108 protein-coding genes, 1 tRNA gene and 2 pseudogenes (2 of these 111 running past the window's edge) are annotated in these 115,343 nt (G+C 59.2%); 55 read left to right on the forward strand and 56 right to left on the reverse strand.

The window, feature by feature from the left end; all coding sequences use genetic code 11:
- From BK659_RS04560 to BK659_RS04595, 8 genes are all read right to left on the reverse strand, one after another.
- A protein-coding gene (locus tag BK659_RS04560; protein WP_123423932.1) for an AAA family ATPase crosses the window boundary here: on the reverse strand, positions 1–248 show its beginning. 1,369 nt of this gene lie to the left of the window's left edge; the window shows 248 of its 1,617 coding nt (coding positions 1–248); its start codon is at positions 246–248; its stop codon lies off the left edge, out of view.
- A 10-nt stretch (positions 249–258) separates the two neighbouring features.
- Complete coding sequence (gene aroB, locus BK659_RS04565) at positions 259–1,359, reverse strand: 3-dehydroquinate synthase (RefSeq protein WP_123423933.1); 1,101 nt, start codon at positions 1,357–1,359, stop codon at positions 259–261.
- 147 nt (positions 1,360–1,506) lie between these two features.
- Complete coding sequence (gene aroK / locus BK659_RS04570) at positions 1,507–2,025, reverse strand: shikimate kinase AroK (RefSeq protein WP_054595232.1); 519 nt, start codon at positions 2,023–2,025, stop codon at positions 1,507–1,509.
- A gap of 4 nt (positions 2,026–2,029) precedes the next feature.
- On the reverse strand, positions 2,030–4,114 hold the full coding sequence (locus tag BK659_RS04575) for a type IV pilus secretin PilQ (RefSeq protein ID WP_123423934.1): 2,085 nt from the start codon (positions 4,112–4,114) through the stop codon (positions 2,030–2,032).
- Between the two features lie 13 nt (positions 4,115–4,127).
- The gene (locus BK659_RS04580; protein WP_123423935.1) at positions 4,128–4,655 is read right to left on the reverse strand and encodes a pilus assembly protein PilP; all 528 of its coding nucleotides are present in this window, start codon (positions 4,653–4,655) and stop codon (positions 4,128–4,130) included.
- A complete protein-coding gene (gene pilO, locus BK659_RS04585; RefSeq protein WP_123423936.1) occupies positions 4,652–5,275 on the reverse strand; it encodes a type 4a pilus biogenesis protein PilO in 624 nt (207 codons plus the stop codon). The genes BK659_RS04580 and pilO overlap by 4 nt, the downstream gene beginning before the upstream one ends.
- Positions 5,272–5,838 carry a PilN domain-containing protein gene (locus BK659_RS04590; protein WP_123423937.1) on the reverse strand — a complete coding sequence of 189 codons (567 nt, stop codon included), beginning with the start codon at positions 5,836–5,838 and terminating at the stop codon, positions 5,272–5,274. The genes pilO and BK659_RS04590 overlap by 4 nt, the downstream gene beginning before the upstream one ends.
- Positions 5,838–6,902, reverse strand: coding sequence for a pilus assembly protein PilM (locus tag BK659_RS04595; protein ID WP_123423938.1), 1,065 nt, complete (start codon positions 6,900–6,902; stop codon positions 5,838–5,840). Before BK659_RS04595 ends, BK659_RS04590 begins: the two co-directional genes overlap by 1 nt.
- A 216-nt stretch (positions 6,903–7,118) precedes the next feature.
- Between BK659_RS04595 and BK659_RS04600 the strand changes: the two genes are divergently transcribed.
- Entirely contained in the window at positions 7,119–9,557 is a 2,439-nt protein-coding gene (locus tag BK659_RS04600; protein WP_404942511.1) for a penicillin-binding protein 1A, read from the forward strand.
- Between the two features lie 226 nt (positions 9,558–9,783).
- Here the strand turns inward: BK659_RS04600 and BK659_RS04605 are convergent, their stop codons facing one another.
- The 4 genes from BK659_RS04605 to rpmE form a co-directional block, all read right to left on the reverse strand.
- Positions 9,784–11,052, reverse strand: a complete 1,269-nt coding sequence (locus BK659_RS04605) for an IS110 family RNA-guided transposase (RefSeq protein WP_123423940.1) — start codon at positions 11,050–11,052, stop codon at positions 9,784–9,786.
- A 722-nt stretch (positions 11,053–11,774) separates the two neighbouring features.
- On the reverse strand, positions 11,775–13,043 hold the full coding sequence (locus BK659_RS04610) for a malic enzyme-like NAD(P)-binding protein (RefSeq protein WP_123423941.1): 1,269 nt from the start codon (positions 13,041–13,043) through the stop codon (positions 11,775–11,777).
- Positions 13,044–13,225: 182 nt separating this feature from the next.
- Positions 13,226–13,975 carry a thermonuclease family protein gene (locus BK659_RS04615; RefSeq protein WP_123423942.1) on the reverse strand — a complete coding sequence of 250 codons (750 nt, stop codon included), beginning with the start codon at positions 13,973–13,975 and terminating at the stop codon, positions 13,226–13,228.
- Between the two features lie 74 nt (positions 13,976–14,049).
- On the reverse strand, positions 14,050–14,265 hold the full coding sequence (gene rpmE, locus BK659_RS04620; protein ID WP_123423943.1) for a 50S ribosomal protein L31: 216 nt from the start codon (positions 14,263–14,265) through the stop codon (positions 14,050–14,052).
- Between the two features lie 168 nt (positions 14,266–14,433).
- Between rpmE and BK659_RS04625 the strand changes: the two genes are divergently transcribed.
- The 10 genes from BK659_RS04625 to BK659_RS04670 all read left to right on the forward strand — a co-directional run bounded on the left by BK659_RS04625 (position 14,434) and on the right by BK659_RS04670 (position 27,464).
- A complete protein-coding gene (locus BK659_RS04625) occupies positions 14,434–16,653 on the forward strand; it encodes a primosomal protein N' (RefSeq protein WP_123423944.1) in 2,220 nt (739 codons plus the stop codon).
- A 238-nt stretch (positions 16,654–16,891) separates the two neighbouring features.
- Entirely contained in the window at positions 16,892–18,628 is a 1,737-nt protein-coding gene (gene argS, locus BK659_RS04630; RefSeq protein ID WP_123423945.1) for an arginine--tRNA ligase, read from the forward strand.
- A 1-nt stretch (position 18,629) separates the two neighbouring features.
- Positions 18,630–19,340 carry an SPOR domain-containing protein gene (locus BK659_RS04635; protein WP_123423946.1) on the forward strand — a complete coding sequence of 237 codons (711 nt, stop codon included), beginning with the start codon at positions 18,630–18,632 and terminating at the stop codon, positions 19,338–19,340.
- Between the two features lie 232 nt (positions 19,341–19,572).
- Complete coding sequence (gene hslV / locus BK659_RS04640) at positions 19,573–20,103, forward strand: ATP-dependent protease subunit HslV (RefSeq protein ID WP_123423947.1); 531 nt, start codon at positions 19,573–19,575, stop codon at positions 20,101–20,103.
- 57 nt (positions 20,104–20,160) lie between these two features.
- Positions 20,161–21,501 (forward strand): ATP-dependent protease ATPase subunit HslU, encoded by a 1,341-nt coding sequence (hslU, locus tag BK659_RS04645; RefSeq protein WP_123423948.1) that lies wholly within the window; start codon positions 20,161–20,163, stop codon positions 21,499–21,501.
- 146 nt (positions 21,502–21,647) lie between these two features.
- Complete coding sequence (locus BK659_RS04650; protein ID WP_123423949.1) at positions 21,648–22,028, forward strand: gamma-butyrobetaine hydroxylase family protein; 381 nt, start codon at positions 21,648–21,650, stop codon at positions 22,026–22,028.
- Positions 22,029–22,287: 259 nt separating this feature from the next.
- On the forward strand, positions 22,288–23,967 hold the full coding sequence (phaC, locus tag BK659_RS04655) for a class II poly(R)-hydroxyalkanoic acid synthase (protein WP_123423950.1): 1,680 nt from the start codon (positions 22,288–22,290) through the stop codon (positions 23,965–23,967).
- A gap of 159 nt (positions 23,968–24,126) precedes the next feature.
- Positions 24,127–24,984, forward strand: coding sequence for a poly(3-hydroxyalkanoate) depolymerase (gene phaZ, locus BK659_RS04660; protein ID WP_123423951.1), 858 nt, complete (start codon positions 24,127–24,129; stop codon positions 24,982–24,984).
- Positions 24,985–25,098: 114 nt separating this feature from the next.
- The gene (gene phaC, locus BK659_RS04665; RefSeq protein WP_123423952.1) at positions 25,099–26,781 is read left to right on the forward strand and encodes a class II poly(R)-hydroxyalkanoic acid synthase; all 1,683 of its coding nucleotides are present in this window, start codon (positions 25,099–25,101) and stop codon (positions 26,779–26,781) included.
- 62 nt (positions 26,782–26,843) lie between these two features.
- Positions 26,844–27,464 carry a TetR/AcrR family transcriptional regulator gene (locus tag BK659_RS04670; RefSeq protein WP_123423953.1) on the forward strand — a complete coding sequence of 207 codons (621 nt, stop codon included), beginning with the start codon at positions 26,844–26,846 and terminating at the stop codon, positions 27,462–27,464.
- Between the two features lie 180 nt (positions 27,465–27,644).
- Here the strand turns inward: BK659_RS04670 and BK659_RS04680 are convergent, their stop codons facing one another.
- From BK659_RS04680 to BK659_RS04690, 3 genes are all read right to left on the reverse strand, one after another.
- Entirely contained in the window at positions 27,645–28,418 is a 774-nt protein-coding gene (locus tag BK659_RS04680; RefSeq protein WP_123423955.1) for a phasin family protein, read from the reverse strand.
- Positions 28,419–28,428: 10 nt separating this feature from the next.
- A complete protein-coding gene (locus tag BK659_RS04685) occupies positions 28,429–28,851 on the reverse strand; it encodes a phasin family protein (protein WP_123423956.1) in 423 nt (140 codons plus the stop codon).
- Positions 28,852–29,083: 232 nt separating this feature from the next.
- Entirely contained in the window at positions 29,084–29,359 is a 276-nt protein-coding gene (locus tag BK659_RS04690) for a polyhydroxyalkanoic acid system family protein (protein ID WP_123423957.1), read from the reverse strand.
- Between the two features lie 155 nt (positions 29,360–29,514).
- Between BK659_RS04690 and ubiE the strand changes: the two genes are divergently transcribed.
- From ubiE to BK659_RS28245, 11 genes and pseudogenes are all read left to right on the forward strand, one after another.
- Complete coding sequence (gene ubiE / locus BK659_RS04695) at positions 29,515–30,285, forward strand: bifunctional demethylmenaquinone methyltransferase/2-methoxy-6-polyprenyl-1,4-benzoquinol methylase UbiE (protein ID WP_007989286.1); 771 nt, start codon at positions 29,515–29,517, stop codon at positions 30,283–30,285.
- A complete protein-coding gene (locus BK659_RS04700; protein WP_123423958.1) occupies positions 30,285–30,908 on the forward strand; it encodes a ubiquinone biosynthesis accessory factor UbiJ in 624 nt (207 codons plus the stop codon). Before ubiE ends, BK659_RS04700 begins: the two co-directional genes overlap by 1 nt.
- On the forward strand, positions 30,905–32,509 hold the full coding sequence (gene ubiB / locus BK659_RS04705) for a ubiquinone biosynthesis regulatory protein kinase UbiB (RefSeq protein ID WP_123423959.1): 1,605 nt from the start codon (positions 30,905–30,907) through the stop codon (positions 32,507–32,509). Before BK659_RS04700 ends, ubiB begins: the two co-directional genes overlap by 4 nt.
- An 81-nt stretch (positions 32,510–32,590) precedes the next feature.
- Positions 32,591–32,989: a phosphoribosyl-AMP cyclohydrolase gene (gene hisI / locus BK659_RS04710; RefSeq protein WP_054595207.1), complete on the forward strand. Its 399-nt coding sequence runs from the start codon at positions 32,591–32,593 to the stop codon at positions 32,987–32,989.
- The gene (locus tag BK659_RS04715) at positions 32,982–33,314 is read left to right on the forward strand and encodes a phosphoribosyl-ATP diphosphatase (protein ID WP_123423960.1); all 333 of its coding nucleotides are present in this window, start codon (positions 32,982–32,984) and stop codon (positions 33,312–33,314) included. Before hisI ends, BK659_RS04715 begins: the two co-directional genes overlap by 8 nt.
- Before the next feature lie 25 nt (positions 33,315–33,339).
- The gene (locus BK659_RS04720) at positions 33,340–33,621 is read left to right on the forward strand and encodes a twin-arginine translocase TatA/TatE family subunit (protein ID WP_123423961.1); all 282 of its coding nucleotides are present in this window, start codon (positions 33,340–33,342) and stop codon (positions 33,619–33,621) included.
- 10 nt (positions 33,622–33,631) lie between these two features.
- The gene (tatB, locus tag BK659_RS04725; protein WP_123423962.1) at positions 33,632–34,081 is read left to right on the forward strand and encodes a Sec-independent protein translocase protein TatB; all 450 of its coding nucleotides are present in this window, start codon (positions 33,632–33,634) and stop codon (positions 34,079–34,081) included.
- Positions 34,078–34,872 (forward strand): twin-arginine translocase subunit TatC, encoded by a 795-nt coding sequence (tatC, locus tag BK659_RS04730; RefSeq protein WP_123423963.1) that lies wholly within the window; start codon positions 34,078–34,080, stop codon positions 34,870–34,872. The genes tatB and tatC overlap by 4 nt, the downstream gene beginning before the upstream one ends.
- On the forward strand, positions 34,869–35,576 hold the full coding sequence (locus BK659_RS04735) for a 16S rRNA (uracil(1498)-N(3))-methyltransferase (RefSeq protein WP_123423964.1): 708 nt from the start codon (positions 34,869–34,871) through the stop codon (positions 35,574–35,576). The genes tatC and BK659_RS04735 overlap by 4 nt, the downstream gene beginning before the upstream one ends.
- Before the next feature lie 286 nt (positions 35,577–35,862).
- Positions 35,863–36,804: pseudogene (locus tag BK659_RS28240) on the forward strand (methyl-accepting chemotaxis protein); the annotation flags it as partial.
- A 144-nt stretch (positions 36,805–36,948) separates the two neighbouring features.
- Entirely contained in the window at positions 36,949–37,662 is a 714-nt protein-coding gene (locus tag BK659_RS28245; RefSeq protein WP_404942512.1) for a methyl-accepting chemotaxis protein, read from the forward strand.
- 158 nt (positions 37,663–37,820) lie between these two features.
- Here the strand turns inward: BK659_RS28245 and BK659_RS04745 are convergent, their stop codons facing one another.
- From BK659_RS04745 to hutC, 19 genes are all read right to left on the reverse strand, one after another.
- The gene (locus BK659_RS04745) at positions 37,821–38,555 is read right to left on the reverse strand and encodes an amino acid ABC transporter ATP-binding protein (protein ID WP_123423966.1); all 735 of its coding nucleotides are present in this window, start codon (positions 38,553–38,555) and stop codon (positions 37,821–37,823) included.
- A complete protein-coding gene (locus BK659_RS04750; protein WP_123423967.1) occupies positions 38,548–39,507 on the reverse strand; it encodes an amino acid ABC transporter permease in 960 nt (319 codons plus the stop codon). The genes BK659_RS04745 and BK659_RS04750 overlap by 8 nt, the downstream gene beginning before the upstream one ends.
- Before the next feature lie 162 nt (positions 39,508–39,669).
- Complete coding sequence (locus BK659_RS04755; protein WP_123423968.1) at positions 39,670–40,467, reverse strand: transporter substrate-binding domain-containing protein; 798 nt, start codon at positions 40,465–40,467, stop codon at positions 39,670–39,672.
- 289 nt (positions 40,468–40,756) lie between these two features.
- Positions 40,757–43,327, reverse strand: coding sequence for a glucans biosynthesis glucosyltransferase MdoH (gene mdoH, locus BK659_RS04760; RefSeq protein WP_123423969.1), 2,571 nt, complete (start codon positions 43,325–43,327; stop codon positions 40,757–40,759).
- Positions 43,320–45,080, reverse strand: coding sequence for a glucan biosynthesis protein G (locus BK659_RS04765; RefSeq protein ID WP_123423970.1), 1,761 nt, complete (start codon positions 45,078–45,080; stop codon positions 43,320–43,322). The genes mdoH and BK659_RS04765 overlap by 8 nt, the downstream gene beginning before the upstream one ends.
- Positions 45,081–45,357: 277 nt before the next feature.
- Complete coding sequence (gene dtd, locus BK659_RS04770; protein WP_123423971.1) at positions 45,358–45,795, reverse strand: D-aminoacyl-tRNA deacylase; 438 nt, start codon at positions 45,793–45,795, stop codon at positions 45,358–45,360.
- Positions 45,792–46,763, reverse strand: a complete 972-nt coding sequence (gene pip / locus BK659_RS04775) for a prolyl aminopeptidase (protein WP_123423972.1) — start codon at positions 46,761–46,763, stop codon at positions 45,792–45,794. Before pip ends, dtd begins: the two co-directional genes overlap by 4 nt.
- 104 nt (positions 46,764–46,867) lie before the next feature.
- On the reverse strand, positions 46,868–47,803 hold the full coding sequence (locus BK659_RS04780; protein WP_123424077.1) for an alpha/beta hydrolase: 936 nt from the start codon (positions 47,801–47,803) through the stop codon (positions 46,868–46,870).
- Between the two features lie 15 nt (positions 47,804–47,818).
- Entirely contained in the window at positions 47,819–48,766 is a 948-nt protein-coding gene (locus tag BK659_RS04785) for a choline ABC transporter substrate-binding protein (protein WP_123423973.1), read from the reverse strand.
- Positions 48,767–49,031: 265 nt separating this feature from the next.
- The gene (gene hutG / locus BK659_RS04790) at positions 49,032–49,835 is read right to left on the reverse strand and encodes an N-formylglutamate deformylase (protein ID WP_123423974.1); all 804 of its coding nucleotides are present in this window, start codon (positions 49,833–49,835) and stop codon (positions 49,032–49,034) included.
- A 10-nt stretch (positions 49,836–49,845) separates the two neighbouring features.
- Positions 49,846–51,051 carry an imidazolonepropionase gene (hutI, locus tag BK659_RS04795; RefSeq protein WP_123423975.1) on the reverse strand — a complete coding sequence of 402 codons (1,206 nt, stop codon included), beginning with the start codon at positions 51,049–51,051 and terminating at the stop codon, positions 49,846–49,848.
- A gap of 16 nt (positions 51,052–51,067) precedes the next feature.
- Positions 51,068–52,474, reverse strand: a complete 1,407-nt coding sequence (locus BK659_RS04800; RefSeq protein WP_123423976.1) for an amino acid permease — start codon at positions 52,472–52,474, stop codon at positions 51,068–51,070.
- Between the two features lie 107 nt (positions 52,475–52,581).
- The gene (gene hutH, locus BK659_RS04805) at positions 52,582–54,120 is read right to left on the reverse strand and encodes a histidine ammonia-lyase (RefSeq protein WP_123423977.1); all 1,539 of its coding nucleotides are present in this window, start codon (positions 54,118–54,120) and stop codon (positions 52,582–52,584) included.
- A 204-nt stretch (positions 54,121–54,324) separates the two neighbouring features.
- A complete protein-coding gene (locus BK659_RS04810) occupies positions 54,325–55,149 on the reverse strand; it encodes a quaternary amine ABC transporter ATP-binding protein (protein WP_123423978.1) in 825 nt (274 codons plus the stop codon).
- Entirely contained in the window at positions 55,146–55,997 is an 852-nt protein-coding gene (locus BK659_RS04815) for an ABC transporter permease (RefSeq protein WP_123423979.1), read from the reverse strand. Before BK659_RS04815 ends, BK659_RS04810 begins: the two co-directional genes overlap by 4 nt.
- A gap of 169 nt (positions 55,998–56,166) precedes the next feature.
- Positions 56,167–57,633 (reverse strand): purine-cytosine permease family protein, encoded by a 1,467-nt coding sequence (locus tag BK659_RS04820; RefSeq protein ID WP_123423980.1) that lies wholly within the window; start codon positions 57,631–57,633, stop codon positions 56,167–56,169.
- Between the two features lie 177 nt (positions 57,634–57,810).
- Positions 57,811–59,499 carry a urocanate hydratase gene (gene hutU / locus BK659_RS04825; protein WP_123423981.1) on the reverse strand — a complete coding sequence of 563 codons (1,689 nt, stop codon included), beginning with the start codon at positions 59,497–59,499 and terminating at the stop codon, positions 57,811–57,813.
- Positions 59,500–59,981: 482 nt separating this feature from the next.
- A complete protein-coding gene (locus BK659_RS04830; protein ID WP_123423982.1) occupies positions 59,982–60,554 on the reverse strand; it encodes a HutD/Ves family protein in 573 nt (190 codons plus the stop codon).
- Between the two features lie 23 nt (positions 60,555–60,577).
- Positions 60,578–61,246 (reverse strand): histidine utilization repressor, encoded by a 669-nt coding sequence (gene hutC, locus BK659_RS04835; protein WP_236721995.1) that lies wholly within the window; start codon positions 61,244–61,246, stop codon positions 60,578–60,580.
- 187 nt (positions 61,247–61,433) lie between these two features.
- On the opposite strand from hutC, the gene BK659_RS04840 reads away from it, so the two are divergent.
- Positions 61,434–62,798: a formimidoylglutamate deiminase gene (locus BK659_RS04840; RefSeq protein ID WP_123423983.1), complete on the forward strand. Its 1,365-nt coding sequence runs from the start codon at positions 61,434–61,436 to the stop codon at positions 62,796–62,798.
- Between the two features lie 133 nt (positions 62,799–62,931).
- On the opposite strand, the gene BK659_RS04850 is transcribed toward BK659_RS04840, so the two are convergent.
- Together BK659_RS04850 and BK659_RS04855 are read right to left on the reverse strand one after the other, a co-directional pair.
- A complete protein-coding gene (locus tag BK659_RS04850) occupies positions 62,932–63,501 on the reverse strand; it encodes a lipocalin family protein (RefSeq protein WP_123423984.1) in 570 nt (189 codons plus the stop codon).
- Between the two features lie 31 nt (positions 63,502–63,532).
- Positions 63,533–63,787, reverse strand: coding sequence for a hypothetical protein (locus BK659_RS04855; RefSeq protein WP_007933963.1), 255 nt, complete (start codon positions 63,785–63,787; stop codon positions 63,533–63,535).
- A 28-nt stretch (positions 63,788–63,815) separates the two neighbouring features.
- On the opposite strand from BK659_RS04855, the gene BK659_RS27710 reads away from it, so the two are divergent.
- The 5 genes and pseudogenes from BK659_RS27710 to BK659_RS04870 all read left to right on the forward strand — a co-directional run bounded on the left by BK659_RS27710 (position 63,816) and on the right by BK659_RS04870 (position 66,660).
- Positions 63,816–63,995, forward strand: coding sequence for a hypothetical protein (locus tag BK659_RS27710; protein ID WP_185015281.1), 180 nt, complete (start codon positions 63,816–63,818; stop codon positions 63,993–63,995).
- Between the two features lie 84 nt (positions 63,996–64,079).
- Positions 64,080–65,102, forward strand: a pseudogene (locus tag BK659_RS28250) (HAMP domain-containing protein); the annotation flags it as partial.
- A 93-nt stretch (positions 65,103–65,195) separates the two neighbouring features.
- Positions 65,196–65,960 carry a methyl-accepting chemotaxis protein gene (locus tag BK659_RS28255; RefSeq protein WP_404942513.1) on the forward strand — a complete coding sequence of 255 codons (765 nt, stop codon included), beginning with the start codon at positions 65,196–65,198 and terminating at the stop codon, positions 65,958–65,960.
- Between the two features lie 98 nt (positions 65,961–66,058).
- A complete protein-coding gene (locus BK659_RS04865; protein WP_123423986.1) occupies positions 66,059–66,331 on the forward strand; it encodes a type II toxin-antitoxin system Phd/YefM family antitoxin in 273 nt (90 codons plus the stop codon).
- Entirely contained in the window at positions 66,328–66,660 is a 333-nt protein-coding gene (locus BK659_RS04870; RefSeq protein WP_123423987.1) for a type II toxin-antitoxin system RelE/ParE family toxin, read from the forward strand. The genes BK659_RS04865 and BK659_RS04870 overlap by 4 nt, the downstream gene beginning before the upstream one ends.
- A gap of 14 nt (positions 66,661–66,674) precedes the next feature.
- Here the strand turns inward: BK659_RS04870 and BK659_RS04875 are convergent, their stop codons facing one another.
- The 5 genes from BK659_RS04875 to BK659_RS04900 all read right to left on the reverse strand — a co-directional run bounded on the left by BK659_RS04875 (position 66,675) and on the right by BK659_RS04900 (position 76,266).
- Entirely contained in the window at positions 66,675–67,277 is a 603-nt protein-coding gene (locus tag BK659_RS04875; protein WP_123423988.1) for a DUF924 family protein, read from the reverse strand.
- Positions 67,278–67,280: 3 nt separating this feature from the next.
- Positions 67,281–68,291 carry a class 1 fructose-bisphosphatase gene (locus tag BK659_RS04880; protein WP_123423989.1) on the reverse strand — a complete coding sequence of 337 codons (1,011 nt, stop codon included), beginning with the start codon at positions 68,289–68,291 and terminating at the stop codon, positions 67,281–67,283.
- Between the two features lie 272 nt (positions 68,292–68,563).
- Positions 68,564–69,928: a DUF3999 domain-containing protein gene (locus BK659_RS04890; RefSeq protein WP_123423990.1), complete on the reverse strand. Its 1,365-nt coding sequence runs from the start codon at positions 69,926–69,928 to the stop codon at positions 68,564–68,566.
- On the reverse strand, positions 69,925–73,518 hold the full coding sequence (locus BK659_RS04895) for a DUF2339 domain-containing protein (protein ID WP_123423991.1): 3,594 nt from the start codon (positions 73,516–73,518) through the stop codon (positions 69,925–69,927). The genes BK659_RS04890 and BK659_RS04895 overlap by 4 nt, the downstream gene beginning before the upstream one ends.
- Positions 73,519–73,815: 297 nt before the next feature.
- Entirely contained in the window at positions 73,816–76,266 is a 2,451-nt protein-coding gene (locus tag BK659_RS04900) for a glycogen/starch/alpha-glucan phosphorylase (RefSeq protein ID WP_123423992.1), read from the reverse strand.
- 252 nt (positions 76,267–76,518) lie between these two features.
- Between BK659_RS04900 and BK659_RS04905 the strand changes: the two genes are divergently transcribed.
- On the forward strand, positions 76,519–76,956 hold the full coding sequence (locus BK659_RS04905; protein WP_123423993.1) for a YkgJ family cysteine cluster protein: 438 nt from the start codon (positions 76,519–76,521) through the stop codon (positions 76,954–76,956).
- A 214-nt stretch (positions 76,957–77,170) separates the two neighbouring features.
- On the opposite strand, the gene typA is transcribed toward BK659_RS04905, so the two are convergent.
- Positions 77,171–78,991 (reverse strand): translational GTPase TypA, encoded by a 1,821-nt coding sequence (gene typA / locus BK659_RS04910; protein WP_123423994.1) that lies wholly within the window; start codon positions 78,989–78,991, stop codon positions 77,171–77,173.
- A gap of 139 nt (positions 78,992–79,130) precedes the next feature.
- Positions 79,131–80,585 (reverse strand): tRNA uracil 4-sulfurtransferase ThiI, encoded by a 1,455-nt coding sequence (gene thiI / locus BK659_RS04915; RefSeq protein ID WP_123423995.1) that lies wholly within the window; start codon positions 80,583–80,585, stop codon positions 79,131–79,133.
- A gap of 330 nt (positions 80,586–80,915) precedes the next feature.
- Here thiI and glnA point away from each other — a divergent pair, with 330 nt between their 5' ends.
- The 7 genes from glnA to ntrC all read left to right on the forward strand — a co-directional run bounded on the left by glnA (position 80,916) and on the right by ntrC (position 87,692).
- Entirely contained in the window at positions 80,916–82,322 is a 1,407-nt protein-coding gene (gene glnA / locus BK659_RS04925) for a glutamate--ammonia ligase (protein WP_010464555.1), read from the forward strand.
- A gap of 187 nt (positions 82,323–82,509) precedes the next feature.
- Positions 82,510–82,938 (forward strand): cupin domain-containing protein, encoded by a 429-nt coding sequence (locus BK659_RS04930; protein ID WP_123423997.1) that lies wholly within the window; start codon positions 82,510–82,512, stop codon positions 82,936–82,938.
- Between the two features lie 125 nt (positions 82,939–83,063).
- Complete coding sequence (locus BK659_RS04935) at positions 83,064–83,633, forward strand: chorismate mutase (RefSeq protein ID WP_123423998.1); 570 nt, start codon at positions 83,064–83,066, stop codon at positions 83,631–83,633.
- Between the two features lie 180 nt (positions 83,634–83,813).
- Complete coding sequence (locus BK659_RS04940; RefSeq protein ID WP_123424079.1) at positions 83,814–84,320, forward strand: DUF4124 domain-containing protein; 507 nt, start codon at positions 83,814–83,816, stop codon at positions 84,318–84,320.
- Between the two features lie 8 nt (positions 84,321–84,328).
- The gene (locus BK659_RS04945) at positions 84,329–84,943 is read left to right on the forward strand and encodes a DUF4124 domain-containing protein (RefSeq protein WP_123423999.1); all 615 of its coding nucleotides are present in this window, start codon (positions 84,329–84,331) and stop codon (positions 84,941–84,943) included.
- A gap of 230 nt (positions 84,944–85,173) precedes the next feature.
- Complete coding sequence (gene glnL / locus BK659_RS04950; RefSeq protein ID WP_123424000.1) at positions 85,174–86,259, forward strand: nitrogen regulation protein NR(II); 1,086 nt, start codon at positions 85,174–85,176, stop codon at positions 86,257–86,259.
- Positions 86,256–87,692, forward strand: a complete 1,437-nt coding sequence (ntrC, locus tag BK659_RS04955) for a nitrogen regulation protein NR(I) (RefSeq protein ID WP_123424001.1) — start codon at positions 86,256–86,258, stop codon at positions 87,690–87,692. The genes glnL and ntrC overlap by 4 nt, the downstream gene beginning before the upstream one ends.
- Before the next feature lie 478 nt (positions 87,693–88,170).
- On the opposite strand, the gene BK659_RS04960 is transcribed toward ntrC, so the two are convergent.
- Complete coding sequence (locus BK659_RS04960; RefSeq protein WP_123424002.1) at positions 88,171–88,611, reverse strand: hypothetical protein; 441 nt, start codon at positions 88,609–88,611, stop codon at positions 88,171–88,173.
- On the opposite strand from BK659_RS04960, the gene BK659_RS04965 reads away from it, so the two are divergent.
- Positions 88,610–89,065 (forward strand): tRNA (cytidine(34)-2'-O)-methyltransferase, encoded by a 456-nt coding sequence (locus BK659_RS04965; protein ID WP_019691309.1) that lies wholly within the window; start codon positions 88,610–88,612, stop codon positions 89,063–89,065. The genes BK659_RS04960 and BK659_RS04965 overlap by 2 nt on opposite strands.
- A gap of 224 nt (positions 89,066–89,289) precedes the next feature.
- Here BK659_RS04965 and secB read toward each other — a convergent pair whose 3' ends face one another.
- Genes secB through BK659_RS04980 form a run of 3 tightly spaced genes read right to left on the reverse strand, consistent with a single transcriptional unit; the run spans position 89,290 to position 90,498 of the window.
- Entirely contained in the window at positions 89,290–89,772 is a 483-nt protein-coding gene (gene secB, locus BK659_RS04970; RefSeq protein ID WP_123424003.1) for a protein-export chaperone SecB, read from the reverse strand.
- Between the two features lie 56 nt (positions 89,773–89,828).
- Positions 89,829–90,083: a glutaredoxin 3 gene (grxC, locus tag BK659_RS04975; protein WP_123424004.1), complete on the reverse strand. Its 255-nt coding sequence runs from the start codon at positions 90,081–90,083 to the stop codon at positions 89,829–89,831.
- A gap of 1 nt (position 90,084) precedes the next feature.
- Positions 90,085–90,498: a rhodanese-like domain-containing protein gene (locus BK659_RS04980; RefSeq protein ID WP_123424005.1), complete on the reverse strand. Its 414-nt coding sequence runs from the start codon at positions 90,496–90,498 to the stop codon at positions 90,085–90,087.
- Between the two features lie 151 nt (positions 90,499–90,649).
- Here BK659_RS04980 and gpmI point away from each other — a divergent pair, with 151 nt between their 5' ends.
- The 6 genes from gpmI to BK659_RS05015 all read left to right on the forward strand — a co-directional run bounded on the left by gpmI (position 90,650) and on the right by BK659_RS05015 (position 98,935).
- Positions 90,650–92,179: a 2,3-bisphosphoglycerate-independent phosphoglycerate mutase gene (gene gpmI / locus BK659_RS04985; RefSeq protein ID WP_123424006.1), complete on the forward strand. Its 1,530-nt coding sequence runs from the start codon at positions 90,650–90,652 to the stop codon at positions 92,177–92,179.
- 265 nt (positions 92,180–92,444) lie between these two features.
- Positions 92,445–93,737 carry a murein hydrolase activator EnvC family protein gene (locus tag BK659_RS04995; protein WP_123424007.1) on the forward strand — a complete coding sequence of 431 codons (1,293 nt, stop codon included), beginning with the start codon at positions 92,445–92,447 and terminating at the stop codon, positions 93,735–93,737.
- Between the two features lie 34 nt (positions 93,738–93,771).
- Positions 93,772–95,079 carry a S41 family peptidase gene (locus BK659_RS05000; protein ID WP_123424008.1) on the forward strand — a complete coding sequence of 436 codons (1,308 nt, stop codon included), beginning with the start codon at positions 93,772–93,774 and terminating at the stop codon, positions 95,077–95,079.
- Position 95,080: 1 nt separating this feature from the next.
- Positions 95,081–95,869, forward strand: a complete 789-nt coding sequence (locus BK659_RS05005; protein WP_123424009.1) for a divergent polysaccharide deacetylase family protein — start codon at positions 95,081–95,083, stop codon at positions 95,867–95,869.
- A gap of 178 nt (positions 95,870–96,047) precedes the next feature.
- Entirely contained in the window at positions 96,048–97,562 is a 1,515-nt protein-coding gene (locus BK659_RS05010) for a trypsin-like serine peptidase (RefSeq protein WP_123424010.1), read from the forward strand.
- Between the two features lie 137 nt (positions 97,563–97,699).
- Positions 97,700–98,935: a trypsin-like serine peptidase gene (locus BK659_RS05015; protein ID WP_123424011.1), complete on the forward strand. Its 1,236-nt coding sequence runs from the start codon at positions 97,700–97,702 to the stop codon at positions 98,933–98,935.
- A 3-nt stretch (positions 98,936–98,938) separates the two neighbouring features.
- On the opposite strand, the gene BK659_RS05020 is transcribed toward BK659_RS05015, so the two are convergent.
- From BK659_RS05020 to BK659_RS05055, 7 genes are all read right to left on the reverse strand, one after another.
- Positions 98,939–99,694 carry a substrate-binding periplasmic protein gene (locus BK659_RS05020; protein WP_123424012.1) on the reverse strand — a complete coding sequence of 252 codons (756 nt, stop codon included), beginning with the start codon at positions 99,692–99,694 and terminating at the stop codon, positions 98,939–98,941.
- A 66-nt stretch (positions 99,695–99,760) separates the two neighbouring features.
- Entirely contained in the window at positions 99,761–100,531 is a 771-nt protein-coding gene (gene hisF / locus BK659_RS05025; RefSeq protein ID WP_123424013.1) for an imidazole glycerol phosphate synthase subunit HisF, read from the reverse strand.
- Positions 100,532–100,540: 9 nt separating this feature from the next.
- Positions 100,541–101,278: a 1-(5-phosphoribosyl)-5-[(5-phosphoribosylamino)methylideneamino]imidazole-4-carboxamide isomerase gene (gene hisA / locus BK659_RS05030; RefSeq protein ID WP_054595157.1), complete on the reverse strand. Its 738-nt coding sequence runs from the start codon at positions 101,276–101,278 to the stop codon at positions 100,541–100,543.
- Positions 101,279–101,319: 41 nt separating this feature from the next.
- On the reverse strand, positions 101,320–101,574 hold the full coding sequence (locus BK659_RS05035; RefSeq protein WP_123424014.1) for a DUF2164 domain-containing protein: 255 nt from the start codon (positions 101,572–101,574) through the stop codon (positions 101,320–101,322).
- Positions 101,574–102,212 carry an imidazole glycerol phosphate synthase subunit HisH gene (hisH, locus tag BK659_RS05040; protein ID WP_123424015.1) on the reverse strand — a complete coding sequence of 213 codons (639 nt, stop codon included), beginning with the start codon at positions 102,210–102,212 and terminating at the stop codon, positions 101,574–101,576. Before hisH ends, BK659_RS05035 begins: the two co-directional genes overlap by 1 nt.
- Positions 102,212–102,805: an imidazoleglycerol-phosphate dehydratase HisB gene (gene hisB / locus BK659_RS05045; protein ID WP_019691294.1), complete on the reverse strand. Its 594-nt coding sequence runs from the start codon at positions 102,803–102,805 to the stop codon at positions 102,212–102,214. The genes hisH and hisB overlap by 1 nt, the downstream gene beginning before the upstream one ends.
- A 319-nt stretch (positions 102,806–103,124) precedes the next feature.
- Complete coding sequence (locus BK659_RS05055) at positions 103,125–104,786, reverse strand: OFA family MFS transporter (RefSeq protein ID WP_123424016.1); 1,662 nt, start codon at positions 104,784–104,786, stop codon at positions 103,125–103,127.
- Between the two features lie 259 nt (positions 104,787–105,045).
- Between BK659_RS05055 and BK659_RS05060 the strand changes: the two genes are divergently transcribed.
- The 7 genes from BK659_RS05060 to BK659_RS05090 all read left to right on the forward strand — a co-directional run bounded on the left by BK659_RS05060 (position 105,046) and on the right by BK659_RS05090 (position 111,478).
- Positions 105,046–105,444 (forward strand): acetyl-CoA sensor PanZ family protein, encoded by a 399-nt coding sequence (locus tag BK659_RS05060; RefSeq protein WP_123424017.1) that lies wholly within the window; start codon positions 105,046–105,048, stop codon positions 105,442–105,444.
- 83 nt (positions 105,445–105,527) lie between these two features.
- The gene (locus BK659_RS05065; protein WP_123424018.1) at positions 105,528–107,759 is read left to right on the forward strand and encodes an AsmA family protein; all 2,232 of its coding nucleotides are present in this window, start codon (positions 105,528–105,530) and stop codon (positions 107,757–107,759) included.
- Complete coding sequence (mutY, locus tag BK659_RS05070) at positions 107,756–108,823, forward strand: A/G-specific adenine glycosylase (protein ID WP_123424019.1); 1,068 nt, start codon at positions 107,756–107,758, stop codon at positions 108,821–108,823. Before BK659_RS05065 ends, mutY begins: the two co-directional genes overlap by 4 nt.
- The gene (locus tag BK659_RS05075; RefSeq protein ID WP_019691289.1) at positions 108,820–109,092 is read left to right on the forward strand and encodes an oxidative damage protection protein; all 273 of its coding nucleotides are present in this window, start codon (positions 108,820–108,822) and stop codon (positions 109,090–109,092) included. The genes mutY and BK659_RS05075 overlap by 4 nt, the downstream gene beginning before the upstream one ends.
- Before the next feature lie 103 nt (positions 109,093–109,195).
- Positions 109,196–109,271: transfer RNA gene (locus BK659_RS05080), tRNA-Phe, on the forward strand.
- A gap of 262 nt (positions 109,272–109,533) precedes the next feature.
- Positions 109,534–110,613 (forward strand): hypothetical protein, encoded by a 1,080-nt coding sequence (locus tag BK659_RS05085; protein WP_123424020.1) that lies wholly within the window; start codon positions 109,534–109,536, stop codon positions 110,611–110,613.
- 73 nt (positions 110,614–110,686) lie between these two features.
- Positions 110,687–111,478, forward strand: coding sequence for a TSUP family transporter (locus BK659_RS05090; protein ID WP_123424021.1), 792 nt, complete (start codon positions 110,687–110,689; stop codon positions 111,476–111,478).
- Positions 111,479–111,854: 376 nt separating this feature from the next.
- Here BK659_RS05090 and BK659_RS05095 read toward each other — a convergent pair whose 3' ends face one another.
- The gene (locus BK659_RS05095) at positions 111,855–112,310 is read right to left on the reverse strand and encodes a carboxypeptidase regulatory-like domain-containing protein (protein WP_123424022.1); all 456 of its coding nucleotides are present in this window, start codon (positions 112,308–112,310) and stop codon (positions 111,855–111,857) included.
- Between the two features lie 251 nt (positions 112,311–112,561).
- Here BK659_RS05095 and BK659_RS05100 point away from each other — a divergent pair, with 251 nt between their 5' ends.
- The 5 genes from BK659_RS05100 (at position 112,562) to vapC (ending at position 115,271) form a co-directional block, all read left to right on the forward strand.
- Positions 112,562–113,527 carry an alpha/beta hydrolase family protein gene (locus BK659_RS05100; RefSeq protein ID WP_123424023.1) on the forward strand — a complete coding sequence of 322 codons (966 nt, stop codon included), beginning with the start codon at positions 112,562–112,564 and terminating at the stop codon, positions 113,525–113,527.
- 37 nt (positions 113,528–113,564) lie between these two features.
- The gene (locus BK659_RS05105) at positions 113,565–113,981 is read left to right on the forward strand and encodes a hypothetical protein (RefSeq protein WP_123424024.1); all 417 of its coding nucleotides are present in this window, start codon (positions 113,565–113,567) and stop codon (positions 113,979–113,981) included.
- Between the two features lie 6 nt (positions 113,982–113,987).
- The gene (locus BK659_RS05110; protein WP_123424025.1) at positions 113,988–114,440 is read left to right on the forward strand and encodes a hypothetical protein; all 453 of its coding nucleotides are present in this window, start codon (positions 113,988–113,990) and stop codon (positions 114,438–114,440) included.
- A gap of 193 nt (positions 114,441–114,633) precedes the next feature.
- Positions 114,634–114,864, forward strand: coding sequence for a type II toxin-antitoxin system VapB family antitoxin (vapB, locus tag BK659_RS05115; RefSeq protein WP_054595147.1), 231 nt, complete (start codon positions 114,634–114,636; stop codon positions 114,862–114,864).
- The gene (gene vapC / locus BK659_RS05120; protein WP_123424026.1) at positions 114,864–115,271 is read left to right on the forward strand and encodes a type II toxin-antitoxin system tRNA(fMet)-specific endonuclease VapC; all 408 of its coding nucleotides are present in this window, start codon (positions 114,864–114,866) and stop codon (positions 115,269–115,271) included. The genes vapB and vapC overlap by 1 nt, the downstream gene beginning before the upstream one ends.
- A gap of 71 nt (positions 115,272–115,342) precedes the next feature.
- Here the strand turns inward: vapC and gabP are convergent, their stop codons facing one another.
- A protein-coding gene (gabP, locus tag BK659_RS05125; protein ID WP_123424027.1) for a GABA permease crosses the window boundary here: on the reverse strand, position 115,343 shows a 1-nt sliver of it. 1,391 nt of this gene lie beyond the right edge of the window; a 1-nt sliver of its 1,392-nt coding sequence is all that appears in the window; the start codon falls outside the window, past its right edge — the gene reads right to left on this strand; only part of the stop codon is in view: it crosses the right edge, with 1 base visible at position 115,343.

The raw sequence follows: 115,343 nt of genomic DNA on the forward strand, positions 1-115,343 counted from the left end.
ACCACGCTCTGTACCGACTGCTTGTTGGTACTGGCTACCAGCGCCTGACGCAACAGGGTCTTGCCGCTGCCTTGTGGGCCGGTGACCACCAGCAACAACTGGCTGTAACGGGCCAGGTGATGCAGTTGCCCCAGCACGGGTTTGCGCTGGGCAGGGAAGAATTTGAAGCCAGGCACCCGTGGAGCGAAAGGGTCGTGACTCAACTGGTAATGGCCGAGGAACGCCTCGTCGGCATGCAAACTAGTCATCGGGATCTTATTAACCTTTAAGCTGAGCCAGGGCGCGGTAATCCGCTCCCAGCGTGGCCTGTAAAACCTCTTTCGGATAATCGTCGGTCACTACGGCTTCGCCCATGCGGCGCAACAACACCAGTCGCAAACGACCGTCGATTACTTTCTTGTCAATTGCCATGTGTTCGAGAAAATCGGCTTCAGTCATCACTGAAGGCGGAATGACCGGCAACCCGGCACGCTGGAACAGGCGAATGCCACGATCACGCTCCTGGGCACTGATCCAGCCCAGACGCGAAGACATTTCCAGGGCCATTACGGTGCCGGCAGCCACCGCTTCACCATGTAGCCAGACACCATAGCCCATGTGGGTTTCGATGGCGTGGCCGAAGGTATGGCCCAGGTTCAACGTGGCGCGTACACCGGACTCCCGCTCGTCAGCACCGACCACAGCAGCCTTGGCCGCGCAGGAGCGTTCGATAGCGTAAGTCAGGGCCGTTTGATCCAGTGCCCGCAGGCGATCGACGTTGTCTTCGAGCCAGGTGAGGAACGGCTCGTCGCAGATCAGCCCGTACTTGATGACTTCCGCCAGGCCGGCAGAGAGCTCGCGGGCCGGCAGGGTATTGAGCGTGGCAGTATCGATCAACACGACGTTCGGCTGATAGAAAGCGCCGATCATGTTTTTGCCCAGGGGGTGGTTGATGCCGGTCTTGCCGCCCACCGAGGAGTCGACTTGCGACAGCAAGGTAGTCGGGACCTGGATGAAATCGACACCCCGCTGGTAACAGGCGGCGGCAAAACCAGCCATGTCGCCAATCACACCGCCGCCCAAGGCGATCACGGTGGTGCGGCGGTCATGGCGTGCAGTGAGCAGGCCGTCAAAGATGGTTTGCAGGGTTTCCCAGTTCTTGAAGGCTTCGCCGTCGGGCAAAACCACGGAAATAACCGAAAACTGAGCAAGGCTGCGGGTCAGACGCTCTAGATACAGCGGCGCAACGGTCTCGTTGGAGATGATCGCGACTTGCCGCCCGGCGATATGCGGCGCCAGCAGTTCGGGCTGATCCAGCAACCCTTCGCCAATATGGATCGGGTAGCTACGCTCGCCTAAATCGACCTTAAGTGTCTGCATGTGTCCCCACAGTGAAGTTGGAATCAGGCGTCCTGCCTTACATTATCGACTGGCAACATCTGCGTGTGTGACGCTGCCCGTTCGTCATGCGCCACACCTTCGAGCCGTCATGACCGGAGCCGAGGATAGCGCATTTCGCTCTGCGCATTAACGGGGAGGTAGCTGCTGCAAGCGTTCCAGGATGTCCAGCACTACCATCCGCGGTGGCCGCTCATCGGTTTCCACCACCAGGTCGGCGATTTCCCGATACAGCGGATCGCGCAACGCCAGCAAATCCCTGAGGGTTTTTGCCGGGTCGGCGGTGCGCAGCAGCGGACGATTGCGATCACGCGCGGTGCGCCCGACCTGCTGTTCGACGGACGCATGCAGATACACCACTCGCCCACCGGCGTGCAGCGCCCGACGATTGGCTTCGCGCATCACTGCGCCACCGCCCGTCGCCAGCACCACGCCATCGAGCGCGCACAGTTCGGCGATCATCGCCTGCTCGCGATCACGAAAGCCGGGCTCGCCTTCTTTATCGAAGATCCACGGGATATTGGCGCCCGTGCGCAATTCAATTTCCTTATCGGAATCCTTGAACGGCAGGCGCAGCTCTTTGGCCAACAAGCGACCGATGGTGCTTTTTCCAGCACCCATCGGCCCAACAAGAATCAAATTTCGCACAGAATCAATGACTCACAGCAATCGCCTGGTTATTCATGATACGCGGAGTGAGAAATACCAGCAGCTCGGATTTTTTCTCCGACACCACGTCACGCCGGAAAAGGCGGCCAAGATACGGCACATCACCGAGAAATGGCACCTTATCTACAACCTTGCTTTGAGTATTTGAGAAAACCCCGCCGATGACGATGGTTTCGCCGTCGTTGACCAGTACCTTGGCGTTGACCTCGTTCTTCTTGATCGGCGGTACATCCTGCACTTTGTTCAGGTAGTCCGGCTCATCCTTGGTGACCTTGACCTCCATGATGATGCGGTTGTCCGGGGTGATCTGTGGTGTCACCTCCAGAGACAGCGAGGCTTCCTTGAACGCCACCGATGTCGCGCCGCTGGAGCTGGCTTCCTGATAGGGAATTTCCGTGCCTTTGAGGATCTTCGCGGTTTCCTTGTCGGAGGTAACCACTTTGGGTTGAGAGACTATTTCCCCGTTTCCGGTCTTCTCCATGGCAGTCAGCTCAAGGTCCAGCAACACGTTATCGGTGATGAAGGCGATGCCGATCCCCGATGTATTTCCCGCCGTGCCCATGTCGACGAACGGCGAGTTGGTGCTGGTGCTGCCCGGCGTACCAATGGTCGATGAGGCGTTGGCCCCGTTGCTGACCCCGGAGGTATTCCAGTTACCCTTATTGCGGACCGAACCGCCCCAGCGCACGCCGAGACTTTTGTCGTAGTCGACGTTGGCTTCGACGATCCGCGCCTCGATCATCACCTGACGCACCGGAATATCCAGCTGAGCGACGATCCGCCGTAGCTCATCCAGGCGATCCTGGGTCTGGTAGGCAATGATATTGTTGGTTCGCTCGTCGACAGTGATCGAACCGCGCTCATCGATTTTCGCCTCGGCGCTGGTCACCGACTGGAACAGCTTGGCGATATCCGCCGCCTTGGCGTAGTTGACCTGCAACAGCTCACGGCGCAGTGGCGCCAGTTCGGCAATCTGTTTACGTGACTCCAGTTCCTGGCGCTCACGAGCAGCGATTTCATCTGCCGGTGCTACCAACAGGACGTTGCCGATCTTGCGCTTGTCCAACCCCTTGGTCTTGAGCACCAGGTCCAGCGCCTGATCCCATGGCACGTTTTGCAGGCGCAAGGTGATGCCACCCTGCACCGTGTCGCTGGCCACCAGATTGAGGTTGGTGAAATCGGCGATCAGTTGCAGTACCGAGCGCACATCGATGTCCTGAAAATTCAACGACAGCTTCTCGCCGCTGTAGGCAAAGCGCTCTGCATTGCGCTTCTGCAGATCGTCGACGGTCATCGGACGGACGCTGACAGTCAGCTTGTTATCGGTCTGGTAAGTCGAGTAGTCAAATGCGCCGCTGGGTTCGATGCTGATGCTGGCCTTATCGGAGGACGCACTGGCATTGACGAACTGCACCGGCGTGGCGAAATCCTTGACGTCCAGACGCACCCGCAAGCGTTCAGGCAGCTGGGTTTTGGCGAAGGTGAGGATAATCTTGCCACCGTGCTCCTGGATGTCCGGGCTGATGCCTGGGTCCGACAAATCAATGACCACATTGCCTTCACCCTGCTCACCGCGCTGAAAATCCACCCCGCGAATAGCCTTGCTTACGGGGGCGTAAGTCTTGGCCGACAGCGGTATGGCGCTGGCCACTCGCGATGCGGCGGGCCGGGATTTCCGAGCGCCGGCGGCGGCCTGCCCCACCACCACGTACAACGTGTTGCCTTCGACTCGTGAGCTGTAAGGCGTCAACTGCGTCAGGTTGATAATCAAACGCGTCCGATCCTTGGCCTCGACCACCGTCGCACTGCGGGCGTTGCCACCCCCCAGGTCACGCGTCTTGCTTGCCAGTTGACTGCTCACACCCGGTAAGTCGAGGGCGATTCGTGCCGGCTGATCGGTGGTGTAGCCATGAGGCGCGGGCGGTGGGCCATCGAAAGCCAGTTTCAACTCGATGCGATCACCCGGCAGCGCAGCGACATCCAGCGCTTTGAGATTGACCGCCTGTACCATCGGTGAAAGCAGCGCCATCCATAGTGAAATACCGAGGGCTGAAAGGATCCTGTTCATGATTCAAGTTCCACTATGAGTGCTCTTTCAAAGGAATAGTCCGCGGTCGTTCCAGCCAGGCACCCTCGCCATCGGGAACGATTTCAACCACATCGACTTGCGAGTCACTGATGGCCACAATCCGGCCATCGTTGCGGCCCAGGTAGTCACCGACCTTCAGCCGATGCACCCCACCGGCACCGCGCAACAACGCGAAAGCGCCCGAGGCATTGGAGATTGTGCCGACCATTTCAAACTGCTCGATGTTGAAACCTTCGAGGTATTGCTTGATCCGGTTCGGATCGGGTTTGACGTTGCGCGAGCCCGGTTTTCGACCTGCCAGGTCGAGCCTGATCTGTGGTGAAAAGGGGCTACGCAATGACGCAGCGTTGTAGGTGAAGGTTTCGTATGACCTGAGCGTCGGCACAGGTTCAATCTTGCCAGGCGGGCGCAGGCGCACCTCGTTCATGTAGGCGTCCAGATCGCTGACGTCGTTACCGTTGCCACAACCGAGGAGACTCCCCAACAACACAACCAGCGAAAACCATCGGGCCGCATTCACTTCAGCAACCCCTTGTCGTTGTAACGGTAGGTTTTTGCCAGGATATTCATGCGCAGTTTCGCGCCACTGCCCGGAACGACCGGCTCGATGTTGAAGTCGTGCAGGGTGACGATCCGCGGGAGGCTGGCGACGCCACTGACGAAGGTCGCCAGGTCATGGTAGGCACCGGTGACAGTGATCTGAATCGGCAGCTCGATGTAGAACTGCTGGGTGACTTCCGACAGCAGCTTGATCTCTTCGAACTCCAGCCCGCTGCCCAATCCGGTGCGGGTGATGTCTTCCAGCAGACCAGGCACTTCGGTATCACTGGGCAATTGCCGCAACAGCACACCAAAGGAAGTTTCCATTTCCTTCATCTGCTCGGTGTAGCGCTCCAGATTGGCCGCCAGGTGCGCCTTGCTCGCGAACTGTTCCTTGAGATTGATTTCCCCGGCACGGGCCTGTTCGAGTTGATCCTCAAGATCCTTGAGGTAAAAGCTGTAACCCAGCGTCAGCACCAGAACCACCACCAGCCCGCCGACCAGGCCTTTGACCGCCGCAGGCCAGGAACCTATGTTGTTCAGGTCCAGGTCGTTGATATCGATATTGCGCAAACTTTCGAACCATCGGGATGGACTCATTTCGCGCCCTCCGCTGCGGCCGGCGGGGCCTGACGAACGGTCAACTGGAACACGTTGGCCTGATCCAGCGCACCGGCGGTGGTCGCCTTCACCTCGGTCAGGCTCGGCGAATCGAACCGGTCGGAGGCACCAAGGTTGCGCAACAACTCCGAGACGCGATTGTTCGACTCTGCCGCCCCGCTGATAGACAGCGTTTTATCGACCAGTTTGACGTCGGTGAAATACACCCCGTCCGGCAGCGTGCGCGCCAGCTGATCAAAGATCCGTGCGTTGACCGACCGATTGCCTTGCAAGTCCTGGATGATCCGCATCCGCTCCACGAGCTGCTGCCGTCGGGCTTTCAGATCGCTGATCTGCTTGATCCGGTCATCGAGTACAGCAATTTGTTTAGCGACGTAATCGTTGCGTGCAACTTGTCGATCGATGGCACTGCTGATGTATTGGTCACCCAGCAGAATCACGCCGACTGCCGCTACCAACACGCCGGCCAACACCAACAGGAAACGCTTGCGACGTTCCTCGCGTAGCTCTTCGCGCCAAGGAAGCAGATTGATCCGCGCCATCAGTCGAAACTCCTTAGCGCCAGGCCGCAGGCAATCATCAACGCCGGCGCGTCACTGGCCAGGGCGCTAGCGTTGACCTTGCTGCTCAGCGTCATATCCGCAAACGGATTGGCCACCTGCGTCGGCGTGCCAAGACGCAGCTCGATCAGTTGCTCCAGCCCGGCGATCGAGGCAGTACCACCGGCCAGCAGGATCTGGTCGACCGCGTGGTACTGACCCGAGGCGAAAAAGAACTGCAACGATCGCGAAACCTGTTGCACCAGCGCCTCGCGGAACGGTTGCAGGACTTCGCTGACGTAGTCATCGGGCAATCCACCCTGTTTTTTCGCCAGCCCGGCCTGTTCGACGGTCATGCCGTAGCGACGCTGGATTTCCTCCGTCAACTGACGACCGCCGAACAACTGTTCACGGGTGTAGATGATCCGGCCGTTGGACAACACGCTCAACGTGGTCATGGTGGCGCCGATGTCGACCACGGCCACCGTCGAGCGCTCGTGTACGCCAGCCAGCTGTGCCGACAACAAGCCGAATGAACGCTCCAGTGCGTAAGCCTCGACATCGACCACCCGCGCCGTCAGGCCGGCAAGGGCCAGTGCGGCTTCGCGGACTTCGACGTTTTCCTTGCGACACGCCGCCAGCAATACATCGACCCGCTCGGGATTACGACGGGAAGCGCCCTGCACTTCAAAATCGATGGCGACTTCTTCAAGGGGATAGGGAATGTATTGGTCTGCTTCGATTTTCAGCTGATTTTCCATGTCATCGGCTGAAAGCCCGGCGTCCATTTCGATGGTCTTGGTGATGACCGCCGATCCGGCAACCGCTACCGCAACACTCTTGACACTGGTTTTGGCCTTGAGCAACACCCGGGACAACGCCTGCCCCACACCGTCGAGTTCGGCGATATTTTTCTCGACCACCGCGTTAGTCGGCAGCGGCTCTACCGCGTAGGCTTCGACCCGGTATCGAGTACCTGAGCGGCTGAGCTCGAGAAGCTTCACCGAGGTGGAGCTGATATCGATCCCCAAAAGCGTGCGGCTTTTTTTATTGAAGAGTCCCAGCACTAGCAATTCCCTATGACTATCCGTGAGTTACGGACTCTTTATGATTCATTGCGTTCAATAGCTGCGCCTTGACAGAGGCGCCAAATGCGCTTTCGGTGGAAAAATGCTTATAATGCCGAGCGTTTTTTCCGCTTTCTCAAGCGCGGGTCGCCCCTTGCTTACCTTGAATGCCCTGACGCCTAATTCATTCTTTACCCTGGATGTCCAAAAGCCTTGATTCGTCTGCTGAAATTTTTCGGGTGGTCCATCGTCGCCGTTTTCTGCGGACTGCTCCTCGGTCTGAGCGGCGCGTTTCTTTACCTTAGTCCGGGATTGCCGTCCGTGGAGGCGCTGAGAAGCATTCAGTTGCAGATTCCTTTGCGGGTCTACAGCAGCGACGGCAAGTTGATCGCGGAATTTGGCGAAATGCGCCGCACGCCAATCCGTTTCGCCGACATTCCCCCCAATTTCATCAATGCGTTACTAAGTGCTGAGGACGACAACTTCGCCAATCACTATGGCGTCGATCCCAGCAGCCTGATGCGTGCCGCGACCCAATTGGTCAAAAGCGGACACATTCAATCCGGCGGTAGCACCATCACCATGCAGGTGGCGAAGAACTTCTTCCTCACCAGCGAACGCAGCTTTTCGCGCAAGACCACAGAAATCCTCCTGGCCCTGCAAATCGAGCGTCAGTTGACCAAGGACGAGATCCTTGAGCTCTACGTGAACAAGATCTATCTGGGCAACCGCGCCTACGGCATCGAGGCAGCGGCGCAGGTGTATTACGGCAAATCGATTCGTGACGTCAGCCTGGCGCAGATGGCGATGATCGCCGGCCTGCCGAAAGCCCCTTCGCGCTTCAACCCGCTGGCCAACCCTGCGCGCAGCAAGGAACGGCGTGACTGGATTCTGGGCCGCATGTACAAGCTCGGGAAAATCGACGAGGCGGCGTATCAGACTGCGATCAACGAGCCGCTGAACGCCAGCTATCACGTGCCGACGCCGGAAGTGAACGCGCCGTACATCGCTGAAATGGCCCGCGCCGAAATGGTCGGCCGTTATGGCGCCGACGCTTACACCGAAGGTTTCCGCGTTACCACTACCGTACCGAGCAATCTTCAGGAAATGGCCAACACCGCCGTTCATGAAGGCTTGATCACCTACGACCAGCGTCACGGCTACCGCGGCCCTGAATCCCGCCTGCCGGGCAAGACGCCCGCCGCCTGGGCCACAGAGCTGACCAAGCAGCGCACCATCAGCGGCCTGGAACCAGCCATTGTCACCCTGGTCGAGAAAAACGGCGTGCAGGTCCTGACCCGCAGCGGCGAAGAACATGTCAGCTGGGACAGCATGAAATGGGCGCGCCCGTTCCTGAATACCAACAGCATGGGCCCGGCACCGAAGCAGCCATCGGACGTTGCGCAGGTCGGCGATCTGATCCGCGTACAGCGCCAGCCGGACAATGCCCTGAAGTTCAGCCAGATCCCGGTCGCCCAGAGCGCGCTGGTTTCTCTTGATCCACAGAATGGCGCCATCCGCGCACTGGTCGGCGGCTTCGCTTTCGAGCAGAGCAACTACAACCGCGCGATGCAGGCCAAGCGCCAACCGGGCTCGAGCTTCAAGCCATTCGTCTACAGCGCTGCACTGGACAACGGCTACACCCCGGCAAGCCTGGTGAACGACGCGCCAATCGTGTTCGTCGACGAGTATCTGGACAAGGTCTGGCGCCCGAAGAACGACACCAACACCTTCCTCGGCCCGATCCGCATGCGTGAAGCGCTCTACAAGTCGCGCAACCTGGTGTCGATCCGCCTGCTCCAGGCGATGGGTGTCGATCGCACCATCGACTACATCAGCAAGTTCGGTTTCAACAAGCAGGACCTGCCGCGCAACCTGTCGCTGGCCCTGGGCACCGCGACGCTGACGCCGATGGAAATCGCCACCGGCTGGAGCACGTTTGCCAACGGCGGCTACAAGATCACCCCGTACATCATCGACAAGATCGAAAGCCGTAACGGCGACACGCTGTTCGTCGCCAATCCGCCAAGCGTGCCGAAGGGCGATATCGCCAGCAGCGGAATCGCAGCACCAGTGAATAACACGTTTACGGTCAACCCGACGCCAGGCGAAGCCCCGGTGGCGCAAACCACCGCACAAGCACCGGCAGTCGCGGAACGGATCATCGACGGGCGCACCACCTTCATCCTCAACAGCATGCTTGAGGACGTGATCAAGCTCGGTACCGGGCGTCGCGCCCTGGCAATGGGCCGCAGCGACATCGCGGGCAAGACCGGGACCACCAACGAATCCAAGGACGCCTGGTTCTCGGGCTACAACGCCGATTACGTGACCACGGTCTGGACCGGTTTCGACCAACCGGAAAGCCTTGGCAAACGCGAGTTCGGTGGCACCGTCGCACTGCCGATCTGGATGAACTACATGAGCGCCGCACTCAAGGGCAGGCCACCGCATACCCAGGCCGAGCCGGAAGGCATCCTCAGCCTGAGAGTTGATCCGGTCAGCGGCCGTGCAGCCACCCCAAGCACGCCAGGCGCCTACTTCGAACTGTTCAAGGCCGAAGACACGCCACCATCGGTCAACGAGCTGGGCAACGGCAATGCCCCGGGCAGCCCACTGCCAGCGGATGAAGCGGCGCCGATCGATTTGTTCTGATCACACAGCCCCACCAAAAAGCCCCGCTCTTCGTTTGAAGGTGGGGCTTTTTAGCGTCTGGAGTTAGTACCTCCAACCACTCAGGCCGCCAAGATCAAAAGATCGCAGCCTTCGGCAGCTCGAAGAAGATCATCACCAGCGGCGCGCCTTCACCACTCAGGCCGGCCGGTAGGCCGCCGTGCTTTGCTTTTGATCTGCCCGCCCCTCCACGCCCTGAGCCTGTCCGTCAACCTGTGACGACCTCCATCGGCGCCTCTACCAACGTTGATCCACGCCGCGTTAAAGCCTGCAAGTAAGCCTTTTCGTCATAGACGGTGCTGGTTTTCCAGCACCGATAGACGATTCTGATCCACTTAAAAGCGAGTGCCCTCAGTGTCGCCTGGTATGAGCAGCCCTTAGCCCGCTGCTGCCGATAATAAGCCCCGGCCCACGTTGATTGAGTGATGCTGTGAGCGGCCCATTCGACAAAGGTCTGACGCAAGAAGGTTGAGCATTGGTAGCGCCAATACACGACTTTTTTCTTTCCGCTACGCTGGGTAACTGGTGCGATTCCGGCATATCTCTGCATCGCATTGGCGTCGTTAAATCGATCACGCTGTTCACCAAAAGCCACCATCAGGCGCGGTGCAAGATGTTGGCCGGCGCCGGGCAGCGCTTTGAAAAGCGGGTAATCGGCCAAGGTGTTGGCCGTTTCTTCGATCTCGCGATCAAAGTCCTTGATGGTGGAAATGAGCCCTTTGAGTTGCGACGCCAAGGCTGTTGCGTACAACTGCGAAGGACGTATCACCCCTGGATCCTGCGTTAAAGGCATCGCGTTGGTGATCAATTCCCAGCGAGTTTGATTGAGTTGAGGACGACGCATGTTGTGTTCGTTGAAGAACTTGAGAAAAACACTCTGGCGAGAATGCTTGATGTGTTCAAGCGTGGGCCAGCGCATCAGAAAGTCACAGAACACCACGGTGTCATGATTGCTAAACAGCTCCAGGGCCAATGGGTAATACTGTTTGAGCTCACTGATCAAGCGGTTGCTGACCTTCACTCGCTCATCAACCAGTGCGCGCCGATGTTCTGTCAGGCTGGCCAAAATACGCATGGCTGGGCTTTGCGGCATCAACTGGGGAAATCGTTGGGGATGAGTAAGCAACAACTCAAGCGCCCATTGAGCATCGGTCGGATCATCCTTGGCACCGCTACGGACAAAGGTTTTACGGTGTCTGGCCAAGGTGCTCGGATTGATTGGAAACAGGCAAAAGAACTCGTATTTTTGCAGGGCCGCCACCAACGGGCCCTTGTTGAGCTCCAGAGCAATCGCAATCGGAGCACCGTAGCGCTCAAACAACGATTTCGCCCAACGATCGATCGATTGGGGCGTGTGGTCGATGACAGAGAAGTGCCGCCGGGTTTCCCCAGCGACCTGCAAACACACGTCGTGCTTGGTATCTGCCCAATCTATTCCGATATAAGCAGTGAATCTCTGAGACAGGAGCGTTTGCATCCAAAACCTCCACAGGCGCTAAAGTACATGCAGGGACATGCATGCTTGCGTCCAGCGAAAGCGATATAGAGAGCCGTGTCGGGCTTTCCCTGAGTATTCCTTAGAGGGCGCAAGCGCACCTGTGGGCTCGAAGGTGAAGGGGTAATCATCGAGTGCTTGGAAGGCATATTCGTAGCCCACAGGTGCATGTTCCTCCCTGATCAAAACTGACTTCCAGACACCGAAGTATGGAAGAGGAAAGGAACGGACAATCTATATCGGGAGGCCGAGTGGAGGTGTTCATCAGGGGGTGGGCGCGCAGCGCCGTACGGCGCAGCCGGACACATCGAGAGGAGGTCGTCGCGCAGCAGACCGTAGGCGATGCCCCCTGATGAATGCCGGAGCGAGGGTACGCCGAGCCTAAGCGAGGTGCCGGACGCTTGGGGCGAAGCGTTTTGGTTACTTTTGGGCGTCTGCAAAAGTGACACGCTGTAAGAGCGGAACCATAAGCAGCCGTTACCGCAGGAATGGATATGTACACCTGAAAGAGATTGGTCGGCTATCAGGCCGCCATCGCGAGCAGGCTCGCTCCCACAGTTTTGATTGGGGCGCATCTGAGGGAGATGAGTCGGCTGTCAGGCCGCCATCGCGAGCAAGCTCGCTCCCACATTTAAACTGTGTACACACGCATAAAAAAACCCCGACTCGCGAGAGCCGGGGTTTTTGGGGGACGCTACAAAGGCTTAGCCGTTGAACACGTCATCCACGCTTTTCAGCGGGTAGTTCTTCGGATACGGCAGAGTCGCAACACCGGTCTCGATCGCAGCCTTGGCCACAGCATCCGCGATCACAGTGATCAGACGCGCATCCATTGGCTTCGGAATGATGTACTCACGACCGAATTCCAGCTTGATACCGCCATAGGCGTCACACACTTCCTGAGGCACTGGCAGCTTGGCCAGTTCACGCAGGGCGTTGGCCGCAGCCACTTTCATCTCTTCGTTGATGCGCTTGGCGCGAACGTCCAGAGCACCACGGAAGATGAACGGGAAGCCCAAAACGTTGTTCACCTGGTTCGGATAGTCCGAACGGCCGGTAGCCATGATCACGTCGTTACGGGTGGCGTGAGCCAGTTCCGGGGAGATTTCCGGGTCCGGGTTCGAGCACGCGAACACGATCGGGTTGGCAGCCATCAGCAGCAGGTTTTCAGCGCTCAGCAGGTTCGGACCGGACAGACCAACGAACACGTCCGCGCCCTTCAGAGCGTCAGTCAGAGTGCGCTTGTCGGTCGCGTGAGCGAAGACCGCCTTGTACTGGTTCAGGTCGTCACGCTCGGAGTGGATCACACCGGTACGGTCAACCATGAAGATATTTTCGATCTTGGCGCCCATGCTCACCAGCAACTTCATGCAGGAGATAGCGGCAGCACCAGCGCCGAGGCAAACGATCTTGGCTTCCGGCAGGGTTTTACCAGCGATTTCCAGGGCATTGATCATGCCGGCAGCGGTAACGATCGCGGTGCCATGCTGGTCATCGTGGAACACCGGAATGTCGCACTGCTCGATCAGAGCACGTTCGATCTCAAAGCACTCAGGCGCCTTGATGTCTTCCAGGTTGATGCCACCGAAGGTGATGGAGATACGCTTGACGGTGTCGATGAAGGCTTGCGGGCTTTCGGAGTCGACTTCGATGTCGAACACGTCGATACCGGCAAAGCGCTTGAACAGCACGCCTTTACCTTCCATTACCGGCTTGGAAGCCAATGGGCCGAGGTTACCCAGGCCGAGAATCGCGGTGCCATCGGAAATGACTGCAACCAGGTTGCCTTTGCCGGTGTATTTGTAGGCCAGTTCAGGATCGCGGGCGATTTCGCGTACTGGTTCGGCTACGCCGGGGCTGTAGGCCAGCGACAGGTCGCGAGCGGTAGCGGTGGCCTTGGTGAGCTCGACACTCAGCTTCCCTGGACGAGGATGGGCGTGATATTCGAGAGCGGCAGTTTTCAAATCAGACATGTGGGCATTCCGCTTTTACTGTTGGACAGACGGACCGCCGAGGATACTCGTGTCGTAAAGTCCCCACAAGACTGACCAGTCACCCCTGTCAAGGGCCCTACCCTACGACTTTGGGCCAAGAGCCACGGAACACAAGGGCTCAACTGTTCACAATCAACTTTAGAAATGTCTACAATTTCTTTTTACGGCACGGCTTGCAGCATGGCCGGATGGGTCAACGGCAACAGCCAGCGCGCCTGACCGGATTCCAAACCACCGCGCTTTGAGCGATCGAGCACCCAGCCACGCGCCTCGATCCGCTTACCGTTGAGCCGCTCCAGTGCCACCGGATCAAATTGGCCGAGCAGATTGGGTGCAACGTACAATACAACCGAACCCTGCAACTCGATCCAAATACCGCCACGATTGCGCTGAACCTTGCTCACACGACCACTGAGCAGAGCAAAACCCGACGTATTGATCTGCTCCGTTTTCAGTACAGGCGACTGCCGCCAAAGCCCCAGTCCGGCCTGCCGAGCACTGCGTTCGGCGACCTGTTGGCAACTGACAAAATCGACGTTCGGCGCCACCGCCACCAGGTAGCCGAGGCCTTCGGCAAGCATCTGCGCTTCGAGATTGGCACCGCTGTCGCTGAAAAGATGGGCCAGGGTCCGCCCGTAGCGATCCTTGCCCTCTTGACCCGCCAGCAAACCTAACCGTCCGTCGCTCGCCGCCACCAAAGCTTCCAGTCGCTTACGCGCAGCCACGGCGAAAGGCTCATCGGAGCGACCTTTTTTGCCCAGTTCCGGGGTATTCAAACCGATCATGCGCACGCTGCGGCCGTCGTTCAGGCGCACCGTGTCGCCATCCACCACGCGCTGCACGCTGACGGTTTCCAGATTGCTGGGCGTCGGGCAGAAAGCCTGAGCAGCGGAAAGCCAAATCGCAGACATAAAAAAGGCGCCCGCAAAGGACGCCTTTTTTATCAGTCTGGAGAAGCCGAAACGACTCTCCAAAATGATCAGCCTTAGGCTTTTTTGGCGAAAGCACCGAAACGATCGGCGAACTTCTGTACACGGCCGCCAGTATCCAGAGTCTTCTGCTTACCGGTGTAGAACGGGTGGCACTCGTTGCATACGTCGATCGCCAGAGGCTTGGCCAGGTTCGAACGAGTTTCGAACTTGTTGCCACAGCTGCAGGTAACTGCGGTGATTTCGTATGTTGGATGGATATCGGCTTTCATGGTGTCTTCCTCGGGTAGCGTGCCGCCACTCAACACTATTGTTGAATACCGCACGTAATTAGGCCGCGGATTCTACCAGACCTTTGCAATCACGCAAGCTATGCCTCACACCGACCGTCTGCTAGGCTCCGGCCCTTCTTCACCGCCCGTTCAATGAGATCCCCCCGCGTGCCCGACGCCATTTTGCGCCTCGCCCTGCCTTCGCCCCTGCGCCGCCTGTTCGACTACCGTGCCCCGGCGGGAGTCCTGCGCGCGCATTTGCATCCGGGCATGCGGTTGCGGGTGCCGTTCGGCCGCCGCGAGATGATCGGGATACTGGTGGAAGTCACCAGCCACAGCGAAGTCCCGGTCGACAAACTCAAACCGGCACTGGCCCTGCTCGACGCCACCCCACCGCTACCGGCGGCACTGTTCAAGCTATGCCTGTGGACATCCCAGTATTACCAGCACAGCCTCGGCGACACCTTGAGCTGGGCGTTACCGGTATTGTTGCGTCAGGGTGAAATGGCCGAGGCGCGCCAGGAACGTTTCTGGTCGATCACCCCGGGCGCGAAACTGGATGATCCGCGTATCGCCCGCGCTCCACGTCAACGCGAGGCGCTGGCGACGCTGGCCCAACATCCTCATGGCGTTGCCCATCAGTTGCTGAGCAAGTTGATGTTGAGCAAAGACAGCCTCGACCTGCTGCTGGCCAAAGAACTGGTGCAGGTGGAGATCCGCAAACACGCGCCCGGCGAGCGTCACGAACACTGGCTGGCGCAACCGGAGTTGCCGCTGAACCCGGAACAACGCGCCGCGTATGAAGCGATCCGCGCAGGTTTCGACAGTTTCCATGCGTTCCTGCTGGCCGGTGTCACCGGCAGCGGCAAGACCGAAGTCTATTTACAACTGATCCGTGAAACCCTTGAGGCCGGCAAGCAAGCACTGGTGCTGATCCCCGAAATCAACCTCGGGCCGCAGACCCTGGCGCGCTTCGAGCAGCGCTTCAATGCGCGTATTGCCCTGGTGCATTCGGCCGTCAACGACCGCGAGCGGCTGGAATCCTGGCTCGCTGCCCGGGACGGTGAGGCCGACATTATTATCGGTACCCGCTCGGCACTGTTCACACCGATGAAGAACCCCGGGCTGATCATCATTGATGAAGAGCACGACGGCTCTTATAAACAGCAGGAAGGTTTGCGCTATCACGCCCGCGATCTGGCGTTGGTGCGAGCGCGGCAGGAAAACATCCCGATTGTCCTCGGGTCGGCGACTCCGTCACTGGAAAGCCTGCACAACGCCTACACCGGCCGTTATGGGCTCTTACGCCTGAACGAGCGCGCCGGCGGGGCGAAGCAACCACGCTTCCTGCGTCTGGACGTCAAAAGTCGCCCGCTGGACAGTGGCATATCCGGGCCGATGCAACAGGCCATCGGTCAGACACTCGCCGCCGGCCAGCAAGTATTGGTGTTCCTCAACCGTCGTGGCTTTGCGCCGACCCTGCTTTGTCACGACTGCGGCTGGATGTCCGAATGCCAACGCTGCGATGCGCGCATGACCGTGCACCAGCGCTCCGGCGAACTGCGCTGCCACCATTGCGGTTATGTCGAGCGGGTCCCGCGGCATTGCCCAACCTGCGGCAAAGTCGATTTGCGACCGGTGGGCGCCGGCACCGAGCGCGCCGAAGAGCGCCTGGGGATTCTGTTCCCGGACTACCCGGTGTTGCGGGTCGACCGCGACAGCACTTCGCGCAAGGACGCGATGAATCAGCTGTTCGCGACTATCCAGAAAGGTCAGCCGTGCATTCTGGTGGGCACGCAGATGCTCGCCAAAGGGCATCACTTCCCACGGGTAACGCTGGTGTCGATTCTCGATGCCGATGGCGGACTGTTCTCCGGCGACTTCCGCGCCAGCGAGCGCATGGCGCAGTTGATCGTGCAGGTGGCGGGGCGTGCCGGTCGCGCCGAAGAGCCGGGCAAAGTGATCATCCAGACCCACTTGGCTGACCACCCGCTGCTGGTGCAGTTGACCGAACAAGGTTATTTCGCCTTTGCCGAGCAGGCCTTGAGCGAACGTCGTTCCGCCGGACTGCCACCGTTCTCGCACCTGGCGCTGTTGCGGGCCGAAGCACACAAACCGGGGCAAGCCGAAAGCTTCCTTGATGAAGCGTGCAGCGAGGCGGAACGATTGCTGGCTGAGCAAAACCTGACCGGCATCGAATTGCTGGGGCCAGTGCCGGCACCGATGGAACGTCGGGCCGGGCGTTATCGTGCGCAATTATTGTTGCAAGCCACGGCACGGGCACCGCTGCATCGATTGCTGAGCGCTTGGTTGCTGGCGCTGGAGCAGATGCCGAGCGGGCGGGCGGTGCGTTGGTCTTTGGATGTCGATCCGGTCGATTTGTATTGATTTGGCGATTGCCATCGCGAGCAAGCTCGCTCCCACAGTGGATCTTGGGTGTTCATGTATTTTTTGTTCACCACCAACTCCCTGTGGGAGCGAGCTTGCTCGCGATGGCGGCGGATTTGTCACCACATATCCATAACCTGCCTGCTATGGTTGGCAAGCCCGACTTCGCAACGGATAATGCCCAGTTTTTCCACCTGCGCATTGATGCGCCGCCGCTTTGCGGTTGATAGAGAAGACCATGAAAGACACCATTCGCCAGTTGATCCAGCAAGCCCTCACCCAACTCGTTACCGACGGTGTGTTGCCTGAAGGCCTGACGCCGGCGATTCAGGTGGAGAACTCCCGTGACAAGACTCACGGCGACTTCGCCAGCAACATCGCCATGATGCTGGCCAAACCTGCCGGCATGAAACCGCGCGATCTGGCGGAAAAAATCATCGCCGCGCTGCCGGTTGACGAAAACGTCAGCAAAACCGAAATCGCCGGCCCGGGCTTCCTCAACTTCTTCCAGAACACCCAGGCCCTGGCCTCGCGCCTGGACGCCGCCCTCGCCGACGCCCAAATCGGCGTGCGCAAGGCAGGTTCCGTGCAGCGCACCGTGGTCGACCTGTCGGCGCCGAACCTGGCCAAAGAGATGCACGTCGGTCACTTGCGTTCGACCATCATCGGCGACGGCGTGGCACGCGTGCTGGAGTTCCTCGGCGACACGGTGATCCGCCAGAACCACGTAGGCGACTGGGGCACCCAGTTCGGCATGCTGATGGCGTACCTGCAGGAAAACCCGATTACCAGCGACGAGCTGTCTGACCTCGAAAATTTCTACCGCGCCGCCAAGCAGCGTTTCGACGAATCCGCAGAGTTCGCCGACCGTGCCCGTGGCCTGGTGGTCAAGTTGCAAGCCGGCGACGCCGAATGCCTGGCGCTGTGGACCAAGTTCAAGGACATCTCGCTGTCCCACTGCCAGAAAATCTACGAACAGCTGAACGTCAAACTGACCATGGCCGACGTGATGGGCGAAAGTGCCTACAACGACGACCTGATCAACGTGGTCAACGACCTCAAGGCCAAAGGCATGCTGGTCGAGAGCAACGGCGCCCAGTGCGTGTTCCTCGACGAGTTCAAGAACGCTGACGGCGACCCGCTGCCGGTGATCATCGTCAAGGCTGACGGCGGCTACCTCTACGCCACCACCGACCTGGCGGCTGTGCGTTATCGCAGCGGCGTACTGAAAGCCGATCGCGCGCTGTACTTCGTCGACCAGCGTCAGGCCCTGCACTTCCAGCAAGTGTTCGAAGTGGCGCGCCTGGCCGGCTTCGTGACCCATCCGATGGAAATGGAGCACATGGGCTTCGGTACCATGAACGGCGCCGATGGCCGTCCGTTCAAGACCCGTGACGGCGGCACCGTGAAGCTGATCGACCTGCTGAACGAAGCCAAGGAACGTGCCTACACGCTGGTGAAGGAAAAGAACCCGGAACTTGCCGAAGCCGATCTACGCAACATCGCCAAGGTGGTGGGCATTGGCGCGGTGAAATACGCCGACCTGTCCAAGCACCGCACCAGCGACTACAGCTTCAACTTCGACCTGATGCTGAACTTCGAAGGCAACACCGCGCCGTACCTGCTGTACGCCTACACCCGTGTGGCTGGCGTATTCCGCAAACTCGGCAAGGACTTCAGCGAAGTCGAAGGGCAGATCGTTCTCGAGGCTGCTCACGAACACGAACTGGCCGCCAAGCTGGCGCAGTTTGGTGAAGTGCTGAATAACGTCTGCGACAAGGGCACGCCGCACATTCTTTGCACCTACCTGTACGACGTTGCCGGTCTGTTCTCCAGCTTCTACGAGAACTGCCCGATCCTCAGCGCCGAAACACCGGCACAGATGCAGAGCCGCTTGCGCCTCGCCGCATTGACCGGCCGCACTCTCAAGCAAGGCCTGGAACTCTTGGGCCTGGAAACTCTGGAGCGTATGTAAGTTGGCTGCCAAGAAAAAACCAGCACCAAAGCGTGGCGCCAGCCGTTACCAAGCTCCTGCAAAAAAGCCGATTCCGGGATGGCTGTGGATGGCCATCGGCCTGACCGTGGGTGCATTCATCGTATTCCTGATGAAGCTGGAGCCGGGTAAAAGCAGCGAAAGCGTCAAACGCGAGAAAGTGGAGCAACAAAAAGCCACCAAGATCGCCGAGGCCAACAAGACCCCGCCGAGCCCGACGCAACCAGTGAAGCCGAAATACGACTTCTATACCTTGCTGCCGGAATCGGAGGTCATCGTGCCGCCGGATGCGGTGCCGGAGAAAACCCTGCCGACGCCGCAGACCGCACCTGTTGCGCCTGTTGCGCCGGTAACGCCGGCAGAAGCGGCGAAGATCGACACTGCACGCGCTCAGGCAGCCCTGAGCGGCGTCACTCCGCCGCCAGCACCACCAGTGGCGAAAGCCGCGCCAGTGACCAAGTTCTTCCTGCAAGCGGGCTCGTTCCGCAAGCAAGCTGATGCCGACAAGGTCCGCGCGCAGATCATTCTGCTCGGCCAGGCGGTTTCGGTAGAGTCCGGCACGGTGAAGGACGAAACCTGGTTCCGCGTACTGGTCGGCCCGTTCAGCAACCGCGAACAGCTGACCACCGCACAGAAACAACTGGCCGGCAGCGGTTTCAGCAACCTGTTGTTACAACAACGCCAAAGCCGCTGATCAGCTGCCACCGCAGCTCCGCGGAGACACAAATCCCCGTAGGAGCTGCCGCAGGCTGCGATCTTTTCAGAGTCTCAGGATGATTGTCAGGACAAGAGCCAACAGCAGGATCAACAGATCGCAGCCTTCGGCAGCTCCTACGCCGCTTGTCCCCTGCAGTTGAAAAACGCTCCACCACCCCCATATGAGTTTGCATAAGGCATTTTCGCCCCGCTGCGTGGAGACTCTTCCCTTGACCACCATCGTTTCAGTTCGCCGCCACGGCAAAGTCGTCATGGGCGGCGACGGCCAGGTTTCTCTCGGCAATACCGTGATGAAAGGCAACGCGAAGAAAGTTCGCCGCCTGTACCACGGCCAGGTCATCGCCGGTTTTGCTGGCGCCACCGCTGACGCCTTTACCCTCTTCGAACGTTTCGAAGGCCAGCTTGAGAAGCACCAGGGCCACCTGGTTCGCGCCGCCGTCGAACTCGCCAAAGAATGGCGCACCGACCGCTCCCTCAGCCGCCTCGAAGCGATGCTTGCGGTCGCCAACAAAGACGCTTCCCTGATCATCACCGGCAACGGCGATGTGGTCGAACCCGAAGAAGGCCTGATCGCCATGGGTTCCGGCGGCGGCTACGCTCAGGCCGCCGCCAGCGCCCTGCTGAAGAAAACCGATCTGTCGGCCCGGGAAATCGTCGAAACCGCCTTGGGCATCGCCGGCGACATTTGTGTCTTCACCAACCACAACATCACCATTGAGGAGCAGGACCTCAGCGAATAAGCCTGTTTCGGCCATCACGCCACGGCATTCATTCTTGCTTGAGGACCACCCATTACCATGCCAATGACTCCCCGCGAAATCGTCCATGAACTCAGTCGCCATATCATCGGCCAGGACGATGCCAAGCGCGCCGTCGCCATCGCCCTGCGTAACCGCTGGCGCCGGATGCAGTTGCCTGAAGAGCTGCGCGTTGAAGTAACACCAAAGAACATCCTGATGATCGGCCCGACCGGTGTCGGTAAAACCGAAATCGCCCGTCGCCTGGCCAAACTCGCCAACGCGCCGTTCATCAAGGTCGAAGCGACCAAGTTCACCGAAGTCGGTTATGTCGGCCGTGACGTCGAGTCGATCATTCGTGACCTGGCCGATGCGGCGATCAAGCTGCTGCGCGAACAGGAAATGATCAAGGTTCGCCATCGCGCCGAAGACGCCGCCGAAGAGCGCATCCTCGACGCACTGCTGCCACCGGCACGCATGGGCTTCAGCAACGAAGACGCCGCGCCGGCCCAGGATTCCAACACCCGCCAACTGTTCCGCAAGCGTCTGCGCGAAGGTCAGCTGGATGACAAGGAGATCGAAATCGAAGTCGCCGAAGTGTCCGGCGTCGATATCTCCGCGCCACCGGGCATGGAAGAAATGACCAACCAGTTGCAGAGCCTGTTCGCCAACATGGGCAAGGGCAAGCGCAAGAGTCGCAAGCTCAAGGTCAAGGAAGCGCTGCGGCTGGTGCGCGACGAAGAAGCCAGCCGCCTGGTCAATGACGAAGAGCTCAAGGCCAAAGCCCTGGAAGCGGTCGAACAACACGGCATTGTGTTCATCGACGAAATCGACAAGGTCGCCAAGCGTGGCAATTCCGGCGGTATCGACGTATCCCGCGAAGGCGTACAGCGCGACTTGCTGCCGCTGATCGAAGGCTGCACGGTCAACACCAAACTGGGCATGGTCAAAACCGACCACATCCTGTTCATCGCCTCCGGTGCGTTCCACCTGAGCAAGCCGAGTGATCTGGTGCCCGAGCTGCAAGGTCGTCTGCCGATCCGCGTCGAACTCAAGGCCCTGACCCCGGAAGACTTCGAGCGCATCCTCAGCGAGCCGCACGCATCGTTGACCGAGCAATACCGTGAGCTGCTGAAAACCGAAGGCGTGACCATCGAGTTCCTGCCGGACGGTATCAAGCGCGTGGCAGAGATCGCCTGGCAGGTGAACGAGAAGACCGAGAACATCGGTGCCCGTCGCCTGCATACCCTGCTCGAGCGTCTGCTCGAAGAGGTGTCGTTCAGCGCCAGCGATCTGGCCAGCACTCACAGTGAAGAGCCGATCCGCATCGACGCTGACTACGTCAACAGCCACCTCGGTGAATTGGCACAGAACGAAGACCTGTCCCGTTATATCCTGTAGGTCATTTCTACTGTGGTACGGGACCTGTGGGAGCGAGCTTGCTCGCGATGAGGCCATAACGTTCAACATTGATGTTGAATGTCACACCGCCATCGCGAGCAAGCTCGCTCCCACAAGGGCCTTCACAATGACGGACTACCGGCCCCATGACGACCAAACTCCCCACCGATATCAAACTGCACAAAGCCTCGAAAACCCTGGAGCTGAAATACGCGCCCGACGAGGTCTATCACCTGAGCGCAGAATTTTTGCGCGTGCACTCTCCTTCCGCCGAGGTCCAGGGCCATGGCAAACCTATCCTGCAATTTGGCAAGATCGGCGTAGGCCTGAACAAGGTCGAACCGGCCGGTCAGTACGCACTGAAATTGACCTTCGATGACGGCCATGACAGCGGCCTGTTCACCTGGGAATATCTGTACCAGCTGGCGCGACGATATGACGCACTCTGGGACGACTATCTTGCCGAGCTCAAAGCCGCCGGAAAAACCCGCGACCCAAACGAGTCTGTCGTCAAGCTGATGCTCTAGATCAGGGTTTTCGCTCTTTAGAGGGCATTTTCTAATTTCATCTGATTGAATGCTGGGCCGCGATGCCGAGGATCGGCCCGCTTGCGAAAAAAATTAAACTCGGGTAACCAATGGAGCTGGCAAGTTCTGTGCAGCGCTCCCTGAACTAAAAAATCAGCGTTGCGCAATTAACGGTCACCCGAGCAGTAGTACCTGGCATTTGCTGTGTGACTGCACAGCAGGCCTCAGGTACTCGTCTCAGGACAATGGAGCGTCGTAGATGAGTAACAAGAATAACGATGACCTGAAATATCAAGCCTCGGAAAATACCCTGGGGCTAAATCCGGTCATCGGCTTGCGTCGAAAGGATCTGCTTACCTCTGCCCGCATGGTGCTGACCCAGGCCATCAAACAACCCATCCATAGCGTCAAGCATGTCGCGCACTTTGGCATTGAGCTCAAGAACGTGATGCTCGGTAGATCCGAGTTGCAACCGGAAAGCGATGACCGTCGCTTCAACGATCCGGCGTGGAGTCAGAACCCGCTCTACAAACGTTATCTGCAAACTTACCTGGCGTGGCGCAAGGAACTCCACGACTGGATCGGCGACAGCAAACTGTCCGAGCAGGACATCGCCCGCGCGCACTTCGTGATCACCCTGATGACCGAAGCCATGGCCCCGACCAACAGCGCGGCCAACCCTGCTGCCGTCAAACGCTTCTTCGAAACCGGCGGCAAAAGCCTGCTCGACGGCCTCTCTCACCTGGCCAAGGATCTGGTGCACAACGGCGGCATGCCAAGCCAGGTCAACATGGGCGCCTTCGAGGTAGGCAAGAGCCTGGGCACCACCGAAGGCGCGGTGGTTTTCCGCAACGATGTACTGGAGCTGATCCAGTACCGGCCAATCACTGAACAAGTATTCGAACGCCCACTGCTGGTGGTGCCACCACAGATCAACAAGTTCTACGTTTTCGACCTGAGCCCGGACAAAAGCCTGGCGCGCTTCTGCCTGCGCAACAACGTGCAGACTTTCATCGTCAGCTGGCGCAACCCGACCAAGGCTCAACGTGAATGGGGCCTGTCGACCTACATCGAAGCGCTCAAGGAAGCGGTCGATGTGGTCACCGCGATCACCGGCAGCAAAGACGTGAACATGCTCGGCGCCTGCTCCGGCGGCATCACCTGCACCGCACTACTGGGTCACTACGCAGCGATCGGCGAGAAGAAGGTCAACGCCCTGACCCTGCTGGTCAGCGTGCTCGACACCACCCTTGATTCCCAGGTCGCGCTGTTCGTCGACGAACAAACCCTCGAAGCCGCCAAGCGCCATTCCTATCAGGCCGGTGTGCTCGAAGGTCGCGACATGGCCAAGGTCTTCGCCTGGATGCGCCCCAACGACCTGATCTGGAACTACTGGGTCAACAACTACCTGTTGGGCAACGAGCCGCCGGTCTTCGACATTCTGTTCTGGAACAACGACACCACCCGGTTGCCTGCGGCGTTCCACGGCGACCTGATCGAATTGTTCAAAAACAACCCACTGATCCGTCCCGATGCACTGGAAGTGTGCGGCACGCCCATCGACCTCAAGCAGGTCACGGCCGACGTCTACTCCCTGGCGGGTACCAACGACCACATCACACCGTGGAAGTCGTGCTACAAGTCGGCACAACTGTTCGGCGGCAAGGTCGAATTCGTGCTGTCCAGCAGCGGCCATATCCAGAGCATTCTGAACCCGCCGGGCAACCCGAAATCCCGTTACATGACCAGCACCGACATGCCGACCCATGCCAACGACTGGCTAGAAAACTCAACCAAGCACACTGACTCCTGGTGGCTGCACTGGCAGGCCTGGCAGGCCGAGCGTTCGGGCAAACTGAAAAAAGCCCCGACCGTACTCGGCAACAAGACCTATGCGGCAGGTGAGGCATCGCCGGGAACATACGTGCATGAACGCTAACTGACACACCGCGACCTCATGTGGGAGCGAGCTTGCTCGCGATGACGGCGTCACCTTCGGCCAATTTGCTGACTGACACACCGCTATCGCGAGCAAGCTCGCTCCCACAGAGGACGAGCAAGCATTAGCGACAACGACCCAACCCACAGGGCCTGAAGCATGCCGCAACCGTTCATATTTCGTACCGTCGACCTGGATGGTCAAACCATCCGCACCGCAGTACGCCCCGGCAAGCCTCACTTGACGCCCTTGCTGATTTTCAATGGCATCGGCGCCAACCTGGAGCTGGTGTTTCCGTTCGTCCAGGCGCTGGACCCGGACCTGGAAGTGATCGCCTTCGACGTCCCCGGTGTCGGTGGCTCATCAACACCTAACCACCCTTATCGCTTTCCTGGCCTGGCCAAGCTGACCACACGGATGCTCGACTACCTCGATTACGGGCAAGTCAACGTGGTGGGTGTTTCCTGGGGCGGGGCGCTCGCCCAACAGTTCGCCTTCGACTACCCCGAGCGCTGCAAGAAGCTCGTTTTGGCGGCGACGGCGGCGGGCATGGTGATGGTGCCGGGCAAACCGAAAGTGCTGTGGATGATGGCAAGCCCAAGACGTTACATTCAGCCATCCCACGTGATTCGCATTGCGCCGCTGATCTACGGTGGTTCGTTCCGCCGGGATCCGAACCTGGCGGCGGAGCACGCGAGCAAAGTGCGTTCGGCGGGTAAGCTCGGCTACTACTGGCAGCTGTTCGCGGGCCTGGGCTGGACCAGTATTCACTGGCTGCACAAAATCAACCAGCCGACCCTGGTACTGGCCGGCGATGATGACCCGCTCATTCCGCTGATCAATATGCGCATACTCGCCTGGCGTATTCCCAATGCCCAGCTACACATAATCGACGACGGTCATTTATTCCTGATCACCCGGGCCGAGGCCGTCGCACCGATCATCATGAAATTTCTCCAGGAAGAACGCCAACGGGCAGTGATGCATCCGCACCCGGCGTCGTTCGGCGGCACATAAAGTACTACGTACGTCGACAGGAGTGTCGAGAGCCGCAAGGGAGGTCCGGAGCGACTATGGTGTCTATTCGGAATTGATGTACTTGTTGATGGCTTGACGAAGGAGTGTTGACTCATGCGAGACAAAAAAGCGCCGGGCGCCTTTCCCCCACCCGCCGCATTCATCAATGCTCAGAGTGCGATCACCGGTCTGCGCGGCCGGGACCTGCTCTCGACTCTGCGCAGCGTCGCCGCCCATGGCTTGCGCCACCCGGTACAGAGTGCCAAACACGCACTGGCATTGGGCGGGCAACTGGGCCGGGTGCTACTGGGCGAGACCCTGCACCAGCCCAACCCTTCGGACAGCCGCTTCGCCGACCCGAGCTGGGCCCTCAATCCGTTTTACCGGCGCGGTCTTCAGGCCTACTTGAGCTGGCAGAAACAGGTCAAAAAATGGATCGATGAAAGCGGCATGTCCGCGGATGACCGTGCACGCGCGCAATTTGCCTTTACCCTGCTCAACGATGCCGTCTCGCCTTCCAATACCTTACTCAACCCGCTGGCGGTCAAGGAGCTGTTCAACTCTGGCGGCCAGAGTCTGGTGCGTGGTCTCAGCCATCTGTTCGACGACCTGATGCACAACAACGGCCTGCCCAGCCAGGTCACCAAGCATGCTTTCGAGGTCGGCAAAACGGTTGCCACCACCACCGGCGCGGTGGTGTTTCGCAACGAATTGCTGGAGCTGATCCAGTACAAGCCGATGAGCGAAAAGCAGTACGCCAAACCGCTGCTCGTGGTGCCGCCGCAGATCAACAAGTACTACATTTTCGACTTGAGCCCGCACAACAGCTTCGTCCAGTTTGCGCTGAAGAACGGCCTGCAAGTGTTCATGATCAGCTGGCGCAACCCGGATGTGCGCCATCGCGAATGGGGCCTGTCGAGTTATGTCGAAGCGGTGGAAGAGGCGCTGAATGTCTGCCGGGCGATCACCGGCAGCCGCGAGGTCAACCTGATGGGCGCCTGCGCCGGGGGCCTGACCATCGCCGCCTTACAAGGACATCTGCAAGCCAAACGACAACTGCGGCGGGTCGCCAGCGCGACCTATCTGGTCAGCCTGCTCGACAGTCAACTGGAAAGCCCGGCGACCCTGTTCGCCGACGAGCAGACCCTGGAGGCGGCCAAGCGTCGCTCCTATCAAAAAGGCGTGCTCGAAGGCCGCGACATGGCCAAGGTCTTTGCCTGGATGCGCCCCAACGACCTGATCTGGAACTACTGGGTCAACAACTACCTGTTGGGCAAAGAGCCGCCAGCGTTCGACATTCTCTACTGGAACAACGACAACACTCGCCTGCCGGCAGCCTTTCACGGCGACCTGCTGGATTTCTTCAAGCACAACCCGTTGACCCATCCTGGCGGACTGGAGGTCTGCGGCACGCCGATCGACTTGCAGAAGGTCAACGTCGACAGCTTTAGCGTCGCCGGGATCAACGATCACATCACGCCTTGGGACGCGGTGTACCGCTCGACACTGCTGCTGGGGGGTGAACGACGCTTCGTGCTGTCCAACAGTGGTCACGTGCAGAGCATTCTCAATCCACCGAGCAACCCCAAGGCCAACTATGTCGACAACCCGAAACTGAGCAGCGATCCACGGGCCTGGTACTACGACGCCAAACATGTCGACGGCAGTTGGTGGACCCAATGGCTGGGCTGGATTCAGGAACGTTCCGGTACTCAACACGAAACCCTGATGGCCCTCGGCAACCAGAACTATCCACCGATGGAGGCGGCGCCAGGCACTTACGTGCGCGTACGCTGAACTCTCCCCGTGCCACGGCCGCAAGTGTCGGCCGTGGCCTGACGAATCACTAAGAAGACTGGATGAAAACCCGCGACCGGATTCTTGAATGCGCCTTGCTGCTGTTCAATCAAAAGGGCGAGCCGAATGTTTCCACCATGGAAGTTGCCAATGAGTTGGGGATCAGCCCCGGCAACCTCTACTACCATTTTCACGGTAAGGAGCCGCTGATTCTCGGACTGTTCGAGCGTTTTCAAAGCGAATTGACGCCGCTGCTCGACCCACCGTCGGACGTGCGACTGGCACCGGAAGATTACTGGCTGTTCCTGCACCTGATCGTCGAACGCCTGGCGCACTACCGCTTCCTGTTCCAGGACCTGTCGAACCTGGCCGGACGCTTGCCGAAACTGGCCAAGGGCATCCGTAATCTGCTCAATTCCCTCAAGCGCACACTGGCCTCGTTGCTGGCCCAGTTGAAGGCTCAGGGGCAGCTGGTCAGCGACACCCAGGCACTCGGGCAACTGGTGGAACAGATCACCATGACCTTGCTGTTTTCCCTGGACTATCAGCGGATTCTCGACCGCGAAGGCGAAGTGCGAGTGGTGGTCTACCAAGTCATGATGCTGGTGGCGCCGCACCTGCTACCACCGGCAAAAACCGCGACCGAGCAGTTGGCGTTGCAGTATCTGGAAGAGCACGAATAACCCTGTGGGAGCGAGCTTGCTCGCGATGAGGCCATCACAATCAACATTGATGGTGACTTTAAGATAGCTATCGCGAGCAAGCTCGCTCCCACATGGTCTCTGTGGTGTTTTCTGGAATGTACTCCAAAACAAAAACGCCCGACCTTCGCAGGCCGGGCGTTTTTGCGTGCCCTGGGTTAATCAGGACTGACTGGTTGGCGCCGATGGGACTGGCGTTACAGTCGGGGTCACAGCAGGGGTTGGCGCCGCGGCGGAGTTCGCCGAGCTGACCGGTGCTGCCGGTTTGGCGGCGGCCACTGCGGGTTTCGGTGCGGCAGCTTTCGGGGCTGCAGGTTTCTTGGCTACCGGCTTCTTCGCAGCAGCAGGCTTGGCGGCGGCTTTTGCAGCAGCCGGTTTGGCTGCCGCGGTTTTCGCTGCTGGCTTGGCTGGCGCTTTAGCCGCTGGTTTGGCAGCCGGTTTAGCGGCAGCTTTGACCAGTGGTTTGGCGGCAGTTTTAGCAGCAGGTTTGGCTGCTGCGGTTTTAGCCGCAACAGGCGCAACCTTGGCACCGGTGAGTTTTTCGATTTGCTTGGTCAGGGTATCGACCTTGCTGTGCAGCGCTTTGACTTCATTGCGGCTTGGCACGCCAAGACGCGAAATGGCGCTGTTCAGGCGCTTGTCGAAAGCCCCTTCCAGTTCGTCCCACTTGCCCAGCGCGCGATCTTTGACACCGCTGATACGCGACCTGGCCGATTGAGCGGAGTCTTTGGCAGCGTCGACTGTTTTGCCGACAGCGCTCTTGGTGAGCTTCTCGGCTTTCTCGCCATCCTTAACCAATGACTCGAAGAGTTTGCTGCCGTCAGTGTCGATCTTCGAGTACACGCCTAAACCAGCAAGCCAGATTTTGCGGGAGTAGTCTTCAACTTTCCCAATCCACGAGCTGCCTTCTTTCTCGGTGTTCTTTTTACCAGCCATCCCGTTCTCCTTAAGATTTACGCGCGACGCGTTCGAGCAATGCCGTCAGCTCATCGAGCTTAGCAGAGAGTGTCTCAACGTCATGTTTAGACGGAATGCCGATACGATTCAAGGCACTTGCGACACGCGTGTCGAAAGCTTTCTCGACCTTGTCGAGTTGAGCTTCGACTTTGTCTTTGAAAGTACTGACTTCGCTCTTGGCTTCATCAATCTCGGCATTGGCCGCTTCAAGCTTCTCGACAACTACCTTTTTGCCTTTCTTTTCAACAGTTTGACCAGCCTTGATCAACTCCTGAAAGTACTCGCTGCCTTCTTGACCGACCTTGGTGTAGGCACCCAGGCCTGCCAGCCAGATCTTGCGGGCATAGGATTTCACTTCGCTCACCGCAGTCGGCTGAACGTCAGTTTTTTTCTTCAAAGTAACTTTGGCCATGGTGCACCTCACGCGCAGAAGGTTTGAGGAACTGCCCGTCAAGCGTCGGGCTCAGGCACAAAGTAGTGAGAAAAATTAGAAACGGCACCCTAACAACTGACACAAAAAACGCGGATGACGCAGTACCACTGTGGGAGCGAGCTTGCTCGCGATAGCTGTTCATCATTCGACATTGATGCTGACTGACACTCCGCCATCGCGAGCAAGCTCGCTCCCACATGAAAAGCGCAAATCAGACCAATGCCTTATCGAGGGCTCTTTCGATTTCCGACTTGATGGTGCCACTCATTGCCGACATCAACAGACCGAGTTCGACATCGATCCTGATCGAGGTGTCGCCCACATACACCGCACCTTTGACCCCGGAACGTTTGAGGTTCAGGGTGTCGCCCGACCACTGAGGTTCCAGGCCATATTGCACCGCCAGTTTTTCTGCCAGTTTGTCAGCCTTCTCGCGGGCTGCTTCCTTACCCAGGCCATGGGTACGTTCAACACTGATATGGGCCACTGAATGACTCCTGCTTTATCGGGATGTGCCTCAAACATTCTGACCCCTGCTGCGTCAAAACGTCCGGGCGATTGCCTATCTTACCTTCAGCCTTGCCAAGACAAAGCATGCCTGCGGGATTAGAATGTCGCGCATTCTCTTTTGGTGACAGCGATATGACTGATCAGCGCAAAGGCAGCGATGCCGAACCCACCACTCACTTCGGCTTCAAAAACGTTCCGGAAAGCCAGAAAGCGGAAAAAGTCGCTGAGGTTTTCCACTCGGTAGCCGCCAAATACGACTTGATGAACGACCTCCTGTCGGGCGGCATGCACCGTCTGTGGAAGCGTTTCGCGATCGAACTGTCCGGCGTTCGCACCGGTAACCGAGTGCTCGACATCGCCGGCGGCACTGGCGACCTGACCAGAAAATTCTCGCACCTGGTAGGCCCGACCGGTCAGGTGGTGCTCGCCGACATCAACGAATCCATGCTCAAGGTCGGTCGTGACCGCCTGCTGGATCTGGGTGTGGCCGGCAACGTCGAGTTCGTTCAGGCCGACGCTGAAAAGCTGCCGTTCCCGGACAACCACTTCGACTGCGTGACCATCGCGTTCGGTCTGCGCAACGTTACCCACAAGGAAGACGCCCTGCGCTCCATGCTGCGGGTACTCAAGCCGGGCGGTCGTTTGCTGGTGCTGGAGTTCTCCAAGCCGACCAACGCGCTGATGTCCAAGGCCTACGATGCCTACTCGTTCGCCTTCATGCCGTTGATGGGCAAGTTGATCACCAATGACTCGGAAAGCTATCGCTACCTGGCCGAATCGATCCGCATGCACCCGAACCAGGAAACCCTGAAGTCGATGATGGTTGAAGCCGGTTTCGACCGCGTGACCTACCACAACATGACCGCAGGCATCGTCGCCCTGCACCGTGGCATCAAGCCCTGATGTTGCTCGCAGGCCTGCTCGCCAGTGTCGAACTCGGCCTCAACCGGGTACTGCGACTCGACAGCACGGCGCTGCCGCGCCTGGCGCATTTGAACGGCAAGGTGATTGCCGTCGATTGCCGCAGCCCGGCGTTGCAGATGTTCATTCTGCCCAGCGACGAAGGCCTGATGCTGGCGGCGCACTGGGCCGCGGATGCCGATTGCACCTTACGTGCGCCGGCATCGAGCCTGCTTGCGCTTGCCGTAAGCAACGACAAACCGTCGGTCCTGCATGGCCCTGAAGTTGAACTCGACGGCGACAGCGGCGTGCTGCTGGCGCTGGCGTCAGTCCTTCAGGACCTGGAGCTGGACTGGGAATACGAACTCTCGCGCTGGCTCGGCCCGGTCGCCACGCAATTGCTTGGCGGTCACTTGCGTAGCCGCGCACGCTGGTATCAACAAGGTTTCGCCAGCCTGAACCAGAATCTTGCCGAATACCTCGCCGAAGAATCGCGCGCCCTCGTCGGCCAGCACGAAGCCGAAGCGCGGTTTAGTGAACTGGACCAGATCAAACTCGATCTGGAACGTCTTGAGGCGCGCTTCGAGCGTCTTTCCCGATCCCTTGATTCAAGCGATAACGCATGAAGCTGCTTGCCGTCCGCCGTTTGTTGCGCATCCAGCGCGTCGTGATCCGCTACCGCCTCGATGACCTGCTGTTCGCCCTGCCACTGCCGTGGTTCCTGCTGACACTGCGTTATGCGCTGCCGTGGCGCTGGTTCCCGCGTAAAACCCTGGACCTGAGCCGGGGCGCGCGTTTGCGGCTGGCCTTGCAGGACCTGGGGCCGATTTTCATCAAGTTCGGGCAGATTCTTTCCACCCGCCGCGACTTGCTGCCCGAAGACATCGCCGATGAGCTGATGCTGTTGCAGGACCGTGTGCCGCCGTTTGACTCGCAAGTAGCGGTCAAGCTGATCGAAGAACAGCTGGGCAAGAAGATCAGCGATGTGTTCAGCCGATTCGACATCGAACCGCTGGCCTCGGCTTCAGTGGCGCAGGTCCATGCGGCACAGCTCAAAAGCGGCGAAGAAGTGGTGGTCAAGGTCATCCGCCCAGGGCTCAAGCCGGTCATCGCGCAAGACCTGGCCTGGCTGTTCATCCTCGCCCGCGCGGCGGAAAAACTTTCTGCCGATGCGCGCCTGCTGCACCCGGTGGACGTGGTCAGCGACTACGAAAAGACCATCTTCGACGAACTCGACCTGCTACGCGAAGCGGCTAACGCCAGCCAGCTGAGACGCAACTTCGACGGCTCGCCGTTGCTGTACGTGCCACAGGTCTACTGGGACTGGTGCCGGCCAAAAGTGTTGGTAATGGAGCGTATCTACGGGATTCAGGTCACGGACCTGGCAACCCTCGCCGACCAGCGCACCGACATGAAAATGCTCGCTGAACGTGGCGTGGAGATCTTCTTCACCCAGGTGTTCCGCGACAGTTTCTTCCACGCCGACATGCACCCCGGCAACATCTTCGTCAGCACCGTGCAGCCGTGGAGCCCGCAGTACATTGCGATCGACTGCGGGATCGTCGGCAGCCTGACACCTGAAGACCAGGATTATCTGGCACGCAACCTGTTTGCGTTTTTCAAACGCGACTACCGTCGCGTGGCTCAGTTGCACATCGATTCGGGCTGGGTGCCAGCGGAGACCAAACTCAACGAATTCGAAGCGGCAATCCGTACGGTGTGCGAGCCGATCTTCGAAAAACCGTTAAAAGATATTTCCTTCGGTCAGGTGCTGATGCGCCTGTTCCAGACCGCGCGACGCTTCAACATGGAAGTGCAGCCGCAGCTGGTGCTGCTGCAAAAAACCCTGCTCAACATCGAAGGCCTGGGTCGTCAGCTGTACCCGGACCTCGACCTGTGGAACACCGCGCAACCGTTCCTCGAACGCTGGATGCGCGACCGTGTCAGCCCGAAAACCTTGCTGGGCAACCTGCACAATCAGGTCGAACAATTGCCGCACCTGGCCAACATGACCCGCGACCTGCTCGAGCGCATGTCACAGCCCCACGTCGTAAATCCACCAGCGGCCTGGCACCGCCGTTCGGACGACTGGTTCCTGCGCCTGCTCGGCACCGCGCATCTGGCGGGCGGCGCGATCCTGCTGGCCGGCGGCCCTTTGGACGGGCTCGGCCATTGGCCCGGCGCAATCATGGTGGCCGTAGGCTTGTATCTGATCGTTCGACGATAGCCAGTTGCGCCGCGCACTGGCACACTGTTTCAACGCCAGGGCTCCACTACTGAAGTGTCGAGCCCACTGTCGGAGTCGAAGATGAAAGATTGGCTGGACGAGATCAAATGGGACAGCGACGGCCTGGTGCCGGCGATCGCCCAGGATCACAAAACCGGGCGCGTGCTGATGATGGCCTGGATGAACCGCGAAGCGCTGGAACTGACCGCCGCCGAGAATCGCGCAATCTATTGGTCACGCTCGCGCGGCAAACTGTGGCGCAAGGGCGAAGAGTCCGGGCATGTACAAACCCTGCATGAGATGCGCCTGGACTGTGACGCCGACGTGATCATTCTGATGGTCGAGCAAATCGGCGACATCGCCTGTCATACCGGCCGTCAAAGCTGCTTCTACCGCGTCTATGAGAACGGCGACTGGAAAACCGTCGACCCGGTCTTGAAAGACCCGCACGCCATCTATTCGGACCACAAACATGACTGACACCTTGACCCGTCTGGCCCAAGTACTGGAAGAGCGTAAAGGCGCTGCCGCCGACAGCTCCTATGTCGCCAGCCTTTACCACAAGGGCTTGAACAAGATTCTGGAAAAGGTCGGCGAAGAGTCGGTCGAGACCATCATTGCCGCCAAAGACGCCGCCATCAGCGGAGATTGCAGTGATGTAATCTACGAAACCGCTGACTTGTGGTTCCATAGTATGGTCATGCTCGCCCAACTGGGGCAGCATCCGCAGGCAGTGCTCGATGAACTGGACCGCCGCTTCGGCCTGTCCGGACACGTCGAGAAAGCCTCGCGCCCGACCGCTTGAATAACTATTAGAGAGGAACAGCAACATGGGCATTTTTGACTGGAAACACTGGATCGTCATCCTGATTGTCGTGGTACTGGTTTTCGGCACCAAGAAACTGAAAAACCTCGGCACTGACGTCGGCGAAACGATCAAGGGCTTTCGCAAAGCCATGAACGACGAAGAAAAGCCTGCCGAGCCGACAGTTCCGCCGACCGCCGCGCAGCCAGCGTCGCCGGTGCAGCCACAGGCCACGACACTGAACGAGCCGCACACCATTGACGTGCAGGCCCATAAAGTCGAAGAGCCGACCCGCAAAGACTCGTGAGCACAGACCAATGTTCGGTATCAGCTTCTCTGAACTGCTGCTCGTCGGCCTCGTTGCCCTGCTGGTGCTGGGCCCCGAGCGTCTGCCGGGTGCTGCGCGCACTGCCGGTCTGTGGATCGGACGCCTGAAGCGCAGCTTCAATGCGATCAAAACGGAAGTTGAACGTGAAATCGGTGCCGACGAGATTCGTCGACAACTGCACAACGAGCACATTCTGTCGCTGGAGCAAGAGGCGCGCAAAATCCTCTCGCCAACCCAGCAACAGCCGACGCCGGTCGAAGCGGTGGCTGAGCAGACGATTCCCGCGCCTGCACCTGTTGCTGAAACTGCACCTGTTGTAACACCGGTTGAACCGCCTCCAGCGGTCGTTGTCGCCCCACCGGCAGCACCTGTTACTCCTGCGGCGGCAACCACTGCGCCAGCCCCCCACGATCCAACACTGCCGCCGCGAGCCCCATGAGCGATATTCCAGAGAACGACCAGCACATGCCGCTGGTTTCGCACCTCACCGAGTTGCGCACTCGCCTGCTGCGCTGCGTCGCGGCGATCTTCCTGATCTTCGCCGGGCTGTTTGCTTTCACCCAGCAGATCTACACCTTCGTCTCGATACCGCTGCGCCAGTACTTGCCGGCCGGCGCGACGATGATCGCCACCGACGTGTCCTCGCCGTTCCTGACGCCGTTGAAGTTGACCATGATGGTCTCGCTGTTCCTGGCGATCCCGGTGATCCTGCATCAGATCTGGGGTTTCATCGCGCCGGGCCTGTACAAGCATGAGAAGCGCATCGCGGTGCCGCTGCTGGTCTCCAGCATTCTGCTGTTCTATACCGGCATGGCGTTCGCCTACTTTCTGGTGTTCCCGCTGATCTTCAAGTTCTTCGCCTCGGCCACTCCGGCGGGCGTGGAAATGATGACCGACATCACCAGTTACCTGGATTTCGTCATGACGCTGTTCTTCGCCTTCGGCGTGGCGTTCGAGATCCCGGTGGCCGTGGTGCTGCTGGTATGGATCGGCGTGGTCGACGTCAAATACCTGAAGAAGGTCCGTCCCTACGTGGTCATCGGCTGCTTCGTGGTCGGCATGATTCTGACCCCGCCGGACATCTTCTCGCAGACCCTGCTGGCCGTGCCGATGTGGCTGTTGTTCGAGATCGGCATCCTGTTTGGCAGCCTGGTCAGCAAACGCGAAAAACCGGCGGATGAGCAACCGGCAGACGATCACAACGACCAGCCGCCAGCGACTCAAGCGTGAACCTGCTGCTCCTCGAAGAAGCCGATTTCATTGCGGCTGACCGGGTGATCCTGCGCGATCGCCGACTGACCCACATGCAGGAAGTGCATCGCTGTGAAATCGGCGACAGCATGCGGGTCGGGCGGATTGGCGGATTAATGGGCTCAGCCGAAGTGCTGCGCCTGGAAGCCACCGAAGCCGAACTGCACGTCACCCTCGACCAACCACCACCGGCCAAGCTGCCACTGACCCTGGTGCTGGCCCTGCCACGCCCAAAGATGCTGCGCAGAGTGTTCCAGACAGTGGCCGCCATGGGCGTGCCGCGAATCGTGCTGGTGAACAGTTATCGCGTCGAGAAGAGCTTCTGGCAGACCCCGTTCCTCGAACCCGAGGCGATTCGCGAGCAACTGATCCTCGGTCTGGAACAGGCCCGCGACAGCGTACTGCCAGAGATCGTCATCGAGAAACGCTTCAAGCCCTTCGTCGAAGACCGCCTGCCAGCCATCGCCGACGGCACCCTCGGGCTGATCGGCCACCCCGGCAACTATCCGCCCTGCCCCCGCGGGCTGGACGAACCGGTGACCCTGGCCATCGGCCCGGAAGGCGGCTGGATCCCCTACGAAATCGACCTGCTGACCAAGGCCGGCCTGCAACCGGTGCAGCTCGGCGACCGCATCCTGCGGGTCGAAACCGCCGTCACGGCCCTGCTTTCGCGCCTGTTCTAAGACCTCCCCGCCGCCCCCCCACGCGCGCGCGCGTAGGAGCTGCCGCAGGCTGCGATCTTTTCAAATGAGATCAAAAGATCGCAGCCTTCGGCAGCTCCTACAGAAAGCCGCATACCGGCCGATATTCTCTCTATAAATCCAATCAAAGTGGTCATAGGGAGTCCGCAGCATGTACCGATGGTTAGCCGAACACCTTGGAAATGTGAGCGTCAATCGCAAGCTTGGCATCGGCTTCGGCCTGGTATTGCTCCTGACCCTGCTGACCACCGTGAACGGCTGGACAGGCATGAGCAGCATCATCAGTCGCGGTGACAAGCTCGGTTATATCTCCAGCCTCAATGAGTTGACCAAGGACCTGCGCATTGCGCGCCTGGACTACGAAATGCGCCGCGGCGAGCAAGGCCCGGCAGCGGTCAGCGACCTGTTGGGCAAGCTTGACGAGGGCCTGCAAAACGCCCTCAAGATGATCGTGCAACCGGCTAATGTGGCGATGCTCAAGCAGCAGATTGAAGCCGTCAACGAGTACAAGCACGCCTTTGCCGACATGACCCAGGCCACCGCCAACCGCGAAGCCGCCCGCGCGAAACTCGGCGCCACTGCCGACAATGCCGTAGCCCGCGTGGCAGAAGTCGAAAAAGCCCTGCTGCAAGGCGACAACATTGCCCAGTTCAACAGCGTCATTGAGCTGAGCAAGTTGATCCAGCAAGCACGCTTCCAGGTGCGCGGCTACACCTACAGCGGCAAGGTCGAGGCTGAACAACCGGCGCTGGATGCCATCGACAACGCCCTGAAGTACCTCAAGACCCTGGCGGAAAAATTGCCGGAACAACACACCGCCAACCTGCAACAAGCCACCGACTCACTGATTGCTTACCGCGCGGCCGTCAGCCAATATCGCGACTCCCAAGTGGCCAGCGCCACCGCCCTCAAAGACATGGCCCAGCAAGGCGACCTGCTGTTCGACCTGAGCAAGAAACTCACCGCCACGCAAACTGCCACGCGTGACACCGAAGCCGCCCACGCCAAAAACACCCTGCTGCTGGTGACCGCACTGGCCCTGGCGTTCGGCCTGCTTGCTGCCTGGGCCATCACTCGACAGATCGTCATCCCGCTGAACCAGACCCTGAAAGTCGCCGAGCGCATAGCCGCCGGCGACCTGACTCACAACCTCATTTCCCGGCGTCGCGACGAACTCGGCCAGCTGCAACGCGCCATGCAGAACATGACCGTCGGCCTGCGCGAACTGATCGGCGGTATCAGCGAAGGCGTGACACAGATCGCCAGCGCCGCCGAAGAGCTCTCCGCCGTGACCGAGCAGACCAGCGCCGGGGTCAACAGCCAGAAGGTTGAAACCGATCAAGTGGCCACTGCCATGAACGAAATGGCCGCCACGGTTCAGGAAGTTGCACGCAACGCCGAAGAAGCCTCGGAAGCCGCCGTCGCCGCCGACCAACAGGCCCGCGAAGGCGACAAGGTGGTCGGCGAAGCCATCGCTCAAATCGAACGTCTGGCGACCGAAGTGGGCAATTCCACTAACGCCATGGGCCATCTCAAGCGCGAGAGCGACAAGATCGGCAGCGTGCTGGATGTGATCAAGTCCGTGGCCCAACAAACCAACCTGCTGGCTCTCAACGCCGCTATCGAGGCTGCGCGGGCCGGTGAAGCAGGACGTGGTTTCGCCGTGGTTGCCGACGAAGTGCGCAGCCTGGCGCAACGCACCCAGAAGTCCACCGAAGAGATCGAAGAGCTGATTGTCGGCCTGCAAAGCGGTACTCAGCAGGTTGCCACCACCCTGGACAACAGCCGCAGCCTGAGCGAAAGCAGCGTCGAACTGACCCGTCGTGCCGGCGGCTCGCTGTCAAACATCACCCGCACCGTCTCGGCGATTCAGGCAATGAACCAGCAGATCGCCGCAGCCGCCGAACAGCAAAGCGCCGTAGCCGAAGAGATCAACCGCAGCGTGCTGAACGTGCGCGACGTCTCCGACCAGACCTCGGCCGCCAGTGAGGAAACCGCAGCCTCCAGCGTCGAGCTGGCGCGGCTGGGCACCCATCTGCAGATGCTGGTGGGCAAGTTCAGGGTTTGAGGGGATGCAGATGCCTCGGTTCACCTGGAACCGGGGTGATGCCATCGCGAGCAAGCTCGCTCCCACATGGGTCCTGTGTGAAGCACAAATAGTGTGCACACTGAAAAACTACTGTGGGAGCGAGCTTGCTCGCGATAGCGGTCTGACAGGCGCTGAAGTTACAACACCTGCCGCAAAAACGCCTGTGCTCGCGGGTCCTTCGGGGCATCGAAGAACTCGGCCGGCGAGGCGTCTTCCAGCAGTTTGCCGTGATCGAAGAACAGCACCCGATCCGCCACTTCCCGCGCAAAGCCCATTTCGTGGGTGACGCAGACCATGGTCATGCCTTCCACGGCCAGGGTCTTCATCACGTCCAGTACTTCGCCGACCATTTCCGGGTCCAGCGCCGAAGTCGGCTCATCGAACAACATGACCTTCGGTTCCATGGCCAGCGCCCGGGCAATCGCCACACGCTGCTGTTGACCACCGGAGAGACGTGAAGGAAACTCATTGGCCTTCTGCGCGATGCCAACCTTTTCCAGTAACGCCAGGGCCTTGGCCTCACGCTCCTGCTTGCCGCGCTTGCGCACGACTTTCTGCGCCAGGCAGAGGTTCTCCAGCACCGTCATGTGCGGGAACAGGTTGAAGTGCTGGAACACCATCCCGACTTCACGGCGATAAGCATTCACATCGGTTTTCGGGTCGGCCAGTTGCAAACCGTCGATGCTTACCGAGCCCGAGTCGAACGCTTCCAGCCCATTCAGGCAACGCAGAAAGGTCGATTTGCCGGAACCCGACGGGCCGATCACCACCAGCACTTCGCCCTTGGCCACTTGGGTCGTGACGTTGTCCACCGCGCGGACCACTTGGCCGCGGGTGTCGAAGACTTTTACCAGATCGCGGACTTCAATCACTTTGCGCGAGCCTCCGCTCAAGCCGGCTGGCGATTTTCGACAGCGGCAGGTTGATCAACAGGTACAGACCCGCCACGCAGAACAGGATTTCGAACGGCGAGAACGAGGTGGTGATGACTTCACGGCCGCTTTTGAGCAGCTCGGTGATGGCGATCACCGACACCAGCGAAGTGTCCTTGACCAGACTGATGAATTGCCCGGCCAACGGCGGCAGCACGCGTTTGAACGCTTGCGGCAACACCACGTGGCGCATCGACTGGCCGGCACTCAAGCCCAGCGAGCGCGCGGCTTCGTTCTGCCCGCGGGCAATCGACTGCACGCCAGAACGAATGATCTCTGCCACATAGGCGCCGGTGAACAGCGACAGTGCGGCGATCCCGGCAAATTCGCGGGACAGGTTGAGCACCGTGCCGATGAAGAAGTAGAAAATGAAGATCTGCACCAGCAGTGGCGTACCACGTACCAGTTCGATGTAGACGGTCGACAGGTCGCGCAGGGTCGGGTTGCTCGACAGCCGGCACAGGCCGGTTGCCAGCCCAATCAGCAGTCCGAGCACGCCCGACACCAGCGACAGCCACAACGTTGTCCACAGGCCCCACAATAGCGGTCCTGCTGCCCAATGCCGGGTTACGCCGACCACATCGCCTTCCGCCACATCGTCGCCATGGGCAACTTGCAGGCTGTTGTCATCGACGCTCAGGTACTGTTCGACTCCGGCGTCGTTGCGCAGGGTCACTTCGGCCTTATCGCCTGTGCGCACCAGTTCGCTGACGGTGGAAATGTCAGCGGCTCGCTGGGTTTCTTCGGCGTGATAGGCGAAATACTGCGGCACGCGGTTCCAGCGCCATTCGTAAGACATCAGCGAGGTGGCGTAATACAACGCGCCAGCCATGCCGATCAGCACCAGCACGGTCAACACGTGCCAGGGCCATTGGGCTTTTTTCTGTTTCATTTGCTTTGAGAGTTCCGAATTCTGTGTCGCCGGGGAGGCCGTCATCGCGAGCAAGCTCGCTCCCACAGTGGGTCGGTGTGAACACAACATCTGTGTCCGGCGCAGATCCTGTGGGAGCGAGCTTGCTCGCGATTGAGGCGACGCGGTCTATCCAACCGAGCCTTACTCCATGTCCTTGAGCCAAGCAGTGTCTTTGAACCACTTGTCATGGATGCGATCGTAGGTGCCGTCTTCGTGGATCTGGTGCAGGAAGTTGTTGATGAAGTTGATGCTGTCGTAGTCACCCTTCTTCAGACCGAAGGCCAGCGGCTCGTAGGTGAACGGCTTATCGAGGAACACCAGTTTGCCGTTGCCGACCTTGCTCACCGCCACGACGTTGTAAGGCGCGTCGTAGATGAAGGCGTCAGCCTTGCCGTTGACCACGTCGAGCACGGCTTCCTGCTCGTTGTCGTAGCCGTGGTATTTGGCTTTGGAGATCAGCTTCTTCGCGACCATTTCGCCGGTGGTACCGAGCTTGGAGGTGATGCGGTAGTCGGCGGTGTTCAGGTCTTTATAGGAGGTGATGGTGCCTTCCAGGTCTTTGCGGATCAGCAACGTCTGGCCGACCACGATGAACGGTTCGCTGAAGTTCAGGCGCAGGTTGCGTTCCTGGGTCAGGGTCATGCCGCTGCCGATCATGTCGAACTTGTCGGTCATCAGCGCCGGGATGATCCCGTCGTAACCGGTGGACACCATCTCTAGCTTGACCCCCATGGCCTTGGCCATGGCTTTGAGGATGTCGACTTCGAAACCGATGATCTCGCCGCGCTTGTTGGTCATTTCGAACGGCATGTAGGTCGGGTCCATGCCGACTTTCAGCGTCCCGCACTTGACTGCGTCGTCGATGGCGCCGGCGTGCGCCGCGTTGACGGCAACCAGTGCCGTGACGCCGAGCAGCAGCATCGAGAGATACTTCTTCATCATCAACTCCCCTAACCCATAGTGTTGTGAGGCGCGCAAAAAGCCGATTTCCTTTTGAAAACCGACAGATACGGACAAAAAGTTGTCCGGGCACACCAAAGAGGGTGGCGATGCTAACGCACTCGTCCGTTTGCACAAGGGGGTGGGTGGGAAATGTTGTTTCGGGGAGGCGGAAAAACAAAAGATCGCAGCCTGCGGCAGCTCCTACGGATGTACACCCGGTAGGAGCTGCCGCAGGCTGCGATCTTTTCAAAGACGCCCCGCTTCTGAACGAAGCGGGGCTTTTGCATCAGGCCGGCTGTACCTGCGTGCTCAGCGGTTTGAGCGGCAACAACGGTGCGTGAGGATCGGCTTTCACCGACGCTCGCCAGGCATCCAGCCACTGCGCGTGGCTTTCGCTCCAAACCTGCTCATGCAGGCGTCCCAGTGCCACAGGATCGCTCAGCAACTGCAGGCGCTCATGGTTGTCCAACCCGGCAGGGCCGGCTTTCAGCGCGTGGCGAACCCGCTCGATACGCAGCCACTCGATCGGCTCGGCCTGACCGTGACGCGAAGTTGCCAGCGCACAAGCCAGGGCATTCTGCTGCGGATCGACCACCGCACGGATGAAGCCGTCGTTCAGCGCATGCCAACGGTTTTCGTGGGTGTACTGATCGGTCGCCAGCAAGGCCTGTGGCGGCGCGTATTCCTCAGGGATCAGGAACAGACTCTCGTCACGGGATTTGAGGCCCAGCTTCACGCGACTGGAGATCACCGACACCGGGATCGACAGCATCAGCGATCCGACGATCGGTACCAGCCACCAGAGGAAGCTCGGGTTCAGCCAGATCACCAGCAAGGCCCAGAAGAAGCCCAGCAAGGTTTGCGGACCATGGCGGCGCACCGCTTCGCTCCACGGCGTGGAGTCGTCGTCACGTTGTGGCGAGTTCCAGGTCGCAGCCCAGCCGAGGAACGCGGCGAGTACGAAACGGGTGTGGAAGATCATTCGCACCGGCGCGAGCAGCATGGAGAACAACATCTCCAGCAGCATCGACAGGGTCACCTTGAACTTGCCACCGAACTCTTTCGCGCCCTTGGCCCAGATCAGGATGATGCTCAGCAACTTCGGCAGGAACAACAGCACGATGGTCGTCGAGAACAACGCAACGGCCTTGTCCGGGTGCCATTGTGGCCACAGCGGATAAAGCTGTCGCGGCTCCATGAAGTACTGCGGCTCCATCAGCGTATTGACCGCCAGCAGCGCAGTCGACAGCACCAGGAAGAAGAACCACAGCGGCGCCGACAGGTAAGACATCACACCGGTCAGGAACACCGCACGGTGTACCGGGTGCATGCCCTTGACCAGGAACAGCCGGAAGTTCATCAGGTTGCCGTGACACCAGCGACGGTCACGCTTGAGTTCGTCGAGCAGATTCGGCGGCAACTCTTCGTAGCTGCCAGGCAGGTCGTAAGCAATCCACACGCCCCATCCAGCACGGCGCATCAGCGCGGCTTCAACGAAGTCGTGGGAAAGGATCGCCCCTGCAAACGCGCCTTTACCGGGCAACGGCGCCAGGGCGCAGTGCTCGATGAACGGCTTCATGCGGATGATCGCGTTGTGGCCCCAGTAGTGGGATTCGCCCAACTGCCAGAAGTGCAGGCCGGCGGTGAACAGCGGACCGTATACCCGCGTGGCGAACTGCTGCATGCGCGCATACAGCGTGTCCATGCCCGAGGCACGCGGCGCGGTCTGAATGATCCCGGCGTCCGGCGTGGCTTCCATCAAGCGCACCAGACTGGTCAGGCATTCGCCACTCATCACGCTGTCGGCGTCGAGCACGACCATGTACTTGTAATCACCGCCCCAACGACGGCAGAAGTCGTCGAGGTTACCGCTTTTGCGTTTTACGCGACGGCGACGCCGGCGATAGAAGATCTTGCCAAAACCCTTGGCTTCGCGGCAGACGTCCAGCCAGGCCTGCTGCTCGGCAACGCAGATGTCGCTGTCGTTACTGTCACTGAGGACGAAGAAGTCGAAGCGGTCCAGATCACCGGTGGCGGCGACCGACTCGAAGGTCGCGCGCAAACCGGCGAATACCCGCGGTACGTCTTCGTTGCAGATCGGCATCACCAACGCGGTGCGAGCGTCCTTGGGGATCGGCTCGTTACCGGCGCTGGCGCCGGAAATGCGGTATTTGTCGTGCCCGGTGAGCAACTCGAGGAAGCCCATCAGTGCCGTCCAGAAACCGGCCGATACCCAGCAGAACAGAATCCCGAACAGAATCAGGATGCTGGTTTGCAAGGCATATGGCAGTACTTGCGTAGCGGTTTGCAGGAAGGGTTGATGCAGGACTTCTTCCAGATCAACGAACGACCAGCCCTGGTACGGCATGATGCCTTTCATGTACCAGCCCGCGACGATGGTCTGGCCCAGCATCAACACCAGCAGAATGTAGCGGCGGATCGAGCCGACGGTGCGCCAGCGAGCCGCCGGAAGCACGCGCTCATCCTTCGGCGGTGCCGGAGGATTGGTGCGGCCGGTCAGCCGACGCCAGCCACGTACCAGGATATTGGTACGCCATGGCTCAGGCACGACCTTGGTCCGACGAATCGGTGGGGTCGCCTTCAGGCACACACGACCGCTGGCGTCGAGCGCCAGCATCTCGGCCTCTTCAAGCTCCTCGGCGGAGTTGAGGGTCAACCGACGGCCGACCGAGGCTTGCGCAGCCTCGCTCGGCGCGTCGAAAACCTGCGACGACAGGCGTTCATGCAGCTCGCTGAAGGATGTGCAGCCCGCCAATGTGGCGCGCTGCTCATCGGTCATCGGCAGGTGCGCCAGATACTCGCTGAGAGTCTCTGGCTGTACTTGGGAATTACTCATCGGCTGGCAACTGGTAGCTCCAGGTCTCGGTCAGCACTTGTTCAGTCTTGGCTGCATCCGAGGCAGGAGGTGTGGCAGGGGCTGCTTCGGCAGCGGCTGGCTGCTTGGCGTCTTTGTCTTTCTTGTCGAGCTTCTCTTGCTGCCTGGCGGCGATTTTATCGGCCTTGGCAACGGAAGAATTGGCGTTCACCACCAGAACCTTGACCGGCTCAGGGACTACGATGTCCTTGACCAGCGCAGCACGCATCTCGGTGGACTTGCCCGGATCCTTGATCTTCATGCGCAGCGTCAGGCGCCAGCCCTGGGTTTCAGGGTTGTAACGCACGCTGTTCTCAACCACTTCGGCGTTGTCGCCCACACTGACCTGGCTGCGCACCGGCGCGTCTTCCGGCAAGGCCTTGAGGGACGGGCCTGTGAAGTCCACCAGGTAGGCAACGCTGCCATCCGGCTGACGAATCAGGTTCGACTGCTTCACGTCACCGGTGGAACGCAGGGTCTGTTGAACCCAGGCGCTGTCCGGCGAATGCAGGGCTGCCTCGTCGATGGTCCAGTGCAGACGGTAGGCGAAGTCCAGCGGCTGACCTGGCTCAGGCAGTTTTTCCGGGCTCCAGAACGCAACGATGTTGTCGTTGGTTTCGTCGGCAGTCGGGATCTCTACGAGGTCGACCGTGCCTTTGCCCCAGTCGCCTTTTGGCTCGATCCAGGCGCTTGGGCGCTTGTCGTAGCGGTCATCGAGGTCTTCGTAGTGGCTGAAATCACGACCACGTTGCAGCAGGCCGAAACCACGCGGGTTCTCGACCGAGAAATTGCTCACGGCCAGATGTTTCGGGTTGTTCAGCGGGCGCCAGATCCACTCGCCATTACCGGCATGGATCGACAGACCGCTGGAGTCGTGCAGTTCACGACGGTAGTTGAGGACTTTCGACGGCTGGTTGGCGCCGAACAGGAACATGCTGGTCAGTGGAGCGATACCCAGTTTGCTGACTTTGTCGCGCAGGAACACCTGCGCCTTGACGTCGACAATGGTGTCGCTGCCCGGACGCAGGGTCAGGCGATAGGCACCGGTGGCACGCGGCGAGTCCAGCAGGGCGTAGATCACCAGGTGCTTGTCGGTCGGCTTGGGTTGCGCAATCCAGAACTCGGTGAAACGCGGGAACTCTTCACCGGACGGCAGCGCAGTGTCGATCGCCAGGCCACGCGCAGACAGGCCATAGGTGTGGCCTTTACCGACGACGCGGAAGTAGCTCGCGCCGAGCATGGTCATGATTTCGTCTTGCTTGTCGGCCTTGTTGATCGGGTACAGCACACGAAAGCCCGCATAACCCAGCTGTTCGGTGGCTTTAGGATCGAACTTCACGTCGCCGAAATCGAAACGACTCGGGTCGTACTTGATCTCTTCAACGCTGTTGGCAGTGATTTCGTTGATTTTCACCGGCGTGTCGAAGTGCATGCCCTGGTGATAGAACGACAGCTTGAACGGGGTTTTCTGATCGGCCCATTCGGCTTTTTCGGTCAGGAAACGAATTTTCTGATAGTCCGCGAATTTCATGTCACGGAATTCGTTCGGCAGATTGCTGCGCGGAGCTTCGTATTTTTGCCCGGCCTTCTCTTTTGCCTTGGCCGACACATCATCCAGATTGAATGCCCAAAGCTGGCCGGCGCTGAGCAGGCAAAGCAAGGCAGAGCCCGTCACCAGTGCGTTTCGTAACCGTTTGGCAGACAATTTTGGTGCATTACAGGGACTAACAATCACGAGCAACCCTCGCCGAAAACAGATCAAAAAACCAACGGCTAGCTATCTATGTGCCAGGTTGGCGAGCATTGTTCCGACTCCGATGGGCCTAAATGATTCCCCAAACGGTTCCGGACAAGTCTCTACCTAAGTCAAAAATGGGCCAACGAACGCTGATCCCCGTAGCGCGGGATTATCTAGTAGGCCGCGTTACAACGCATCAGGGGTAACAAAGTATTTATCGCGAAAAACCTCTGTTTTCGACCGAAACACGCCTGAAAAGATGTTTCAGGCGCTTTCAGGTCTGTAACAGGAAGGTTACCGGGCCATCATTGACCAGATGCACCTGCATGTCCGCGCCAAATTTACCTGATGCCACTTTGCCATGTAACTGCTGCGCCTTGGCTAATATATAGTCAAAAAGCTCTTCTCCCAGTGCCGGTGGGGCAGCGGTAGAAAAGCTCGGACGCAAACCATTTTTGGTATCGGCGGCCAGGGTGAACTGCGAGACCAACAGCAAACCACCGCCGACATCGGCCAAGGACAGGTTCATCTTGCCCTCGGCGTCACTGAATACCCGATAGTTAAGCAGCTTATGCAAAAGTTTGTCGGCGCTGGCCCGAGTGTCTTCCGGTTCAACCGCCAGCAGCACCAGCAAACCCTGGTCTACCGCGCCAACAATTTCTCCCGCCACTTCGACGCGCGCGCCTCGCACGCGCTGTAACAGGCCCTTCATGCTTCTTCAGGCGGTAAATCAAGCAAACGTCGGGCCATCCGGCTGGCCGCACGCACCAATGCATCGGTGATACCCGGTTCGGACGCCGCATGCCCGGCATCGCGGATCACCTGCAGTTCGCTGTTCGGCCAGGCTTGATGCAGTTCCCAGGCGTTATCCAGCGGGCAGATCACGTCGTAACGGCCGTGGACGATGACACCCGGCAAATGGGCGATCTTGCCCATATCGCGAATCAGCTGGTTCGGCTCAAGGAACGCGTTGTTAGTGAAGTAGTGGCATTCGATACGGGCGATCGACAACGCGCGCTGCGGCTCGGAGAAGCGCTCGACCACCATCGGGTTCGGACGCAGGGTGGCCGTGCGGCCTTCCCAGGTCGACCAGGCCTTGGCCGCGTGCATCTGGGCAATCTGGTCGTTGCCGGTCAGGCGCTTGTGGAATGCATTGAGCAGGTCGTCGCGCTCATCCGCAGGGATCGGCGCGATGTAGTCCTGCCAGTAATCCGGGAACAGACGGCTGGCGCCAGCCTGGTAGAACCATTCGATTTCCTGCGGACGGCAGAGAAAGATCCCGCGCAGAATCAGACCGTGCACACGCTCAGGGTGGGTTTGCGCGTAGGCCAACGCCAGGGTCGAACCCCAGGAGCCGCCGAACAGCACCCATTTTTCGATGCCCAAGTGCTGGCGAATTCGCTCAAGGTCGGCGACCAGATCCCAGGTGGTGTTGTTTTCCAGGCTGGCATGCGGGGTGGAACGACCGCAACCGCGCTGATCGAACGTAACAATGCGGTACAGGTTCGGATCGAAGTAGCACCGACTCTGTGCATCACAACCAGCCCCCGGGCCGCCGTGAATGAACACCACCGGCAAACCTTCCGGCGAACCGCTTTCGTCGACGTATAGCGTGTGTGTTTCATCGACAGCCAGATCGTGCCGGGCGTGAGGTTTGATCTGTGGGTACAAAGTCTGCATTGCGCGCTCCGTAAGGGGTCGAGGTCATCCCTGGGGGGACTTCTATTATTCTGCCGTCCGGCATCATAAACCCGAATTACGTTAATGAGCATGCTCGCGAAAAATCAGACTTCGCTTACAAGAAACCGATGCAAATACGCCAGCAGGCTTTCATACAGCAGATCCACTTCCGCAACCTGGCCGCGCCCCCGCAAACAGCCGTGAACCAGCCCTTTGCCTGAATACAGACTGACCTCGCCCCCTGCGGCTTCAAGTCGCCGGGCATAGGTGACACCGTCGTCGCGCAGCGGGTCGAACTGCGCGACGGCGATCATCGCCGGTGGCAAACCGCTGAAATCATCGGCGAGCAATGGCATGGCGTAGGCCGACGGTTGCCGTGTGCCGCGCAAGTACAACGCGTGATAGCAGTCCAGGTCGCTGCTGCTGAGCAGCGGCGCGTCGGCACATTCGCTGCGCGATGGAAGCCTGGCGTCACCGCCCAGTCCTGGATAGATCAAGACTTGTGCGCAGGGCAAGCGCTCGCCCCGGTCACGCAACGCCAGACACAACGCGGCGGCCAGATTGCCGCCCGCGCTGTCACCGGCCACCAGCATCCGCGTCGCATCCAGCGCAAACGGGCTCGCCCCTACGCAAAGGGCTCGCCATACACTCAGGCAATCATCGAACGCCGCCGGGAATGGATGCTCCGGCGCCAGTCGGTAATCAACAGCAATCACCAGCACGCCCGAAACCATCGCCAGTTCGGCGCAGATGAAGTCGTGCGAATCCAGATCCCCTACCACCCAGCCACCGCCGTGCAGATACAAAATGCACGGCCAGCCCGAATCCGGCGCTGAAACCGCTGGCTGGTAGGCGCGTACCGAAACACCTTCCAGCGTGAAGTCGGAGACCTCCAGCTCTTGCGGGCGAGCGTTGGTGAACGCCCGGCACATTTGACTGTAAGCCTGACGCAGCCCGTCCAGGCTGCTGTCGGTGCTGTTGAAGCTGAGGGTCCTCTCGACAAATGCCGAGAGCTGCGCAGAGATTGGATAGTCAGGCATAAGGTTCTCGGCCACTCAGAGTTTCAGGCTGGCCTGTACCGCCTTCACACCGTCCTTGCCATCGAAACTGCTGACGCCCGCCAACCAACGCTGAAGATCCTCAGGGTGATCACGCAGCCACTGCCGGGCGACGTCCTGTGCGGTCTTGCGCTCCATGATCGGCACCATCAACTGGCTTTCCTGGGCGGCGGTGAATGTCAGGTTTTCCAGCAAACGGTTCACGTTGGGGCAACGCTGGGCGTAATCCGGCGCGGTCACGGTCGAGACAGTCGCTGCACCTTCGTTCGGGCCGTAGACATCTTCGCTGCCGGTCAGGTAGTTGATCTTCATGTTGATGTTCATCGGATGCGGGGTCCAGCCGACGAACACCACGAACTCCTTGCGATTGACCGCACGCTGCACGGCGGCAAGCATGCCGGCCTCGCCGGATTCGATCAGTTTGAAGTCCTTGAGGCCAAAGTGATTGGTCTCGATCATGGTTTTGATGGTGGTGTTGGCGCCGCTGCCCGGTTCGATGCCGTAGATTTTGGCGCCCAGCTGGTCTTTGAATCTGGCGATATCGCCGAAGGTTTTCAGACCCGCCGCCGCAACATAGTCAGGCACCGCGAGGGTCGCCTGGGCATCAGACAGGCTGGGTTTGTCCATGACTTTGAGTTGATTGGCGGCGATGAACGGTGCGATGTTCTTGTCCATCGCCGGCTTCCAGTAGCCAAGGAAGATATCCAGTCGCTTGTCGCGGATGCCGGCGAAAATGATTTGCTGCACAGCGCTGGTTTGCTTGCTTTCGTAGCCAAGTCCGTTGAGCAAGACATCGGCCATGCCACTGGTGGCGATCACATCGGTCCAGTTGACCACGCCCATACGCACGGACTGGCAGGACGCCGGTTCGCTGGCAAAGGTGTTGGCGCTCAGAAGTGCGGTGCCGGTAAGGATTAACAGACAGCGGTTGAACAGTCGTTTCATCGGGAGGGCTCGCTCGGCAGCTGGTTATTGTGGGCCCGGTGTCTTCATGCACCGTGCCCACAACGTTACTCAGCGTCTGAACGACAAAAGCGCCCTGAGGCGACCGTGTCTTGCACGGTGGCGACTGTCCATAGCAGGTATCGAGACGACCGCCAACCTGTGGGAGCGAGCTTGCTCGCGATGGCGGACTGACAGGCAACAGCAATGTTGAATGCAATGGCCTCATCGTCGGAACGCCGCCCGGAGCAAGCTCGCTCCCACAGGATTATGCGCCGTAGTGCTTGTGTCCCCACGCCAACAACCCTTGCAGCAGCTCTTTGAGCACCACTTGCGTCGGTGCCGCCAGATCAGGCCGATAGCGGAACGGCTCGACCTCTTCCATGTAGGTGCACTGCCCCAACTCCAGTTGCACCGCGTGGATGTTTTCAGCCGGGTTGCCGTAATGACGGGTGATGTGGCCGCCCTTGAAGCGCCCGTTGAGCACGTGGCTGTAGTCCGGATGGCGGGCGCAGATGGCTTCCAGCTGGCTGGCCAACTGTGGATCGCAACTGGCGCCGTTGAAGGTGCCGAGGTTGAAGTCCGGCAGCTTGCCGTCGAACAGGTGCGGGATCACCGAACGAATCGAGTGCGCATCGAACAGCAGTGCATAACCGAACTCGGCCTTCAGCCGCGCCAGTTCTTGCTGCAAGGTGCTGTGGTACGGCGTCCAGACTTTCTCCAGATACGTCGCACGCTCCTCGACCGACGGCTCCAGCCCTTCGCGGAACAACGGCACGCCGTCGAACAATGTCGCCGGGTACAGGCCGGTCGTCGCACCGACATACAACGGCTTGTCGTCGGACGGCCGGTTGAGGTCGATGACGAACCGCGAATACTCGGCAGCCAGGGTGCTGGCGCCCAGTTCAGCGGCAAACTCGTAGAGCGTGGGAATGTGCCAGTCAGTGTCCGGCAGGCTTTGCGCCTCAGGGATCAAACCGGCTTCAACCGCAGGCGTCAGACGCACGCCAGCGTGAGGCATGCTGATCAGCAGCGGCACCCGGCCTTGTTTGAAGCTCAGAACCTTATCCACAACTGTTCTCCTATAACTCGACTTCAACGCCGTGACGCACGACGCGTTTTTCCAGGTCACCGCCCAACCAGTACGACAGGTCGGCTGGGCGATCGATCTGCCAGGCCACGAAGTCGGCGACTTTGCCGACTTCGAGCGAGCCGTGGGTGTGCTCCATGCCCAATGCCGTGGCGGCGTGAATGGTCGCGCCGGCCAGGGCCTCTTCCGGGGTCATGCGGAAACAGGTGCAGGCCATGTTCAACATCAACCGAACCGACAGCGCCGGCGAGGTGCCGGGGTTGAGGTCGCTGGCGATGGCTATTTTCACCCCGTGCTTGCGCAAGGCATCCATCGGCGGCAATTGGGTTTCACGCAGGAAGTAGAACGCTCCCGGCAGCAGCACGGCAACGGTGCCGGAGGCGGCCATGGCAATGGCGTCGTCTTCGGTCATGAACTCCAGATGGTCAGCCGAGAGCGCGTGATAACGCGCCGCCAGGCTGGAGCCGTGCAGGGACGACAACTGCTCGGCATGCAGCTTCACCGGCAAACCGAGTTTCTGCGCGGCGACGAACACCCGCTCGACCTGCGCTGGCGAAAATGCCAGGTATTCGCAGAACGCATCCACCGCATCCACCAGACCTTCGGCAGCCAGCGCCGGTAGCATTTCGGCGCAGATGTGGTCGATGTAGTCGTCGGCGCGGTCGGCGTATTCCGGGGGCAAGGCGTGAGCGGCCAGGCAGGTGCTGCGCACGCTGACCGGCAGTTCGGCGCCGAGGCGGCGAATGACCCGCAGGATCTTCCGCTCGCTGGCCAGGTCGAGGCCATAACCGGATTTCATCTCGATGCTGGTCACACCATCACGCATCAGGCTTTTCAGGCGTTTCTTCGCACTGGCGAACAGCTCGTCCTCGGTCGCCGCACGCGTGGCGCGCACGGTGCTGGCGATGCCGCCACCGGCCGCTGCGATTTCTGCATAGCTCACGCCTTGCAGACGCTGCTCGAACTCGCCGCTGCGGTTGCCACCGAACACCGTGTGGGTGTGGCAGTCGATCAGGCCCGGCGTGACCCAGGCCCCCGCGAGATCATGGACCTCGAGGTATTCGCCGGACGGCAGCTCGCTACGTGGGCCGATCCACTCAATGTGCGCTCCTGACGTCACGATGGCGGCATCCTCGATGATCGAGTAAGTGCCCTGCGCCATGCTTGCAACGTGACAGTGTTGCCAGAGAGTTTTCATCCGGGGCCTCCGTTAGTTATCGATGAGAAAAAGAAGGATCACGCGCGACCAAAGCCGCCTGCCCTGCCGCCGGCTTGACCCACATCAGGTAGGCCAACACCAGCAACACGATCCAGACCACGCCGACGATCAGTGCTGCCTGGGTATCCGGGAAGTAACCCAGCACGCCAAAGACAAACAGCATGAACGCAATCGCCGCCATCGGCGCATAAGGCCAGAACGGTACCGGGAATTTCAGCTGCGCGACTTGCTCAGGCGTCATGGAGCGACGCATCGCCACCTGAGTGAACAGAATCATCAGCCAGACCCAGACCGTTGCGAAGGTCGCGATGGACGCGATCAGCAGGAACACGTTTTCCGGAATCAGGTAGTTCAACAACACGCCCAGCAGCAGCGCAACGCTCATCACCACCACGGTCATCCATGGCACGCCATTGCGCGACAGGTGGGCGAAGCCCTTCGGTGCGTGCCCTTGCTGGGCCAGACCGAACATCATGCGGCCAGCGCCGAAGATGTCACTGTTGATCGCCGAAATCGCCGCCGTAATCACCACAATATTAAGGATGGTGGCCGCCGAGCTGATCCCCAGCTTATCGAAGATCTGCACGAACGGGCTGCCCTGGCTACCGATCTGCTGCCAAGGAAAGATCGACATCAGCACCAGCATCGTCAGCACGTAGAACAGCAGAATCCGCAACGGTACGGCGTTGATTGCACGAGGCAGCACGTGCTGCGGGTCTTTGGCCTCACCAGCGGTAACGCCGATGATTTCAATACCGCCAAACGCAAACATCACCACCGCGAACGAAGCGATCAGACCGCCCATGCCATTAGGCATGAAGCCGCCTTGGGTCCAGAGGTTGCTGATGTCGGTCACTTGGCCAGGAGCCGTGCTGATACCGAACAGCATGATGCCGAAGCCCCCGAGGATCATCGCAACGATGGCGGCGACCTTGAGCAGCGACAGCCAGAACTCCATTTCACCGAAGACTTTGACGTTGCACAGGTTCAAGCCGCCGACGATGGAAACGACGCCCAATACCCAAATCCAGCGAGAGACTTCCGGGAACCAGAAGCCCATGTAAATACCGAACGCAGTGACGTCGGCCATGCCGACGATGACCATTTCGAATGCGTACGTCCATCCGAGGATGAAACCTGCCATCGGTCCCAGGTAAGTGCTGGCGTATTGACCGAAAGAACCTGCGACCGGGTTGTGCACAGCCATCTCGCCGAGGGCGCGCATGACCATGAACACCGCTGCACCACCAATCAGGTACGCAAGCAGCACCGCAGGACCGGCCATCTGGATGGCCGAGGCAGAACCGTAAAACAGCCCGGTGCCGATCGCCGACCCCAGTGCCATAAAGCGAATATGTCGGGCAGATAGCCCGCGTTTCAAGCCGTTTGCTGGCTTTTGCATTTCTCGTCCTTAGTTGTTCTTATCGACGCAAAATCGAATCGCGAGCAAGCCCGCTCCTACAAGGATCACGCTGAACCTGTGGGAGCGAGCCTGCTCGCGATGGGCCGTTACAGGCTAGGCAGCAACTTCGCCATCACCAGTTCATTCAAGCAGCGCGAAGCCAGCAGTTCGCTCGCGGCGTTAATGTCCGGAGCAAAGAAACGGTCCTTCTCGTAGAACGGTACTTTGGCGCGCAGGGTGCTGCGAGCTTTTTCCAGTTTCGACGAAGTCTTCAGACCATCACGCAGGTCCAGACCCTGGCAGGCAGCCAGCCACTCGACAGCCAGAACGCCGCGAGTGTTTTCGGCCATTTCCCACAGACGCTTGCCAGCGGCAGGCGCCATGGAAACGTGGTCTTCCTGGTTGGCGGAAGTCGGCAGGCTGTCCACCGAGTGCGGGTGCGACAGTGCCTTGTTTTCGCTGGCCAGAGCAGCCGCGGTCACCTGGGCGATCATGAAGCCGGAGTTCACGCCACCGTTGGCCACCAGGAATGGCGGCAGTTGCGACATGTGCTTATCCATCATCAGCGAGATGCGGCGTTCGCTCAGCGAGCCGATTTCAGCGATGGCCAAGGCCATGTTGTCGGCAGCCATGGCGACCGGTTCGGCGTGGAAGTTACCGCCGGAGATCACGTCACCTTCAGCCGCGAATACCAATGGGTTATCCGACACGGCGTTGGCTTCGATCGCCAGCACTTCAGCGGCCTGACGGAACTGAGTCAGGCAGGCGCCCATGACTTGTGGCTGGCAACGCAGCGAGTACGGGTCTTGAACCTTTTCGCAGTTCTGGTGCGAATCGGAAACCTGGCTGCGCTCACCCAGCAGGTCGCGGTAAGCGGCTGCGGCATCGATCTGGCCTTTTTGACCACGGGCAGCATGAATGCGAGCGTCGAATGGCGAGCGCGAGCCCAGCACGGCTTCAACGGTCAGACCGCCAAGGGCCAGAGCACCGGCGAACAGATCTTCACCTTCGAACAGACCACGCAGTGCGTAAGCGGTGGACACCTGAGTACCGTTGAGCAGCGCCAGACCTTCTTTCGCAGCCAGGGTCAGCGGAGTCAGACCGGCGACTTTCAGCGCTTCAGTGGCTTCCATCCACTCGCCTTTGTAGCGAGCCTTGCCTTCACCCAGCAGCACCAGCGACATGTGGGCCAGCGGCGCCAGGTCGCCGGAAGCACCGACCGAACCTTTCAACGGAATGTGCGGGTACACCTCAGCGTTGATCAGGGCGATCAGCGCGTCGATCACCACCCGGCGAATGCCGGAGAAACCACGGCTCAGGCTGTTGACCTTGAGCACCATGATCAGACGCACCAGGGCGTCGCTGATCGGCTCGCCCACGCCGGCAGCGTGAGACAACACCAGCGAGCGCTGGAGGTTTTCCAGGTCTTCGCTGGCAATGCGGGTCGAGGCCAGCAGGCCGAAACCGGTGTTGATGCCGTACGCGGTACGGTTTTCCGCAAGGATCTGTTCCACGCAGGCGACGCTGGCTTCGATCTGGGCCGACGCACTGTCGTCGAGGCTGACTTTGACCGGTTGCTGATAAACGGCACGCAGTTGGGCAAGGCTCAGTTGGCCAGGGATAAGATTCAGAGCAGTCACATTCATTCTCCTTTTGAGAGTTTGTTGTCTATTTATTTACACGCACTGACCAGACGCTCCGGATGATTCCGTTGTCCGTCGCTTCCCGCTTTTTGGAGGGAGGCGCCTTGGCACGCTGGCTTTTGTAGAAATCAGTACAGCTTCGGTAACACGGTTTGCAGCAGTAGCGGGTCTTTCAAAATAAATTCGGCCTGGGACATGGCAGCTCTCTTAAACCGTCGCCGCGCGACGCTGGACAAATCGGTCGACGTATTCATCGGCCGGCGAATGCAGGATCTCCTTCGGCGTGCCGACCTGGATCAACCGCCCATCCTTGAGGATCGCAATGCGGTTGCCGATGCGCACGGCTTCATCGAGGTCATGGGTGATGAACACGATGGTCTTGTGCAAAGTCTTTTGCAGTTCGAGCAACTGGTCCTGCATCTCGGCACGGATCAATGGGTCGAGGGCGCTGAACGCTTCATCCATCAGGATAATGTCGGTGTCCGCTGCCAGAGCGCGGGCCAGGCCCACACGCTGACGCATACCGCCGGACAGCTGATGCGGGTATTTGTTTTCGTAGCCTTGAAGGCCCACGGTGTTGATCCAGTGCTGCGCGCGCTCGGTGCACACTTGCTTGCTTTCACCGCGCACTTTCAGGCCGTAGGCAACGTTATCCAGCACGCTTTTGTGTGGCAGCAGGCCGAAGCTCTGGAACACCATGCTGATCTTGTGCCGACGAAATTCGCGCAGGGCTTCCATGTCGTATTGCAGGATGTCCACGCCGTCCACCAGGATCGCGCCGCTGGTCGGGTCGATCAGGCGGTTGATGTGGCGCACCAGTGTCGACTTGCCGGAACCCGACAAGCCCATGATCACGAAGATTTCGCCGGTAGCGATGCTCAGCGATAGATCGTTCACGCCGATCACGCAGCCAGTCTCGGCCAATACCTGATCCTTGCTCATGTTCTGTCGGATCATGTTCAGCGCTTCGGCCGAACGGTCACCGAAAATCTTGAAAACGTTTTTGACTTCGATCTTGGCGGCGTTGTTCATTGGCTCACCTCATGCCGTGGACGACCGTAGGCCTGGGTAATGCGGTCAATGACCACCGCCAGAATCACGATCGCCAGACCGGCTTCAAGACCACGTCCGACATTGAGGGTCTGAATCCCCACCAGCACGTCCTCACCCAGACCACGGGCACCGATCATCGAGGCGATCACCACCATCGACAGCGCCATCATGGTCGTCTGGTTAATCCCGGCCATGATGCTCGGCAGGGCCAGCGGCAGTTGCACGCCGAACAGTTGCTGCCAGCGGTTGGCACCGAAGGCATTGATCGCTTCCATCACTTCACGATCGACCTGGCGAATGCCCAGATCGGTCAGGCGAATCAGCGGCGGTACGGCGTAGATCACCGTGGCGAAAATCGCCGGGACCTTGCCCAGACCGAACAGCATCAGCACCGGGATCAGGTACACGAAGCTGGGCATGGTTTGCATGATGTCGAGCAGCGGCATCAGCACCGAACGCAGGCGGTTGCTACGCGCCGACAGAATGCCCAGCGGGATACCGATCAGCACCGAAATAACCGTCGCCACCAGCATCAGTGCCAACGTCTGCATGAGCTTGTCCCAGAGGCCGACAGCGCCCACCAGGAACAACAAACCAACGATCACCACCGTCGTCACCAGCTTACGGGTGGCGTGCCAGGCAATGCCGGCAACGATCGCCAGCATCAACCACCACGGCGCCGCGCGCAGCAGGCCTTCGAGGTTGACGATGGCCCACAGCAAGGTGTCGGAGATGTGGCGGAACACATCTCCGTAGTTGACGACCAGCGAATCAACCCAAGTGTTGACCCAGTCGGCGATGGAAAAGGTGAAGCTTTCTGGAAACATAAGAGACTCTCAATCAAGTGGATGTAGCGAACGTCCCGGCCAGCCTCTCGGTTAGCCGGGAGGTTCGACCTACAGTTCCGCGTTGATTTTCCTGGCAGTGTCGGTGGTGACCCACACCTGCCAGATCTCAGGATGTTCCTTCATGAAGATCTTCGCCAGTTCCGTCCAATCAGATTGCTGCAACGCGGCCAGCCCCACTTGTTTTCGCTTCTGAAGCGTCGCCCTGCTCTACCGGCAGGATCAGGCGCTCAGGCACTTTGCTGTGCCACTTCTTGGCGGCGAAGTAGTACATCGCTGCCGGGACCACCAGACCGATGATCCACGAGATGTCGGTATCACCGAGGCTCGCGACCAGAGGGCCGGTGTAGAAGTGGGTGGAAATGAACGGCATTTGAATCAACACGCCGAACACGTAAATGCTGATGCCCATGATGTTCCAGCGACCGTAGCGACCCTCTGGGTTGGACAGTGCCGGAATGTCATAGCGTTCTTTGGTGATGCAGTAGAAGTCCACCAGGTTGATCGCGCTCCACGGCGTGAAGAACGCCAGCAGGAACAGGATGAACGCGGAGAATTCCTTGAGGAACGAGTCCTTGCCGAGCAACGCCAGGGCAGCGGCGAGCGACACCATGATGAAGATGTACAACAGGCGTACACCGCTTCCAATGTGGCGGCTGCCACGGAAGCCACTGATGATCGTCGCGATCGACATGAAGCTGCCGTAGGCGTTCAACGTGGTCACGGTGACTTTGCCGAAAGCCACGGCGAAGTACAGCAGTGCCGCGACAATCCCGGTACCGCCCAGGCTGACGATGAACGACACCTCGTGGTGAGCGAACTGCGAACCGGCCAGGGCTGCGGCGAACACGCCGAAAACCATCGACGCCTGTGCACCGATCACCGAACCCAGGCCAACGGCCCAGAAGGTTTTCGACGCAGAAGTGCTGCGCGGCAGGTAACGCGAGTAGTCCGCCACATAAGGGCCGAACGCGATCTGCCAGGACGCCGACAGCGACACCGCTAACAGGAAACTCGCCACCGAGAAGTGCTTGTTGCCCAGCAGCGCGCCGATGTCGTTACCGGCCAGCAGTTTGTAGAACAGGTAGATGAACGCCACCACGCCCAGCACACTGGCGACCCGGCCAATGCCGTGGATCACCCGATAGCCGAAGATGGTGAAGACCATGATCGAGCCTGCGAACAGCGTGATACCGACCCAGTCTTCGACGTGCAGCAACTGTGCTACCGCCTGCCCGGCCAGCAAGGAGCCGCTGGCCGAGAAGCCGATGTACATCAGGCATACCAGCACCAGCGGAATCACCGCCCCATACACGCCAAACTGCACGCGGCTGGAAATCATTTGTGGCAAGCCGAGTTGCGGGCCCTGGGCCGCGTGCAGCGCCATGACGCCACCGCCGAGCAATTGGCCGATCAGCAAACCGATCAACGACCAGAACACATCCCCGCCCAGTACCACCGCCAATGCACCCGTCACAATCGCGGTGATTTGCAGGTTGGCACCCAACCACAGGGTGAACTGACTCAATAGACGACCGTGTCTTTCCGCTTCCGGGATGTAGTCGATCGAGCGTTTCTCGATCAACGGTTTACTGCGTGCACGATCATCATTTGCCATGGTTCAACCTCTGTGGATTGTTCTGGGAAATCATTGTGAAGCCGCTGCATAGGGGCTCTGCTTTTGTGGGAGCGAGCTTGCTCGCGATAGCGATGTGTCAGCCAACACAGGTGTTGAATGTGCCGGCCTCATCGTCGGAACGCCGCCCGGAGCAAGCTCGCTCCCACAAGTACTGCGTTATTTACCGGTGATCATCGGCAGGTTCAGGCCCTGCTCCTTGGCACAGTCGATAGCGATCTGATAACCGGCATCGGCGTGACGCATAACGCCGGTAGCCGGGTCGTTGTGCAGCACGCGAGCGATACGCTCGGCCGCTTCGTCAGTACCGTCGCAGACAATCACCATGCCCGAGTGCTGGGAGAAGCCCATGCCGACGCCGCCACCGTGGTGCAGGGAAACCCAGGTCGCGCCGCTGGCGGTGTTGAGCAAGGCATTGAGCAGTGGCCAGTCGGACACGGCGTCGGAGCCATCCTGCATGGATTCGGTTTCGCGGTTAGGGCTCGACACCGAACCGGAGTCCAGGTGGTCGCGGCCGATCACGATCGGTGCCGACAGCTCGCCGCTGCGGACCATTTCGTTGAACGCCAGACCGAGCTTGGCGCGCAGACCCAGACCCACCCAGCAGATACGTGCCGGCAGACCCTGGAAGCTGATGCGCTCGCGCGCCATGTCCAGCCAGTTGTGCAGGTGGGCGTCGTCCGGGATCAGTTCTTTGACCTTGGCGTCGGTTTTGTAGATATCTTCAGCGTTGCCCGACAGTGCAGCCCAACGGAATGGACCGATACCGCGGCAGAACAGCGGACGGATGTAGGCTGGTACGAAGCCTGGGAAGTCGAATGCGTTCTCGACGCCTTCTTCTTGCGCCATCTGACGGATGTTGTTGCCGTAGTCGAAGGTCGGGATACCTTGCTTCTGGAAATCGAGCATCGCTTTGACGTGGACGGCCATGGATTGCTTGGCGGCTTTGATCACAGCAGCCGGCTCGGTCTTGGCGCGAGCGCGGTACTCTTCCCAGGTCCAACCGGCTGGCAGGTAACCGTTGAGCGGATCGTGGGCGCTGGTCTGGTCGGTGACCATGTCCGGACGCACACCGCGACGGACCAATTCCGGCAGGATTTCTGCCGCGTTACCCAGCAGAGCGATGGAAATCGCTTTGCCTTCCTTGGTGTATTTGGCGATGCGCGCCAGCGCGTCGTCGAGGTCTTTGGCCTGCTCGTCGACGTAACGGCTTTTCAGACGGAAATCGATGCTCACTTGTTGGCATTCGATGTTCAGCGAGCACGCGCCAGCCAGTGTAGCGGCCAGTGGTTGAGCGCCGCCCATGCCGCCTAAACCTGCGGTCAGGACCCAACGACCGGTGAGGTTGTCGTTGTAGTGTTGGCGACCGGCCTCAACGAAAGTTTCGTAGGTGCCCTGAACGATGCCCTGGCTGCCGATGTAGATCCAGCTGCCGGCAGTCATCTGGCCGTACATGGCCAGGCCTTTGGCGTCGAGTTCGTTGAAGTGTTCCCAGCTCGCCCAGTGTGGCACCAGGTTGGAGTTGGCGATCAGCACGCGCGGGGCGTTGCTGTGAGTCTTGAATACGCCGACCGGCTTGCCGGATTGCACCAGCAGGGTTTCGTCGTCATTCAGGTTGGTCAGGCTCTCGACGATCTTGTCGTAGCATTCCCAGTTACGTGCCGCGCGACCGATACCGCCGTAAACCACCAGTTCTTTAGGGTTCTCGGCCACTTCCGGGTCAAGGTTGTTCATCAACATGCGCAGCGGCGCTTCGGTCAGCCAGCTCTTGGCGGTCAGCTTGTTGCCGCGGGCAGCACGGATTTCTACGTCACGATATTTCGTTGGTTTCTGGGTATTGTCAGTCACGAAAAAAACTCCTCAGCAATCAATCCAAACCAGCCCAGACAGTGGGCGAGCAAGCCAATGGGCGAAATGTGCACACCGGCGAATCAGTGGACGATGGTCGAGTCTTCGTGACTCATACGCATACGTCTTTACTTGTACATACAAGCATATGCAATCAAGCGGCCAACTTTCTGGATGGCGGTTCAACAAAGTGCTGAATCTGGCTGAAAAGCCCTTGGGACAAGGGGTTTCCGGGTGTCGATATTTTTGGGGGAAGGATTTTTTCGAGGAGTGACAGTTGTTACCTGAGCGCGGTTTTGCGCCACGCTGGGGCGTTCGGTAACAAATTGGTGCGCACAGGGAAACGAATTTCGGGGGGACGGAAAGCAAAAGATCGCAGCCTGCGGCAGCTCCTACAGAATTGGCGTCCATCCGCAATTATTACGGTGAACACGATCAATGTAGGAGCTGCCGCAGGCTGCGATCTTTTTAAGGAGACGGGATCAGAGCGCTGTCAGTTCAATCACGCAGCACTGGCCGCTGACAGAAACGTCCAGCAGCCCGGTGTTACCGCTCAGTTGCAGGCAATCATGACGACCCAGAGCATGGGCCGGGCTCCCATCGATCCGAACCTCAAGTGCGTCAGCCGCGCTGAAAACCAGCAACGTTCCGGTCGAACTGAAAAACCGTTGCTCGCCCTTCAGCCACTGCAACCGCGCCTGGTAACGATTCGGCGCATAAATCAGGTTGAAGTCGCGAATCGCACCGCCAAGCAGCGTGCAAGAAACCTGGCTTTCGCCGCTGAACGCAAACGGGTCCAGCGGTAACAGTGGCCGCGTGTTCTGTCCGTCGACCGTCAAGGTCATGCCTTCGCCCTGCAGCACGGTGATGACCCGCTCGTAGCCGGCAAAGGTGGAGAAGCCGCCCGACTCACCGATATCGGCAATCGACAGGCGCCAGCCAAAGCCATCCAGGCCTGTCCCTGCATCGCGGGTGATTTCTTCGGTGCTGCCGCCGCCGTTTTTCCACGGCATGCGCGGATAATTCGCCGCGCGCAAAACGTTCAACTGACCCATTTTCGCCTCTTGTTGATGGCTGTTTATTTGTGAAACCGCCCTTCCAGACGATGGCGGGAACCTGGATGAATCAGACGAGCGGCCGTCACCGGCTGGCGCCCGGACCAGGTCCGACGGCGAATCAGCAGGCACGGCTCGCCTTTTTCGATCTGCAGCAATTTGCATTCGGAAGGCTCGGCAAGAATCGCTTCGACCACGTGCTCGCCTTCGGTCAATGGCGCGACCTGATTCAGATAGGCGTAAGGCGTTTGCAGGGTGAAATCCTGCTTGAGGTATTCCGGCGCGACCAGCGCATTGACGAAACGGTCCTCGATTTGCACGGGAATATCGTTCTCGAAATGCACGATCAGCGAATGAAAGACCTTCTGGCCTTCACGCATGTCCAGCGCCAAAGCACGTTCGGAACCGGCGGCCTCTTCTTCGAGGGTGATCACCTTGCAGGTGTGGCGGTGGCCACGGGAGGCGATTTCGTCGGCAATGTTATGCACTTCAAACAATGCGGACTGGCTTTTGGGTTCGGCGACAAAGGTGCCGACGCCCTGCATGCGCACCAACAGACCGTCAGTCGTCATCTCGCGCAGAGCGCGGTTGATGGTCATGCGGCTGAAACCCAACTGGCTGACCAGTTCGCTTTCCGACGGCACGCGGTAGTGCGGCGGCCAGTTACCACTGTCGATTTGCTGGGTGATCATCTGTTTGACGCGAGCGTACAAGGGCGCCGGACTGTCGCCCAGATTGGCACTCAGCGGAGATACTGCAGGCGGAGTCGGCACAGGAAATCCTTGTTCGTTGATGAAAGTCACTAGCTTGCCGGAGTTTACCGAGCAGGCAAACGTCTGTATATGTATATACAAATAACACACGATGGGGTACTGAACCATGTCCGCCTTCTTTGCCGAACGCGCGCTACTGCCTAGTGGATGGGCCAACAATGTACGTCTTGAGGTCAGCGCCGATGGCCTGCTGACCCACATCCAGGCCGATGCCAGCGCTGAAGGCGCCGAACGGTTGAGCGGTCCGTTGCTGCCGGGCATGCCGAATCTGCACTCCCACGCTTTCCAGCGGGCGATGGCTGGCTTGGCCGAAGTAGCGGGTAATCCGAACGATAGTTTCTGGACCTGGCGCGATCTGATGTATCGCCTCGTCGGAAAAATCAGTCCGGAACAACTCGGGATCATCGCCCGCCAGCTGTACATCGAAATGCTCAAGGCCGGTTACACCTCGGTCGCCGAATTCCATTACGTGCACCACGACAACAACGGCCATCCGTATGCGGACCCGGCCGAGCTGTCGTTGCAGATCAGCCAGGCGGCCAGCGCCTCCGGCATCGGCCTGACTTTGCTGCCCGTGCTCTACAGCCACGCAGGCTTCGGTGGTCTGGCGCCGAATGAAGGTCAGCGGCGTTTTATCAACAGCACTGAAAACTACCTGAAACTACAAGCACGCTTGCAGCCACTGCTGGCGCAGCAACCGGCGCAACAACTGGGCCTGTGCTTCCACTCGTTGCGTGCGGTCACGCCGCAGCAAATCAGCGAAGTGCTGGCGGCCAGCGACAAGCAATGCCCGGTGCACATCCACATCGCCGAACAGCAAAAGGAAGTCGACGACTGCCTGAGCTGGAGCGGTCGCCGTCCGTTGCAATGGCTGTACGAAAATACCGACGTCGATCAGCGCTGGTGCCTGGTCCACGCAACCCACGCCAACCCGGAAGAAGTCAGTTTGATGGCCAAGAGTCGCGCCATCGCCGGCCTGTGCCTGACCACCGAGGCCAACCTGGGTGACGGAATTTTCCCGGCCGTGGACTTCCTCGCTCAAGGCGGACGCATGGGCATTGGCTCCGACAGCCATGTGTCGCTGAGCGTGGTGGAAGAATTGCGTTGGCTGGAATACGGCCAGCGCCTGCGCGATCAGCGACGTAACCGCTTGTATGGCGCCGATCAACCGATGGTCGGGCGCACCCTGTACGACGCCGCGCTCGACGGTGGCGCACAAGCGCTGGGCCAGCCAATTGGCGCACTGGAAGTCGGCAAACGCGCCGACTGGCTGGTGCTCGACGGCAACGACCCTTACCTGGCAACCGCCAGTGGCGACGGGATTCTGAACCGTTGGCTGTTTGCCGGTGGTGACCGCCAGGTGCGCGACGTGCTGGTGAACGGCAAGTGGGTAGTGCGCGATGGGCATCACGCGGGCGAAGAAGACAGTAACCGTGCGTTCACCCAGGTCCTGCGCGACTTACTCGGCTAACACCGAAAAACCTGTGGGAGCAGCCGGTCGACGCTCGATTGCTCGCGATAGGGCCATCAGGTTCAACAATGATGTTGACTGACAGACCGCTATCGCGAGCAAGCTCGCTCCCACATTCGGTATTCGCTCGTGCTTACTTCGAGGTCTGGGCCATTTTGGTGTCCGACACCCGCCAGATCAGGCGTGTGGTGTCGTAACCCTGCTGACGCGCCCTGCTCAGCAGTTCCTCGCGGGTATCCGCGTTGACTTCCGGCTTGCGTGACAGCAGCCACAGGTTGCGCCGATTGGGGCTACCGACAATCGCGGTCTGGTAGTCATCGCTGACATACAGCACCCAGTAATTACCCTTGCTCATGCCTGGCAACAACCGGGTAAACCAGTTATCGAAGTTCACCCACAGCTTGTCGTTCTTGCCGGGAATCTGCGGCGTTGCCGTGCCCTTGGCCTCTTCCCATTTCCACTCGGGAGTCAGGCAACGGTTCAACACGTCCATGTCACCATCGGCCTTGAGGGTGTAATGGGCTTCGGATTGCGCGCAGTTACGCTGGAAGTACATGGGCATGCGCGCCAACTCGTACCATTTACCCTGGTAACGCTTGAGGTTGACGCTATGGGCCGTTTTCGGCGCCAGCGAATCATCGCCAGAAGTGGCGCAGCCGGCCAACAACAGACCGGCCAAAAGAACTATTACTAACCGCATCATTATTTTTCTCCCGTGGGCGTTTGGCCCCGGTTTACTTCAGGCCTTGCCCGGAAAACATCAGCACTTTGTCACCGGCATACTGCACGCTGATAAAGCTGTTCTTGTCGCCCCAGGTGCAGCTGGACATGCCCAACGCGCCTGAACAATCAGCAGGTTTTCCCAGCAAGGTTTCGACCTCGGCCTTGGGCATGCCCGTCGACAGTTTCGAATAGTTTTCCTGGTTGATCTTGCTGCACGCGGCCAACAGCACGCAAAACGACAGCAAGGCGATAGATCGCAGCGACATGGTGTAACTCCTGGAAAGAGGGGAAGGCATGGCTGCCAACCAGAAGCTTAGAAGAGAAAACCCCCGTCTGGTTCCCACCGGCAGCGGGTATTTCTTGAATGGCAAAATCGGCATTTCGCCCCAAAATCGGGCATTTTTTCCCATTGCCCGACATTTCGTCGGTTTTTGTAAAACCCGCCTAATCTTTGGCGCTGCCCTGTCGACATAGAAGCAGCGCCAAGCCCTCTCCTGCGGCAATTTGACGCTCCTGTTGATCAGTCCTCCCGCGGTAGCGCCTTTAATGACCAGAAACATGAAGTTCAGCCACAAGATCCTGCTCGCCGCTGCCCTTGTGGTTGCCGTAGCGTTCGCCTGTTTTATTCTGTTCAACGACTACCGTCAGCGCCAAACCCTGCGCAGCAGCACCGAGTCCTCGATGCAGGAACTCGGCAGCCTGACCACCAGCAACATCCAGACCTGGCTGGAAAGCCGCATTCAGTTGCTGCAATCGCTGGCCCAGCAAGTGGCCGTCGACGGCCCGGCGCTGGACAGCCTGAAACGCGCCGTCGGCCTGCCGGCCTACACCAGCAACTTTCAGTTGAGCTACTTCGGCGGTGCCGACGGCGTAATGTTCTCGGTACCGGCCGGCAATCGCGCGGCGGACTATGACCCACGCGCCCGTGGCTGGTACAAAGCCGCCAACAGCGCACAGCAGACCATCGTCACCGAACCCTACATCGCTGCGTCCTCGGGCAAGCTGGTGATCACTGTTGCCACGCCCGTGCAGCATCAGAACCAGATGATTGGCGTGGCTGGCGCAGACATCGACCTGAGCAGCGTCAGTGCGATCATCAACTCGCTGAACTTCGGCGGCCACGGCCACGCGTTCATCGTCAGCAGCGACGGCAAGATCCTGATTCACCCGGACAGCAAACTGGTGCTTAAAAACCTCACCGAGGCCTATCCCGCTGGCGCACCAAAGGTCAGCCCCGGCATGAAGGAAGTCGAGGTGGACGGCAAGGCCCAGTTCATCTCGTTCACCCACGTCAACGGCGTACCGTCGGCTGACTGGTACGTGGCACTGGTACTTGACCAGGACACCGCGTTTTCGATGCTCAGCGAGTTCCGCACCTCGGCGATCATCGCCATGGTAATTGCCGTGGTGATCATCATCACGCTGCTCGGCATGCTGATCCGCGTCTTGATGCAGCCGTTGCTGACCATGGGCCGCGCCATGCATGACATCGCCGAAGGTGAAGGCGACCTGACCAGACGCCTGACCATTCATGGCCAGGACGAGTTCGGGGCGCTGGGTACCTCGTTCAACCGTTTCGTCGAGCGTATTCACACCTCGATCCGCGAAGTCTCGTCGGCCACTGGCCAAGTCAACGAAGTCGCCCTGCGTGTCGTCAGCGCCTCCAACTCGTCGATGTTCAATTCCGATCAGCAAGCCTCGCGCACCAGCAGCGTGGCGGCAGCGATCAACCAGCTCGGCGCCGCCGCCCAGGAAATCGCCCAGAACGCGGCCCTCGCCTCGCAACACTCCAGCGACGCCCGCAGCCTGGCCGAAGACGGCCAGCAAGTGGTGGATAAAACCATCGCAGCGATGCAGCAGCTGTCGGCAAAAATCAGTGACTCGTGCGGCAACATCGAAACGCTGAACAGCAACACGGTGAACATCGGGCAGATTCTGGAGGTGATCACCAGCATCTCGCAGCAAACCAACCTGCTGGCCCTCAACGCCGCCATCGAAGCGGCGCGTGCTGGCGAGGCCGGACGTGGTTTCGCGGTGGTTGCCGACGAAGTGCGCAACCTCGCCCACCGCACCCAGGATTCGGCGCAGCAAGTGCAGAAGATGATTGAAGAGCTGCAAGTCGGCGCCCGTGAAGCCGTCGCCATCATGACCGACAGTCAGCGCCAGAGCGAAACCAGCGTCGGCATTGCCAACCAGGCCGGTGAGCGCTTGGGTAGCGTGACCCAGCGCATCGGCGAAATCGACGGCATGAACCAGTCGGTAGCCACCGCTACCGAAGAACAGACGGCCGTGGTCGAGTCGATCAACGTCGACATCACCGAGATCAACACACTGAACCAGGAAGGCGTGGAGAACCTGCAATCGACCTTGCGCGCGTGCGCCGATCTTGAGCAGCAGGCGGCGCGGTTGAAGCAGTTGGTCGGTAGTTTCAGAATTTAATCCAAGTGGCGCACATTACGTGCGCCTGTCAGGTGAAACTGACGAAGGACTGAATTAAGACTAAACTCAGTCCTATCTACCAGAAGGAGATCGATTTCATGAAGCTTTCCTCTCAAATAAAACCCATCAGCTACCTGAAAAGCCACACCGCCGAAATCGTCAAGACCATCACCGAGAGCCGTGAACCCTTGGTTATCACCCAAAATGGTGAAGCAAAACTGGTTGTCATGGATGTGAAAAGCTTCGAAGAGCAAGAAGACACAATGGCCCTGCTGAAGCTACTGGCAATGGGCAACCGTGAAATCGAAGAAGGTAAATTTCGAAATGCGGAGGACGTTTTCGCGGAGCTGGACAGGGCTGATCATCAATGAGCTTCGATGTCGTCATTCTTCAGTCCGCAGAAACAGACCTCAAAGAACTCCGTAGCTACCTCACCAAACACTTCTCTTCCCAAACATGGCAAGTCACCTATACCGCTCTGAGGGCCGCCATTCGCCATTTGGCGACACAGCCTTATGCAGGCTCAATCCCAGAAGAAATCGAAAGGCTCAACATCAGCCAGTATCGACAGATCCTGTCAGGGAAGAACCGGGTCATTTATGAAGTACGGGACAAGACTGTTTACATCCACATCATTGCCGACACGCGAAAAAACCTGCCAACCCTGTTGATGAAACGACTTCTTCAAATGAATTCGTGAGCTCGACACAGTAGTTAAAACCGCGCCCCAGGCCCACTCAAAAACGCCAACTCTTCTGGCGTGTTCTCACGTCCAAGAATCTCGTTGCGATGGGGAAAGCGTCCAAACCTTGCAATGATCTTCTGATGCCGTTCGGCGTAATCGAGGTTATCGGCAAACACCGCCCGATCCGCCTCGGGCTGCTGTGCCAACAGATCGGTAAAACGTGAGACGGCTTCGCTCTGCACCGCCAGATTTTCGCAATGCTCGAACACCAGGTAGATGAATACCCGCTGGATGGGCAGCAGTTGCCGATCGAAATCCGCGGCAATGCCTTGCGCCACCAGAGCCTGAGCTCTCAAGTCGCCTGCGAAGGATTTGGGGGTTTCGCGAAAGATCATTCGCGGTAACTGGTCGAGCAACAGCACCAGGGCCAGCCAACCTTCGGGACGTTGCGTCCACTCGGTCAATCCGCCGGCCAGTGCCTGTTCCACCAGATCCCCGAAACGCGTGCGCGCTTCGAGGTCCTGGCTGTCACGCTTGCCGAACCACAACTTGCCCTTGTCAGCCGCTACGTCATCAGGTGCTTCGGCTGAACCGAACCACCATTCGAGCAACGGCTGCCAGGGCGCGCTCATGGTTTACTCCTTGTGGTAAGCCGTGACGCGTTCAACTTCTTCTTTCGAGCCGAGGAACACCGCAACACGCTGGTGCAGGCCTTCCGGCTTGATGTCGAGAATACGCTGGTGACCGTCGGTGGACGCGCCGCCAGCCTGTTCAACCAGGAACGACATCGGGTTGGCTTCGTACATCAGACGCAATTTGCCCGGCTTGGAGGGCTCGCGGCTGTCACGTGGGTACATGAACAGGCCACCGCGGGTCAGGATGCGGTGCACGTCGGCCACCATCGCGGCGACCCAGCGCATGTTGTAGTTCTTCTTCAGCGGGCCTTCTTCGCCAGCCAGCAATTCGCCGACGTAGCGTTGTACCGGCGCTTCCCAGTGACGCTGGTTGGACATGTTGATCGCGAATTCCTGAGTGGACTCCGGAATCTTGATGTCTTCATGGGTCAGCACGAAGCTGCCCATTTCACGGTCCAGGGTAAAGCCTTTCACGCCATCACCCAGAGTCAGCACCAGCATGGTTTGCGGGCCGTAGATGGCATAACCGGCGGCTACCTGTTCGGTGCCTGGCTGCATGAACGCCTTTTCATTCAAGGGTTCGTTCTGGCTCAGGTATTCGTTCGGGCAACGCAGCACCGAGAAGATAGTACCGACCGGCGCGTTGATATCGATGTTCGACGAACCGTCCAGCGGGTCGAATACCAGCAGGTAGGCGCCTTTCGGGTATTTGCCCGGGATCTGGTAGGCATTGTCCATTTCTTCGGACGCCATGCCGGCCAGGTGACCGCCCCATTCGTTGGCTTCGAGCAGGATCTCGTTGGAGAGCACGTCGAGTTTCTTCTGGACTTCGCCTTGCACGTTTTCAGTGCCCATGCTGCCCAGAACACCACCCAGGGCGCCTTTGGAGACAGCGTGGCTGATTTCCTTGCAGGCACGCGCCACGACTTCGATCAGAAAGCGCAGATCGGCAGGCGTGTTGTTGCTACGGGTCTGCTCAATCAAATAGCGACTCAGGGTAACGCGGGACATGGAAGGCTCCGGAGGAATGGGGGCTAAAAACCCGCGCAGTTTAACGCGAGTCGTTGCGCAATTCCTCTTATCAGACGAGATTCACTCAATAGAGTTCATGCGCGGGGTTGAGCGTAGTTCGAAACCGGGCGGGATGTGACCGCGAGATCGGTGCCAGTTTTGATATTTTTGGTGGTTTCAAGGACGCCATCGCGAGCAGGCTCGCTCCCACAAGAGTGCCTCTGTACCTGTGGGAGCGAGCCTGCTCGCGATTGGGTGCAAAGCACCCACGCTCAATTTTCAGCAGGTGGCTTGCGCAGCAGACTGAACGCCATACCCGCCAATCCCGCCACACCGAGCAAGAGCACCGCCCACAAACCGATCTTCTTCCAGTTCGTGCCGGTCGCAATCGGTGTCACCGCCGTAACGGGCGAAGTCACCACCGCCCCGCCATCAACCTTGGCCTGCCCCAAGGCCGCCAGCCGCTTGGGACTGTAATCGGGAATCAGCGTCGACAGCGGCAAGCTCGCCGCTTTAACCGTCGCGCTGCCCAGCGCCAATGTGTACGGCCCCGCTCCGCGCGCGAGGAACACCAGCCGTGTCGAGCGCACGGCATAGCGCACTGTCGGGGCTTGTGCGCCCAAACCACCGCCGCGCTCGTCGACGGTCAGTTTCAACTGTTGCACCACTTGAGCCGGTACCTGTAATTCGTCCTGCAGTACGTCCTGACCATTCTGCGTCAGCCGGTACAGCAAACCGCTGCTCAAGGTCTGCCACGGCAGACTGCTTTCGCGCCGACCCGACAGGGTCACCGGCGCCAGGCTATTGGTCTGGTTCAAGTCAACCTTCAACCGCTCGACGCTCAAGCCCATCGGCAACTGCCAGGTGTATTCGCCGGCCTTGGTGCTGCTGCCGGCCAACGGCTCGGACCAGACCAACGGTTGCGGCAGGTAGCTGGAACTGGCGCTTTGCAATTGCGCCGAGGTCAGCGCCGGCGCCTTCTGCGGGGTTTTCCACAGTAAACGCAAATAACGCGCGCTCTGCCCCGGCAAGCTCACCTCGTGCTGCTCGACCCGCTGATCGGCAAACGACAGTCGCGCCACCTGGCCTTCGCCCCACGGCTGCCAATGCTGCAAGTCGTCGCTGGCCTCGATACTGAAACGCTGGAAGCCATCGTGCTCGCTGTTCCAGTCGAGGATCAACTGCTGCAACGGCGCCTTGATCGCGCTGGCGTCCAGCAACCAGCCGCGCAGCACTTCTTCGCCAGCTTCGGGCTGACTCGACGGCTGGACTTCCACCAGCGTGCCATTGGCGTTCAACTGCACGCGCACACTCGGCACCGCGTCGCGGGCAGAGCTCGAGTCGTAAAGCGGGAACCACTTGACGTCACTCACCAGAAGATTTTCGCGGCTCTGCGCCTGCTCCCGCGCCAGCGAATAGGCCTGCACCTCGCCGGCAGCGTTGAACACCCGCACGTCGCTGAGATCGGTCTGGCGCGCATTCAACTGCACCGCCAGCGGCAATTCGAGGCGATACCACGGCCCCTCGCCACTCAGGCTCAGCGGCACCTGAGTGGTGAAGTCCGCCGGTGTTTCCTGAGCATGGGCCGACAGCGCCGCACACAGTCCAACAGCGCCCAGCGACAACTTCAGATTCAAGATGACACTCCTTCAGATTCATTGGCCGGCTTTTCAGGCTCAGGCGTTGTTTCGCCACGTTTGGGCGGTAGCGGTGCGAAATAACCGACCACCAGCAGCAACACGCCCACGCCGATAAACGACACGATCCGCGCCAGCCCGCCACGGTTACTCAATTCGACAAAGACCAGTTTGGCGACCACCAGCGCGATCAACGCCGCACCGACCAGCCAGACTTCCCGACGATGACGCAAATGGCCGCCGATCATCAGGCTCAGGGCGATCAAGGTCCAGACGATCGACAGACCGGCCTGCACCAGCATCGACTCCAGCAAGGCATCCAGCTCATACGGCACGCCGCCCCAATGGTGAGCACTGCGCATCACCAGCGCGGTGAAGAAGGCGAACAGCGAAACCCCGGCCACTACTTGCGTGGCGTGCTCGGCGTAATCGGCGCGAATCGCCAGTTGGCTGACCGCACTGCGCGACCAGACATAAACGCCGAACAAGGCAAACAGCAGGCCGATTTCCAACGGGTTGAGCAACGGCAAGTAAGGCAACGGTTCGGCGGTGCCGTCGCTGGCGATGTTCGCCAGCCAGAACCAGCCGAGCATCAACAGCGCCAGCGGCAGCGCGGCGTACACGCGGTACTCGCGGGCATACGCCGAGATCGGCCACGGCCAGGCACGCGGTGCGGCCATCAGCACCAGGTACAGACTCGGCAGAATCGCCCAACCAAGCCAGCGCCAGGCGTTGTACTGCTCGGACAACACCAGCAAGCCGTAACGCAACTCCAGCGCCAACACGCCAATCAACAGCCAGCAACCCAGCACGTGAGCAGCGCTCAACGCTCGCGCGGGGAGCATCGGCGCCAAGCGTCGCAGCGAGATGAAATGCACCACAAACACCGCCGCCCACGCCAGCCAGCCGAGATTCGCCGCCGGGTGATAACGCGAATGCCAGGCCGCGACCAACACCAGCGCCGCTGCCGGAATCAACAAGGTGCAGAGCACGCCCAGGGCCGGCCAGTGCAATCGCCGGGACAACAACGTCCACAACGCGACACTCAGCGCCGCAATACCCAGCAGCAACGTGGCTTGCAGGTTCAGCGGCGCAAACCGCAGCACTTCGCTGATCAACGCCAGTGCCCACCAGGCCGCGCCCCACACCAGCAACAACTCGGACAAACGCCGCAAGCTCAAGGCATCGAACGCGCTCGCATGATTGCCGAGCTGCAAGCGCCAGGCGCCGACCATCGCCGCCAGACCGAGCACCATTGGCGTCCAGAAACCGCTGTGGCCCAATGGTCGCAATCCTTCGCTGCCAAGCGGCCCGAGCAGTTCGGGACCGGCGATCAGGAATGCCGCGCCGCCAATCACCTGCAACAACAAGCCGAAGACAAAACTCACCCGCTGCTGCAAGTACAGGCTCAGCCAGATGATCAACAGACCGCTGGCGGCCCACACCGCGCTCGCCGTTTGCCACGGCAACACAAACAGCACCGCGAGATTGATCAGCACCAACCCGGCCAGCAATACCACCGACAACCCACGCAGCAACCGCACGTCACTGCGCACCATGTCGTCGCGGGCGGCGAACAGCATCCCGCCGATCAATGCCAGACCTATCAAGGACGCAGTGAGCAAACCACTCCAGCCAGCGCTGAACACCGCCGTCGCCTCACCGCTGGCGCCTTGCAGCCGCAGCAGGAACAACACCCCACCGAGCAGTTGCACCGCGAACGCAGTAAACAGGAAGGTCCGCGATTGCAGGCGCAAGCCCACGAACAATGTCACCAAACCGGCCAAGGCCCAGCTGATTGCAGTGCCGTGGGTGAAGAAGAACAACGGCGCCAGCAGATAGAGAAAGGTCAGCCCGGCGCAGGCCAACACGGGCAGGCCCTTGCGTTCCCAGACCGAGGTTTGCTCAGGGGACGCATTGCGCAAGTGATAGAAACTGAACAGCAACGCCACGCCGAGCATCAGCGCACCGAGCGGCGAGCCAGCCAGCAGGCTGCTGTCGCCCAGGCTCAGTTTGCTGAGGAACGCCAGCGCCGAACCCAGTTGCAGCAGCAAGGCAAAGCCCCGCGCCAACGGCCGATGCTGACGCAGGCCGAGCCAGTAGATCCCCGCGCCCTCCACCGCCCAGGCGGCCGCGGTCCAGCGCGCATCCAGACCCAACGGAATCGCCAGGCTGGCGAAAATCACCCCCAGCGCCAGGCAGGTTTCCGCCAGCAGCAGGGCTCGACCGCCGCTGAGAAAACGCGCCAGCCCCATGTAAACGATGCCCAACGCCAGTGCGCTGAACGCGGCGGCGAACTCAAAATGATGGATCAGCGCGAACTGCAAGCCGAAGCCCACCAGCGGTGGACCGAACAGCATCGTGCCGTCGACGTAGTCACCCTTGCGCGCCGACCAGCGCAGCAACGCCTCACGGCTGTCATTCTCCGGCGCGTCACTCATTTCGAGCAATTTGCGCCGGGCGAACAACAAACCAATCGCCAGGTACATCAGGAAAAACACAATCAGAAACGGCTCGGTGCTCCACAGCAGTTCCGGCGTGTAAGAGCGCAGTCCCCAGGCGAAACCGATGCCGAAGGTGCCGGCAAAGCCGATCAGGTTCAGCGGCCGCCAGGCCTTGAACCAGGCGATGGCAAGGATGCCGGCGTTGAGCAGGGCGAAATAGCTGAACAGCGCGACATGGTTGCCGGCACCGGTGGAGGTCAGGATCGGCGCGGCAAACCCGCCCAGCGCCGCAGCGCACGCCAGGGCCAGCGAGTCCTGGGTGATCGCCAGAATCGCCGAGAACACCGTCACCGCTACCAGCAAGCCCAACGCCGCCGTCGGGTCGAGCAACGGGTGCAGGCGCATGGCGGCGAACACCGTCAGGTACAACACGGCGATGCCGGTGCCCTGCAGGATCAACGCATAGTTGGTGTTACGCAGCCGCAACCACCAACCGAGCCCGAGCAATGCCAACGCGGCCGCAGCGACCCCGGCGTAACGCAATTCAATCGGCACCACCATGCCTTCGGTGGCGTAACGCAGCAGGAACGCCAGACCGAAGAACAGCAGCACCACACCGACCCGCAGCACGGTGTTGCCGCCAAACAGCCAATTGCGCGCGGCGGCAATGCCGCGCTCGAACAGATTCGGGCCCCGGGGTTCTGCAGGTTGTTGCGGTTCGCTGGGTTGCGGGGTCCAGAGATCGGCGGGCTCGGGTGCAATGCTTGCCTGCACCGGCTCGAATTCGGGCGGCAACTCCCAGACCAACTCTTGCGCGGCCGGCAATGGTACCGGACCCGTTTCAGGGGCTTGGTCAAAGACGAATTCAGGAGAGGGCGTTGGCTCACTGGCCGTGGGCGGTTCGGCGGCCGGGGCGGCATTGATGCCATGGGTTTCCAGCAACGCCAGCCGCTGTTCGACTGCATCGAGGGCAACCTGCGAGCGTTCCAGCTGAAGACGCTGCTCGTCCGCTTGTGAATTCAGGCGCCGCAGCACAATCGCCTGCCCCGCACCCAGGCCGATCAATGCGCCAATCAGCGCATCGCTGAGAGACTCATCGAGCACCCAGCCCAGCACCAGCCCTATCAGCATGAAAATCCATTGCATGGTCAATATCCCTAAGCGGCCCATTGCCGGGCGAATCCGGGCACAACAGCGTCTGGCTCAGTCTAGTGTGAAACAGCACAAACCCTGTGGGAGCGAGCTTGCTCGCGATAGCGGACTTACATTCAACATCAATGGTGAATGGAATGTCCCCATCGCGAGCAAGCTCGCTCCCACATTGGATTGCCGGTGCGTTCACTTTGACTGAGCCCTTTGACACTGTGGCCCGGTAAAACTGCTGCTTAGTATATCGATCCGGCCCAACAACCGTTGGGCCTTGCTCGCAATTATTGCTAAAAGTTACTCCAGCGCTTTCCAGATATCCGTGGCGTACTCGCGAATGGTCCGGTCGGACGAGAACCAGCCCATGCGCGCGCTGTTGAGCACCGCCGAGCGCCACCACGCCTTCGAGTCGTGCCAGTGCTCTTCAACCCGCACCTGGGCATTCCAGTAGGAATCGAAGTCGGCGCAGACCAGGAAGCGGTCATATTCGATCAACGAGTCGATCAACCCGGTGTAACGCGACGGCTCATCCGGCGAGAACACACCGCCGCGGATCGCTTGCAGCACGTCCCCCAGTCGACGGGAGGCGGCGATGTCCGGCGCGGCATAGAACTCGTGATTCTGCTTACGCGCCTCAACCTGCTGCGCGGTCAGACCGAAGATGAACATGTGCTCGACGCCAATGCGCTCACTCATTTCCACGTTGGCACCGTCCAGGGTGCCGATGGTCAGCGCGCCGTTGAGGCCGAACTTCATGTTGCTGGTGCCCGACGCCTCAAAGCCGGCGGTGGATATCTGCTCCGACAGGTCGGCCGCCGGAATGATGCTCTCTGCCAGGCTGACGTTGTAGTTGGGCAAGAACACCACTTTCAGCAAACCGCGCACCGTCGGGTCGTTGTTGACCACTCGGGCAATGTCGTTGGTCAGCTTGATGATCAGCTTGGCCTGGTGATAACTGGCCGCCGCCTTGCCGGCGAAGATCTTCACGCGCGGTACCCAATCGATTTCCGGCTCGGCACGGATCGCCTGATACAGCGCCACGGTGTGCATCAGGTTGAGCAACTGGCGTTTGTATTCGTGAATCCGTTTGACCTGCACGTCGAACATCGCTGCCGGGTTGACCGCGATCCCCAAGCGTTCATGAATCAGATAAGCCAGGGCCTTTTTACTGTGCAGGCGCTGCTCGGCGAACTTGTTGCGGAATGCCGCTTTCTCGGCAAACGGCTCCAGGCCGATCAGTCGTTGCTCCGGGTTATCCAACAGATCCGGGCCCAGCGCATCGACCATCATCGAAGTCAGTTCCGGGTTGGCCTGGTAGAGCCAGCGGCGGAACGTAATGCCGTTGGTCTTGTTGTTGATCCGCTCCGGATACAGTTTGTGCAGCTCGGAAAACACCGTGCTGCGCATCAGCTGAGTGTGCAGGCCGGACACGCCGTTAACACTGTGAGAACCCAGAAACGCCAGATTCCCCATGCGCACCCGACGACCGTTGTCTTCCTCGATCAGCGACACCGCGCGCAGCACATCGAAGTCGTGGATACCCTTGGCCCGCAACGAATCGATGTGCTGAGCGTTGATCAAATAAATGATCTGCATGTGCCGTGGCAACATCCGCTCCATCAGCCCCACCGGCCAGGTTTCCAGCGCTTCCGGCAACAGCGTGTGGTTGGTGTAGGAAAGCGTATCGACGGTGATCTGCCACGCAGCGTCCCACGCCACGTCGTACACATCGACCAATTGACGCATCAGCTCGGCCACGGCGATCGAGGGGTGAGTGTCGTTGAGCTGGATCGCCGCGTGATCGCCCAGGGTCAGCACCGAGGTGTGCATATTGCGGTGACGGCGCAACAAATCCTGCAAGGATGCCGCGACGAAGAAATATTCCTGGCGCAGCCGCAGTTCCTGACCGGCCTCGGTGCTGTCGGCCGGGTAGAGCACGCGGGAGATACTTTCAGCGCGGGCCACTTCGGCCACTGCGCCCAAATGGTCACCGGCGTTGAAACGCTCCAGGTGCAAATCTTCCATCGCCCGCGCACGCCACAGGCGCAAGGTGTTGACGCTAGCGCCGCGCCAGCCGACCACCGGCGTGTCATAGGCCACCCCCCGCACGGTTTCCGAAGGCGACCAGACCTGTTTGGACTTGCCGCTGGCATCGACCACGGTCTCGACGCTACCGCCGAAGCCAATCGGGTAGATCACTTCCGGCCGCTCGAACTCCCAGGGGTTGCCGAAATCCAGCCAGTTTTCGGTCTGCTCCTGCTGCCAGCCATCGACAACCGCCTGGCGAAACAAACCGTGTTCATAACGAATTCCGTAGCCATGGCCGGCGATGCCGAGCGTCGACATGCTTTCCATGAAGCACGCCGCCAGGCGACCGAGGCCACCGTTGCCAAGCGCAGCGTCTGGTTCCAGCAAGCGGATGCGTTCGAGGTCTACACCCAACTCGGTCAGCGCTTCGCGGGCCACATCGAGCAGGCCGAGGTTGCTCAGGCTGTCGTAAAGCAGGCGACCGATGAGGAATTCCAGCGAGAGGTAGTAAACGCGCTTCTGGCCTTTGCGGTAGATCTGCCGGGTGTGGTCCATCCAGTGTTCGACCATGTGATCACGTGCCGCCAGGGCAATGGCTTCAAACCAGTCATGGTCAAAGGCGTGATCCGGGTCCTTGCCCACTGCATAGGTAAGTTTGGCCAATACGGCGTCGCGAAACGCGGCCACCTCAGCTTCGCGAACAAGCGGTTCTTGAGTCATCGATAGGACCTCGGGCGAGCATGGAATTGACTGAGCCTAGTCGGTCTGACACGAGACAAATGCACTGGTTCGGCGATTTTTGCAATAGCCTGAATCAAGCCTCTGTCCTTGCCGGTACACGTTGAAAAGATGCAGATGCCATGCCGATCGTTCGGAAAATTCAGCGTAGCCATAAAAAACCGGCAAATGGTCGTTCAAAAAATCACCAGTCCCGGTATGATCGCGCGCCCTGATGCACGCTGGTAATTCCACATGATGAAGCCGAACCTGATCGCCGCCGCGGAGATCGACCGTCTCGATACCTGGGCCAAGTACTCTGCCCCGATGTGCGGCTCGTGCGTGTCCAGCTGCTGCACGCTGCCGGTCGAGGTCAAGATCAAGGATCTGATCCGCATCGGCATCGTCGACGAATTCGAACTTGGCGAACCACCAAAGAACATCGCCAAGCGCCTGCAAAAGGAAGGGATCGTCGAGCGCTACAATCAGAAGTCCGAGATTTTCACGCTCCAGCGCATGAGCAACAACGATTGCCTGTATCTGGATCGTAAGAGCCGTTTGTGCACTATTTATGAAAAGCGCCCGGATACTTGCCGCAATCACCCGAAAATTGGCCCACGGCCTGGGTATTGCGCGTACAAACCAAAAGAAGTTGTGCGCGAGAGCAATCCGCGGACCCTCGACAAGTTTTAATCAAGAATCTCGCTGCCTGACAGGGCCCTATCGCGAGCAAGCTCGCTCCCACAGGGTTTTGTACTGAATTCAAAATCTTCGGCCAATGGAGATCAACTGTGGGAGCGAGCTTGCTCGCGAAGGGGCCAGAACAAACACCGCACAAACCCCAGACAAACAAAAACGCCCCCGACCTTGCGGTCGGGGGCGTTTTTTTGTCAGCTAACTAAATGACTTAGTTACCGGACTTCTTGGCAGCGCGGGTACGCTCGCTTTCGCCCAGGATCTTCTTGCGAAGACGGATGGACTTAGGAGTGACTTCACACAGTTCGTCTTCTTGTACGAACTCCAGAGCCTGCTCCAGGGTGAAACGGATAGGCGGAACCAGTGCGATGGTTTCGTCTTTACCCGAAGCACGCATGTTGTCGAGCTTCTTGCCTTTGGTTGGGTTGACGCCCAGGTCGTTGTCGCGGCTGTTGATGCCGACGATTTGACCTTCGTACACGTCTTCACCGTGACCCAGGAACAGTTTGCCGCGAGCTTGCAGGGTTTCCAGCGAGTAAGTCAGAGCCTTACCGGTAGCAACCGAAACCAGCACGCCGTTCTGACGGCCGGACATGTCGCCGGACTTCATCACGTCGTAACGGTCGAAGATCGAGGTCAGGATGCCTGCACCGGAGGTCAGGGTCAGGAACTCGTTACGGAAGCCGATCAAGCCACGAGCCGGGATGTTGTACTCAAGGCGCACACGGCCCTTGCCATCCGGAACCATGTTGGTCAGGTCGCCTTTACGGATACCGATCTGTTCCATGATCGAACCTTGCGATTCTTCCGGCAGGTCGATGGTCACGTTTTCGTACGGTTCGTGCTTGACGCCGTCAACCATGCGGATGATCACTTCCGGACGACCAACACCCATTTCGAAGCCTTCGCGACGCATGGTTTCGATCAGTACCGAGAGGTGCAGCTCACCACGGCCGGAAACCTTGAACTTGTCAGCCGAGTCGCCTTCTTCAACGCGCAGTGCAACGTTGTACAGCAGCTCTTTGTCCAGACGTTCCTTGATGTTACGGCTGGTCACGAACTTGCCTTCTTTACCGCAGAAAGGCGAGTCGTTTACCTGGAAGGTCATGGAAACGGTTGGTTCGTCAACGGTCAGCGGCTTCATCGCTTCGACGTTCAGTGGGTCGCACAGAGTGTCGGAGATGAACAGCTGGTCGAAGCCGCTGATGCAGACGATGTCGCCGGCAGCTGCTTCTTCAACGTCGATGCGGTGCAGGCCGTGGTGACCCATCAGCTTCAGGATACGACCGTTACGCTTCTTGCCGTCGGCGTCGATAGCCACAACCGGAGTGTTCGGCTTGATGCGACCACGAGCGATACGGCCAACACCGATAACACCCAGGAAGCTGTTGTAGTCCAGAGCGGAGATTTGCATCTGGAACGGACCGTCACGGTCGACTTTCGGCGCTGGTACGTTGTCGACGATCGACTGGTACAGCGGGGTCATGTCGTCAGCCATTTCGGTGTGGTCCAGACCGGCAATACCGTTCAGGGCCGAGGCGTAGACGACTTTGAAGTCCAGCTGTTCTTCGGTAGCACCGAGGTTGTCGAACAGGTCGAAGATCTGGTCCAGAACCCAGTCCGGACGCGCGCCTGGACGGTCAACCTTGTTGATTACCACGATTGGACGCAGGCCGGCTTCGAAAGCCTTCTTGGTCACGAAACGGGTTTGCGGCATAGGGCCGTCTTGAGCGTCAACCAGCAGCAGAACGGAGTCAACCATCGACATTACGCGTTCAACTTCGCCGCCGAAGTCGGCGTGGCCCGGGGTGTCCACGATGTTGATGTGGTAGCCGTTCCAGTTGATGGCGGTGTTTTTCGCCAGAATGGTAATACCGCGCTCTTTCTCCTGGTCGTTGGAGTCCATCACGCGCTCGTCGTTGAGCTCGTTGCGCTCCAGGGTGCCGGATTGACGCAAGAGCTTGTCTACCAGGGTGGTCTTACCATGGTCAACGTGAGCAATGATGGCGATGTTGCGTAGATTTTCGATCACTTGTGTATCTCGATCAGAGGATTCGGTGTGCTGACAAGTCTTGGCAGCGATTTACAGTAGAGTCAGGCCTTGCCGTTACAGCTTGACGGCGGCGTCGGGGGGCCGGTGACGCAGGCCACAGGCAAACAGCCCCGGGCTCTTAGCTCGGTCGATAAACGCGCACATTGGCATGCCCCTCACTGAGCAAATGGTGAGCATGCAGGCGACTCATCACGCCTTTGTCGCAATACAGCAGGTACTGGCGAGTAGGGTCCAGTTCCTTGAAACGAGCGTTCAGAGCATAAAACGGCATCGCTTGTACCTCGACGCCAGCCAGTGTCAGCGGGTCGTCTTCAACGGCATCCGGGTGACGGATGTCGATGACGATCTGACCGGCCAGCGCTTCGCTGACTTCTTCAATCTGCAAGTCCTGGCCCAATTCATCGATTACGCGATCGATCGGCACCAGTTTGGCGTTCTCGAGCGCACGCTCAAGTACTGCCATATCGAATTCTTTCTCTTCATGCTCCACGCGCGGACGCTTGGCGTGGGTCTTGGGGTTCACCGAAATGACCCCGCAGTACTCTGGCATGTGCTTGGCGAAGTCGGCGGTGCCGATTTCGTTGGCCAGGTCGATGATGTCCTGCTTGTGACTGGCGATCAGCGGGCGCAATACCAGCTTGTCGGTCACGCAGTCGATCACGGACAGGTTCGGCAGCGTCTGGCTGGAAACCTGGGAAATCGCTTCGCCGGTGACCAGCGCCTCGATGTCCAGTCGATCAGCGATTCGGGACGCAGCGCGCAACATCATACGCTTCAATACTACGCCCATATGACTGTTATCGACTTTGCCGAGAATTTCTCCCAGCACTTCCTCAAACGGCACACTGACAAATAACACGCGCTGGGAGCTGCCGTACTTCTTCCAGATGAAGTGCGCGACTTCCATCACGCCCAATTCGTGGGCACGCCCGCCGAGGTTGAAGAAGCAGAAATGGCTCATCAGCCCGCGGCGCATGATCTGGTAAGCCGCGACGGTGGAATCGAAACCGCCGGACATCAGCACCAGGGTCTGTTCCAGTGCGCCCAGCGGGTAACCGCCGATGCTGTTGTGCTGGCTGTGGATTACAAACAACCGTTTGTCGCGAATTTCGATGCGAACTTCGATTTCTGGCTCTCTAAGCGAAATCCCGGCGGCGCCGCACTGACGACGCAGCTGGCTGCCGACGTATTTCTCGACGTCCATCGAGCTGAATTCGTGTTTGCCGGCACGTTTGCAGCGCACCGAAAAAATCTTCCCGGCCAGCGACTCACCGAAGTGCTGCCTGCACTTGGCGACGATGTCGTCGAAGTCGCCCAACGGGTACTCGTCGACTTGCAGGAAATGCGCGATGCCCGGCATGCAGCTCAGGCGCTCGGTCATGTCCTTCAAGGCTTTGGGGTCACTGACGTGCGTTTCCAGCTCGAGGTTGTCCCACACGCCGTTCACCACCACGGCCGGGTCCAGATCGCGGAGCACGGTACGGATGTTTTTGGCCAATTGACGGATGAAACGCATCCGTACCGGGCGGCTCTTGATGGTGATCTCGGGGAAGACTTTTACGATTAGTTTCATGAAAACAGCGCGCGAGGGGCCAGCCGAAAAAGGGGGGCGCGGATTATAGCGGAAATTGCTCAAGGTTTAACCAGTTAATGTGCAGAAGGTTTTCGGTGCACCAAAACAGGTCATTTATGAAATTGAGCGCTACATTAAAGGGCGAGATTTTCCGCTTTAAAGTACTTTGCACCTTTATAAGCGTGATATTGGGGCAGAAAACCCAAGTCGGGGCACTGGCATGCAATTTGCTCCCTTGTGAGGCAGGTTGCCATGGCAGAGTATTCGCGCCGGCATCACCCACATTCTAAGGGCACTCCACTACCCGCCCGAAGCCACCCGGAGGACACTATGTCGAAGTCGGTTCAACTCATCAAAGATCATGACGTTAAATGGATTGATCTGCGCTTCACTGATACCAAAGGCACTCAGCACCACGTGACCATGCCGGCCCGTGATGCGCTGGATGAAGCCTTCTTCGAAGAAGGCAAAATGTTCGACGGCTCCTCCATCGCTGGCTGGAAGGGCATCGAAGCCTCCGACATGATCCTGATGCCGGACGACTCCACTGCCGTCCTCGACCCGTTCACCGAAGAGCCGACCCTGATCCTGGTTTGCGACGTGATCGAGCCTTCGACCATGCAAGGCTATGACCGTGACCCACGTGCCATCGCCAAGCGCGCCGAGGAATACCTGAAGTCTACGGGTATCGGCGACACCGTTTTCGTCGGTCCAGAGCCTGAGTTCTTCATCTTCGACGAAGTGAAGTTCAAGTCCGACATCTCCGGTTCGATGTTCAAAATCTACTCCGAACAAGGTTCGTGGATGTCCGACCAGGACGTGGAAGGCGGTAACAAGGGCCACCGTCCAGGCGTCAAAGGCGGCTACTTCCCGGTACCTCCGTTCGACCACGACCACGAAATCCGTACCTCCATGTGCAACGCCATGGAAGAAATGGGCCTGGTCATCGAAGTTCACCACCACGAAGTGGCGACTGCTGGTCAGAACGAAATCGGCGTCAAGTTCAACACCCTGGTCGCCAAGGCTGACGAAGTTCAGACCCTGAAGTACTGCGTACACAACGTGGCTGACGCTTACGGCCGCACCGCGACCTTCATGCCTAAGCCACTGTACGGCGACAACGGTTCGGGTATGCACGTTCACCTGTCCATCGCCAAAGATGGCAAGAACACCTTCGCTGGCGAAGGTTATGCCGGCCTGTCCGACACCGCCCTGTACTTCATCGGCGGCATCATCAAGCACGGTAAGGCCCTGAACGGCTTCACCAACCCGTCGACCAACTCCTACAAGCGTCTGGTCCCAGGTTTCGAAGCTCCGGTAATGCTGGCCTACTCGGCTCGCAACCGTTCCGCTTCGATCCGTATTCCTTACGTGTCGAGCCCACGCGCTCGCCGTATCGAAGCACGCTTCCCGGATCCGGCAGCCAACCCGTACCTGGGCTTCGCTGCACTGTTGATGGCTGGCCTGGACGGCATCCAGAACAAGATCCACCCTGGCGATGCAGCTGACAAAAACCTGTACGACCTGCCGCCTGAAGAGGCGAAAGAGATCCCACAAGTTTGCGGCAGCCTGAAAGAAGCCCTGGAAGAGCTGGACAAAGGTCGTGCGTTCCTGACCAAAGGCGGCGTTTTCAGCGACGACTTCATCGACGCTTACATCGCTCTGAAAAGCGAAGAAGAAATCAAAGTACGTACCTTCGTACACCCACTGGAATACGAGCTGTACTACAGCTGCTGATCCAGTAGCGCTCGCGCAAGCGGCGTGACTAAAAAGGCCTCCTTCGCAAGGAGGCCTTTTTTATGGAAATGTCCTACGACACGTACGACCTGTTCTTCGGACAATCAGCGTCGCATCCGGCATCCATTACGCGCCACCGTACTTAGTCTGACGGTTCCATCACACCGTACAGTCAAAGGGCGAAACCATGCCAATACACCCACTGAAAACCTCGTTCGTTATCCTCGCCTGCCTGGTGATAGCGGGCTGTAGCACCACCAGCACGAAACCCGCGATCGAAAAGGAAATCCTGCTGCAAAGCAGCTCCTCCTGGGACGGCTCCCCTTACACCGCTTACCCCAGCGGCAGCCCGGAACTAACCCTGCTCAAGCTCAAAATTCCTGCCAATACCGAACTCGAATGGCACACCCACCCCATTCCCAACGCAGCTTACATTCTGGCGGGCGAACTGACCGTCGAAGCCAAAGCCAGCGGCCAGACTCAATTACTCAAACAAGGGCAAACACTCGCGGAGATGGTCGGCATCGTTCATCGCGGTAAAACCGGCGACAGACCGGTAGAACTGATCGTGTTCTATGCAGGCAGCCAAGGAGTTCCCCTGTCAGAGAAACCTTGAGACTTCAGTCGCGGCACCATTTTCGGTCAATCCATCAGGATTTTTATCGATGAAGACGTGTCCGACAACGTACGCTTGCCGCATCATGCGTCTCTACCCACATTGAATTGAAGTCGAGACAATCCATGTTCCTACGCTTGCACGTGTGCCTTGCACTGCTGACCGCCCTGTTTGCCAACATCGCCTGCGCCGCCACCCCGCCCCCTGCCCCGGCACCCGCGGCTCTCGCCCCGCTGCTCAGCACCATCCAGGAGCGCCTGGCGCTTGCCGACAAGGTCGCACTGAGCAAGTGGGACAGCGGCAAGCCTGTCGAGGATCGCCAGCGGGAACGCGACGTCATTGCCGGAGCCATCGCCGAGGCGCCCTACTACAAATTGAGCAATGAAACCGTCGAGCAGTTCTTCTCGGCGCAGATCGAAGCCAACAAACTGGTGCAGTACGCACACCTGTCCGACTGGCACGCACAAGGCAAAGCTCCCAACGACCCTCGCCCTGACCTCGATGGCCTGATCCGCCCGCAACTCGACCTGTTACAAAAACGCCTGCTGCAACAACTGGCCGATTTCACCCCGTATCGTAAAGACCCACACTGCCCGTTATGGCTGGCCAAGGCCAATAAAACCGCGGGCCAAGTGCCGCTGCGTGAGCTTGCGCTGATACGCGCCACCGCAGAGTTGTGCAGCGCCCATCCGTAGGAGCTGGCGAAGCCTGCGATCTTTGCGGTTTTATCGCCTCTGAAGATCAAAAGATCGCAGCCTGCGGCAGCTCCTACGCGAGATTGATCGCTCTTTCGTGTCAGGGTGTTAGTGAATTGGGCCAACACGTAACCCTGACCTATGCTGCAACCCAACGTTTTCGTTTATTGGTCGTTTTTTATGGGTCGTGGTTTTCTATTCATCTTGCTGCTGATCGCCCTGCCCGCCACCGCGCAGATCTACCGGTACACCGACGCCAGCGGCAATACCGCCTACAGCAATCAGCCGCCCGATGGCGTGAAGAGCCAGGCCGTCGAGTTGCCGCCACTCAACAGTGTCGAACGCCAACCACCGATAGCCCCCGAACAACCGTCCCAACGCGCTGACAAAAACGCTGTCTATTCAGTGCTGGAGCTGACCGGCCTGCCCAGCGATGAAGCCCTGCGCGCCAACAACGGCACCTTCACCGTTGGCGTACAGATTCAGCCACGCCTGCAAGGGCCGCATCTGTTTCGATTGCTGCTGGACGGTCAACCGTATGGCCAGCCGAGCAACGTTCCGCGCCTGCAACTGGTGAACATCGATCGCGGCGAACACAACCTCGCGGTGCAGGTGCTCGCCGGAGAAAGCCTCGTGCAACAGAGCCCGACCATCACCTTCACCGTGCAGCGGGTACACACCCCGTGAGGTGCTGGATGATCGCCACCTGCCTGTGGCTGATCGCCCCGCCGGCGCTGGCCGAGGTCTATACCTACGTCGACGCCCAAGGCAATCGGGTGTTCACCGATCAGCCACGCCCCGGCAACGCCAAGCGAGTAATACTGGCACCGGGTAATCGCATGTCCGCCAATCCCACCGGCGCCACATCGCCAGCGGCTACAAAGAAACCCGAGGAAAAACCACTGTTTCACTACGACATGCTTCGCGTACTCGTACCGGAGCCGGACGCTTCGGTGCGCAGCAGCGCGGGCGAGGTGATCGTCAGTGTCACCAACGAACCCACCCTGCAACACGGTCATCGCTATCGGCTGTTACTGGACGGCCAACCGACCGCCGATCCTGGCCCCAGCCCGGTGTTCGCACTGAGCAACATTGATCGCGGTACGCATCACCTCGCGGTGGAAATCCTCGACGAACACGGGCGGATTCTCGAACGCACGGCGAATCAGCCATTCCACATGCTGCGCATCTCTCTGGCGCAGAAGCGTCAGGTCAAACCCTGCACCCCCACCGATTACGGTCAGCGCCCGGAATGCCCACTCGCAGACAAGCCTGAAGAAGAAAAAGTCGGGATTTTTTCTTTCTTCTAAACGTCGTTCAGGTTTGCGCACTATATTGGTGCAATGAACTGCACCGTACCCATATTCCAACCCATTTTGGTTCGAAAGTACCCGCAAACGCTGGCAGAACGCCGCGCAAACGAGCGTCAAACGCCTGTTTCAGGGCCTGAACGCTTCTTTTCGGAGCCTTGGTTTGGTTTTTGCATTTTCCTTGCATCAGCGCCTTCTTCTCGCGCGCGCCTGCTCCAAAAGAGGTCCTAATGACCATCAGCGACGCACTGCACCGCTTGTTACTCGACAACCTGACCACCGCCACCATTCTGCTCGACGCCGAACTGCGCCTTGAGTACATGAATCCCGCGGCTGAAATGCTCCTGGCCATCAGCGGCCAGCGCAGCCATGGGCAATTCATCAGCGAGCTGTTCACCGAATCGACCGAAGCCCTGAACTCCTTGCGCCAGGCGGTCGAACAAGCGCACCCGTTCACCAAGCGCGAAGCGATGCTCACCGCCCTGACCGGTCAAACCCTGACCGTCGACTACGCGGTGACGCCGATCCTCAGCAATGGCGACACGCTGCTGCTGCTCGAAGTGCACCCACGCGACCGCTTGTTGCGCATCACCAAAGAAGAAGCGCAGCTCTCCAAACAGGAAACCAGCAAGATGCTGGTGCGCGGCCTCGCTCACGAGATCAAGAACCCGCTCGGCGGGATTCGCGGCGCCGCTCAGTTGCTGGCCCGCGAGCTGCCGGAAGAAAGCCTCAAGGACTACACCAACGTCATCATCGAGGAAGCCGATCGCCTGCGTAACCTGGTCGATCGCATGCTCGGCTCAAACAAACTGCCATCGCTTGCCCTGTGCAACGTCCACGAAGTGCTGGAGCGCGTCTGTCATCTGGTGGAAGCCGAAAGCCAGGGCTGCATCACTTTGGTGCGCGACTACGACCCGAGCATTCCCGATGTATTGATCGACCGCGAACAAATGATTCAGGCCGTCCTGAACATCGTGCGCAACGCGATGCAGGCCATCAGCAGCCAGAACGAGCTGCGCCTGGGCCGCATTACCTTGCGTTCGCGCGCCATGCGCCAGTTCACCATCGGCCACGTGCGTCATCGCCTGGTGACCAAGCTCGAAATCATCGACAACGGCCCGGGGATTCCTGCGGACCTGCAAGAAACCATCTTCTTTCCCATGGTCAGCGGCCGCCCGGACGGTACCGGGCTCGGCCTGGCCATTACCCAGAACATCATCAGCCAGCACCAGGGCCTGATCGAATGTGACAGCCATCCAGGCCACACCACGTTCTCGATCTTTCTGCCACTGGAACAAGGAGCCACATCGACATGAGCCGTAGTGAAACCGTGTGGATCGTCGATGACGACCGTTCTATCCGTTGGGTCCTGGAAAAAGCCTTGCAACAGGAAGGCATGACCACGCAAAGCTTCGACAGCGCCGATGGCGTGATGAGCCGCCTGGCGCGCCAGCAGCCGGACGTGATCATCTCCGACATCCGCATGCCCGGCGCCAGCGGTCTGGACCTGCTGGCACGGATTCGCGAACAACACCCTCGGCTACCCGTGATCATCATGACCGCGCACTCCGACCTGGACAGCGCTGTCGCGTCCTATCAGGGCGGCGCTTTCGAGTACCTGCCCAAGCCGTTCGACGTCGATGAAGCGGTGTCGCTGGTCAAGCGCGCCAACCAGCACGCCCAGGAACAGCAAGGTCTGGAGGTTGTACCCACCCTGACCCGCACCCCGGAAATCATCGGTGAAGCGCCGGCGATGCAGGAAGTGTTTCGCGCCATCGGGCGTTTGAGCCACTCAAACATCACCGTGCTGATCAACGGCGAATCGGGGACCGGTAAAGAGCTGGTGGCCCACGCCCTGCACCGTCACAGCCCGCGAGCGGCCTCGCCGTTCATCGCGTTGAACATGGCGGCGATCCCCAAGGACCTGATGGAGTCCGAACTGTTCGGCCACGAGAAAGGCGCGTTCACTGGCGCAGCCAACCTGCGGCGCGGGCGGTTTGAACAGGCGGATGGCGGCACGCTGTTCCTCGACGAAATCGGCGACATGCCGGCCGACACTCAGACTCGCTTGCTGCGGGTATTGGCCGATGGCGAGTTCTATCGCGTTGGCGGTCATGTGCCGGTCAAGGTTGACGTGCGCATCATCGCCGCGACTCACCAGAACCTGGAAACCCTGGTGCACGCCGGGAAATTCCGTGAAGACCTGTTCCACCGTCTGAACGTGATCCGTATCCACATTCCGCGCCTGTCGGACCGTCGCGAAGACATTCCGACCCTGGCCAAGCACTTCCTCGCCCGCGCCGCGCAAGAACTGGCAGTGGAGCCGAAGCTGCTGAAAAGCGAAACCGAGGAATACCTGAAAAACCTGCCGTGGCCAGGCAACGTGCGTCAGCTGGAAAACACCTGCCGCTGGATCACGGTGATGGCTTCGGGTCGCGAAGTGCACATCAGCGACCTGCCGCCAGAGCTGCTGAGTTTGCCGCAGGACTCCGCACCGGTGACCAACTGGGAGCAAGCGCTGCGTCAGTGGGCCGATCAGGCGCTCGCACGCGGTCAGTCGAGCCTGCTCGACAGCGCAGTGCCGAGCTTCGAGCGGATCATGATCGAAACCGCCCTCAAACACACCGCCGGCCGCCGCCGCGACGCTGCCGTGCTGCTGGGCTGGGGTCGCAACACCTTGACCCGCAAGATCAAGGAATTGGGGATGAAGGTCGATGGCGGGGATGATGATGAAGGGGATGAGGGTTAATCAGCCTTTAGATCTTCACTGATCTCCAGATCCAATCGCGAGCAAGCTCGCTCCCACAGGATTCAATGGTGTTCACACAATAATGGAACACTGAAAATCCACTGTGGGAGCGAGCTTGCTCGCGATGCTTTTAGGGGCTGCATGCACCGCCTCAATGCACCGTGAACCGCAATCGCGCATCCCACGGGAAACAAAACCCGGCCTCCAGCAACACAAAAACCCATAGCACAAAAAAGCCAAAGCCCCGAATCACGGGGCTTTCAGCGCTGTACGCGGGCTATTTTTTGCAATTCTTCAAAACCTGGCACGCGCCCTGCAATAGTCCAATCAGTGATTCGATTCACTACCCGGTTTCGGGGACCTTGGTACAGGCAGGCCGGGGATTCCCCTCTTTACATCCGGGGTTCATCACGCAGACCGCGACGAACCCCTTCCCGTTTTGGGGACCCTGGTACAGGCAGGCCGGGGATTCCCTCTTTTATTGCTCCTGGAGATGGATCTCCAACCGCCAGCGGTCATTGACCTCGCTACCGGCCCATTCACCCTTCAGGGGACGGGCCGCCACCAGCGTCAGCAACAAGCCTTTATCACTCACACGCACCCGCCAGTTCACGTCCTTGTCGTTGAGCTTCAACTGGCCGTTCTGCGCCTTGCCTTCAGCCTCGAACAGCAACGCGACACTGCCGTCGATGAATTCGCCGTGGGTCTTCGGTTCGTTGTTGAACCACACCACCAAACCATCCGGTTCGACCTCGACCTGTTGCAACTCGGTGGGGTCGGGCGCGGTCAGACGACCGATCATCATCCCGACCATGACACCGACGATCGCCAATGAGGCCATCACCCGAGGGAATAGCTTCGGTCGCGGGTCCACTTCAGGCGTAGAATGCCGCCCATCTTTACCTTCGGAGCCGTGCATGTTTCACGTCATCCTTTTTCAACCAGAAATTCCGCCGAATACCGGCAACGTTATCAGGCTGTGCGCCAACAGTGGCTGCCACCTGCATTTGATCGAGCCGCTGGGTTTCGAGATGGACGACAAGCGCCTGCGCCGGGCGGGCCTCGACTATCATGAGTATGCCACCCTGCAGCGCCATGCAGACCTTGCCAGCTGTCTGGAAAGCCTTGGCCATCCACGCTTGTTCGCCTTCACCACCAAGGGCTCGCGGCCGTTCCACGACGCCAGCTTCGCTGAGGGTGATGCCTTCCTGTTCGGCCCGGAAAGCCGTGGCCTGCCCGCCGAGGTGCTGGACGCACTGCCTGCCGAACAACGACTGCGCCTGCCGATGCGCGAAGGCTGCCGCAGCCTGAACCTGTCCAACACCGTGGCGGTGGCCGTGTACGAAGGCTGGCGCCAGCTCGGCTTTAAATAACACCCTCGATCTGTAGCAGCTGCCGAGCCCGCGAGGCTGCGTTCGAGGACGCAGTCCTCGCAATTCCTGAGTGCGGGGCACACCTGAAAGATCGCGCACGCTGGCCTCTACGACGGCTACGCCGCCGAACGCAGCCTCGCGAGCTCGGCAGCTGCTACGGAACGACTCGACAACCATAAAAAAAGCGCCTGTTACGGCGCTTTTTTCGTTGCTGCATCGAACGCTTACTGAACGGTCTGTACGCCGTCTTGCTGCATGCGTTGCAGTTCTTGCGCGTACAGGGCGTCGAAGTTCACCGGTGCCAGCATCAGCGCCGGGAACGAACCACGGGTCACCAGGCTGTCCAGGGCTTCGCGAGCGTACGGGAACAGGATGTTCGGGCAGAAAGCACCGAGGGTGTGGCTCATCGAGGCTTCGTCGAGGTTCTTGATCAGGAAGATACCGGCCTGCTGAACTTCAGCGATGAACGCCACTTCGTCGCCGTTCTTCACGGTAACCGACAGGGTCAGTACGACTTCGTGGAAGTCAGCTTCCAGCGCTTTCTGACGGGTGTTCAGATCCAGACCAACGCTCGGCTCCCACTGCTGGCGGAAGATCGCCGGGCTTTTCGGGGCTTCGAAGGACAGGTCACGCACGTAAATGCGCTGCAAGGAGAATTGCGGTGCAGTTTCTTCTTCGTTCGCAGCAGTGTTCTGTTCGTCAGTCATCTCAGATCCTTTCTGATCTTGGGGTCTTGTAGGGTTTGCTGATCTTAAGGGTTTAGTCAGGCCGTGAGCAGCGCGTCGAGCTTGCCGGCGCGGTCCAGGGCAAACAAATCATCACAACCACCGACGTAGGTGCTGCCGATCCAGATCTGCGGCACGGACGTACGCCCGGCCTTCTGGGCCATTTCGGCACGCACCTGCGGTTTGCCATCGACCTTGATCTCTTCGAAGGCTACGCCCTTGTTCTCGAGCAGGTACTTGGCTCGCGAGCAGTAGGGGCAGTAATCGCTGGAGTAGACGACGACGTTTTTCATATCACTTCACCAGCGGCAAATTGTCGGCTTTCCAGCTGGAGATCCCGCCGGACAGCTTGGCTGCAGTAAAGCCGGACTTCAACAGCTCGCGAGCGTGGGTGCCGGAGTGCTGGCCCAGGGCGTCGACCAGAATGATGGTCTTGGCCTTGTGCTTTTCCAGTTCGCCAACGCGAGCGGTCAGTTTGTCCTGTGGAATGTTCAGCGCGCCAACGATGTGACCGGCGGCGAAATCCTTGGTGGTACGGATATCGACCACAACGCCCTCGTCCTTGTTGACCAGCGCGGTCAGCTCGGCAGTGCTGAGGCTGCGGCCGCCGCGGCTCATCTCGCGGGCGATCAACAACGCCAGCAGTACGACGAAGATACCGACGAGCAGATAGTGGTTAGTGGCAAATTCAATCAGGTGAGCAACCATCAAGGAGGTTCCAGGGCGTTAAAATGTCGGCCAGTATACACAGCCACTATGGTGGGCCAAACCCCGTCCGGCGGTGACGCGGTCGGAACTTCGCTTTAAACTGCCACTCCCTTTTCCATCGCCTCTTTTAACTTAAGCCAGAGTGGAATCCATGACTACCACGCCTAAACCTTTGGTCCTGATTATTCTCGACGGCTTCGGTCACAGTGAAAGCCAGGAATCCAACGCCGTGTTCGCGGCCAAAAAGCCGGTCCTCGACCGTTTGTACGCCACCGTACCGAACGGCCTGATCTCGGGCTCGGGCATGGACGTCGGCCTGCCGGACGGGCAAATGGGCAACTCGGAAGTCGGCCACATGAACCTCGGCGCAGGCCGCGTGGTGTATCAAGACTTCACCCGCGTGACCAAAGCGATCCGCGATGGCGAGTTCTTCGAGAACCCGACCATCTGCGCCGCGGTGGATAAAGCCGTTGCTGCCGGTAAAGCCGTGCACTTCATGGGCCTGCTGTCCGAAGGCGGCGTGCACAGCCACCAGGATCACCTGATCGCCATGGCCGAACTGGCCTTCAAGCGCGGCGCCGAGAAGATCTACCTGCACGCCTTCCTCGACGGCCGCGACACGCCGCCAAAAAGCGCACAGTCGTCGATCGAGCTGTTGGATGAAGCGTTCAAGACGCTGGGCAAAGGCCGGATTGCCAGCATCATTGGCCGCTACTTCGCCATGGACCGCGACAACCGCTGGGATCGCGTGTCCCAGGCCTACAACCTGATCGTCGACGGTAACGGCGAATTCAACGCCGCCACCGCCCAGCAAGGCCTGCAAGCGGCTTACGAGCGTGGCGAGAGCGACGAATTCGTCAAAGCCACCACCATTGGCGAGCCAGTCAAGGTCGAAGACGGCGACGCCGTGGTGTTCATGAACTTCCGCGCCGACCGCGCCCGCGAGCTGACCCGGGTATTCGTCGAAGACGATTTCAAGGACTTCGAGCGCGCTCGCCAGCCGAAACTGGCCGGTTTTGTCATGCTGACCCAATACGCGGGCAGCATTCCTGCACCGTCGGCCTTTGCGCCGGGCAGCCTGGAAAACGTGCTGGGCGACTATTTGGCGAAAAACGGCAAAACCCAGCTGCGCATCGCCGAAACCGAAAAATACGCCCACGTGACCTTCTTCTTCTCGGGTGGTCGCGAAGAACCGTTCCCGGGCGAAGAGCGCATCCTGATCCCGTCGCCGAAAGTCGCGACCTATGACTTGCAGCCAGAAATGAGCGCACCGGAAGTCACCGACAAGATCGTCGACGCTATCGAAAACCAGCGCTACGACGTGATCGTGGTCAACTACGCCAACGGCGACATGGTCGGCCACAGCGGCATATTCGAGGCAGCGGTGAAGGCCGTTGAGTGTCTGGACCTGTGTGTCGGCCGCATTGTCGACGCCCTGGAAAAAGTCGGTGGCGAAGCACTGATCACCGCCGACCACGGCAACGTCGAGCAAATGTCCGACGAATCCACCGGCCAGGCGCACACCGCCCACACCACTGAGCCGGTACCGTTCATCTACTTCGGCAAACGCGACCTCAAGGTCCGCGAAGGCGGCGTACTGGCAGACGTCGCACCGACCATGCTCAAGTTGCTGGGGCTGGAAAAACCGGCGGAGATGACTGGCACGTCGATCCTGGTCTGATTACATCCCTCAAACACCACTAAACCCTGTGGGAGCGAGCTTGCTCGCGATAGCAATCTGACACCCAACATCAATGTTGAATGTTTAGACGCCATCGCGAGCAAGCTCGCTCCCACAGTGGTTTGTGGTGTTTTCAAGAAACAAAACCTGCCTTCAAATCCTCGCCCTCTACTCCAGTTATCAAGCAGCCAGAAATGGACGTTTTTTTTGCAACGCTTGGCGGGCATACTAGGCTGTCTTTTTTCCCCTGGTGTCGCCCGCCTCTATGCTCCGCGCCCTGATTGCCCTTGCCCTGACCTGCCTGCTCCACCCGGCGTTTGCCGACGAGCGCGCGCAAACCCAACAACAGTTGGACGCCACACGTCAGGATATTGCCGAGCTGAAAAAGCTGCTGGGCAAGTTGCAGGAAGAAAAGTCCGGCGTGCAAAAGGAGCTCAAAGGCACCGAGACCGAGATGGGCAAGCTCGAGAAGCAGGTCGAGGCCCTGCAAAAAGAGCTGAAGAAAAGCGAATCCGAGATACAGCGACTCGATGGTGAGAAAAAAAAACTCCAGAGCGCGCGCATTGAACAGCAACGACTGATCGCCATTCAGGCCCGCGCGGCCTATCAGAACGGCCGTCAGGAGTACCTGAAGCTACTGCTCAACCAGCAGAACCCGGAAAAATTCGCCCGCACCCTCACCTATTACGACTACCTGAGCCAGGCACGCCTGGAGCAGCTGAAGAATTTCAACGAGACCCTGCGCCAACTGGCCAACGTCGAGCAGGACATTGCCCTGCAACAAGCCCAATTGCTGGTACAGAAAAGCAGCCTCGACAGTCAGCGCGACGAACTCGACAAAGTCCGCAAGGAGCGTCAGCAGGTCCTGGCCAAGCTCAACGACGACGTGAAAGTCCGCGACCAGAAGCTGCAAGCCCGCGAGCAGGATCAGGCCGACCTGTCTAAAGTACTCAAAACCATCGAAGAAACCCTGGCCCGCCAGGCCCGTGAGGCGGAAGAAGCGCGACAAAAAGCGCTGATCGCCCAGCAGGAAGCCGAAAAAAAGCGTTTACGTGAGGCTCAGGCCCAGGCTGAAGCCACTGATGCCCCACGCAAACCCGCCAAGTCGACACCCGGCGCACTGGTTTCAAGCGCAGGCGAGTCCTTCGGCGGACCTTTTGCTTCAGCCCGCGGAAAACTTCCCTGGCCGGTTGATGGTCGATTGCTTGCGCGCTTTGGTGAAACCCGTGGTGACGATGCCCGAACCAAGTGGGACGGCGTGATGATCAGTGCCTCCGCTGGCAGCCAGGTGCATGCTGTACACGGCGGTCGCGTGGTGTTCGCCGACTGGTTGCGCGGCGCCGGTTTGCTGGTGATTCTCGACCACGGCAATGGTTTTTTGAGTTTGTACGGCCACAACCAGACACTGCTTAAAGCAGCCGGTGACGTGGTCAAGGCCGGTGAGTCCATCTCCACTGTCGGTAACAGTGGTGGTCAGGACACACCTGCGCTGTATTTCGCTATTCGTCAGCAGGGTCACCCAAGTGACCCCGCACAATGGTGCCGCGCGCAAGGATAGGCGCTGAGTCACCTACATTAGGAGTTCGTTCGACATGCTGCATTTGTCCCGCCTCAATTCGCTGGCCCTGACGATCGCCCTGGTGATCGGCGCGCCGCTGGCGTTTGCCGCTGAAACGGCCCCGTTGGCCCCGGCCGCGACCACCAAGGCGCCATTGCCGCTGGAAGAGCTGCGCACCTTTGCCGAGGTCATGGACCGGATCAAGGCTGCCTATGTCGAACCGGTAGACGACAAGACCCTGCTGGAAAATGCCATCAAGGGCATGCTCAGCAACCTCGACCCGCACTCCGCCTACCTGGGCCCGGAAGACTTTGCCGAGTTGCAGGAAAGCACCAGCGGCGAATTCGGCGGTCTGGGCATCGAAGTCGGCGCCGAAGACGGCTTCATCAAAGTCGTTTCGCCGATCGATGACACGCCTGCCTCCAAGGCCGGCATCCAGGCTGGCGATTTCATCGTCAAGATCAACGGCCAGCCAACCCGCGGTCAGAGCATGACCGAAGCCGTGGACAAGATGCGCGGCAAGATCGGCGAGAAGATCACCCTGACCCTGGTGCGCGACGGCGGTGCACCGTTCGACGTGACGCTGGCCCGCGCGACCATCCAGGTCAAGAGCGTGAAGAGCCAGCTGCTGGATTCGGGCTACGCTTACATCCGCATCACCCAGTTCCAGGTCAAGACCGGCGAAGAGGTCTCCAAGGCCCTGGCCAAGTTGCGCAAGGACAACGGCAAGAAGCTCAGCGGCATCGTGCTCGATCTGCGTAACAACCCTGGCGGCGTGCTGCAAGCAGCAGTGGAAGTGGTCGACCACTTCATCACCAAAGGCCTGATCGTGTACACCAAGGGCCGCATCGCCAACTCCGAACTGCGCTTCTCCGCCACCGGCAAGGACCAAAGCGAAGCAGTGCCGATGGTCGTGCTGATCAACGGCGGTAGCGCCTCGGCTTCGGAAATTGTCGCCGGCGCCCTGCAGGATCAAAAACGTGCAGTCGTCATGGGCACCACCAGTTTCGGTAAAGGCTCGGTGCAAACCGTGCTGCCACTGAACAACGACCGTGCGCTGAAGATCACCACCGCGCTGTACTTCACGCCGAACGGGCGCTCGATCCAGGCCCAGGGCATCGTTCCGGACATTGAAGTGCGCAAGGCCAAGATCACCAACGAGCAGGACGGCGAATACTTCAAGGAAGCCGACCTGCAAGGTCACCTGGGCAATGGCAACGGCGGCGCCGACAAGCCAACCAAGTCCGGCAGCAAAGCCAAACCGATGCCACAGGACGACGATTACCAGCTGGCCCAGGCCCTGAGCCTGCTCAAAGGCCTGAGCATCACCCGCGGCCACTGAGATGCGTTTGCGGGTCATCCTCAGTCTGCTGTGCTGTCTGGCGGGCGCTGCCCACGCGGCGCCTGCCGAGACGGCGGCGCCACACAAGGCTTACCTGAGCCTGATCATCGATGACCTCGGGCAAAACCTGCCACGCGACCGCCGCGTGCTGGCGCTGCCCGGGCCGGTGACCACGGCGATCATGCCCGACACTCCCCACGCTGCCGAATTTGCCCGCGAAGCTCACCGCGCCGGCAAGATTGTCATGCTGCACATGCCCATGGACCCGGCCACCGGCCCGTTCGCCTGGCACCCCGAGCTTCCCATTGAAGAGCTGGAAAAACGCCTGAATGCGGCGTTCAACGCCGTGCCCTATACCAGTGGCATCAACAACCACATGGGCAGCCGCATGACCGCCCAGCAACCGGCAATGGCCTGGCTGATGGCCGAGCTGCAGCGCCGGCACAAGTTCTTTGTCGACAGCCGTACCAGCGCTCAGACAGTCGCCGCCGCCGAGGCGCAGAAGATTGGTCTGGCGAGCGTCTCGCGGGATGTGTTTCTCGATGATGAGCGCACCGAAGCCGCGATCTTCACTCAGCTACAGACCGCCCTCAGCCTGGCCCGCAAACAAGGCTCGGCGGTAATGATCGGCCACCCTTACCCGCAAACCCTGGCGGTGCTGGAGCGCGAGCTGCCCAAGCTCAAGGCTCAGGGCATTGAGTGGATCGACATCAAGTCGATGATCGGCCTGCGTGGCAATCGGGCCACTGCTGACCATGGAAAAGATGGCATTTATCGAAACTCACATTAACTGTTTACGCCCACTAACAATCCAAACAATTTAATAATCCATAACAAGGCACCTCAACACTCAACTATCCACCGAAAACAAACCATTCACAATCAGACACACACAAACAACACCTTTCGCTATTAAACCGTACTAACCTCGCAATAACAAACAGCAAACTCACAACCAAGGATCGGTTATGACCTATATTCCACCCATTGTAAAAGCCTGCACCTTGGCAACACTGGTGTTGTCTCAAGTGGCTTGCGCAGACAAGTACACCGACGCACCTGAAAGCATCTTGTTAAATAACGCAGACAGCAAATACGACCACTGGAACGGTGTTGGAAAAATATTCCACAACGAAGAAATACCATTCTGCACAGCCACTCTACTCGACACGCGTGATACAGAAAATGGCGCAACGGGTCCTGCTTACGTACTCACCGCCGGGCATTGCGTTTTGAAAATGCACGGTGCGAAAAGCGACGTACCCTTTGAGCAAAGCATTAAATTCAATTATTTTACCGACACGTCGGACTCCTCAAAGTTCTACAGCATCCATAAAGCAAACTGGACCAGCATGGCCAGCACCGACGTGGCTATTCTGGAGTTAACCGATTCACTGGAAACGCTGATAAATGACGGAATCAATCCGTTGCGGATCGCTTCCGAGGCCCCATCGACACCCGGCAAGGTAAACATTGTCCACGCCCCCCAACGTGACAAGCTTCATCTTTCGAGTTGCACCCAGGAACCAGCGGACGTTCCTGTAATTAAACTTTCCGTTTTTATGGATTATTTGAAGCAGGATTGCAAGGGTATTGGGCCAGGCTCTTCCGGGGCTCCCAGCCTTGATGCGACCACTGGAGAAATCATTGGCGTGCTGAGCGGCACCACCCAGGGCTTCTCAGCAGATGACTTGTGTTTTTGGTTCGGTCTTTGCCTGGATAACAAGACACAATCTTTCTTACCTGACGAAGCCGTCCAGAGCCCTGTTGTCAATTATTTCTCGGCATGCTTTTCAAATGGGTACTTCAATACCGGCACGAGCACTTGCACGTTAAAACCAAATTTTGACTTCACGTCTGAAACACGCATCGACATGAACAAATCTTCACTGAAAACCGTTCTAAAACCCGGCCCACACGAAACACCACCCGCGTGGGATATCAAGTTTTCGATGAGCACCCCGTTCTATCGCTTTAAAACTGTACGCGATGCCAAAGCCTGTTATTTGCCCGACCATTACAGCGGCACGCTTAGCACTAAAGATGCGGTAATAAATGCACCTATCGGTAACGAGGCGGGTTTATACTTCCTCTGCTTACTGGGTGTTGAGTCCGCCGAGCAAAGACCCAGTGTCGGTTTAATCAGAAACACCCAAATAATTCCAGCACGAATTGCAGCTCCCAACTTCATCAAACCACCCGATCCGACGCCTATTATTAATCTTAGTGAAAACAACGAAAAATACGCACTCATCCAATGGCGCGCCAAAGAAATGCTCAATATGTGGACCTGGGCTTATATTGGCGCCGTAGGCACCACCGATTGCGACACCATTCCGCGCAAGGACTACTTCCGAGTTGGTGACGCAATGTATATTCAAAAGGACAAACTACCTCTCATGCTTTGCAGTTACACAGAGGATCGGGAATTTGATACTTCCGACGTACACACGTTCGTTGTAACCCTCCCGGCCGGTGCTTAGAGATAGCGCGATCTGAAGCGTGGTCACCCTCTCATTCGCCACGTCTTTGTTTCGCGTCGATAACTATTTATGCCTCTTGGCGTACAGCGCCGTGCAACGATAGCGCTCACCCTGAATTTCATCACCAAGGAATGGCCATGAAATACCTCAGCTTCTTTTGCTTCGCCGGCCTGAGTTTGCTGGCTGTTTCCGCAGTGCAGGCCCGCGATTTGGGGGAAGGCGCTGTCAACGACTCACCGTCAAGGGCATTGAAAAACAACGAACATTTTTATGAAATCTGGAGCGGCGTGGGACAACTCAGCCTCCAATCGGGCGAGACTTGCAGCGCCGTTCTACTGGATACGCGAAACAGGCAAGGTCGAGCCATCGGCCCTGCTTACCTGCTCACCAGCGGTCATTGCGTGTTCTTTGAGTACGGTTCGGCACGGACCAATCTTCCTTTGCAAGCCAGCGTCACCTTCCACTACTTTCATGACATGCCACAGCGTAAGCGCCAATACGCCATCCGAACTGCCCGATGGAGCAGTCTGGTCGGGACCGATCTTGCAGTACTGGAAGTCGAGGCGACATTGGCGTCGCTGATACAGGCCGGGGTCAACCCGCTCAAGCTGGCGCCCCATCAAACCTACGAGAGTCATGATGTGCTTAACGTTGGCGCGCCGGGCGGCTTTACCGAACACGGGCTTCGATTGAGTGCCTGCGCCGAACAAACCGCCGGAACGTTCATCGATCACCCCGGGGTGTTCCCTTTGGCCATGAAAAACAGCTGCGATCTTCACGCGGGCAGCTCCGGTAGCCCGATGCTGAACCGTCGCACCAATGAAATCACCGGCATCGTCAGTAAAGTCATGGGCTCGCGCAATACACCAGCGCCGCCTGGCTGCGAGCACTCGACGTCCTGCACAGCTGCCCGTTTCAACTACAGCTACTCTGCCAACTTTCTACACAACTGCTTTATTGACGGTGTCTTCACCAGCGATGGGGCGAACTGTTCGTTGGAGCCAGTCGAGCTGACTGTCACGGAGCCCTGGAAGCTCAAGTCATACGTACATAGAACGCAAAACGCGGATGGGCAGATCGTATTACCTACATGGGACTTCAGGTTCTCCGTCGAGGCGCCCTTCTATCGCTACAAAACGGTCCAAAACGCCAGGGACTGCAAAGCTTCCGACAATTACAGCGCCGCCATCAGCGCTGAAGATGCTTACATCAATAATGAAATCGGGCCACAAAGCGGCGCGCATGCACTCTGTATTATCGGCGTCGCCTCAGGGGAACAGCAGCTGACAAGGGCGACGTTGAATAACGTGTTTACAAGTGCCGTGTACTTGAGCGCGACGCCGGCCGCTCCGTCTCAGGTTGTATCGAAGTGATGGTTACAGATACTTCGCCATGATGTCGTCCACCACGCCTTCCTTGCGAAGCTGATCCAGCGCGGCTTGCAGCTTGGACACAACGACATCCGGCACGTCCTTGTTCAACGCCAGGTATAACTCGGCGCTGTTGAAGCGCAGCACAGTCTTGAGCCCGCTCACGCCGTCCTGGCGCGCCAGATAGCGGCCTGCCGGGTCACCCGTGGCCCAAAGGTCGATCTGGCCATTGACCAGTTTCTTCGCGTTGTCCTGATCGCGCAGCACCACGATGGGCTTGAGCCCCTGCTTGGCCAATGTCTCGGCAATCGCATCACCTTTGTAGGCGCCGATCTTGTATTTGCGCGCCTGCTGCAACGACTCCAGGGTGATCTTGCTGTCAGCCTTGGCCAGCATGATCCAGTCATCCGGGCCAATGGGGCCGACCCATTTGAAGAGCTTTTCGCGGTCCGGCAGGCGCGCCATGACGAACACGCCGTAACCGGGGTTTTCCAGGGCGAGCTTGTAGATTCGCTCCCAAGGGAAACGTAGCGTCAGGCTGTAGGTGATTTGGGCACGCTTGAACATCTCGCGGACGATGTCCACGGCGATGCCATTGATATTGTCTTCCTGAGCGAAATTCTTGCCGTTTTTCGCCATGTTGTACGGCGGGAAGTTTTCCGTCAGCAACACCAGATCGGTGTCGGTTTTTTCTGCAGCACGCGCAGCGCCAGCCAGTAATAACGAGGCGCTGGCGAGTACCAGAAGAAGACGTTTGAACATGACGGTTTACCGGAATCCATGGCGTGCCCAAGCTTGCCCTGAGCCCGCCATGCTGTCCACTGGCCTTTAGCGAACGCAGATACCGCGTTGCGCCATGTAGGCCTTGGCTTCCGGCACAGTGTATTCACCGAAGTGGAAAATACTCGCCGCCAGCACCGCGCTGGCGTGACCTTCGAGGATGCCGTCAGCCAGATGCTGCAAATTGCCAACACCACCAGAGGCGATCACCGGAATCCCCAATGCATCGCTAATGGCCCGGGTGACACCCAGGTCGAAGCCGTTTTTCATGCCGTCCTGGTCCATGCTGGTCAGCAGGATTTCGCCGGCCCCCAGACCTTCCATCTTCTTCGCCCACTCCACCGCATCCAGCCCGGTAGGTTTGCGACCGCCGTGGGTGAAGATCTCCCAACGCGGGGTTTCGCCCGGCAGTGAAACCTTCTTGGCATCGATGGCGACAACGATGCATTGCGAGCCGAAATGCTGCGCCGCTTCGCCGACAAACTCTGGATTGAACACCGCCGCGGTGTTGATCGAGACCTTGTCCGCACCGGCATTGAGCAGGTTGCGGATATCTTGCACGGTACGCACGCCACCGCCGACGGTCAGCGGGATGAACACCTGGCTGGCCATGCGCTCGACGGTATGCAGCGTGGTATCGCGGCCATCGACGCTGGCAGTGATGTCGAGAAAGGTAATCTCGTCGGCACCTTGCTCGTCGTAAAGACGGGCGATTTCCACCGGGTCGCCGGCGTCACGGATGTTCTCGAACTTCACGCCCTTGACGACCCGGCCGTTATCCACGTCCAGGCAAGGAATGATGCGTTTGGCCAGCGCCATGGTGAGTCCTCAGCCTTTGTACGAATCGCAGAAAGCTTGCGCTTCAGCGACGTCGAGGGTGCCTTCGTAAATCGCCCGGCCGGTGATGGCGCCGATGATGCCTGGCGCCTTGGCGTCGAGCAGCGACTTGATGTCACCGAGGTTGTGAATACCGCCGGAGGCAATCACCGGAATCCGCGTGGCAGCCGCCAATGCTGCGGTGTACGACACGTTGCAGCCCTGCATCATGCCGTCTTTGGCGATGTCGGTATAAACGATCGCAGATACGCCGTCGGCTTCAAACTGCTTGGCCAGATCGATGACCTGCACAGTGCTGATTTCCGCCCAGCCGTCGGTGGCGACAAAACCGTCTTTGGCGTCCAGACCGACGATCACTTTGCCCGGGAAGGCGCGGCAAGCCTCGGCTACGAACGCCGGATCCTTGACCGCTTTGGTGCCGATGATCACGTAGCTCACGCCCGCTTTCACGTAGTGTTCAATGGTTTCCAGAGAACGGATACCGCCACCGATCTGAATCGGCAGGTTCGGGTAACGCTTGGCGATCGCAGTGACCACTTCGCCGTTGACTGGCTGGCCTTCGAAGGCGCCGTTCAGGTCGACCAGATGCAGACGACGGCAACCGCCCTCCACCCACTTGGCAGCCATGCTCACCGGGTCATCGGAGAACACTGTGGAATCTTCCATGCGGCCCTGGCGCAGACGAACGCAGGCACCGTCTTTAAGATCGATAGCGGGAATAATCAGCATCTGGCAAACCTTCAAATTCGAATGTTAGCTTGGCTCGGAAATCAGTTTTTCTCGAGCGCCCACAAGTCGCTTTCGATGCTTTCGAACCTCTCTTTGAGGTGTGTCTGCACATCGAAAATCGCCCTGTTGTAATAGTGCGGAGCAATTTCGCGGGTAAACAGCTCAAGAATTTCAGCCGCCTCGAACGAGCCCAGGTCGAGTTCGAAGCGATCTTCCATGAAGCGCTTGATCTTGCTGTTGGCCTCGTTCTCTTGCTCGGGTGTGAGCGTCAAGATTGGCGGCTTCTTCTTGGCCATTACCAGCGACCGTCCCACGCAGCGAAGTTCTGCAGTAATTGCAGGCCATGGGTATGGCTCTTCTCCGGGTGGAACTGCACGGCAAAACGCGAGCCTTCGGCCAGCGCTGCGGCGAAGTCGACGCCGTAGTGACCGCTGCCCACCACCTGCCGCGGGTTACCGGCGGCGATGTAGTAGCTGTGCACGAAGTAGAAACGCGCCAGGTCCGGAATGTTGTGCCACAGCGGGTGATCCACTGTTTGCCTCACTTCGTTCCAGCCCATGTGCGGGACTTTCAGGTGTTCGCCGTCCTCAACCAGACCTTTGCCGAAGAACTTCACCTGACCTGGGAACAGGCCGATGCAGTCGACGCCGTCATTCTCTTCACTGCGATCGAGCAAGGCTTGCATGCCCACGCAGATGCCAAGGAACGGACGGTCCTGGCTGACTTCACGCACCAGCGAGTCGAAACCGAGGCGACGGATCTCCGCCATGCAATCGCGAATCGCGCCCACACCGGGAAAAACCACCCGGTCGGCTTCGCGAATCACGTTGGCATCGCTGGTGATCAGCACCTTGCCGGCACCGACGTGCTCGAGGGCCTTGGCCACCGAGTGCAGGTTGCCCATGCCGTAATCGATAACCGCGACCGTCTGCATTACAGAACGCCCTTGGTCGAAGGCATTTGCCCGGCCATGCGCTCATCCAGCTCGACAGCCATGCGCAAGGCGCGACCGAAAGCCTTGAACACCGTTTCGATCTGGTGGTGGGTGTTGTGCCCACGCAGATTGTCGATGTGCAAGCTGACGTTGGCGTGGTTGACGAAGCCCTGGAAGAACTCCTGGAACAGGTCGACATCGAAGCCGCCGACGGTCGCGCGGGTATACGGCACGTGCATCTGCAGGCCTGGGCGGCCGGAGAAGTCGATCACCACGCGCGACAGCGCTTCATCGAGCGGCACATAGGCGTGGCCGTAACGACGGATGCCTTTTTTGTCGCCGATAGCTTTGGTGAAGGCTTGACCCAGCGTAATACCGACGTCTTCCACCGTGTGGTGGTCGTCGATATGCAGGTCACCCTTGCACTCGATATCCAGGTCGATCAGCCCGTGACGGGCGATCTGGTCCAGCATGTGCTCAAGGAAGGGAACACCGATATTGAATCGGGCCTTTCCGGTGCCATCCAGGTTGATCGAGGCTTTGATCTGGGTTTCCAGAGTGTCGCGCTCGACAGACGCCTTACGTTCGGCCATCACCAGCTCCGCAAAATCATTGGGCGAAAAAGGCAGCCATTATAGGGGCGCGGACGCCAAACAGAAACACGCGAAGTGATATCCCTGACGGGCTGAACCCAATGCCGCCGGGGGTATACATGTCAGTACAAGCCAACATTCGTTGCGAATACATGGCTTGTGATCGAAACAGAATCTGCGCCGAACACAAAAAACTGTGTCCATGAGGATCAAATGTGGGAGCGAGCTTGCTCGCGATAGCGGCCTGACAGTCAACACATGCATCGACTGTGATGGCCTCATCGCGAGCAAGCTCGCTCCCACAGGGGTATTGCGTTTATTAGTGGAAGAGGACGGCTGTCTTCTGCAGCGTCACCCAAACGCCCCACGCCAGCGGAATACCCACCACCAGCCATGCAGCAACGGCCAATGGCACGCTACCCGAGGAAGCTTTCCACTCCAGCACGGTGGTGCTGTTCGCGCCTTTGTCGTGACCCAGCGCCTGTTCGGCGGCCAGTTCGGCATCGGTCATGAAGTACTTGTCCGCCACCGGACGCACCAGCAGGTTGCAGAGGAAACCCAGCACCAGCAGGCCCGCGAGGATGTACAGCGTGATGTCGTATGCCGCAGCACGCTCGACACCAATGCTCAACTGATACTCACGCAAGTAGTTCACCAACACCGGACCGAGCACACCCGCAGCCGCCCAAGCCGTCAGCAGACGACCGTGGATCGCGCCGACCATTTGCGTGCCGAACAGGTCCGCCAGATACGCCGGCACCGTCGCAAAACCACCACCGTACATCGACAGGATGATGCAGAACGCCGCCACGAACAGGGCGATGTTGCCCAGATGGCCGAGGTTCGGAATCAACGCGTACAGGGCAAAACCCAGGGCGAAGAACACGAAGTAGGTATTTTTACGCCCCAGATAGTCGGAGAACGACGCCCAGAAAAACCGGCCACCGATGTTGAACAGGCTCAGCAAACCGGTGAAACCGGCAGCGATTGCGGCAATCGACGCCAATTGCGTAGCGTCCAGTTGACCGAAGGTCAGGTCATTACCGAGCAATTTACCGGCGAACACTTCCTGCAACAGCGGCGACGCCATGCCGAGGATGCCGATACCCGCCGATACGTTCAGGCACAGCACCAGCCACACCAGACGGAATTGCGGGGTTTTCCACGCGACGTTAACGTGCACGTGACGGTGAGTGATCATCGCGTTCGCAGCTTTTTTCGCCGGGGCGGTCCAGCCTTCAGGCTTCCAGCCAGTCGGCGGAACGCGGTACGACAGCGCACCACCGATCATGAACACGAAGTAGATCGCCGCCATCACCAGGAAGCTCTGCCACACGCCCACGCCGGTCGGCGAAGCGAAATGGCCCATCAATGCAGCGGCCAGCGGAGCACCGACCATCGCACCACCACCGAAGCCCATGATCGCCATGCCGGTCGCCATACCGCGCTTGTCCGGGAACCACTTGATCAGGGTCGATACCGGCGAGATATAACCCAGCCCCAGGCCAATCCCCCCGATGACACCGGAACCGATCCACATCAGCCAGATCTGGTGGGTATAAATCCCCAACGCGGAAATCAGCAGACCGCCGCACCAGCACAGCGCCGAGACGACACCGGCCTTGCGAGGACCTGCGTGTTCCAGCCAGCCGCCCCAGATCGCTGCCGAGCAGCCGAGGAAGATAAAGAACAGGGTGTAAATCCAGCCGAGCATGGAGATCGGCCAGTCACACTGGGACGAGAAAATCTGTGCGATGAAGCTCATGTCCGCCCCGCAAGCCACCGGCGCGGTCACACCCAGGGCTTTGGACAGCGGCAACCAAAACACCGAAAAACCGTAGGCCATGCCGATGCAGAGGTGGATGGCCAACGCGGCCGGTGGAACCAGCCAGCGGTTGAAACCTGGCTTGGCGATGATCCGCTCCTTGGACAGGAACGCTGACTGGGCGGGAATAATGCCCGCCTCGGTACTCGTGCTCATTTGTGTTTCCCCCAATTATTAGTATGGTTCGCCAGACACTCGTCACCCTCGGTCTTGTTGCACGCAGGCATGACCGTTTTATTGAGTAGAGCTCCGTTCGGACGCGACAACAGGTCGCAGAAGGACCGACGAACGGGCAAAGATTACCATTTGCACGTGACAGAAAAACCAAACTGATATCACCTTTTATGTGACATCTGTTCCGATCACGCACTAAAAAACCGTTTCACCCGTTGGCGGGTAATTCACAGGAAACCTTATGCCCATTGTTGTCGAGTCGCTGAACGAACCCAGCTATCAGGATCAGCAGGATCTGCAGAAGATCTACCACGACGCCCCGCATTGGCTGCTTGCTCCCTTCAGCGATGAGCTGCAACTGATTGAAAACAGCCTGCGCGACGGCTCGCTGATCGCCGGACGCTTCAATGACCGACTGCTTGGCGCGGCACGCCTGCACCGGCAGCAGGACATCTGGCAGCTGTCCCATTTGTGCGTGCGAAAAATCACCCGCCGCCGTGGTGTCGCTGAGCGACTGGTCAGCGAAGCGCAAAAAATGGCTGAACTCGCAGGAGCACAGTTGCACCTGCTGGCCCCGGCCGGGCACCTCGAAGCCCAGGCACTGGCTGCCAAGCTCAAACTGCCGCTGGAGCTGCTCTAGAGCGATCACTGACCAGTCGTCAGTTTCGGGAGGCTATACTCCCGGGCTAAATTTTGAATTCGACTAACTACAAGGACTCGCCCATGAAAGCGTTCGGCAAAATCCTGGGTCTGGTACTTCTCGGGCTGTTGCTGATCATTGTGGCGCTGGGCTTTGCCCTTACCCACCTCTTCGATCCCAACGACTACAAAGACGAGATTCGCCAAATTGCCCGCGACAAGGCCCACATTGAGCTGACGCTCAACGGCGATATCGGTTGGAGCCTGTTCCCTTGGCTCGGCCTTGAACTGCACGAAGCCAGCGTTGCAACCCTGGCCAATCCGACCCAGCCGTTTGCCGACCTGCAAATGCTTGGCCTGTCCGTGCGGGTGCTGCCGTTGCTGCGCCGTGAAGTGCAGATGAGCGATGTCCGCGTCGAAGGCTTGAACCTGCGCCTGAACCGCGACAAGGATGGCCACGGTAATTGGGAAGACATCGGCAAGGTCCCGCCCGTCGCCGCCAAGGCTGATGCGCCGGCGACCAGCCGCGCCAGCGAACCGACTGCCGAAACTCCCGCCACCCCGGAAAAACCGGCCCAACCGATTCGTCTCGACATCGACAGCCTGACCGTGAACAACGCTCGGGTTGAATACAACGATGAGCGGACCGGCAAGCAGTACAGCGCCGAAAGCATCCAGCTGAGTACCGGCCCGGTGCACGACGCGACCAACATTCAGGTCAAGCTGACTGCGTTCCTGGCCAGCAACCAGCCGGACGTGCGAGTGCGCACCGAGCTCAACGGCGAGCTGCGTTTCGAACGCGCCCTGCAGCGCTACACATTCGAAGACATGAAGCTTTCCGGCGAAATATCCGGTGAACCGCTGCAAGGCAAGATCGTCACTTTTGCCGCTCAAGGCCAACTGCTGCTGGATAAAGCGGCGAATGTCGCCGAATGGACCGGCATCAAGATCTCCGCCAACCAGCTGCGCGCCCTGGGCGAGCTGAAGGTCAACAACCTGGATAAAACCCCGCAGATCAGCGGCGGTGTGTCGATTGCCCAGTTCGACCTGGCGAAGTTTGTCGACAGCATCGGCCAGAAACTCCCGGCCATGGCCGAGGGCAGCCTGAGCAAAGTCGAACTGGTCAGCCGTCTGACAGGCACCCCGACCAGCGTGGCGCTGGACGATATCAACCTGAAAGTCGACGACAGCAGCTTCAGCGGGCGCATTGCCGTCGAGGATTTCGCCAAACAATCACTGCGCGTGCAGCTCAAGGGCGACACCTTCGACGCTGATCGCTACCTGCCGCCCACATCCGCCGAAGCCAACAGCGCCGCGGTGGCCCGCCAGTCGGAAGTCAAAAGCACCGAGGCCGACGCGCTGGCCGGCGTCGGTAGCACACCGTTGCCGAACGCCCCCACCAAAGGCGCCTGGAGCAGCGACAAACTGATTCCGGCAGAACGCTTGAGCAAACTGGATCTGGGCGCCGACCTGACCTTCGGCCAACTGACCCTCGACAAACTGCCGATCCAGAACGCCGCGCTGAAAGCCACCGGTCAGGGCGGCCTGCTGACCCTGGAAAACCTGCGTGGCGATCTCTACAACGGCAACTTCGACGCCAAGGGCACGCTCGATGTTCGTCAGCCCGTACCGCTGCTGAGCCTGCAAACGCAGATCAGCAAAGTCCCGGTGGAAAAGATTCTCGAAAGCCAGGGAAAAACCCCGCCGGTCAAAGGCCTGATCACGCTCAACAGCAACCTGACCGCCAGCGGCAACAGCCAGAAAACGCTGATCGACAGCCTCAACGGCACGACCAGTTTCGCGATCAATAATGGCGTGCTGCTCAACGCCAACCTTGAGCAACAACTGTGCAAAGGCATCGCCACGCTGAACCACAAAACCCTCAGCAGCGAACCGCGCGGCAAGGACACCCCCTTCCAGGAGTTCAAGGGCAACCTGACGTTCCGTAATGGCGTGGCCAGCAATCCGGACCTGAAAGTGCGCATCCCGGGCATGATGGTCAACGGTAACGGCGACGTCGACCTGCGCGTGCTGGGCATGGATTACCGCGTTGGCATCATCGTCGAAGGTGACAAGAGCGACATGCCGGACCCGGCCTGCCAGGTCAACGAGCGCTATGCCGGTATCGAGTGGCCATTGCGCTGCCGTGGGCCGCTGGAACTCGGTGCCAAGGCTTGCCGCCTGGACAACGAACGTCTCGGGCAGATGGCGAGCAAACTGGCAGGCGACAAGCTTGGTGACAAACTCGAAGAAAAGCTCGGCGACAAAGTCAGTCCAGAACTGAAAAACGCCCTCAAGGGGCTGTTCAAACGATGAAAGCCGAGCAATTTTCAACCGCGGTGCTGGATTGGTACGACCGCCACGGACGCCACGACCTGCCTTGGCAACAGGGCATCACCCCGTATCGGGTGTGGGTCTCGGAAATCATGTTGCAGCAGACCCAGGTCAGCACCGTGCTGAACTACTTCGACCGGTTCATGGCCTCGTTGCCAACGGTCGAAGCCCTGGCTGCGGCGCCGGAAGATGAAGTGCTGCACCTGTGGACCGGGCTGGGTTACTACACCCGCGCGCGCAATCTGCAAAAGACCGCGAAGATTGTCGTCGCCGAGTACGGCGGCGAGTTTCCACGGGATGTGGAAAAGCTCACCGACTTGCCAGGCATCGGCCTGTCCACCGCGGGCGCGATTGCCAGCCTCAGCATGGGCCTGCGCGCGCCGATCCTCGATGGCAACGTCAAACGGGTACTGGCACGCTTCACAGCGCAAGAGGGCTACCCCGGCGAACCCAAAGTTGCCAAACAGCTGTGGGCCAACGCTGAGCGCTTCACGCCTTACGATCGGGTCAACGCCTACACCCAGGCGATGATGGACCTGGGCGCTACGCTCTGCACCCGCAGCAAGCCGAGTTGCCTGCTGTGTCCGCTGGAAAAGGGCTGCGAAGCGCACATGCTCGGTCTGGAGACGCGCTACCCGATCCCCAAACCGCGCAAAACCGTGCCACAGAAGCGTACGTTGATGCCGCTGCTCGCCAACCGCGACGGCGCCATTCTGCTTTACCGCCGGCCTTCCACGGGCTTGTGGGGCGGTTTGTGGAGCCTGCCGGAACTCGATGACCTTGGCGACCTGGAACATCTGGCACTGCAACACTCGCTGGAGCTGGGCAAGCACATTGAGCTGCCGAGCCTGGTGCACACCTTCAGCCATTTCCAACTGGCTATCGAACCCTGGTTGGTTCAGGTCCAGGAGGCTGGCCATCACGTGGCCGAGGCCGACTGGCTCTGGTATAACCTCGCCACCCCGCCGCGCCTGGGCCTTGCCGCCCCGGTGAAAAAACTGCTGAAGCGCGCGGCCGACGTATTGAACGCAGGAGAGTCGTCATGACCCGCACCATCATGTGCCGCAAGTACAAAGAACAATTGCCAGGCCTGGAGCGCGCTCCATTCCCGGGCGCCAAAGGTCAGGACATTTTTGACCACGTCTCGGCCAAGGCCTGGGCCGACTGGCAAAAACACCAGACCCTGCTGATCAACGAAAAACGCCTGAACATGATGAACGCCGAAGACCGCAAATATCTTCAGGGCGAGATGGACAAGTACTTCTCCGGCGAGGAATACGCCAAGGCCGAAGGCTACGTTCCGCCTGCCGAGTAATCCCGTAAAAACGGGGGTTGGATCGTAAGCGACGGTAATAATTAAATATTTTTTGAAAACTTGCTTGACGCCCCCCTGAAAAACCCGTTTAATGCGCCCCGTTGCCCAGATAGCTCAGTCGGTAGAGCAGGGGATTGAAAATCCCCGTGTCGGCGGTTCGATTCCGTCTCTGGGCACCAAATACCGAAAACCCTGAATCGCAAGATTCAGGGTTTTTTTATGCCTGCGATTTGGCGAGGAACTATTCCCGTCACCATCGAGGTGCCTTTCCCCCCTCTCGCTACGCCAGCAAGCGCCTGGTAATCAGATGTCCCTGGCGCCTGACAGAACCGTCCGCATGCTTTAGCGGAAATGGATGACATACGCTAATTATTTCATTGGGCAGAATTGGAAGACGAGCTACCGCATCACCGGGAGCAGATACACAACAGGATGTAGACAATGGCGGACGCCGTTAAACAAGACATCGAAGCCGCCGAGCTTTTTACTGAACAAGAAGTCAGAACCTTCCGCTTTGATGCTCGACAGTCAACATTGCTTCACACGTTCACCGAAGAACTGGCCGCCATCGGCGGGCCGCAGGCACCAGGAGCCAAGTCCAGGGCCTCTCTGGCAGCCGCCGAATTGAAGTTCTCGTTTTCGAAAGACCAATGCGAACTGCTGGGTGCCTACTCCAATGGCCTTGTTTCCCTGTTGATCTTTGAAGGGCTGCAAAAAATCACCGATATCAGCCCTCCCAATGAACTACCAGACCTGACATCCCTGGAAAATCGATACGAAGTCCTTTGCCTGGCCGCCCGAAATCAGATCTTGTTGGAACTGGTAGATAACAATGCCTTTGCCTATGACATGGACAACGAAGGAAAACTGGTTCGATTGGTGACCAACTTCAAGGGTGGCGGACTTACCAAAATCAATGCCGAGCCGCCAGTCAAAGAACTGAGCTCCCATTCCGGCCTCGCGCTCGGCCCGCATACCGAGGCGCCTTACTGGTGCGCAGTGAACGCGAAAGACGGGCACTCGCCCTCCCCTTCGTCGCTCATACTTTCCGCCCTGTGGAACCCGAGCCTGGAACCCACACGGGTCATTCCACTGCCTCCCATACTCGAAAAAATTGGCGTCACCAACTGCCTCGCACTGACCACGGGCAACTTCCAGTTCACTCGTAGTGACTCCTTTGTCAGTGGCAAAGGTGAAGATGGCCGCAACGTTTCGATTCTGGAATTCGACGACAAGGTCGGGTTCGCAGCCCGCTTCAATTCGTATCGTTTTTCGGTCAATGACAACACCTCGACCTTTGTCAAAACGGCTTACGCCGCCCTTTGCCAAGGTGTGGGCAAAGCAACTCCGGCTGAATACACGCTGACCCAGGAGTCGGCCATGGCCATCAATAACATCCGAGCTCTGCACTGTCGCGATGTCATCAAAGACAACAGACGGGTTTTGGTTCGTCTTTTCGGACTTTCAAAATTTTCTTCCCCCATCGTTATTTCAGAGGACCCGTTACTGCTGCGGGGCTGATTCTTCAAGTGTTCAGGCTGATGAACGACCCGTCATGTGATGACTGGGCAATATCTATAAAAGAGAGAATGTAATGTCTTGGGATGTCATTGGCATGTTGGCGCTCGTCGCTTTTTGCGCCGGTTTTTTTGATGCGATTGCCGGTGGCGGCGGTTTGATCACCTTGCCTGCATTGTTTCTGGCCGGTGTAGATCCGATCAGCGCCATTGCAACGAACAAGTTCCAGGCCGCTTCGGCAACTATTTCAGCAACCGTAACTTTTGCTCGCAAGGGCATGATCGAGTGGCGCGAAGGCCGCTTCCTGGTTGTCTGCGGATTTATTGGCGGTGCCAGTGGTGCCTTGCTGGTCAGTTCTATTGATAAGCACTATCTGGAAGTATGTGTGCCCATCATGCTGATTCTGGTGGCCGTCTATTTTGCCTTCTCTCCCAAACTGGCCAATGAAGACCGGCGCAAGAGAATCGGCATTCTGCTTTTCTCGTTTACCGTAGCGCCGATCCTGGGCTTTTACGACGGCATATTCGGCCCCGGCGTAGGTTCATTCTTTATTGTCGGGTTTGTCCTTCTCTGCGGCCTGGGCATGATGCGGGCCATGAGTTTCACCAAACTTGCCAATGCCTCATGCAACCTGGGTTCGCTGTCGGTTTTTATCACCAAAGGGGTAATTATCTGGCCGATTGCCATAGCCATGGCTTTGGCGGCCTTCATCGGTGCGCAGCTTGGCGCACGGGCCGCAGTGCGAGTCGGTCCACGGTTGATAAAACCTATGTTGATCGTGGTGTGCTGCGCGTTAGCCATCAAGCTTCTGAGCGTGGAAAGTAACCCTTTGCGTGTTGCCGTCATTCACTCATTGGCTTCGCTATGATCAATCTGTCGGCGTTGACCGGCGAATCTTGACTTCAGTCGCGACTGCAGCAGTTCGATGAGACGTCGATTGGCCCTGCACATTACTTTTCAGAAACCTTCGAGGGTTATCAACTTGAAGGTCGCGGTCTGTCGATCACCGCAAGCAAGCCAACGCCCCCCACAGGTACTGGCCATTCATGGCGCTCGCTCAGAACCCCATAACTTTCTCGACTCGTCATCGCTGGCCTTTCTGCGCAAGTTTAAAGCCGCATCCCGCCGGAGTCAGGATAGTGCGGCGCGAGTCTCTGGGAACCCAATACCGAAAACCCTGAATCGCAAGATTCAGGGTTTTTTTATGCCCGCGATTTGATGACGCCGCGCAAAAGCCGTCATCCCTAACTATTACTATTGCTCTTCCAGTGGAAGACCAGATTGCGTGCGGCACCTTTGCCGACTTCAGCGGTATCACGCAGCACTTCACCATTACGCGTCGCGACTACGGTGTACTTGCCAGCGGGTAGCTGAACGTAAACCAGAGGACCCGCCTGGGTCAGGGTCAGCACGGTTTGCCCCTGGGCTTTCTGAATGACCACATCTACGTCGGGAACATATTTATTCTCCGTCCCGGTGGAGAAGGTCATGTGCAGGTTGTAGCCCTTGGTTTGCTGAATGGCCTTTGACTCATCCTCGCCGATACCGCCAGACAGGTAGTTGATCCCGTTTTGCTGTTGCTCCTGGACTTGTACGGCTGAACTGTCGATCGGCTCAGCGCTGGCGGCCCGCGACATGGCTGGAAACACCAGTAAGCCGACAGCGGCGAGGGGCAGTATGAATGAATGGACGTACCTCATGATGACGACTCCCGGGTTCCACAGAACCCTATCCGTTACACCATTTTTGATTGCTGACCGAGGATCAGGGTTTTAGATCGATTCGGACTTGAGTCCAGTACGAAACGGACCAAGCATTCAGTACACCCGAATCAGATCCTCCGGTACGTGACGCACTGCTTCGCGTCACGCGCGACTACGGGCTCCAAACCGTTGCACAACGCCAGCGTTGAAGTTCATTCTTGGGCTCGCCATCGCCAGGGCTCAGACCCATGCATCTACAAAGCGTACCCTCCACATTCAGGCCAGAATCGCCAGCCACACAAACGCAAAGCGTGCCCTTCAAGGAACCTGCCGCCGACGGCTTTATCCTTGGCGGCTTCACCTGGCGACACGCCCTCGCGGACGCGATGCGACCGGTAGTCATCATCAACGCCGCCACCTCAGTCCGCTGCCGACACTACTCGCGCTTCGCCGATTACCTGTTCGCCAATGGCTTCGACGTCATCACCTATGACTACCGCGGCATCGGCGAGTCTCGGCCAACATCGCCCAAAGGGTTTCAGGCTTCATGGTCCGACTGGGGCGTGCTGGATTTCGAAGCCATACTCAAACGCGCTCAGCGGGAGTTTCCCGGCCAACCCATTGACGTGGTCGGCCACAGCTTCGGCGGCTGTGCGGCGGGGTTGGGCGCTTCAGGGCACGTGATCCGGCGCCTGGTGACCGTCGGCGCGCAGTTCGCCTACTGGCGCGACTATGCGCCTGCCCATCGCTGGCGGATGTTCGGCAAGTGGCACCTGCTGATGCCGTTGATGACGCTGGTGTGCGGCTACTTCCCCGGCAAACGCCTCGGCTGGCTGGAAGACACGCCCGCCGGTGTGGTTCGCGACTGGAGCACGCCCACCGCCCGCTATGAGAAACGTCCCAGCGGTCGCGCCATCCACGCCAGAAACGGCCGTCTGCCCTTTGCCAGCGTCACCGCACAAACCCTGGCTATCAGCCTCAGCGATGATCCCTACGGCACAATTGCAGCCATCGAACGCCTGCTCGGCTACTTCACCGGCAGTACAAACACCCACCTACGAATCACCCCGCAAGACATCGGCGAAGAAGAAGTCGGACATTTCGCCTTTTTTCGCAGCCCATACCAAGCCACACTATGGCCCATTGCATTGTCATGGCTGCAAAACGGCGAGCTGACACCCGACACCCCCGGGCGGCGAGTGCCACGCAGCTGAGTGGCCTACCCTCTCAACGAAATACGGAACGACGCCCATGGCATCCGCGAACAAACAGCACAAACGCGCTACCCGCGCCAAAGCGAAAGCCAAGCAGAACCGCACTCAACGGGCCGCCGCGCCGGTCGAGCTGGACCCGAACGACGATCGCATCGACTTCGAATCGGTGGACCTGACCGAACTGTTCAAAAAAATGATCGACGCCGAAAAGACCAGTCAGCAAGCGATGTGCACGGCCTTCCTGGAAGACCCGCTGTTGGAGCTGGTGTACGAACAGGAAGGCGAAGAAGGCGCGATGGACTTCATCCTCGCCGCGCTGATCGAGTATCGCCAATGGTCCACCGAGGCGGACGAAGCTGGCGCCCTGGCGTGGATCGAATCGTCAGCCTTCCAGGCTGACTACGTGGCGGCGTCCGACGCCATCGCAGCCCAAACCCAACAGAAACCGAACTGAGTTCCCATGGCATCCCTGAACAAGCAACAGAAACGCGCCAAACGCGCCAAGATCAAAGCCAGGCAAATCAATATTCACGGCAGAAAACCCGCCGCACTGGACGATGACCTGGGCGAAATCGGCGAGCCGATCCCGGAATACACCCTGGCGATGTTCAGCAAAATGCGTGATGCGCAGGCCATCAGCCGCAACGACATGCTGCTGACCCTGCTGTCCAACCTCAGCGAGATCATCAACGATCATCCAGAGCTGCTGGACATGGAAAACGCCGAGAACGAAGCCATGGCCGCCACTCACCTGGCTGCCGACATGCTGATTGACTACCGCATGTGGACCGACGGCGTAGACCGTGAGACCGCGCAACTCTGGCTCACCGAGCCGCAGTTCATCACCGACTTCGGGATTGCGCTGGACAGCTATCGCGAGTCGCTGGAAGTGCCTGAGGCAAAAGCCGAATAACACATCCCTAAAGTCTGCAAAAACAAAAACGGCCGCATGTCATCCCTGACAGCGGCCGTTTCTTTTTAAAGATCATCACCCTGTCGAAGCGCTGGCGCTACCCTTCATCAGTCTCAGCGTATATCCCATTGACATATCCCTACCACAACCTATTCTTTGGGCTCTAAGCGCAGCAAAAGCGGAGGACACCCCAATGGAACAGACCACCCTTTTCATGAGCAATCGCAGCCAGGCCGTCCGCTTGCCCAAAGCAGTGGCAATGCCTGAAGACGTGAAACGCGTCAATGTTGTAGCCATTGGTCGCGCTCGTATCATCACTCCGGCAGATGAAGCCTGGGATAGCTGGTTCGATGGCGATAACGTCACTGCCGATTTTATGGCCGACCGTGAGCAACCGGCCGATCAGGAGCGCGAGTCGTTCTGATGATCAAATACATGCTCGATACCAACATTTGCATTTTTACCATCAAGAACAAACCACAGGTCGTGCGCGACGCTTTCAATCGCCATCACGGCCAGCTGTGTATCAGCGCAGTCACGTTGATGGAATTGATTTACGGTGCTGAAAAATCTGCGGCACCGGAAAAGAACCTGGCCGTGATCGAAGGTTTTGCAGCTCGTCTTGAGGTCTTGCCCTTCGATTACGAAGCGGCTGCCCACACCGGAATGATTCGCTCGGAACTTGCAAAAGCCGGCACACCGATAGGCCCTTACGACCACATGATTGCGGGTCACGCGCGCTCACAAGGGTTCATTGTGGTGACAAATAATCTTCGGGAATTCGAGCGTGTTCCTGGGTTACGCGTAGAGGATTGGGTACACCTCGATTGAACTCGGCAGCAAAAACAAAAACGGCCGCATGTCATCCCTGACAGCGGCCGTTTTGCATTACGCGGGGCGAAT

It is taken from the genome of Pseudomonas brassicacearum (genome assembly GCF_003732225.1).
Lineage (GTDB): Bacteria > Pseudomonadota > Gammaproteobacteria > Pseudomonadales > Pseudomonadaceae > Aquipseudomonas > Aquipseudomonas brassicacearum_E.

Coding starts and splice junctions, on each gene's coding strand:
- BK659_RS04840 (WP_123423983.1), top strand. CDS start 61,434: ATGTCCGCCTTCTTTGCCGAACGCGCGCTACTGCCTAGTGGATGGGCC.
- BK659_RS04965 (WP_019691309.1), top strand. CDS start 88,610: ATGTTTCACGTCATCCTTTTTCAACCAGAAATTCCGCCGAATACCGGC.
- vapC (WP_123424026.1), top strand. CDS start 114,864: ATGATCAAATACATGCTCGATACCAACATTTGCATTTTTACCATCAAG.
- hisH (WP_123424015.1), bottom strand. CDS start 102,212: ATGCAGACGGTCGCGGTTATCGATTACGGCATGGGCAACCTGCACTCG.
- rpmE (WP_123423943.1), bottom strand. CDS start 14,265: ATGAAAGCCGATATCCATCCAACATACGAAATCACCGCAGTTACCTGC.
- secB (WP_123424003.1), bottom strand. CDS start 89,772: ATGACTGACGAACAGAACACTGCTGCGAACGAAGAAGAAACTGCACCG.
- BK659_RS04785 (WP_123423973.1), bottom strand. CDS start 48,766: ATGAAACGACTGTTCAACCGCTGTCTGTTAATCCTTACCGGCACCGCA.
- tatC (WP_123423963.1), top strand. CDS start 34,078: ATGAGCGATATTCCAGAGAACGACCAGCACATGCCGCTGGTTTCGCAC.
- pip (WP_123423972.1), bottom strand. CDS start 46,763: ATGCAGACTTTGTACCCACAGATCAAACCTCACGCCCGGCACGATCTG.
- vapB (WP_054595147.1), top strand. CDS start 114,634: ATGGAACAGACCACCCTTTTCATGAGCAATCGCAGCCAGGCCGTCCGC.
- BK659_RS04755 (WP_123423968.1), bottom strand. CDS start 40,467: ATGAAGAAGTATCTCTCGATGCTGCTGCTCGGCGTCACGGCACTGGTT.
- BK659_RS05095 (WP_123424022.1), bottom strand. CDS start 112,310: ATGAGGTACGTCCATTCATTCATACTGCCCCTCGCCGCTGTCGGCTTA.
- BK659_RS04575 (WP_123423934.1), bottom strand. CDS start 4,114: ATGAACAGGATCCTTTCAGCCCTCGGTATTTCACTATGGATGGCGCTG.
- pilO (WP_123423936.1), bottom strand. CDS start 5,275: ATGAGTCCATCCCGATGGTTCGAAAGTTTGCGCAATATCGATATCAAC.
- BK659_RS05020 (WP_123424012.1), bottom strand. CDS start 99,694: ATGTTCAAACGTCTTCTTCTGGTACTCGCCAGCGCCTCGTTATTACTG.
- BK659_RS04880 (WP_123423989.1), bottom strand. CDS start 68,291: ATGTCCCGCGTTACCCTGAGTCGCTATTTGATTGAGCAGACCCGTAGC.
- BK659_RS04830 (WP_123423982.1), bottom strand. CDS start 60,554: ATGGGTCAGTTGAACGTTTTGCGCGCGGCGAATTATCCGCGCATGCCG.
- BK659_RS04850 (WP_123423984.1), bottom strand. CDS start 63,501: ATGATGCGGTTAGTAATAGTTCTTTTGGCCGGTCTGTTGTTGGCCGGC.
- phaZ (WP_123423951.1), top strand. CDS start 24,127: ATGCCGCAACCGTTCATATTTCGTACCGTCGACCTGGATGGTCAAACC.
- hisA (WP_054595157.1), bottom strand. CDS start 101,278: ATGCTGATTATTCCCGCTATCGATCTTAAAGACGGTGCCTGCGTTCGT.
- argS (WP_123423945.1), top strand. CDS start 16,892: ATGAAAGACACCATTCGCCAGTTGATCCAGCAAGCCCTCACCCAACTC.
- hutC (WP_236721995.1), bottom strand. CDS start 61,246: ATGATCACCCAGCAAATCGACAGTGGTAACTGGCCGCCGCACTACCGC.
- BK659_RS04610 (WP_123423941.1), bottom strand. CDS start 13,043: ATGTCTGATTTGAAAACTGCCGCTCTCGAATATCACGCCCATCCTCGT.
- BK659_RS04930 (WP_123423997.1), top strand. CDS start 82,510: ATGCCAATACACCCACTGAAAACCTCGTTCGTTATCCTCGCCTGCCTG.
- BK659_RS04650 (WP_123423949.1), top strand. CDS start 21,648: ATGACGACCAAACTCCCCACCGATATCAAACTGCACAAAGCCTCGAAA.
- BK659_RS05085 (WP_123424020.1), top strand. CDS start 109,534: ATGGCGGACGCCGTTAAACAAGACATCGAAGCCGCCGAGCTTTTTACT.
- BK659_RS04615 (WP_123423942.1), bottom strand. CDS start 13,975: ATGTCTGCGATTTGGCTTTCCGCTGCTCAGGCTTTCTGCCCGACGCCC.
- BK659_RS05005 (WP_123424009.1), top strand. CDS start 95,081: ATGCGTTTGCGGGTCATCCTCAGTCTGCTGTGCTGTCTGGCGGGCGCT.
- BK659_RS04715 (WP_123423960.1), top strand. CDS start 32,982: ATGACTGACACCTTGACCCGTCTGGCCCAAGTACTGGAAGAGCGTAAA.
- BK659_RS04820 (WP_123423980.1), bottom strand. CDS start 57,633: ATGGCAAATGATGATCGTGCACGCAGTAAACCGTTGATCGAGAAACGC.
- glnL (WP_123424000.1), top strand. CDS start 85,174: ATGACCATCAGCGACGCACTGCACCGCTTGTTACTCGACAACCTGACC.
- BK659_RS05075 (WP_019691289.1), top strand. CDS start 108,820: ATGACCCGCACCATCATGTGCCGCAAGTACAAAGAACAATTGCCAGGC.
- BK659_RS05110 (WP_123424025.1), top strand. CDS start 113,988: ATGGCATCCCTGAACAAGCAACAGAAACGCGCCAAACGCGCCAAGATC.
- BK659_RS05100 (WP_123424023.1), top strand. CDS start 112,562: ATGCATCTACAAAGCGTACCCTCCACATTCAGGCCAGAATCGCCAGCC.
- BK659_RS04940 (WP_123424079.1), top strand. CDS start 83,814: ATGGGTCGTGGTTTTCTATTCATCTTGCTGCTGATCGCCCTGCCCGCC.
- BK659_RS04670 (WP_123423953.1), top strand. CDS start 26,844: ATGAAAACCCGCGACCGGATTCTTGAATGCGCCTTGCTGCTGTTCAAT.
- BK659_RS04800 (WP_123423976.1), bottom strand. CDS start 52,474: ATGCAAAAGCCAGCAAACGGCTTGAAACGCGGGCTATCTGCCCGACAT.
- BK659_RS04590 (WP_123423937.1), bottom strand. CDS start 5,838: ATGGCGCGGATCAATCTGCTTCCTTGGCGCGAAGAGCTACGCGAGGAA.
- BK659_RS05000 (WP_123424008.1), top strand. CDS start 93,772: ATGCTGCATTTGTCCCGCCTCAATTCGCTGGCCCTGACGATCGCCCTG.
- tatB (WP_123423962.1), top strand. CDS start 33,632: ATGTTCGGTATCAGCTTCTCTGAACTGCTGCTCGTCGGCCTCGTTGCC.
- hutI (WP_123423975.1), bottom strand. CDS start 51,051: ATGAAAACTCTCTGGCAACACTGTCACGTTGCAAGCATGGCGCAGGGC.
- BK659_RS04935 (WP_123423998.1), top strand. CDS start 83,064: ATGTTCCTACGCTTGCACGTGTGCCTTGCACTGCTGACCGCCCTGTTT.
- ubiB (WP_123423959.1), top strand. CDS start 30,905: ATGAAGCTGCTTGCCGTCCGCCGTTTGTTGCGCATCCAGCGCGTCGTG.
- hisI (WP_054595207.1), top strand. CDS start 32,591: ATGAAAGATTGGCTGGACGAGATCAAATGGGACAGCGACGGCCTGGTG.
- BK659_RS05035 (WP_123424014.1), bottom strand. CDS start 101,574: ATGGCCAAGAAGAAGCCGCCAATCTTGACGCTCACACCCGAGCAAGAG.
- BK659_RS04605 (WP_123423940.1), bottom strand. CDS start 11,052: ATGCAAACGCTCCTGTCTCAGAGATTCACTGCTTATATCGGAATAGAT.
- hutH (WP_123423977.1), bottom strand. CDS start 54,120: ATGAATGTGACTGCTCTGAATCTTATCCCTGGCCAACTGAGCCTTGCC.
- BK659_RS05010 (WP_123424010.1), top strand. CDS start 96,048: ATGACCTATATTCCACCCATTGTAAAAGCCTGCACCTTGGCAACACTG.
- BK659_RS27710 (WP_185015281.1), top strand. CDS start 63,816: ATGGCTGCCAACCAGAAGCTTAGAAGAGAAAACCCCCGTCTGGTTCCC.
- BK659_RS04900 (WP_123423992.1), bottom strand. CDS start 76,266: ATGACTCAAGAACCGCTTGTTCGCGAAGCTGAGGTGGCCGCGTTTCGC.
- ntrC (WP_123424001.1), top strand. CDS start 86,256: ATGAGCCGTAGTGAAACCGTGTGGATCGTCGATGACGACCGTTCTATC.
- hisB (WP_019691294.1), bottom strand. CDS start 102,805: ATGGCCGAACGTAAGGCGTCTGTCGAGCGCGACACTCTGGAAACCCAG.
- BK659_RS05055 (WP_123424016.1), bottom strand. CDS start 104,786: ATGAGCACGAGTACCGAGGCGGGCATTATTCCCGCCCAGTCAGCGTTC.
- dtd (WP_123423971.1), bottom strand. CDS start 45,795: ATGAAGGGCCTGTTACAGCGCGTGCGAGGCGCGCGCGTCGAAGTGGCG.
- BK659_RS04980 (WP_123424005.1), bottom strand. CDS start 90,498: ATGGTTGCTCACCTGATTGAATTTGCCACTAACCACTATCTGCTCGTC.
- BK659_RS04945 (WP_123423999.1), top strand. CDS start 84,329: ATGATCGCCACCTGCCTGTGGCTGATCGCCCCGCCGGCGCTGGCCGAG.
- mutY (WP_123424019.1), top strand. CDS start 107,756: ATGAAAGCCGAGCAATTTTCAACCGCGGTGCTGGATTGGTACGACCGC.
- gpmI (WP_123424006.1), top strand. CDS start 90,650: ATGACTACCACGCCTAAACCTTTGGTCCTGATTATTCTCGACGGCTTC.
- BK659_RS05105 (WP_123424024.1), top strand. CDS start 113,565: ATGGCATCCGCGAACAAACAGCACAAACGCGCTACCCGCGCCAAAGCG.
- BK659_RS04780 (WP_123424077.1), bottom strand. CDS start 47,803: ATGCCTGACTATCCAATCTCTGCGCAGCTCTCGGCATTTGTCGAGAGG.
- BK659_RS05060 (WP_123424017.1), top strand. CDS start 105,046: ATGCCCATTGTTGTCGAGTCGCTGAACGAACCCAGCTATCAGGATCAG.
- BK659_RS04855 (WP_007933963.1), bottom strand. CDS start 63,787: ATGTCGCTGCGATCTATCGCCTTGCTGTCGTTTTGCGTGCTGTTGGCC.
- BK659_RS04720 (WP_123423961.1), top strand. CDS start 33,340: ATGGGCATTTTTGACTGGAAACACTGGATCGTCATCCTGATTGTCGTG.
- mdoH (WP_123423969.1), bottom strand. CDS start 43,327: ATGAGTAATTCCCAAGTACAGCCAGAGACTCTCAGCGAGTATCTGGCG.
- glnA (WP_010464555.1), top strand. CDS start 80,916: ATGTCGAAGTCGGTTCAACTCATCAAAGATCATGACGTTAAATGGATT.
- BK659_RS05015 (WP_123424011.1), top strand. CDS start 97,700: ATGAAATACCTCAGCTTCTTTTGCTTCGCCGGCCTGAGTTTGCTGGCT.
- BK659_RS04995 (WP_123424007.1), top strand. CDS start 92,445: ATGCTCCGCGCCCTGATTGCCCTTGCCCTGACCTGCCTGCTCCACCCG.
- BK659_RS04685 (WP_123423956.1), bottom strand. CDS start 28,851: ATGGCCAAAGTTACTTTGAAGAAAAAAACTGACGTTCAGCCGACTGCG.
- grxC (WP_123424004.1), bottom strand. CDS start 90,083: ATGAAAAACGTCGTCGTCTACTCCAGCGATTACTGCCCCTACTGCTCG.
- BK659_RS04810 (WP_123423978.1), bottom strand. CDS start 55,149: ATGAACAACGCCGCCAAGATCGAAGTCAAAAACGTTTTCAAGATTTTC.
- BK659_RS04815 (WP_123423979.1), bottom strand. CDS start 55,997: ATGTTTCCAGAAAGCTTCACCTTTTCCATCGCCGACTGGGTCAACACT.
- BK659_RS04895 (WP_123423991.1), bottom strand. CDS start 73,518: ATGCAATGGATTTTCATGCTGATAGGGCTGGTGCTGGGCTGGGTGCTC.
- BK659_RS04870 (WP_123423987.1), top strand. CDS start 66,328: ATGAGCTTCGATGTCGTCATTCTTCAGTCCGCAGAAACAGACCTCAAA.
- aroB (WP_123423933.1), bottom strand. CDS start 1,359: ATGCAGACACTTAAGGTCGATTTAGGCGAGCGTAGCTACCCGATCCAT.
- hslU (WP_123423948.1), top strand. CDS start 20,161: ATGCCAATGACTCCCCGCGAAATCGTCCATGAACTCAGTCGCCATATC.
- BK659_RS05065 (WP_123424018.1), top strand. CDS start 105,528: ATGAAAGCGTTCGGCAAAATCCTGGGTCTGGTACTTCTCGGGCTGTTG.
- ubiE (WP_007989286.1), top strand. CDS start 29,515: ATGACTGATCAGCGCAAAGGCAGCGATGCCGAACCCACCACTCACTTC.
- phaC (WP_123423950.1), top strand. CDS start 22,288: ATGAGTAACAAGAATAACGATGACCTGAAATATCAAGCCTCGGAAAAT.
- BK659_RS28245 (WP_404942512.1), top strand. CDS start 36,949: ATGAACGAAATGGCCGCCACGGTTCAGGAAGTTGCACGCAACGCCGAA.
- BK659_RS04680 (WP_123423955.1), bottom strand. CDS start 28,418: ATGGCTGGTAAAAAGAACACCGAGAAAGAAGGCAGCTCGTGGATTGGG.
- hisF (WP_123424013.1), bottom strand. CDS start 100,531: ATGGCGCTGGCCAAACGCATCATTCCTTGCCTGGACGTGGATAACGGC.
- BK659_RS04875 (WP_123423988.1), bottom strand. CDS start 67,277: ATGAGCGCGCCCTGGCAGCCGTTGCTCGAATGGTGGTTCGGTTCAGCC.
- BK659_RS04865 (WP_123423986.1), top strand. CDS start 66,059: ATGAAGCTTTCCTCTCAAATAAAACCCATCAGCTACCTGAAAAGCCAC.
- BK659_RS05090 (WP_123424021.1), top strand. CDS start 110,687: ATGTCTTGGGATGTCATTGGCATGTTGGCGCTCGTCGCTTTTTGCGCC.
- BK659_RS04750 (WP_123423967.1), bottom strand. CDS start 39,507: ATGAAACAGAAAAAAGCCCAATGGCCCTGGCACGTGTTGACCGTGCTG.
- phaC (WP_123423952.1), top strand. CDS start 25,099: ATGCGAGACAAAAAAGCGCCGGGCGCCTTTCCCCCACCCGCCGCATTC.
- BK659_RS04700 (WP_123423958.1), top strand. CDS start 30,285: ATGTTGCTCGCAGGCCTGCTCGCCAGTGTCGAACTCGGCCTCAACCGG.
- BK659_RS04905 (WP_123423993.1), top strand. CDS start 76,519: ATGATGAAGCCGAACCTGATCGCCGCCGCGGAGATCGACCGTCTCGAT.
- BK659_RS28255 (WP_404942513.1), top strand. CDS start 65,196: ATGTTCAATTCCGATCAGCAAGCCTCGCGCACCAGCAGCGTGGCGGCA.
- thiI (WP_123423995.1), bottom strand. CDS start 80,585: ATGAAACTAATCGTAAAAGTCTTCCCCGAGATCACCATCAAGAGCCGC.
- BK659_RS04960 (WP_123424002.1), bottom strand. CDS start 88,611: ATGCACGGCTCCGAAGGTAAAGATGGGCGGCATTCTACGCCTGAAGTG.